Below are 115343 nucleotides of genomic sequence, written 5' to 3'. Positions count from 1 at the left end.
CGACCCGCTTCGACCCGCGGTTCCTGAGCGTGAGGGCGAGCTGGTAGTCACGCTCGTCGTAGGAGGGGGTGACGTCGAGGTGCGAGCGACCGTCGGTGAACCGGCGGAAGAACCCGTTGGGTCCGTGCACCGACAGGTCGTACCCGGAGGTAACCGGCCAGGTGTCGCTCAGGTGCTTGCCCGGCTCGACGGTGTAGCTGCGCGGGGCGTCCGCGCTGCCGGCCTGGCGGACCTGGAAGACCGCGGCGACACCGCCGGAGTTGCGGAAGTCGATCCGGTACGCGCCGTCGCCGAGACGCCCGTCGGCGTGCAGGGTGTACGGGATCGGCCGCGCCGGGCGTACCCCGTGCTCCTGCTTGGGCAGCCGCTGGTCCGCCGGCGGGACCGGCACCTCGTCGGGGTGCCGGACGAGGTCCTCGGGCTTGAAGTCGTCGGTGTCGGGCAACCGGACCTCGCGCGAGCGGTTCGGGTGCCGGAAGTCGAAGGCCGTGGTCAGGTCGCCGACGACGGCGCGTCGCCACGGGGTGATGTTCTGCTCGATCAGGTCCGGCCGGCCGTGCCCGAACCGCGCCTCCAGGAACTTGATCAGTGAGGTGTGGTCGAAGACCTGCGAGTTGACGTAGCCGCCGCGCGTCCACGGCGAGACGATGACCATCGGCACCCGGATGCCGAGGCCGTACGGCCCGGCCGGGTGGTCGGCGTCGCCGGGGAAGATCTCGTTGGTGGTGGGGACCGTCGACTGCCCGTGCGCGCGGGTCTGCGGGGGCGTCGGCGGGACCACGTGGTCGAAGAAGCCGCCCTCCTCGTCGTACGTGACGAACAGCGCCATCTTGCTCCACACCTCGGGGTTGGACGCGAGGATGTCGATGACCTGCGAGATGTACCAGGCGCCGAACGCCGGCCCCCAGTTCGGGTGCTCGGTGTACGCCTCGGGCGCGGTGATCCAGGAGACCTCCGGCAGCCGTCCCGCCTCGACGTCGGCGCGGAAGTCGGCAAGCAACGCCTCCGGGTCGCGACCCTGGGTCCTGACCTCGGTGCCGGTCTTGGCGCGATCCGCGAGGGGCGTTCCGGGCTGCGCGTTCTGGTACTTGTGGAAGTAGAGCAGCGAGTTGTCGCCGTAGTTGCCGATGTACGGATCGTTCGTCCAGCCCCAGGAGCCGGCGGCGGTGAGGCCGGTGCCGACGTCCTGGTAGATCTTCCAGGAGATGCCGTTGCGCTCCAGCCGCTCCGGGTAGGTGGACCAGTCGTAGCCGGCCTCCGCGTTGGTGATGACCGGGCCGCCACCCCTGCCGTCGTTGCCGACCCAGCCGCTCCACATGTGGTAGCGGTTCGGGTCGGTCGGCCCCATCAGCGAGCAGTGGTAGCTGTCGCAGACGGTGAACGCGTCGGCGAGCGCGTAGTGGTAGGGCAGGTCCTGGCGGGTGTGGTAGGTCATCGCGGTGACGCCCTTGTTCGGCACCCACCTGTCGAACCGGCCGTCGTTCCAGGCGGCGTGCCCGTCGTTCCAGCCGTGCGGCGGGTCCGGCAGGAAGGTCTGGCCGAGATCCTGCACCTCGGGGCGGAAGGGCAGCAGCTCGTCGGCTCCGTTGGGCTGGTGCCACACGTCCCGGCCGGACGGCAGGGTCGCCGGATGGGGGTCACCGAAGCCGCGTACGCCGCGCATGGTGCCGAAGTAGTGGTCGAAGGAGCGGTTCTCCTGCATCAGGATGATGACGTGCTCGACGTCCCTGATCGTGCCGGTCCGGTTGTTCGCCGGGATGGCGAGCGCCTTGCTGAGGTCCAGCGGGAGCGCCGCGCCGATCGCGGGAACTCCCATCGCCTTGAGGAACGTACGTCGGTCCACCGTGCCCATAACTCCCCCATCGTCTGCCTTTGTTCAGGTAACTGGCGACCGGACGCTATCGGCGACGGGTTGACGGCAGATGACCGTGGTCAGTTGGTTTTGCGACCACTCGACGACCGGCTGCGGGCCGCGCTCGGGCTCATCCCGTGCACCCGTTTGAAGGCCGTGCTGAAGCCGAAGGCGTCCGCGTACCCGAGGTGTCGCGCCACGGCGGCGACCGTCACCGTGGACTCGGCCAGCAGGTCGGCGGCCAGGGTCATGCGCCAGTCGGTCAGGTAGGTCAGCGGCGGTTCGCCGACCAACGCGGTGAACCGTTCCGCCAGTGTGGAACGGGAGACTCCCGCCTGCGCGGCCAGGCTGGCCAGGGTCCACGGCCGGCCCGGCGCCTCGTGCATGGCGCGCAGTACCGGGCCGACCGTGTCGTCGCCCAACGCCCGGTACCAGCCGGGAGCCTCGGCCTCCGGCCTGTCGAACCAGTCCCGCACCGTGCACACCAACAACCAGTCCAGGAGACGGTCCAGGACGACCTGCCGGCCGGGGCGGCCCGCGTCGAGTTGGGCGTCCAGGTAGTCGCGTAGCGCGGAACAGTCCTGGTCGTCCGGGACGACCAGCACCGGCGGTAGCGCGCTCAGCAGTCGCTGGGGCACCAGACCCCGAACGTGGTACACCCCGACCAGCAGCACTAGGCGGTCGGTGGGATCCGTGCCCGCCGGGGCGGACGTGCCGGTGTGGCCGCGCCGCACGTCCCGCAGCTCGCCGGGCGCGAAGCTCGACCGTGGCTCGGCCGAGAAGACGAACGGCGCCGGGCCGCGCACGGTCGCGGCCTCCCCGACCCGGACCAGGCGCGGCTTGTCGCTCTCGGGGTGGGAGATCCACCCCTCGCCGCGCAGGGGGACACAGAGCGTCAGTGGGGCGCCGTCGGTGAACCGCAGCGCCCCCGGCGGCGTCAGCACCGACCGGCCGAAGGCCGCGCCATCGGCGTGTACGCCCCGCAGCAGACTGTCGAACGGGTCCATGACATCGACGATAGATCGCCGTCGACCGGGCCTGGACGATCGGACATGCGCGGCGTACGACAGCACATGTACCGTGCGCGACCCGCCGAGTTGGCTTGTGGTCATGACGACAGACGCGGGTTCGATCCTCGTGCTGGCCGGGACCGGTAAGACCGGTCGTCGGCTGGCGCAGACGCTACGGGCGGCGGGTCAGCGGGTCCGGCCCGCCTCCCGCTCCGGTGAGGTCCGGTTCGACTGGTCGCAGCAGGTCACCTGGGGACCGGCTCTGGAGGGAGTCTCGGCGGTCTACCTGCTGGCTCCGGAGGACCCCGCGCCGGCCGCCGACTTCGTGGCGCAGGCGGTCGACTCGGGCGTCGGCCGTTTCGTGGCGCTGTCCGGGCGCGGGATCGACCGGATGGTTGACTTCTCCCCGGGCATGGTCGCCGCGGAGGAGGCGGTGCGGAAGTCCGGCGTCCAGTGGACGATCATCCGGCCGAACAACTTCAGTCAGAACTTCAGCGAGGACCTGTTTCGCCAACCACTGCTCGACGGTCGGCTGGCCCTGCCGATCGGCGACACCCCGGAACCGTTCGTCGACGCCCAGGACATCGCCGACGTGGCCGCGACGCTGCTGACGTCACCCGGTCACCACGAACAGGTGTACGACCTGTCCGGTCCGCGCGCGCTCACCTTCGCCGAAGCGGTGGCGACGATTTCCACGGCGTCCGGGCGTCCGATGCGCTTCGTGGAGCTGACGGCGGAGCAGTACCAGGCCGAACTGCTGGCCGAGGGTTATCCGGCGGAGACCGCCACCGCGCTGAACGCCCTGTTCGCCGGGATGCGGGCGGGACATCTCGCCGAGCCGACCGACGGGGTGCGTCGGGTTCTCGGACGGGACGCGCTCGACTTCGACACCTACGCCGCCCGGGCCGCGGCGGCCGGAGCATGGTCGTAGCCGCGGGAGCGCGGGCGGCGTAACGGGTGATCTGCCCGCATACTTCGAGCACTCCGACGTACCGTGAGATCGTGCCGACCAGAGACGTACTCACCAAGGCTGACCTGGCCGAACTGCGCCGCTCGGCGCTCGGGACGGCCGACCCGCTCGGTGTCGCCGCCGATGTCGCCCGGGCGGCGGAGCAGGGCCGGCTGGAGGATCCGGACGACGCCGGAGACGCCCTGACCCTGGCCGCCGAGATCGCCGAGATCCGGGCCAGGCCCGAGGCCGCCCTGCGATACGCGGAGCAGGCACTTGCGGCGTACCCGTCCGGGGATGATCCCCGGGCCGGGTTCGCGCGGGCGCTACGGGCTCGGGCCCTGTTCCGGGCCGGCGGTCGCGACGACGAGGCGATGGCGGAGTTGACCGCGCTGCGCCCGTTGCTGCTCGTGCAGCCCGACGCCCCCGCCTACGTGAGTGCCGCGTTGGACGCGGGTGGTCGTTCGGCGACCGCCGAGACGTGGCTGAGCGAGGCGGTCGACAACCTGCTCACCGAACGCGCGAGCGCCGCGTCCGGACCGGCCAGCACCACCCTCGACCCGGTGGTCGATCTTGGTCCGCCGGACGCGCCGGGTGTCGCCTTCTTCCTGTTGCAACAGCGGCATCGGGTCCGCCGGAATCTCAACCTGCCGCACGACCGGCAGGACGACCTGGCGGACCGGCTGGAGACCCAGCTCGCGCGCCGGGCCGGCGAGCGCAGGGGCGGCGATTCGGATCTGCTCTTCTGGCCGCGGGCCGAGTTCGATCGGCTGCTCGCCGAGCACGCCGCCCTGGCCGAGGTGTACGGGCCGGACTGGGACGCGCACCGGGGCCGGCTGGAGACGGAGTTGGTCCGGCTCCGGGGTGCCGGTCAGGCCGGGCTGGGCGTGTTCCGCGCCACCGTGGACGGGTTGACCGCGTTCGCCGGTCGATCCGACGGCGACCCCGCCGACGCGACGGTCCGGGCGGGCTACGCGGCCGAGGTGTCGGCGCGACCCAGCGCGCGGATCCCCTGGCCCCCGGAGCGCAACGACACCTGCTGGTGCGGTTCGGGCCTGAAGTACAAGAAGGACTGTCTGCCGCGCTCCCGGTAGCCGCCGACAACGTGTTCGGCCCGGTGGGGGCATCGGTGCCATCCCGACTACGACATAATCGTGTTTGTGGTCGGGTCAGCTGTGCGAGATGTCTGATGGGGGCCTGGTCCGCACGTCGGGTGGCGGCGTCCGCCGTCGCGGCGCTGCTCACGGCGCTCTGTGTCCCCCTGGTGGTGCAGACGGCGCGGGCGCGACACGACCCGGCCGTGGCCCTGGCGCGGGTGCCGACTCCGGCGGTGAGCGTGGACCCGCGGCACTTCGCGGTCACCTGGGCCGCGAGCGCCGATCGGCAGGGCGCCGGGCCGGCCGAGCGCAGTTACCGGCTCGTCGTGCGTACCAGCGTCGGTGGGGACGCGCTGCGGATCCGGCTGACCAACGCCTTCGGTGAGCACCCGGTCACCTTCGCCAGCGCGTACGCGGGGTTGCAGCGGCAGGGTGCGGAGCTGATCCAGGGCAGCAACCGGCCGCTGACGTTCGGCGGGCAGGCCTCGGTCACCGTGCCGGCCGGCGAGATGATCCTCAGCGACCCGCTGCCCGGCGAGTTGGCCGCCGAGAGCGATCTCGTCGTCAGCCTCCACGTCACCGGCGCGGTGGGGATGAGGAGTGGTCATCCCCTGGCCCTGCAGACCTCGTACGCGGCCATGGGTGATCATGCCGCCGAGGAGGCGGCGACCAACTGGACCGACACGCTGAACTCGTGGTACTGGTTGGACGCCGTCAGTGTGCGGACGTCCACGGCGATCAGCTCGGTGGTCACCCTCGGCGACTCCATCACCGACGGGTTCGCCCTCCGCACGAACACGAACGGGCGGTGGCCCGACCACCTGTCCCGGCGACTGCGGGCCGCGCCCGACAGCCCGGTGAAGGGGGTGGCCAACGAGGGCATCTCCGGTAACAAGGTGCTCGCCGGCGGGGCCGGACCGGCCGCGCTGCGCCGGTTCGACCGCGACGTGCTCTCCCACCCCGGGGTCGACACGGTCTTCGTGCACGAGGGCATCAACGACATCAAGGCGCACACCGGCGTCACGGTGGACGCCCTGACCGCCGGCTACCGGCAGTTGGTCGACCGGGCGCACGCGGCGGGCCGGTGCGTCGTCGGGGCCACGGTCATGCCCTACCGGGGCTGGCCCGAGTACGACGCCGCCGGTGAGGCCGTGCGCCAGGGCGTCAACGACTGGATCAGGCACAGCGGCGTGTTCGACGCCGTTGTCGACTTCGACCGGGTCACCCGCAGTCCGGACGACCCGCGGGCGCTCCTGCCGCTCTTCGACAGCGGCGACCACCTCCACCCGAACGAGCGGGGCATGCGGGCGATGGCGGACGCCGTCGACCCGGCCGTCCTGCGCTGCGACCGCTGAACCGATACTGCGCTGCGACCGCTGAACCGCTACGGTCCATCTCTGGACGATCGACGTCCACCCGATGCCTTCCGGAGGAGACGCCGATGTTCGAGGAGTTCATGGGCCTCCCCGCCCACCCTCTGGTGCTGCACGCCGCTGTCGTGTTCGTTCCGCTGCTGGCCCTCCTGACGGTCGGCTACGCGCTCGTCGCGCCCATCCGGCCGCACACCCGTTGGGTGCTGGGGCTGCTCGCGGTGGGTGCGCCGGTCGCCGCCCTGCTGGCGAAGCTCTCCGGGGACGCCTTCTTCGAGCGCATGCGTGCCGCCAACCGGATCACCCCCGAGTTCCTCCCGAAGATCGAGGCGCACCAGGAGTTCGGCGACATCACGTTCTGGGCGACCCTTCTGTTGGCGATCGTGGCGCTGGCACTGGTCCGTTTCGTCCCGCCGCGGGCCGCCGAGGCGGGCGCCACCGGCGACGGGCGGCCCGGTCGGGCGCTGACCGTGGCGTTGCAGGTGCTGTCGGTGGTGGCCGCCGGCCTCGTCGTGTACTACGTGATCCGCACCGGCGACTCCGGGGCGAAGGCGGTCTGGGAGGGTCAGTGACCCCTCAGGGCCTCTCGTCGCGTACTCGCCAGGACACCGCGACGAGCCAACCGGAGATGAGCACCGCTCCGACGGCGAAGCGGATGCTCGCACTCTCCTCGCTCCAGGGCAGGGCGGTGAGCACGAACGCGGCGGCGGCGTTGGCCGCGCTGTAGAGCGCCCATCCCCGGTGGCCCTGGCCGGCGAGGCGTCGGGCGAGCAGCAGCCCGGCCGCGATGAGTGACAGGAACGCCGCCGCGCCGCAGACCGTGTGCAGGATGCTCCCCGTGCTGGCCTGCTCGGGTAGCCCGCTCGGGGCGCCGGGCGGCCAGCCGAGCGCGGGATCGGGGACGAAGACTCCGCCGCCGACCATCGCCACCCCGTAGACGCCGACCAGCACCGGCACCACCGTCGCGGCCCGCTCCGGACGCAGCGCCCGCCACAGGCCCACCGCGAAGGCGACGGCCAGCACGCCGGTGCCCGCGAACGCGATGAACTGCAGCCAGCCGAGGTCACCGAGGGTGAGTGCGCTCACCGCGTGTCGGCGCAGATCGAACCCGGACCGGGTGAACGCCTGCCCGAACGACAGGGCGGGGAAGAGGACGCCGGCGACGGTGCCGCAGGCCAGCAGGAGGCGGGTTCGACGCAGGTGGGTCTCGGGAACTGTGGTCCGGGACGTCATGGGCGCGCCTCTCGGGTCGGCGTCAGGTGTCACCGTCACGACGAACGAGGCGAGCCCGGATCGACACCGCGACACAGAACGGTGGTGCGGTCCGGCCGGGGCCGGGCCGCACCACCGCGTCGATCGTGAGCCGGCGTCGACCGTCAGCCGGCGTGGTACGCCCGGATGATGGTCTGGTCGATACCGCTACCGCCGTTCGCGGCGGCCTTCACCCGCAGCGAGACGGCCTGCCCGGTCGTGGCCTTCGGCAGGGCGACCCGGTAGCTGTCGCCGCTGGCGGTGACCCAGGCCGACGTCCAGGTGGCACCGTCATCCGTCGAGGTCCAGACCTGGAACGACGTGACCCTCTGCGGCTTGACACCGTGCGCCTGCCGAACGGTCAACTCGGCCGTCGCGTCGACCGGGTGGTTGTGGTGGTCCATCGGCAGGGCGTAGTCGACCGCGAGCAGCGGCAACGCCACGCTCCCGGTCCCGTCCGGGCCGGCGGACCGGAACGTCCACGAGGTGTTGACCCGGGTCGAGATCGGCAGGATCAGGCTCGTGTCGATGTCGAGGGTCACCCGGTAGTCGGCCGTCGACTGGGGGACGCTGAAGTCGCCGAACGGGCCGGACCGCTCGTCGACAAGCTTGCCGTCGCGGTACAGCGACAGCTTGCGCTTCACGCCGATCGCCTCGCCGTACAGGCAGTCGGCCCGCTGGTGCTTGTCGGTCAGCGACACCAGGTCGATGTGCAGGTTGCCCCGGGTCCGCGACGGCGGGGTGGCGCAGCTCCAGCCGGCGCCGGCCGGGTCGTCGTACCACCCGGAGTGCAGCGGCTGACGGGCCCAGATCTTGGTCTGTTGGCTGCCCGGCTGGTAGCTGCGGGGTGCCTCGTCCGCCACCAGCCCGCCGTAGGCGCCCTGGTCGGCCCAGAGGATGTCGGGCGAGAGGTAGTCGGTCCGGTACGGGGGCAGGTTTCCCTCGTGGGTCTGGGTCACCGCCACCCCGTCGCGGGTCATGCCGGTACGCACCAGCTGGGTGAACATCTCCGGCGAATCCGTCTGGTGGAACCGTTCGTCGATCCGCGCCAGCTTGGCCTGCTCGGCCTTGGTCACCCGGTACGCCGGGTCGGCCGGCACGCCGTCCGGGTACTCGTGCACCAGGTTGTAGCGGTACGGCTTGGCGGTGCCGGCGGGTGAGTTCAGGTTGACGGCCGCCCAGGTGCGCCGGGATCCGACGGTGGGCTTCGGCAGCGCGCTGGTGCGGACGGAGGTCGCGGTCCCGTACCCGCTGATCTGGTGCCACCAGGACAGACCGTTCGCCGCGGTCTGCACGTTGGTGAGGTCGGTCCGGGTGGGCGTGGTGGCGACTCCGTCGACAGTGGCCGTCACCGGCTTGGCGCGCGCCGGGTCGAGCGTCACGCCGCGGGTGCCGGTGACGTTCAGGTCGGCCTCGCCGACGAGCGTCGTCTCCAACACGTCGCTGTCGACGTAGTAGGCCACCGAGGCGCCGAGCACCGAGTACCGGCCGGCCGGTACCCGCAGCGTGAAGTCGTCTCCGGGCGTACCGCCCGCCCCGCCGGAGTAGATCAGCGGGTCGGTGAGGTTGGTGACGGCGAGGTTGATCCAGCTCTCCGCGCCGTCCTTGAGGCCGGGCAGCGGCTTCGTGTGGATCGTCAGGTCGTAGCTGGGCTGCTCGACGTAGAAGCTCACCGGCGTGGTCGCGACCACCGCGCGGCCGGCGGTGCGGGCGGTGACGGTGGCCAGGTAGAAGCCCGGTCGGGCGGCCAGCGCCGCGCGGTTGATCCGCAGGGTCGCCGCGGCGGTGCTGCCGCGCCTGACCGTCACCCGGTTCGTCGACAGCGACGCCGCGCCGCGCGGCACCCGCTGACCGTCGTGGTTGACGATCGCCACGTCGAGGTCGAGGACCGTCGTCGCCGGGGTGGCCGCGCCGGTCCAGCTCAGCGTCGCCTCGCTGGTCCCGGACTGCGGGTACGCGAACGTGCCGAGGTCGACCACCGGCTGGTTGCTGGTCGGGCCGCCGAGGGCCCGGGCCGCGTTGAGCCGGCCGGCACCGACGGCGTACGCGTCGACGCCGGTCAGCGGGTCGGCGGCACCGACCAGGGCCGCCTTGAGCTGCGTACCGGTCCAGTCGGGGTGCCGCTGGGCGAGCAGCGCGGCGGCGCCCGCCACGTGCGGGGTGGCCATCGAGGTGCCGGAGAGGCCCTCGTAGTACCTGTCGATCGGGTCCTGCAGGTTGGTGCCGGCGGCCCGCGCGGCGACGATGTCGACACCGGGCGCGACAAGCTCGGGCTTGGCCACGTGGCTGGTGACGAGCGGCCCGCGGCTGGAGAAGTCGGCGAGCTTGTCGTCGCGGTCCACGGCGCCGACGGTCAGGGCGCTGGCGGCGGAGCCGGGCGAGGAGATGGCCCCGCCGCTGTTGCCGGCGGCGATGACGAACAGCGCACCGGTCTGCTTGCTCAGACCGTCGACGGCGAGCGACAGCGGGTCGTTGCCGTCGTCCGGTTCGCTGCCACCGAGGCTCATGTTGATGACGTCGGCTCGGGCGGCGGCCCACTCCATGCCGGCGATGATCCCGGAGTCCGCGCCGGAGCCGTGGTCGTCGAGGACCTTGCCGATCACCAGCTTGGCGTCGGGTGCGACACCGCGACGCTGGCCGTGTGCGGCCGCGCCGGTGCCGGCGATGGTCGAGGCGACGTGCGTACCGTGGCCGTTGTGGTCGACGGCGTCACCGCCCTCGGCGGTGAAGTCGGACCGGTCGGCGACCCGGCCGACCAGGTCCGGGTGGGTGAAGTCGGCACCGGTGTCGAGCACCGCGACCCGGACGCCGGCGCCGGTGTAGCCGGACTTCCAGGCCTGCGGGGCGGCGATCTGGCTGAGGTTGCGGTCGAGGTCACCGCGCGGTCCGCCGGTCAGCGCGGTGGCGCGGACCTTGCGGTCGAGCCAGACCTTCTTCGCGCCGGCGGTCAGCGAGTTGGTCGCCAGCTTCGCGGTGGCCGGGCTCTTCTTGGGTACGCGGCCGGCCACCGCGCCGATGCTGGGCAACGGCAGGACGGCACCGAGCGCGGCGACCCGGGCGGAGGCGGTGGCGGGCTGCACGATGAGCGGCAGCTCGGCGGAGTTGTCGTCGTCGTACCCGTCGGCGATCAGCGTGGTGACGTCGAAGAGGTCGGGATCGAGGACCGGGCCGATCTGGGAGGCGACGCGGGCGGGGATGACGTGCAGGTGGTCGTCGGGGCCACAGGTCTGGCGGATCACCGCGTTCTCGTCGGCCGGGCGGACCGTGGCCTGTGGGCAGCCCGAGCCGGTGCCGCGGACGGTCACCACGTCGCCGGTCAGCAGGGTGACGGTGTGGGTCTTGCCGTCGGCCGAGGTGGCGGGTGCGCCGGTCCGGCCGATGTCGCTGGGTCCGGCGGTGGCAGTGCCGCCCGGTAGGGCGGTCAGTGTCGTGGCCGTGACGGCGACGGCCAACAGCCACCGTGTTTTCCTGAGCATGCTGCTCCTCGTCTAATGTGGACGAAAGCGCCTCTTCGGGCGGCTTCCCGCAAGATCATATGCATGAGTACGTGATCTTCGGAGGTCTTCGACGACAGGTTTTTCCGCTGGTGTGGCCCGGATTTCCGCAGCGTGTCACCGCGGGGTTCAGTTCGATGACAGTTCGATTGCCACACCCTCCGCCCCGAACGGCACATTGTGAATAAAGGGCACATCCCGGTTCGAAGGCATCGACGGGGCCCGAGCCCGGACCTAGCATGGCCACGAATGGATCTTCGAGATTGGCCCCTGCCGAGACCCGGCGACCAGCCCAACCGAAGGGAGACGCGCGTGCGTCGACCCCGCCATCTGGCACTCCTGAGCGTCGGTGTGTCCGGCGCCCTGGTCCTGACCGCCGCCCCCACCGCGACCGCGGCCCCGCCCACGACGCCCACCGGCATCGTGGTCAGTGACGGCATGACCCAACCGGTGTTCTCGCTCGCCGACGCGATCGAGGAACGGGTGTTCGTGCAGACCCCGGTCGACACCGATCACGACGGCCGACCCGACCGGGTGGCGATCGACATCTCCCGCCCCCGGGAGACCGCCACGCAGGGTTTCAAGGTGCCTGTCATCTTCGAGCACAGCCCGTACCGCAAGGGCACCTGGGGTGACGTGCCGTACCCGAGCGTCCTGGTCGACGACCTGCCGCAGAACGGCCGGACCGACCGGGCCGGGCGTCTGGGGCTCGACGCGGGTGCCCAGCGGGCCCAGGCGAAGGCCAACCTGCCCGGCTCGCTTGACGACTACTACGTGCCCCGCGGGTACGCGGTGGTGCTCGGTCAGAGCGTCGGCACCGGCGACTCCGACGGCTGCCCGACCAGCGGTGACCAGGCCGAGACGCTCGGCACCAAGGCGGTCATCGACTGGCTCAACGGCCAGGCGTTGGGGTACGACGCGAACGGCGCCCCGATCACCGCCGGCTGGACCACCGGTGCGGTCGGCATGACAGGTGTCTCCTACAACGGCACGCTACCCAACCAGGTGGCCACCACCGGGGTCAGGGGACTCAAGACCATCGTGCCGGTCTCCGCGATCAGCAGCTGGTACGACTACTACCGGGCCAACGGTCTGGTCGTCGCCCCCGGCACGTTCCAGGGCGAGGACCTCGACATCCTCGCCCAGTACACCGCCGGGCAGGCACGGGCCGAAGGCCCCTGCGCCGACGAACTCGCCACCATCACCGCCGAGCAGGACCGGGTCACCGGCGACTACTCGGACTTCTGGCGCGACCGCGACTACCTCGACGCCCGCAACGTCAAGGCGAGCGTCTTCGTCGTGCACGGCCTCAACGACTGGAACGTGAAGACCGAGCACTTCGCCGGCTGGTGGGACCAGCTCGCCAGGCGCGACGTGCCGCGCAAGATCTGGCTGCACCAGGGCGGCCACGGCGGCCCGGGCAGCAGCGCGTCGGTGACCCTGCCCAGCGGTCAGACGTGGACCTACAAGCAGACCGAGAACCGCTGGTTCGACTTCTGGCTGTGGAACGTGCGCAACGGCATCATGGACGAGCCAACCGCGGTGCTCCAGCGCGAGGACCGGGCCTACACCACGTACGCCAACTGGCCCGACCCGGCCGCGCGGGAGGTCGGCCTGAGCTTCGCGGCCACCGACGCCACCGCGCCGGGCGCGCTCACCACGGGCAGGCCGCCGAAGGCCAAGGTCGAGCAGAGCTTCGTCGACGAGGGCCGGACGATCCACCCGGACACCCTGGTCGCCAACCCGGACGCGGCCAGCGCCAACCGACTCGCCTACCGCTCCCCCGAGCTGACGCGGAACGTACGCATCTCCGGACGTCCGGAGATGCGGCTGCGGATGGCGATCGACAACAAGCCGGACGCGAACCTCACCGCGTACCTGGTCGACTACGGCCCCGCCGGCTCGACCGCCGCGCCGACCGTGGTGACCCGGGGCTGGATGGACCCCCAGAACCGCAGGAGCGCCGCCCGCACCGAGCCGGTCAAGCAGGGCAAGCTGTACGACTACCGGTGGACCATGGAGCCGAAGGACTACGTCTTCCCCGCCGGGCACCGGATCGGCGTGGTCGTCTTCTCCAGCGACCAGGAGTACACCCTGCTGCCGTTGGGCGGCACCACGCTGCGGGTCGCACCGAACGACAGCGAGCTGCGGCTTCCGGTGGTCGGCGGGCGGGGCGTCCTCGGCTTCTGAGTGCGCCGCTCGCGCCCGGGTGGGGCGGTCCGATCCGCCGGGCCGCCCCACCCGCACCGTTCAGGAGTTGATCAGCCGGGCCGGCCCTTCGGCGTCGTCATTTCCACCAACTGCGGTACGTATTGACAAGTTTCGACGCAAGGGCGAGGCTTGGGCAACCGGTGAGAGCGCTCTCTCGACCAGGGTTCCGCCGGTCACCACCAGTCTGGTCAGGGCAATCTCCGCTGTCTTCGGCGGGGGCACCGGAGCTACCCCTGACCCGTCCCCCGACAGGAGTCACGAGATGGACAGGGCCGCACCCCTCTCCGGCATCCACCGCCGACTGCGCCTCGCCACGGCGATCGGCGCCCTGCTGGTGCTACTCGGCACGTACGTCGTCGCCACCACCGCACGGGCCGACGCCGCCCCGGTCGCCAACGCCATCCGGGTGGCCGAGTTCCCCGCCGACTGCACCTACAGCCACCGGCTGCCGGACGACCCGATCATCTTCCCCGGGCTGCCCGGGGCCTCGCACATGCACAGCTTCTTCGGCAGCACGGTGACGAACGCAAACACCACACTGCCCGACCTGGTCAACTCCCAGAGCACCTGTAACCCGCGGGTGGACGTCTCGTCCTACTGGGTGCCGACCCTCTACCGCGACAACGTCCCGGTGGAGCCGGCGATCGCCACGTTCTACTACCTGGGTGAGGGCGTCCGCGCCGACGTGGTCGCGAACACCCAGCCGTTCCCGCTCGGGCTGCGACTCGTCGCCGGCAACGCGAAAGCCGCCGGGCCGAACGACAGCATCGCCCGCTGGTCGTGCCTGCACGCGGGACAGGTGCCGCCGTCGAAGGACTTCGTCACCTGCCCGGCGGGCACGATGCTCGAGTCGTACCTGGACTTCCCCCAGTGCTGGAACGGCCGGGACCTGGACTCGCCGGACCACAAGAGCCACCTGGCGTACCCGGTGAACCAGGCCTGCCCGAGCACCCACCCGGTGCACGTGCCGAAGTTGCGGCAGGTGCTGCGGTACCCGGTCAACGGCGACCCGTCGCGGTTCCGGCTGGCCTCCGGGCCGGGCTACACCATGCACGGCGACTTCTTCAACGCCTGGCCGGTGGCGGAGATGGCCCGGCGGGTCCAGGACTGCATCCGGCCGGTCATCAAGTGCGGTCACGACGGCCGACCGATCTGATACGTACCCGAGGGCGGGCCCGGTCACCCCGGGCCCGCCACCCTGGGCGAAAGGGGGCCCGGATGCGGATCACCAGACCGACCGCGCTGCTCGCCGCGATGCTGCTCGCCACCGGCTGCACCACCGCGCCACGGGATGCCGCTGGCACCACCGGGCCCGCGACGACGGTGCCGGCCGCGACCCCGGTGCCAACACCCGGGGGTACGACGGGAGCGTTCAGCCCCACCGACATCGCCTGGCTCCAACTGACGGTGGCGATGAACGAACGCGTACTGCCGGTGCTGGACACGGTGTCGAGCCGGACCACCGACCCGGCGTGGCGAACGTTCGCCGCTCGGCTCGGCCGGGCGCACCGGGCCGACCTGAGCACGGCGCGCCGGCTGCTCGCCGACTCCGGCGCACCGGCGACCAACCCGCACGAGGGCCACGACATGCCGGGCATGGTCACCGACGAGGAGTTGATCGCGTTACGGTCGGCCACCGGTGCCGCCCTCCTGCGGTTGGCCGGCCAGCACGTCCGGGCGCACCTGGACCAGGCGGTCCGGGTCGCCACCGCCGAGCAACGCGGAGGGGCCAACCCCGCGACCACCGCGTTGGCCACGGAGGTGATCCGGACTGGCAGCACCGAGCTCACCCGACTGGATCGCTGGGACCAGCCGCCCGCGGCGTGAACACCGTCCGTGCGCGGACCACGACAGTCAACCGCTTCAGCCGTCCACCGAGGCCGTCGTTCCCGCCGACCTGCCCGATCGCCCCGCTCAGCCGTCGGCCAGCAGCCGGGCGATGGTCGCCGGCTCCGCCAGGTGCGGGAAGTGACTGCCGGGCAGCACGGTCACCATGATCTCCGGCAGGGCATTGGTCAACCAGGTCAGATAACGCGGCGGCGGCTCGGACGAGGTCACCCAGCGGTAGGGGGCCCTCCGCTCGCCGATGGACCGCAGGTCACGCTGCCGTTCGGCGGCGATGCCCTCGTCGGACCCGCGCAGGATCTCACCCCAGTAGCCCAGCAGCAGGTCCGGCCGGGGATCGGTCGCGGTCTCCACGATCGCGCGCGCCTCGGCCGGCAACCCCTCGATGCCCATTCCGGCCAGCATGGCGTCCCACACCCGCCGCCAGTCCGGGCCGCGCAGGGTGGGCTCGGCCTGGCGGACGGCCACACCGAACGGGCCGGGCAGCAGAATCTGGTCCAGATTCACCACGCCGCGCACCGGGTGGCGGGCCGCGTACGTCGTGGCGACCACCGCGCCGACCGAGTGTCCCACCACGATCGGCTGGTCAGCGCCCGCCGCGGTGACCTGCTCGTGCACGACATCGGCCACCTCGGCCATCCCGTAGGAGGCCCGCCGGGGTGCGTCGCCGTGCCCGGGCAGGTCGAGGGTGAGCACCTGCCGGGCGGGATCGATCGCCGCGAGCTCGCGCCGGACCGGGTCCCACTGTCGCCGGTCGAACGTGAGGCCGTGCAGCAGCACCAGGGGTGCGCGGTCGTCGTCCGTCATTGCCTCACTCTCCTACGTCCGGGCGCTCGCCCGCAGCGAGTCGATGGTGAGGTCGAGGACCGCCTCCAGGTGGTCGATCTTGCCGGTGGAGAGCAGCAGCAGCACACCGCCCTGGATGCCGGCCAGCAGTGCCGCGGCGGCGCGGTCGGCGTCCACCCGCGCGGCGATGTCCCCGGTCGACTGCATGTGCCGGATGCCCTCGGTGATCGCCGCCTGCCACCGCCACATCAGCCCGGTGACGATCGCCTGGGCGGCCGGTGCGCGTCGGCCGGTCTGACCGAGCAGGCCGTTGAGCGGGCACTTCACGCCCTGCGCGAGGTAGCGCTCGATGAGCCGGTCGCGCCACGCCGACCAGGCCGGCCAGGACGTGAGGTTGCTCAGCATCGGCTCCTGGTCGAGGAGCACCTGGTCGGCCTCGTGCTGGGCCACCGCGAGCAGCAGCTCCTCCTTGCCGTCGGGGAAGTAGTGGAAGAGCTGACCCTTGCTGGTGCTGGTGTGGGCCATCACGTCCTCGAGGCGTACCTCGTCGACCCCGCGTTCGCGGATCTCGGCGGCGGCGCCGGCGACGATCCGCGCCCGGGTGGCCTCGCCCTTGCGGGTCAACGCCCGTGTCATGCGACCTCCGTCACCACTTTCTGGCCCGTACCTGCTGGTCCGACCCTAGCCCGAACTCTGGACTTGCAGGTCCAATTTTGGCGAGCAAAGGTCTGCCACGCGGTCCGATCCGGGCCGACACCACGATCGGGAGGGCACCACCATGAACCACTACTACCTGCTCGGGCGGTCCGGTCTGCGGGTGAGCCGACTGGCGCTGGGCACCATGAACTTCGGCGTCGACGGGTTCCACGCCGCGTACGGAAAGACCGAGGAGGAGGCGGAGCTGATCTTCCGCCAGTACCTGGAGGCGGGCGGGAACTTCGTCGACACCGCGGACTTCTACACCGCCGGGGAGAGCGAGAGGATCCTCGGCCGCCTGATCGACAGTGCCGGTGTCCGTGAACGGCTCGTGCTCACCAGCAAGTTCACCAACACCCTCGACCCGAGCGACCCGAACGCCAGCGGCAACGGCCGCAAGCACATCGTGCGGGCCGTGGAGGCGTCGCTGAGCCGGCTCGGCACCGACTACATCGACCTGTACCTGCTGCACACCTGGGACCGGATCACCCCGGTCGAGGAGGTCGTGCACACCCTCGACGACCTGGTACGCGCCGGCAAGATCCGGTATGCCGGGCTGTCCGACGTGCCGGCCTGGTACGCGGCCCGCGCCCAGAGCTACGCCGAGGCGCACGGCCTGACCCCGATGATCAACCTGCAGCTCCCGTACTCCCTGGTCAGTCGGGGCATCGAGGCGGAGTACGTGTCGATGGCCCAGACCGTGGGCATGGGGCTCACCGCGTGGAGCCCGATCGCCGGCGGCCTGCTCAGCGGAAAGTACCGGCGTACCGGCGACGGCCTGAGCGGGACCGGTCGGTTGACCAACCCCGACGCCGCGGGCCGGGAGATCAGCCCCGGCGACTGGCAGGTCGTCGAGGCCCTGCAGGACGTGGCCGCCGACCTCGGCCGCACCATGGCCCAGGTCGCGATCAACTGGGTGGCCACCCAGCCCGCCGTCGCCTCGGTCATCATCGGGGCGAGCAGCGCCGAGCAGGTCCGCGGCAACTTCGAGGCGCTGGAGTTCGAGATCCCGGCCGACGCGCGTCGCCGGCTCGAGGAGGCCAGCGCACCGAAGCTCGAGGCGCCCTACGCGATGTTCACCCCGCAGTACCAGTCCTGGGTGGTGAGCCCCGGGCTCGGCATCGGCGACAAGCCGGCCGGCTACGCGCCGCCGGTGTTCAACGCCGCCCAGCCCTCGACGTGAGGGACCGCCGCCCGTCGGCCAGCGACGATGGCGACTCCGGCACGGGCTCCGATCGCGGAGCCCGTGCCGACGGTCACGGCCGGCTCTGTTCGGGCAGTTGGTTGCCGTAGTAGGCGCCCGCGCCGTGCTTGCGGGTGAAGTGGCGGTCCAGCAACCACTGTGGCGCGGCTGCCGCCGGGTTCAACGAGAGCGTCTTCATGGCCATCTCCGCGACCGCCTCGCAGACGATCGCGTTCTCCACCGACTTGAGCGGGTTCGCCGCCCAGGTGAAGGGGCCGTGGTTGGCGGCGAGAGCGACGGGGTTGGCCAGCGCCTCGGCCTCTCCCCCGATCAGCTCGATGATCGCCAGGGCGGTGTTGAACTCATAGTCGTGGGCGCACTCGTCGGCCGTCAGGTCCCGGGTGACCCGGATCGGGCCGGCGAACGTGTCGGCGTGCGTGGTGCCGAGCACCGGCACGTCCCGCCCGGCCTGGGCGAAGGCGACGGCGTTCGTCGAGTGGGTGTGGGTCACGCCGCCGATGGACGGCCAGCGCAGGTAGAACGCACGGTGGGTCTCGCTGTCGACGGAGGGCCGCAGCTCACCGGCGACGACCTGCCCGGTCTCCAGATCCACCGGGACGAGGAGGTCGGCCGTGAGGTCCTGGTACGCCACGCCGGAGGGCTTGATCACGTAGATGCCGGCCTCTCGGTCGACCCCGCTCACGTTGCCCCACGTCAGCGCGGCCAGGCCGGCCTCGGCGATGAGGCGGTTCGCGGCGAGGACTGCGGCACGCAAGTCGGTTGATCCGGCCGTACTCATTGCTGGTGTCGCCTTTCGGGGTGGGGATGGGACCGTGCGGTCAATAGCGGGTGCGCCTGGTCGGACGGAGATGACGCGCCCACACGAGGCACGACACGGGCGCAGTTTAGACGCCGGCGCGGCAGCACGCGGCCTACGTCCCGGATGGTCGTCGGCGGCGCTGACCGCGGCGACGAGACTGCTCACTCGTCGACGCGGGCCGCCTGGGCCAGTCCGGGCGTCGGCGTCGGATCTCCCTCGTAGAGCGCCACGTACCGCCGGCGCAGCTCGGGACCCTCGGTGCCGAGCGCGGTGAGGTCGAGGATGTCGTGGCCGACGCCCAACGCCTCGGGCAGGGTGCAGACCCGCAGCGGGATCGCGTGCGCGTCGGCGATCCGGCGGGGCACGCTCACCGCCGCGGCGCGGTCCACCACGCCGTCGAGCGGGCTGATGGCGACCGCGGCGCTCCGCAGACCAGTGCGTCGGGGCGGGTTCGGCAGACTGCGCGCGATCGTCAGGTACTGGGTGACGGCGGAGAGCGAGTAGCCGCGCGACGTGACACGGTCGGCAAGGATGCGTCGCCCGTACAGCGTGATGAGCGGTCGGACCGCGAAGGCCGGCGCCTGACGCGGGTCCGGGCCGAAGAACGGCGACAGCAACAGCAGATGCCGTACGACGTCGCCTGGCACCTGGGCCAGCCAGGTGGCCAGCACGGCGCCGCCGGAGATTCCCACGACGCCCACCTCGTCGCCGAGGCCCGCCGCGACGGCCAGCCCTCGTGCGGCGTACGTCGTCAGCTCCTCGGCCTCGACCCGGTGGTGGGCCCGCCTGTCGACGGTCCCGTGCCGGGGAGCCCGTGGGATAAAGACGTTGTACCCACGGTCGAAGAACTCCTCGGCCAGTCCGTCGTACTGCTCGGGCGCGAGGGTGTATCCGTGCAGCAGCAGAACGGCCCGGCGGGTACGGGAGCCGTGGCTCAGCAGGCGGCTGCGCGACTCCGGGCGGAGCGCCGGATCCGCCGCCTCGGCCGCGATGACGGCCTCGGCGGCGCGGGTGGCGGTGTCGAAGTCGAGCGGTTGCCACGCGACCCGTCGCCCAGGGCGGCGCACCGGCCAGAGGTACAGCCCGGCGACGAGCGCCACGACCAGCGCCAACCCACCGACGAGAAGCGCGATGATCTCCGGCATGCGCCGATGCTGACAGGGGCGGGGGCCGGTGCCGGCCGAGGGGGTGCGCCCGGGTGACCGGGCGCACCCGATCGGCTACTGCGGTGGCGCGAAGACGACCCTGGAGCGCAGTTGCCGGAAGCCGGTCCGTTCCAGTTCCGCGAGCACCGCCACCCGGCGGGCGTCCACGTCGGCGATGACCTCGCGGGCACCGCCGGCGGCCAGCACCCGGACCGCCTCGGCCAGCAGCTCGGGCCGGGCCGCCTCGTCGAGGAGGCCGAGATAGGCGAGCAGTGGGTAGCAGGCGTCCCCGAACGTTCCGGCCAGCCCGACCGGCTGCCCGGCCTCCAGCGCGACGCGCCAGTTCTCGGTGGTGTCTCCCAGCCAGGTCAGCGGGTCGGTGGCCAGGTCGACTCCGCCGACCGCCTGCGCGACCTCGGCACCGGTCAGCACGTCCGGCTCGGCGATCCGGGCGACCAGGATGTTGATCTCCGCCAGGTCGGTGGGCGCCCGGAAGTCGTAGCGGCCGGAGGACGCCGGCAGCGGTGTGCCCGTCCAGGAGCACCGGAGCCGCTCCCCACGCTCGACCAGTCCGGCGAGCCGGGCGGCCTCCATCGGCGCCCGCACCACGGCCAGCACCTCCGGTCGACGCCGCCAGTGCGCCGGCAGGGCGGCGTAGTAGCGGCCGGGGCCGCCCAGCGCCTCGTGGGCGGCGTGCAGCAACTCGGCGCCCACCTCCGGCTCGGCGTCCAGATCGAACCGGTCCAGCCAGGGGGCGCCGACAGCGCCCGGTGGGCGGAGCCAGGCGGCCCGGCCGACCACCCGGCCGGCGCGCAGGGCGACCCAGGTGGTCTCGGGCCGGTAGCCGCCGCCGGCGATCCCGTCGGCGTACGCGACCTGGCGCAGTTGGGGCAGCGGATCGGGCATGGAGTCGAACAGGTTTTCCTCGCCCGCGACGAGCGGACGAATGAGCAGATCAGTCATGATCGTGGTCCTCCGGGTGGCGAGCGCCCCGGGTCAGGCCCGCGCGGACGCCGGAGCGCGGAGGGGGCGCAGAACATCGGACATTGTTCTGACCTCCTTCCAGCTCGACGGCGTGCCACGAAACCATACGCGCAGCCCTCGACGGCGGGCAACGGGGTGCCCCGCGTCGGGTTGGTCGCGGACGGCGGCGGGTGATGCCGGTGAGTCATCAAGATGACTCACCGGCATCACGCCGGACGACGGTCAGTCGTCCGGTCCTCGCCCGCCCTCATCCGGCGACCGGAGAGTCGTCGCGGTCGTGCCGGACACCGCCGCGCCCGGGGCGGACAGCCGCCACCTCGCCCGCGTCGGCGGTAAGCCGGATCATGCGTGCCGTCACGCCCCGGTAGGAGCGCGGGTCGACGGGGAGCAGCCACTGCCGGGCCCGGGTCAGTGGGCCGAGGTTGAGCCCCAGTTCGTCGAGCACCTCGTCGATGTTGTGCATCGAGAACGGGATGACGTTCGTGCCGCGGGCGTGCCGCCCGTTGGTACGCTCCGCCATCCAGGCCAGGCGGGCGCGCACCTCGTCGCGCATCCGCGCCTCGGCGGGCAGGGTGAGTCCACCGCGCAGGTACGCGGCCGTCCACACCGCCGCCATCTCGGCGCTGAGCGGGCTGAAGAACGACGAGTTGTAGCCGGCGAACGTCAGCCGAGGCACCCCGAGCGGCAGGATCTGGCGGTAGAGCTGGAAGTTGCCCGCGTCGTCCTGAAGCCGGGCGTGCAGCGCGTCGTCGAAGAACGGCACGTGCTGGCGGAAACCGGTGCCGCAGATCACCAGGTCGGCGGGGAGCACCCTGCCGTCGGCCAGGCGGGCGGCGGGCCGGCCGTCGTCGTCGACGAGCAGTTCGGTGATCACCTGGTCGCGGTGTACGGCGATGCGGCCGTCGGCGACGCGCTCGAAGAAGCCCTCGGTGGCGAGACTGACCGTGCTGCGGGCGATGTCCTCGAAGCTGCCGTTGGGCACCAGACCCAACTCACGCAGTTTGAGCTGCCTGGTCGCGACCGAGCCGACGCTGTCGACCATCCGTTGGCGCAGGCCGTTGCCCGGACCGTGCAGGAACCGCTCGAAGCCCTTCAGGTGGAGGTAGCGGAACAGCGCCTCACCCATCCGACTGAGCAGCAGGTACTTGTAGTTGAGCACGCCGCCGAGCTTGCGGGGCATCTTCCAGAGCAGGTCCCGGGCCACCACCTGGGTCTGGGCGGCAACCTCGCTCAGCGGGACCGCCACGTCGCAGGACGACTTGCCGTACCCGACGACGAGGACGTTGCGGCCTCGGGCCGCCTCGATGTCGTGGAACTCCCCCGCGGCCAGGACGCGCCCGCCGGCGGCGGCGAAGCCCGCGTGACCGTCGAACGACGGGACGACCGGGTCGCAGAAGATGCCGTTGGCGACGATCAGGTGGTCGTACCGTTGCACCGTCACCGGCTCCGGGGCACCCGCCGGCCGCGACGAGATCAGCCACCCGGTCTCGTCGTTGACGAGCTCGGCGGAGACGACCTCCGTGGACAGCCGCAGCACGCCGGCGAGCCCGAACTTCGCCACGTAGGTCTCAAGGTACCGCTGGACCTGCTCCCCGGAGGGCCACTGCGGATAGTCGGCGGGCATCGGCAGGTCGGACAGGTGATAGGTGCCCTTGTTGTTCTGGGTGTGCAGACCGGGATAACGCCGGGTGCGGCTCCACACCCCACCGACGTCTGGCGCCTTCTCGAAGACGGTGACGTCGAACCCGCTCTGCCGCAGCACCTTCGCTGCGCTCAGACCGGCGAATCCGGCGCCGACGATGGCAATCCTCATGACATCCTCCGAAGTGCGTAGACCACTGCGGCGGCGGTGGTGAGCGCACGCTAGCGAGCGGGGCGCGGCAGTCGCTATCCGCTGCGCGCGAGGTGTGTCCGCTCCGCGCAGCCGACCCGTTCCGTGTCGGGTGCACGGCTTTCCGACACCGCCGTTGCGGGTCGCACCTTATGGTCGGCGCACCAGGACGCCCCGGGAGGTGTCGGATGGATGCGGTGACGGTCCGGACGGACGACGTCGACCAGGCCCGCGCCGAGGTCGGCCGGGTCTTCTGTCCGCATCGACTCACCCCGCAGGCGGGCGTGCGTGCCGTCCAGTTGCGGATGGCGGCACACCGGGTCGGCGGGGTGGGTGTCATCGACCTCGACTACGGGCAGGCGGTACGCATCCAACCCCCCGCCCTGGAGAGCTTCTACCTCGTCCAGATCCCCCGGGCCGGCAGCACCGTGGTGCGGCACTCCGGGCACACCGTGACCTCGACACCCGACGTCGCCTCGGTCCTGTCCCCGTACGACTCCTCGGACATGCGGTGGTCCGCGGGGTCACCACATCGGATCTTCTACGCCGACCGGCACGCCGTCGACCGCGAGCTCGCCCGTCTCCTGGGCCGCCCGGTGGACGACCCGCTCCGCTTCGACATCGGCATGGTCATGACCACGCCCACCGCGCAGGCATGGGCACGCGGGGTGGCGTTCCTCGCCGACGAGCTGGCCCAGCCGACGGACGCGTCCCTGTTCGACCACCCGCAGGTGGCCGCCCGATTCGAGCAGGGGCTCATCGGCCAACTGCTGCTGGCCCACCGGCACAGCCATTCCGACCTGTTCGCCGAGCCGGACCACCACCCCAACCCGGGGCGGCTCGTCCGCCGGGCCTGCGCCCTGATCGCCGATCACCACGCCGAGGCACTGACCGTCGGTGATGTCGCCGAGGCGCTGCGGGTGAGCGTACGAACGCTGCAGGACTGCTTCCGCCGGGAGTTGCGGACCACCCCGACGGCGTACCTGCGTGCCTGTCGCCTCGACGCGGCGCAGCGATCGCTGCGGGCGGCCGAGCCGGGGGTCTCGGTGACGACAGTCGCGCTGCGGCACGGGTTCGTGCACCTCGGCCGGTTCGCGACCGAGTATCGGAGCCGGTTCGGTGAGTCGCCGTCGGCGACCCTCCGTCGCTGACCGGGAAGCACCACCTCGCCGGGCTCACCGGAAGGGGTGCGCCGCCGACAAAATCGTTATCCCGCAGCGGCCCGCGAGTCTCCTGAGGGGAGGCGCTGGTAGCGATCACGTATCGCCCTCCGTCGAGCAGCGATGTGACCACACGGAGGAGTCGAGACGATGCGCGCAACCGGCCCGGGTGAAGCGGATACCCCGAAGGGCCCCCGGGGTGTCCACGCGGAGCCCCGACGCCTGATGTTCCGTCGCCTCCCGATCGGCGTGTGGCGCCTGCGGTGGCCCCTCGCCGTGGCCGTCGTGGTGGCCGTACTGGTGACCGGGGTGATCGTCGTGGTGCAGCCGAGCGGGCCGACGCCCGTCCCCGCCGCGACGCGGGCGGTCGACGCGCCGCCGTCGACGAGCCCGGAGGTCAGCCCACCCCCCGCGACCACGCCCGCCGCCACGACGAGCCCGACGGCGACGACGCCGACCCCGCGGAGCACGCCGACGGCGACGCCCACGGCCCGGCGTCCGGCCGCCCCGGCGGCGACCGCCGTGACCTCGACGCGCAAGGGCGTCGGGGTGTGGACGTTCGACGGGGTCAGCCAGGCGCTGGCCAACTCCGGGGCGAGTTGGTACTACACCTGGGACGTCGCCCACCCGGGCGTCACCAGCCCGAAGAACGCCGAGTTCGTCCCGATGATCTGGGGGGCGAAGAGCGTCACCGCCGGCAACCTGCAGAAGGCCCAGCAGAACGGCCGCCACCTGCTCGGGTTCAACGAACCGGACCTGAAGGGTCAGGCCGAGATGACCGTGGAGCAGGCGTTGGACCTGTGGCCGCAACTGGAGGCGACCGGCCTGCCGCTGGGCAGCCCGGCGGTGGCCTGGGGCGGTGACCGGCCGGGCGAGTGGCTCGACCGCTTCATGGCCGGGGCGAAGCAGCGCGGTCACCGGGTCGACTTCATCGCCCTGCACTGGTACGGCGGCGACTTCACCACCGCCAACGCGGTCAACCAGCTCCGGTCGTACCTCCAGGCGGTGCACGACCGCTACGGACTGCCGATCTGGCTCACCGAGTTCGCCCTGATCGACTTCTCCAACGGCGTGCGCTTTCCGACCCAGGCGGAGCAGGCCGCGTTCCTCACCGCGGCGACCCGGATGCTGGGCGGCCTGTCCTGGCTGCACCGGTACGCGTGGTTCGGTCTGCCCGCCACCGACAAGGACCAGTCCGGGCTCTTCCGCAGCGGCGGCGAGGCGACCGCTGTGGGCCGCGCCTACCAGGCCGCGCGCTGAACCGGATCCACGTGGTCCCGCCAGGAGTGCCGCGGCTCGTACCCCAGCACCCGGCGTGCCTTGTCGATGCTGAGCAGGGTCTCGTGCTCGCCCAACTCCTTACGGACCTCGACACCCGGGTAGACCTCGGCCAGCAGGCTGGCGCTGGACCTGCTCATGACGGTGTCGGCGTTGGCGATGATGAACACGTCCGCGCCGGGCCGCTCGTGGGCGAGGGCGCGCTCGACCGCCTGCGCCCCGTCGCGGGCGTCGATGTAGCCCCACAGGTTCCACCGGCGCGCCCGGGGGTCGGCGTCGAAGGAGGGGAACGGGGCGTAGTCCTCGACATCCATCACGTTGGAGAAACGCAGACCCACCATGACCAGCTCCGGGTCCCACCGGCAGAAGTGCCGCGCCATCTCCTCCTCGAGGACCTTGTTCAACGAGTACGTCGACTCGGGGCGCGGCGCGTACTCCTCGTCGACTGGCGCGTACGGTGGCGGGCTGTCGAACGGCAGCCCGAGCACCGTCTCGCTCGACGCCCACACCACCCGTCTGATCCCGGCCGCCCGCGCCGCGGCGAAGACGTTGTACGTGGCGGCGGAGTTGTTCGCGAACGTCGTCGCGTTCGACATCAGCCCGGGGGCCGGGACCGCCGCCAGGTGCACGATCGCGTCGACCCCACCGGCGTGCTCGTCGGCGCCCCCGGTGAACGCCTCCACCACCTGCCCGTAGTCGGTCAGGTCGACCAGGAGGAACTCGCCGTCCACGTCGCGCGGATCACGGCCGCCGGCCCGGTCCACGGCCAGCACGCCGACGCCCACGGCGCGCAGGTGGGCGACCACGGCCCGACCGAGCTTGCCGGTGGCACCGGTGACGACGACACGCCTGGGCAGTGCGGGGTTGCTCATCACCACATCCTCGCCCAAAGCGACCGCAGGCCCGCACGCGCCCCATCAACCTAACCGCCGGGTGTGACGAGCCCGCTCTCGTACGCCAGCACCACGAGCTGCGTACGGTCTCGGACGCCGAGCTTGGTGATGATGCGGCTGACGTGGGTCTTCACCGTCAGGGGACTCATCCGCAACGCCTCGGCGATCTCCGCGTTGCTCAACCCGGTGGCGACCGAGGCCAGCACCTCCCGCTCGCGGGCCGTCAACGGGGCCAACCGCTCGGGTGAGCGCTGCGGCGGGCGTGGGCGGCGGGCCAGCTCGGCGATCACGGTGCGGGTCACGCTCGGGCTGAGCAGGGCCTCCCCCTCCGCCACCACGTGGACCGCCCGACACAGCTCCTCCCGGCTCGCGGTCTTGGCGAGAAACCCACTCGCGCCGGCCCGCAACGCCTCGAAGATGTACGCGTCGATGTCGTAGGTGGTGAGCACGACGACCCGTACCCCTGCGGTGGCCGGGTCCTCGGCGAGCCGCCGCGTGACGACGAGGCCGTCCAGGTGCGGCATGCGGATGTCGAGGAGGGCGACGTCGGGTCGAGTCTGCCGGGCGAGCCGCAGCGCCTCCGCACCGTCCTGTGCCTCGGCGACGACGGTGATGTCACCATCGCGTTCGAGCAGACCCCGCAGACCGCTGCGGACCAGCGGCTGGTCGTCGGCGAGAAGCACGCGCACGCTCACCGGCGGGTCACCGCCGCCGACTCCTCGGCCGGGCTGACCGGCAGTCTGGCGCGCACCCCGAAGCCGCCGTCGGGTTGCGGTCCGGCGGTCAGGCTCCCGCCGACGCTGGCGGCCCGTTCCCGCATGCCGATGAGCCCGTGACCGGGCCGGTGGTCCGCCGCCGTCGCCCGAGGGCCGTCGTCGACGATGTCGAGGCGTACGTCCTCGTTGCCGTAGCGCAGCGTCACCGTGACGGCCGCGTCGTCGGCGTGCCGCAGAACGTTCGTCACCGACTCCTGCGCGATCCGGTAGAGGGCCAGCCCGACCGCCGCGGGCAGCGGCCTCGGGGTGCCCTCGCGGTGGAACTCGGGGCGCAGGCCACCGTCGGCCGCCCGGGCCAGCAATGCCTCGATCATGGTCTCGTCGGGTACGGGGTGTCGGTCCGTCGCCGCCGCGTCGGCGGGGCCACGCAGCAGGCGTACGGCGGTCTCCAGCTCGCCGATCGCGTCGGCGTTGACGTGGCGCGCGGTGTCGAGCAGGTCGCGGGTCGCGTCCGGATCGTCCTCGACCAGCTCCCGGGCCAGGTTGATCTGAATGCCGACGACCGCGACGGTGTGCGCGGTGACGTCGTGCAGCTCCCGGGCGATCCGCAGGCGCTCCTCCAGGACCTGCCGCGTCGACTCGCGCTCCTGCTGCTGCCGCTCGGCGGCGAGCCGGGCGGTGAACTCCTGGGCGAACAGCTCCCGGTGCCGGACCGCCGTGCCGGCGACGAGGGCGAGAGCGAGCAGGGCCGCCTCGCGGAGCACCCCGTCGAACAGTTCGAGCAGCGGTACGCCGGCGTTGAGCACCCACCCGGCGGAGACGAGCAGCGTGGCACCGCCGATCGCCGCCCCGATCGTCGCCTGCCCGGCCCTCGCGACGATGTAGAGGGGCAGCAACAGCGGCCAGATCGGCGAGACGCTCGGCAACTCGGTGAGGTTGTAGCCCATGATCACGATCAGCGACAGGACGAGCACGGTGACGGGCCGGCGACGTCGGAAGAGCAGCAGAGCGCCCATGACCGCCCCGAGCGCGTACGCGGCGACGGCCGACGTCGCGCTGGCCGGCTCGGCGGCCACCGAGGTCGCGACCGTGATGGCGACGGCGCTGGCCAGCGCGAGGACGAGGTCGGCGGCGCGCATGGGGTTCATCCTCCGTGTTGGGCGTGACCGGCGTCGAGGGTGACCGGTACGGAGGGTTCGTCCTGCGCCGACACGGTCAGGAACTGACCCATCATCCCGGCGTCCTCGTGGGCCAACACATGACAGTGGAACATGTAGGGCGTACGAACGTCGGAGTGTTGCAGGAAGCGCACGGCCAGCCGGACGACGCTGCCGGGTGGCACGTAGACGGTGTCCTTCTCCCCGCGCGACTCGGGCGCGGGCGGTGCGCCGTCGACGCCGAGCACGTGGAAGGACGCGCCGTGCACGTGGAGGTTGTGCGGGATCGACTGCCCGTTGGCGACCTCCCACACCTCCACCGAACCGGTGCGCGTCACGCGGTCGATCCGGGCCGGGTCCATCGTCGCGCCGTTGAGGAGGAAGTCGCCCATCTCCAGGCGGAAGGGCTCCGGCCGGGTCACCGTCGGCGCGGGCGAGGCCGGGGTCAGTTCGGCCGGCACCGGCGGGCTCGGCCGCAGCACCCCGGCCGCGGTCATCTTGATCAGGTCGTGGGTGTCGCTGCCGCCGGCCAGCCGACCGTAGAGCGGGTTCGCCCGCAGCGGCGCCGGGAAGCCGCGCAGGACTACCGACTCGCCGGCCCGGAACTCCACCACGATCTCGGCGCGCTCACCTGGCGAGAGCAGGAGCCGGCGCAGTGGCTGCGGCGAGCTGAGCAGCCCGGCGTCGGTCGCCACGAGCGTGAACTCGCGGTCGTCGGTGAACCCGACGTACAGGATCCGGGCGTTGCAGCCGTTGAGCAGCCGCAGCCGCACCCGCTCGGTCAGCACCTCGACGTACGGGTCGTAGGTGCCGTTGACCAGGATCTTGTCGCCGAGCAGCCCGGTGATGGTCAGGCCGCCGAACGTGAGGTCGGACTCGTCCAGGGTGCCGTCGTCGGCGATCCTGCGGTCCTGCACGATCAGCGGGACGTCGTCGACCCCGTACTCCGTCGGCAACCGCACGGCCGGGTCGTCGTCGACGATGAACAGCCCCGCGACACCCCGGTACACGTGCGCGGCGGTGCTGCGGTGCAGGTGCGGGTGGTACCAGAGGGTCGCGGCCCGCTGCTCGATCGTCCAGCTCGGTCGCCAGGTAACGCCCGGCTCGATGGGCTGGTGCGGGCCGCCGTCCATCCGGGCGGGCAGGTGCATGCCGTGCCAGTGCAGCGACGTCGTCTCCGGCAGGTTGTTGCGCACGTCGACGCTCACCCGGTCACCCCGACTCGCCCGCAGCGTCGGGCCGAGGATCGGCCCGTTGGCGCCCCAGGTGTTGGTCGTCGTGCCGGGCAGCAGTTCGGTACGACCCGCAGCGAGCGTGAGCCGGAATCGCCGCACCCCGTCCGCCGCCACCGTCGGGGGCAGTATCGGCGGGATCCGGAGCCGGTTGCGGAACGTCAACGTGCCGACGTTGCTCCGCCCCGAGTCCGCGTACAGATACCCGGCGAACCCGGCCGCGGGCAGGACGACGAGCCCGCCCACCGCGCCGAGCCAGCCGAGCACCCGGCGGCGGGTGCTCACCGGCGGACGCGGCGGTGGACGGCCCAGGCGATGAGCGCGAGGCCGATGATGATCACCCACCAGCCCAGCAGCACCTCGGGCATCGGCACGAGACCGGGGTCGTCCAGCCACACCTGTGGGGGGACGAAGAACCAGCCGAGGTTGAAGACGAGGCCGACGAGGACGATGGTCAGCCCGGCCCAGAGGCGGCGGCTGACGAGCAGCGGAGCGGGTTTGCCGTGCATGACGCAGACCGTACGAACCACCGGGTGCGGCGCACATCCGCTGCACGAGGTACTCCCTGCGATGTACCTGCCGGTCCGCGCGTGCCCGGGCCCCGCGGGTGCGTAACGTGCAGGGGTAAACGTTGACGCGACGAGGAGACTGCATGTCCAAGCCACCGCTTCCCGAGGCCGCGATCGCCATGCTCCGCAAGCCGAACCCGGCCGTCATGACCACACTGCGCAACGGTGGTCAGCCGGTGTCCGCCGCGACCTGGTACCTGTGGGAGGACGGCCGGATCCTGGTGAACCTGGACGAGAGCCGCCGCCGGTTGGAGCACATCCGCAACGACCCGCGGGTGTCCCTGACCGTGCTCGACGAGGCCGGCTGGTACACCCATGTCAGCATCGTCGGGCACGTCGCCGAGCTGCGCGCCGACGAGGACCTGGCGGACATCGACCGGTTGTCCCAGCACTACACGGGCAACGCGTACCCGCGGCGGGAACGCGCCCGGGTCAGTGCCCTGATCGAGATCGACAGGTGGCACGGCTGGGGTTCGCTGAAGGACAACGACCAGGTCGGCTGACGCCCACCCGCGGGGCGTGCGGGTGGTGGTGGTTCGGGTGCCGACGTCGACGTGCGGCGCCCGGCCCAGCTCTTGACCGGAGACGACGGTCGGCTTAACTTCATCAATCAGATAAGTGTCTTTACTGATTGTGCGCCAACCGTCGTGGGAGTGTGCCGATGCGACAATTCCGCCACCGCCGTCTCACCGCCGTCGTCGCCCTGGCGACCCTGCTGATCACGGCCACCCCGCCCACCGCCGCCAGCGCCGGCGACCACCAGCAGCGCCGCGCCGGCTACCACCGGGTCGGCTACTTCACCCAGTGGGGCATCTACGGCCGCGCCTTCCCGGTCAAGAAACTCGACACCTCCGGGGCGGCGAGCCGCCTCACCCACGTCAACTACGCCTTCGGCAACGTCAGCGAGGACGGCCGCTGCTACCTCGACGGCGGGCCGGGCGAGGGCGACGCCTGGGCCGACTACCAGCGGCCCGTCCCGGCGGAGGAGAGCGTCGACGGCGTCGCGGACGCCCCGGGCCAGGCGCTCAACGGCAACTTCGGTCAGCTCGCCAAGCTGAAGGCCAAGCACCCCAAGCTCAAGGTGCTGATCTCGCTGGGCGGCTGGAGCTGGTCGACGTACTTCTCCAACGCCGCCCGCACCGACGCCTCCCGCAGGGCGTTCGTCGCGTCCTGCGTCGACCTCTACCTCAAGGGCAACCTGCCGGGCGCCCCGGGCGCCGCCGCCGGCGTCTTCGACGGCGTCGACCTCGACTGGGAGTGGCCCAACTGGGAGGGTGAGCCCGGCAACGTCATCCGACCGGAGGACCGGGAGAACTTCACCAAGCTGCTCGCCGAGTTCCGCCGGCAGCTCGACGCGTTCGGGCGCACGACCCGGGCACACCACCCGCTGACCGCCTTCCTACCGGCCAACCCGGCCACCATGGACGCCGGCTACGAGGGCCGCAAGATCTTCAAGTACCTGGACTTCGCCACCGTGCAGGGGTACGACTTCCACGGCGGCTGGGACGCGGTGACCAACCAGCAGTCGGCGCTGCGCGTACCGGCGGGCTCGCCGGACAACCCGGACTTCTCCGCCGAGGTGGCCATCGACGGCTGGATCGCCCGGGGCGCGCCACGCGACAAGCTCGTCCTCGGCATCCCGTACTACGGTCGCGGCTGGACCGGCGTCACCGGCGGCGGCAACGGCCTCTTCCAGCCGGCCGCCGGGCCCGCGCCGGCGACCTTCGAGGCCGGGTACGAGGACTACAAGTTGCTCAGGACCCTGGCCGGCAACGGCTACGCCGTGCACCGCGACCTGCCCACCGGGCACGCCTGGTTGTTCGACGGTACGACGTTCTGGACGTACGACGATCCGGCGGTCGTGTTGCAGAAGACGCTCTACATCCGCCGTGCCGGCCTGGCCGGCGCGATGATCTGGTCGCTCGACGGCGACGACGACAACGCCACGCTGACCAGGACCATCAGCCTCGGCCTCACGACCTGGTAGGCGCACCGCGCACGGCGGCTCCGTTGATCGGGTGACGAAAAATAGGTGGCAGAGGCGTTGCCGACCTACTTCTCATCACCTGATCAAGGGAGCCGCCCGGTTTCCGGGGTGACCGCGCGCACCGCCGCCTCGATGAGCGCGGTCACCCGGTCCATGTCCCGCGCCTGGCGAACGTCCACGTCGGCCGTCCACCCGTCGGGCCGGGCGAGCCGCACCGTCACGTCCTCACGGCGGTGGATAAGCCAACCGGCGATCGACTGCACCAGCACCATGGCGGCACCCGCGTCGTCGACCGCCACCCTCAGCGGGCCCGTGCCGCCGGCCGACGACCCACCGACCGGCGTCTCGCTGGACGACGTCTCGCTGGACGACGTCTCACCGCCTGACGTCTCACTGGCCGGCGTCGAGGTCACCCCGTCGCGCAGCCGATCCTCGGCCCGCAGCCAGGACGCCAGCGAGCGCCGAGCATCGGCGGACGGCCGATCCGGATGGACCGAAAGCGTGATCAACTCTGGCACGTGTCCTCCTCCCCAGACGACGACAAGCTGCCACCATCCTGCCACTCCGCGTCGGAACCGGCACGCCGCGTAGTCAACACCGTCGATCAGACCTTGACCTCGTGTCGGCCGGTTCATAGGCTCCGGCCACTGCGAGGCTTTCCCCGAGAAGGGAATCCGATACATGGCCCCATCGATGCGCTCGTTCTGGACGGTCCCCCCGAGACGACTGGCGGGCGTCGCCACGATCGCGCTCCTGCTCGGCCTGACTCCCCTACTCGGCGGCACGCCGGCCGCGAGCGCCGCAACGCCCGCGCCGTGCCGCGACGACCCGACCGCACGGTTGGCCACGGTGCCCGCCCCGGAGGCCGTGTTCGGTTTCCCGCTCGGCGCGGGCCAGGAGCGCGTCGTCACCAACGACGAGGTCCGGACCTACCTCGGGGCGGTGGACAGCGCCTCGGAGAGGGTCGTCACCGGAGTGCTGGCCACCAGCGTGGCCGGGCAACCCCTGCCGTACGCGGTGGTGTCCGACGAGCGCCACGTGCGACCCGCCGCGCTGCGCCGGATCGCCGACGACGTACGGGACCTGCGTGATCCCCGTCGGACCAGCGCGCGGACGGCCGCCCGGACGGCGAAGGACAGCCCGGCCATCGTCTGGGTCACCGCGAACGTGCACGGCGGCGAGAAGAGCGGCACCGACGCGGCCCTCAAGACGCTGTACGAGTTGGCGGCGGGCCTGTCCTGCGAGGTCGCCCGGCGCAACGACAACCTGGTCACCGTCATCGTTCCCACCCAGAACCCGGACGGCCGCGACGCGACCCGGCGGCAGAACGAGTTCGGATTCGACCTGAACCGGGACTGGTTCGCCCGCACCCAGCAGGAGACCGACGGCAAACTCGAACTGCTGCGCCGCTACCCGCCGCAGGTCTTCGTCGACGCCCACGAGATGGGTGGTCGGCAGTATTTCTTCCCGCCCAACGCCGACCCGATCCACCACGAGATCGCTGGCCAGGCGGTGGACTGGATCAACCGGATCGGCGAGGCCAACAAGGCCGGCTTCGGCTACAACGGCGCCTGCGACGACACCGCCTTCACCGAGTGTTACTTCAACTACGACACGTACGACATGTTCTTCATGGGTTACGGCGACACCGTGCCGACCACCGGCTTCGGCGCGGCCGGAATGACGTACGAGAAGGGCAGCGCGTCGGCAGTCGCCGACCGGGTCCAGCAACAGTTCCACACCCAGTGGTCGACGCTGGGTTGGGCCGCCGCGAACAAGCGCGAGGTGCTCGACGGCTACTTCGACATCTGGACCGACGCGCTCGCCCAGGGCCGGGCGGGCACCCTCGAACCGAACGAGGTCGTGCAGCCCACCAACGAGGTCCAGTTCCCGGTACCCGACATCACGATCCGCTCGTACTTCCTCCTGCCGGACCGGCAGCTCGCCGACGTCCGCCAGCTCGTCGAGCGGCTGCGCCGGATGGACGTCGAGGTGTACGAGGTGCAGAAACCGACCCGGGTGCCGACCGCGCGGGTCTTCGGCGGCCGGAGCGCCACAAACGTGACAGTGCCCAGGGGCGCCTACTGGATTCCGCTGGACCAGCCGCAGAAGCACTGGATCCAGGCCATCATGGGCGAGGACCCGTACACGCCGTTCCCCTACTTCTACGACGTGTCGTCCTGGAGCAACCCGCTGCTGATGGGTGTCTCCACCATCTACACCGGCGACGACGTCCGGCCGACGGCCCAGTTCGTCCGCGCGATCTCCGGCGGCCGGACCGCCCCGGCCTGGCCGTGGGGCTCCTACACGTACCCGCTCGACTCGGCCGCCGCCGCGGAGCTGACGTTCAGCCTGCTCGGTCGCGGCGTCCCGCTCACACGCAGCGCGGACAGCAGCCTGGTGGCCCTGCCGGCGAAGACGCTGACCCGGGAGATCGACCGGCTCGCCACCTCGCTCGGAGTGAGCCTGACACCGAGCGGGCCAGCCACCGGTACGCCCGTGAACCTGCCCGACGTGGGACTGTTCCAGGGCACCGGCATCTCCACCACCTCCGGCTCACACGGCGAGGCCCGCTACGTGCTCGGCAAGCGGTGGGGGCTCGACCTCACCCCGGTCACCACTGCCGACATCAACGACAACACCGAGGCGTTCACCGGTCGTACCGTGCTGCTGGTGCCGGACGGCAGCAGCGCGACCGGCGGTCTGACCGCCGCCGGCCAGGCCAACCTGCGCGCCTGGATCGCCCAGGGCCACACCTACGTCGGGTTGCGCAACGAGGGCACCCGGCTGGCCCGCGCCGCCGGCCTCACCTCCACCACCGAGAAGGCCAAACCGGCCGACTACCTGGTGATCGGCTCGCACCTGCGGGTCGACGTGGACGCCACGAGCCCGGTCGCCCTGGGTCGCCCGGCGGAGGACGTCGAGTTCAACAACAGCGACCCGATCCTCAACCCGAGTACCACCGGCACGAACGTGCTCAGCTACCCGACGGGTGACACGTTCTGGGCCAACGGCTACACCGTCGGCGCGGAGACGCTGAAGGGGACGGCCGCCGTGGTCGACGAGCCGACAGGTGCCGGTCGGGCGGTGCTGTTCGCGTTCAACCCGCTCTTCCGGGCGTACAACGAGAACGGCCTGCACCTGGTGGCCAACGCGCTGCTCTACCCGCCGGGTGTCCCGGCCGCCCGACGCACGCCGGGCATCGACCCGGCGCGCGCCGACGCCGCCGCCACCCCGGCGGCGGCGGACCTGGGCGGCGGGTGGCGACCGATCACCATCGAGGTGGCGGCGACCGACCTGCCGCGCACCCGGGCCATCGTCGAACGCTTCACGCCCGACGCGCGGACGTCCATGAAGGACAGCTCGGCGTACGTCGTGATCCCGAACCCGCAGGGCCTCCAGGTCGACGAGCACCCGTTCACGGCGGATCTGGTACGCGCGCTACGCGACGCGCGAGTGCCGCTGCGGTCGGTGGTCGGCTGACAACCGGGCATCATCCACTCGACTTTCTGGAAGTCGGGGTGTCGACGGCCCTTGGACACCCCGACTTTCGGAAAGGCGAGTCGACTTACGGCGTGGCCACCTGCAGCAGCACCAGCGCACGGCCGGCGGAGAGATAGCCGCGACCGGGTGGGCCGGTGAGGTACTGGTCGGGTTCGAGGGTGATGTTGTGGGCCACCGCCGCGGACCGGTTGCCCGGGACCAGCACGAGACGTGCCCCGGTCATCATGACCGCGTTGACCAGGCGGGTGAGCGGGCTGGGAAAGCCGGTCAGCAGCGGCGCGGCGTCGGCGGTGACGACCAGGGCACGCTGCCCGCGAGCCGCGGGGCTGCTGATGTCGTCCAGCAGCGTGGGGCTGCTCGCGAAGCCCTGTTCGGTGGGGAGCACGGTGATCCGGTCGACGTCGTCGACGACCACCGCGTACGGCTCGTCGCCGAACGCGGCGGCGGCCTCGCGCAGGTCGCCGTCCCGGAACGTGACACCGGTGAGCACCCGAAGCCCGGCGTCGTCCGGGAGCAGCTTCGGCAACGGGGACTGGGGTGAGGCGACAGCGAGTACGCCGATCCCCCGCCGCCGCAACGCGTGCACCACGGTGGCCGCCGCATTGGTACGGCCCGTCCCGCCGGTGCCGGAAATCAGCAACAGGTGTGAGTCGGCCTGGAACAGGTCGATGCCGACGCTGGTGTGGTCCGGTCCACCGACGCCCAGGGGTATCCAGGTGGACGGCGGCCCGTCCGCTGCCTCGGTGTCGGCGCTCGACCCGAGTGCGGCCAGGTCGATGCGCGCGGGCAGGGCGGGAAACATCCGCGGTAGCCGGTGAGCGGGCACGTCCGGCGGCTCGACGGCGACGGCGGACCTCGTCGGTAGGGCCACCTGCACATGCCGGCCGCTGCCGGCGTCGATGGCCCGCCCCGGCAGGACAGGCGGGCTGGCCATGCCGGTCTGCAACTGCAACCGGCGGGTCTCCTCCTTGGGAAACGGCAGGAGCAGCCGCCGGTTGTAGAGGGTGGGCAGCCGGTGGTTGAGCATGTCCTGGCCGCCGAGCGGCACGACGTGCACGCCGAGTGGAGCGCCCGCGGTGATGACGCCGCGCAGGGTGGCCAGCAGTGTCGTCTCGACGAAGGCGGGATCGCTGTGATCCTCGAAGTGCTCCCACCCGTCGACCACGACCACGATGTGCGGTCGGGGGCCGTCCGACGGCGGCACCCGCGTGGCGCGGCGTTGGACCTCCTGGTCCAGCCAGGTGACCAGGCGACGGATCCGGTCCGGCTCCGCTGCCGAGAGGATGCCGCCGCAGTGCGGTAACGCCGCGTACTCGGCCAGGCCCGCCGGGTGCCGTTCCAGCACGTACAGGTGGGCCTGGTCGGGTCGGAAGCGGGCGACCAGACCGGTGATCAGGGTGCGGGCGAACGTCGTCCGACCGGACTGCGGGCCACCGGCGACGAGCAGTCGGTCGACTCCGGCGAGGTCGAGGAAGTCCGCCGGCTGTGCCTGCCGGGCCGGGTCGTCGGCCAGACCGAAGGGTACGGCGGTCTCCGGCGCGGCGGCGGTCCACCGGGCCGGCAGTTCGTCCGCCGTCAGGGTGGCCGGCAGCGGGGGCAGAATCGGCCGGAAGGGCGCCGGTAGCCCGGACCGGGCCGCGGCGTCCTCGATCGCGGCGATGGCGCGGTCCTGGTCGGTGGGTCCCGCCGCGACCGGGGCCGACGCGGTGGGTCGGGGGGCGCCGAGGTCCGTCGGGCCCAGGACCCGGACGACGGCCGCGGCGGCCGCACCCGTCGGCGGAGGATCGCCGAGGTAGCCCGACTGGAACGGTTGCGGGATCCGGGTCTCCGCGGTGGTGCACAGGATCATGCCGCGGCCCCGCAACGCGCCCGGGATGGTGGCGGCGTCGGGAACCCCGAGCACCTCGGTGCTGTCGGCGGGCTCGTTCTGGCGAAGGCTGATCCGCAGCGACACGTTGTTCTTCAACTCGGGCGAGAGCTTGCCCTGCAACGACTGTGTGGCCAGCACGAGGTGCATGCCCAACGAGCGCCCCTTCGCGGCGACGTTGACCAACTCCTTGACGAAGTCGGGTGCGGCGTCCAGCACCCGGCCGAACTCGTCGAAGATCATCACCAGGCGGGGCAGCGGCGGCAGGTCCGCCCCCGCCAGGCGCCTCTGCCAGTACCTGTCGATCTCCCCGTCGTACCGGGCCAGCAGGGACTCCCGGCGGCTGACCTCGGCCCGGATCGAGGCGAGCACCCGGGCCGCCGCCGCGTCGTCGAACACGTCGGCGGCGGTCTCACCGGTGGAGCGGATGAGCGCGACGACGTGCGGGCAGCGTTCGAAGGGCAGGAAGGCGCTGCCGCCCTTGAAGTCGACGAGCACCAGGTTGAGCTCGTCCGGCCGATTGGCCAGCAGCAGGGACGTGACCAGGGTCTGCAGCAGGATGCTCTTACCGGCGCCCGTCGCACCGCCCAACATGGTGTGCGGTCCCTGGCCGGCGAGATCGACGTACACCGGGCCGGTGGCGTCCGCGCCGAGCACGACGCGGGTCCGGGGGCCCCGCCCCCGCTCCCAGAGCGCGCGTACGTCGTCGCCGGTGGGCGCGCCGAGATTCAGGAGGTCGAGCAGGCGCACCGCCCCCGGGATGGCGTTCTGGGCCGCGCCGAGTGTCGCCCGGTCGCGCATCGGCGCCAACGCCCGCGCCAGCCGCTCAGCGGTCGTCGCGTCGAGCCGGTCGACCCAGACCGTCGTCGCCGGGTCGTCCGGACTGCGGGTGAGCTGTGCCGAGTCGCCCGCTGTCTCGATCAGACCCCGGCACTCGTTCATACTGTGCCGGTCGGCGCAGATCAGGTAGACCCCGACCGCCGGGCCGTCCCGCAGCACCTCGTCCATGCCAGACAGGTCCCGCAGCGCCAATGCGCCGTCGAGGACGACTACCACGTCGTCGAACTGCTGCGGGCCGCGTTCGGCGCGCCGCGACGCGATGAGGGTACGCAGCTCCCGAACCCGGTCGGCCCGGGTGGCGGTGGTGTTGCCGATCCGGCACGGAACCGACGCCGTCTCGCCCGCGTCGACGTGCGGCAGCCAGCGCGCCCAGGCCAGACGGCCCACCGGGTCGGCGCTGAGCAGCACCATCCGCAGGTCGTCGGGGCCGCGCAGGGTGGCCAACTGGAGCAGCAGCCACCGCAGGACGGCGTGCACCGGCTCGTCGTCACCTGTCACACCCAGCACCCCGACGGTACGCAGGTCCACGGTGACCGGGACGGCCGACAGCTTCGGGGGCTGGAAATCCGGCCACGGCTCACCGCGTACCGTGACCGATGCTGGCTCGTCGGCGACGCCGACGCGCAGCGCCAGTGCGTGCGGTGCGGCCGCCCGGCGTGTCCACAGATCGGCGCGGGCACCCCGGGCGATGTCGATGATCTCGGCCCGGCTCGGGGCGAGCGCCCGGCGTGCCTGCTGCTCGGCGGCGACCTGGGTGGCGATCGCCGCCTCGACGACCTTGCGCGCCGCGGTGAACTCGGCCTCGCGCTCGGCATCCTGCTTCTTCTGTGCGGACTGGTGCAGCAGCAACCCCCCGATCGAGACCGCCGCCCCGAGCAACAGGATGGGTGACTGGGTGAGCAGAGCGGCCCCCACGGAGCCCGCGGCGCCCAACAGGTAGGCGGCCACCACGGGACCCCTGGTCACGCTCGGCTGCAACGGCAGGGTCACTTCGGCGGTGGGGACCACCGGGGCACGGCCGAAGGCGCGGTCGAAGTCGAGTCGACCGTCCGGGGCTCGGACGAGTCGCCGCGCCCCGGCCGGCACCGGCGTCCACCGCAGCTCGTTCCCGCCGATCTGGAGCACGGTGGTCGGCGAGACGGCGGTCCGCTCGGCGATCCGCACGCCGTCGACGTACGTCCCGTTGCTCGATCCGCCGTCGGTGACCGTGGCCGTGCCGTCCGGTGCCACGTCCAGCAGCGCGTGCGTGTGCCGGGAGACGTCCGTGTCCCGCAGGGGCAGCGCCGCCGCGGAACGACGAGCGATCGGGTGGGCCCCGGCGCGCAGCGCGACGGCCAGGCCGGCGTCCGGGCCGTCCACCACCTCCAGCACACCCGTCGCGCCAGCAGTGGCCAGGCGACCGACCGGCCCAGGCCCGCCCACGCTGAGCACCGAGCCGCGGAGCAGCGGACTGTCGCCCAGGCTCGCGGCCGGGTCCAACGCGACGGCCCCGACGAAGCAGCGACGACCGGCCACGGAGGCGGGCAGCGCCGCGAGCACAGATCGCACGCTGCTGCTGGGCGCGGCGATCACCTCGACGTCGTGCGCGCTCCCGGTGCCGGGATCCCACACGGTCAACCGCAGGATCATGACTGTGCCCTCACCTGTCCGAGCCGTACGTCCACAGTTGTAGCCCCTCGTCCCCGCCGAGTGCGGCAGCGCCGGCAGGGCTCAGCGCCACCACGTCGGACGCCAGGTCGGGGCCGGTGAAAGGACCGGGCCGGTAGGTGTGCACCGTCCGGCCGGTGGTCGTACGCCAGATCCGGACCTCGTCCCGGCGGACGGTGACGAAGAGGTCGTCCGGGCCGAAGGCCGTGGCACCGGGAGTGCCGGCCTCGCTGACCAGGGTGGCGAGGACCCGGTTGGGGCCCGTGCTGCGGATCAGCACCTCACCATCGCCCGTGACCTCCGCCCACGGCGTCACCGGCCCGTCGATGCGGGCCGCGTCCTGGCCGCTGGTGGTCTCGAAGGCGCGCAGGGAACCCCGCTGGTCGAGCGTCATGAGCACCCGGCCGTCCTGGCTGAGGCGGATGGTCTCGACGTCCGCCTGTCGGGTGACCAGGTCGATGCGGCTGTCCGGAGACAGCAGGGGCCACACCTTGACCTCGCCGTGGCTGAGGGCCGCCATGCTGGTGCCCTGCGGGGTGAACAGCAGGGTGGAGACGCCGCGCCCGACGGTCAGCGTGGTCGTGTTCTGCAGGTTGGCGACGTTCCAGAGCTTGATGATGCCGTCCTCCCCGCCGCTGGCGAGGGTCTTGCCGTCCGGACTGAAGGCCAGCACGTTGATCCTGTTGGTGTGCCCCGGGACCACGACCGTGGCCCTGCGGTCGGCGACGTTCCACAGCGTGATGCTGAACGTGGCGGTGTTCGCACTGGCGAGGGTCTTGCCGTCCGGGCTGAACGCCACCGCGCTGACGGGGTCGTCGCGCAGGGCCACCAATGCCCCCTGCCGCTGGTGGAGGTAGAGGTGACCGCCCGCGATCAGGCCGGCCACCACCACGAAGCACAGCACCGCCCACGGCCGCCGAGACCCGAGTGGTCGGAGACCACGCGGTGACCAACCCGGCAGCTCGCGCGACGGATCGGCGACCCGGACGTGGCTCGGCGCGGCGGCCCGCAGTGTGTCGACCATTCGCGCCGGGTTGACGCCGACGACGTCGCCGACGACCCAGACCGGATTCTTGCCGGCCTCTTCGTGGAGAACGCCGGTGCGCCTCCAGACGTCGGTGGTGGAGGCCGGCACGCCACCTGTCAGCTCGGTGCCGATCCTGGGCTTTTCAGCTCCTGACCACACCGTGATGCTGGGGATGTCCTTCCACAGCACCTCCTGCGGTGATCCGCCACCACGTTCGAAGCGCACCGAACGGCTGCCCACGCTCAGCTTGCCGTGCGGAGGATCGACGATGCTCCACAGCAACAGAACCCCCGCCAGGGGTGGCAGGAGGACGGCGGGGAGCACCGTCCACTCCGGCAGGCCGACGACCAACACCAGGTTGACGACCAGGAGGGTGACCCAGAGCACGGCGGCGAGAAGAGCCAGCCGGGCGGCGACGTTGATCCTGCGCAGGCGCTCCGGCACCGCGACCACGAAGCTGGTCGTCGACGAGTCGGTCGACCGGGTCGCCGCCGGTCGCTGGCGAGGTGGTGCGGGGCCGCCGGGCTGCGCGGTGGTGGCCTGCCGCTCCCAGGCCTCACCCTCTACCTCGGGGTCGCCGCCGGTAGGGCCGGGCCGTTCGGTGGCAGGGCTGTCCCGCCGGCCGGTGGCGCCCGCGCTGACCGGGACGCCGAGGAGCGCACGGGCCTGCTCGACGGTGAACCGTTGCGCCACGTCCCGGGTGAGCAGGCCGGCGATCACCGTGGACAGCGGCTCCTCGCAGCGAATGGCCGGCAGATCGTCGTAGAGGACCGCGTGCAGGGTGGCCGCGGTGGAGGCCCCCTCGAACGGAAGCTCACCGGTCACGGCCTGGGCGAGGGTCACACCCACCGACCACAGGTCGGCCGCCGGCGTCGGGTCGTTGCCGTGGAACAGCTCCGGAGCGAGATAGCCGGTCGACCCCATCATCCCCTGACGGGTCAGGCGAGCGTCCCCCACAGCCCGTGCGATGCCGAAGTCGAGCAACTTCACCTCGTCACCCGGCAGCACCATGATGTTGCCGGGCTTGACGTCCCGATGCACCACACCGACCGAATGCGCCGCCCGCAACGCGTCGAGCACCCGCACCGCGATGGCCGTCACCCGATCCGGTGACAACGCCCCCTCCCGGTCGAGGAGATCGGCGAGCGTCGGGGCGTCCACCAGCTCCGTCACGATGTAGGCGGCCTCGTCGTCGGCCGTCGCCGGCACGAGATCGTAGACCGCGACGACGGCCGGATGGTTGATCCGTCCGGCGGTGCGCGCCTCGCGCAACGCCCGCTCGCCGAACAGCCCGCGCTCCTCGCTGGGCAGGCCGAGCGGGGCGCGGATCTCCTTGACGGCGACCGTCCGCCCGATCAGCTCGTCGCTCGCCCGCCAGACCACACCCATGCCGCCCCGGCCGAGGACGCTCTCCAGCCGGTAACGCCCCGCGACGAGACGCTGCGCCGGCTGCGGATCTGGCACCCTCGTGCTCCTTGCCATCGTCCACGGAAGTCGGTGCGAACCATACTCCGATCGGTTGCGCGCCAACGTCCGTCCACAGTGCTGTCAGTCAACGTGTCACAGCCGGTGCGACAGGCGCTGACGTCGGGCTCAGCGGCCCGAGTCGTACGTCCACAGCCACAGCCCGGAGTAGCCACCGAGTGCGACGGTGCCGGTGGAGCTGATTGCCACCACCGACTCCGGCACCCGCTGGCTGGGGACGACTCGTGGCTTGTACAGGTGCGCGGTACGGCCGGTCGTGGTGTGCCAGATCCGGATGTCGCCCACGGACGCAGCCACGAACAGGTCTCCCGGGCCGAAGGCGGTGGAACCGAAAGTGCCACTCGAGTCACCGACCAGGGTGGTCACGACCTGGTTGGAGCCGGGCGTGCGGAGCAACACCTTCGAGTCGGACGTGGTCTGCGCCCACGGCGTGAGGGGCGCGTCCACCTGGGAGGTCTGGCGACCGCTGGCAGTCTCCCAGGCGTGCAGACCGCCCCGGTAGTTGAAGGCGACGAGCAGTTTCCCGTCCTGGTCGAAGCGGAGCTCGTCGAAGTCGATCGGCTCGGGTTCCGGGTCGATGGGCAGATCGACGCGCGCGTCCGTGGACGACAGCCGCCACATCATCACCCGCAGCCCGCCGAGGACGGCGATGCTGTCACCCTGTGGCGAGAAGACCACGTGGTCGACGCTGCCGTAGTCGCCGAACGTGAGGTCGGCCCGGTGCTGCCGGCTGGCGACGTCCCAGAGCTTGACCACGCCGTCGTGCCCACCGCTGGCGAGCGTCTTTCCGTCCGGGCTGAACCTGAGCACCTCGATACCCCTGGTGTGGGCGGGCACGGTGGCCATCGCCGTGCGGTCGGCGACATTCCAGAAGGTGATGCTCGACGTCTCGTCTTCGGCGCTGACGAGTGTGGTGCCGTCCGGGCTGAACGCCAGCGTGCTGACCCGCTCGGCGTCGAGCTCCACCATCGCCGATCGACTCTGCCGTACGAAGACGTGGCCGGCCACGACGAGGACGACCAACAGCAGGCAGGACAGCACCGGGATCGGCCACCGACGGCCGAGCGGCAGGAAGGCTCGGGTGGACCCGCCCGGCGTCTCGTCGGTCGGACCGGCGATGCGGACCTGACCGGGAGCGGTGGCAGTCAGTTCGTCCACCAGGACCGAAGGCTCGGCATCGAGGTCGCCGACGGTCCAGACCGGCCCGTGGCCGTCCTGGTCGCGCAGCACCCCGCGGGCTTTCCAGCGGTTGATCGTGCCCGCCGGCGCGTCAGTCGTCAGCTCGATGCCGAGCCTGGCGCGCGTGGCCGACCTGCCGGCACCAGGCCCCACCGTGACGGCGGCGACGTGCTCCCAGAGCAGATGCGTCGGTTGCCCACGGCGGAAGTGCATCCGCATCGAACGGTTGGTCAGCTGGACCCAGCCGTGCGGCGGGCTGACGATGCTCACCACCAGCCCGGCCCCCACCAGCAGCGGGAGGAGGATCGCGGGGAACAGCGTCCAGTCGGGGCGGCCGGTCATCAGCAGCAGGCTGGCGAGCAGGCCGGCCACCCACAGGACGAGGCCCACGACGACGAACCGGGTGGCGATGTTGACGATGACGGTTCTCCTCGGCACCTCGGCGAGGAAGTTGACCGCCGGCTGCTCGGTCGATGGCGTGTCTGGCGCGACCGGGCGTTGCCGAGGAGGCGTGGGCCCCGCCGGCTGCACGGTGGTGGCGTGCCGTTCCCAGGATTCGCCCTCGGGGGCGGGGCGGGCGGGGCCGGTTTGGTCGTGCTCCCCAGCCCCGGCGGCGGGGCTGTCGCGCCGGGCGGACACGCCCGCGTTGACCGGGGCGTCAAGAAGGTCACGGGCCTGCTCGACGGTGAACCGTTGCGCCACGTCCCGGGTGAGCAGGCCGGCGATCACCGTGGACAGCGGCTCCTCGCAGCGAATGGCCGGCAGGTCGTCGTAGAGGACCGCGTGCAGCGTGGCCGCGGTGGAGGCCCCCTCGAACGGAAGCTCACCGGTCACGGCCTGGGCGAGGGTCACACCCACCGACCACAGGTCGGCCGCCGGCGTCGGGTCGTTGCCGTGGAACAGCTCCGGAGCGAGGTAACCGGTCGACCCCATCATCCCCTGGCGGGTGAGGCGGGTGTCCCCCGCCACGTGCGCGATGCCGAAGTCGAGCAGCTTCACCTCGTCACCGGGGAGCACCATGATGTTGCCGGGCTTGACGTCACGGTGCACCACACCTACCGAGTGCGCCGCGGCCAGTGCCCCCAGCACGCGTACGGCGATCGTCGCCACCCGATCCGGTGACAACGCCCCCTCCCGGTCGAGGAGATCGGCGAGCGTCGGAGCCTCCACCAACTCCGTCACGAGGTAGACGGCCTCGTCGTCGCCGCTGGCCGGGACCACGTCGTGGATCGCCACGACCGCCGGATGGTTGATGCGCCCCGCGCTGCGGGCCTCGCGCAGCGCCCGCTCCGCGAACCGCAGACGCTCCTCGGTCGGAAGCCCGAGGGGAACGCGGACCTCCTTGACCGCGACGGTGCGTCCCATCAGCTCGTCGGTCGCCCGCCAGACCACCCCCATGCCGCCCCGGCCGAGGACACTCTCCAACCGGTACCGTCCCGCGATGAGCTGGTGCGGCGACTGGGGTTTCGGCACCTTCGCGCTCCTTGCCATCAGGCATTACAGTCGGTGCGAACCATACTCCGGAAGATCGTTCGGCGGTGTCCGTCCACATAGGAGTTGATCTACGTCTCGTGCCCGTGCGCGCGGGCTACGGGGTTGGGTTCGACCGAGAACGGCGCGGCTTTCAGGGGGGACGGGGCGATGGCGACCGGGTTCGGCTTCGACAGGGACGCGGTCCTTCAGGCCGTGCGGCAGCTGACGGATGTGCGCTCCGAGCTGGAGTCGGCCCGGCAGCAGACCGGCCAGCTGCCCAGGACCGGCTCCCGCGACGTCGACCAGGCCCTCTATGAGTTCACCAAGGCCGCGGTCCAACACCAGACGCGCCTGGTGGCCGCGGTGGCAGCCGCCGCGGACCGGCTCACCGACGTGGTCACGGGCCACGCCCAGCTGGACAGCACACTGGCCAACGAGTTATCGACCAATCAACAAGCAAAGGGGACGAGCGATGAGTGACGTCAGCGTCGGCTACGAGGGCCTCCAGTCGGCCGCCCGCACCTTGACCACGGGGCAGGAGGAGATGACCCAGAAGTTGAACGCCCTGAAGTCGATGATCGACCAACTGGTCAACAGCGAGTTCCGCACCCAACTGGCCTCGGGCCGTTTCCAGGACTCCTACCAGCAGTGGACCACCGGTGCGCAGAACATGATCGGCGGGCTGGAGGGCATGTCCACGTTCCTGGTCGGTGTCGTCCGCGAGCACCAGGATCTGGACGCCAGGCTGGCCGGGGGCATCAACGGCTGATCGCCGACCGACGTGGAACAGTGGCAGGTCCTCGATATCTACGACGGCGATCCGACCCCCGGTGAGCCGGCCTCGATCCGTGCGATGGCGGCCGACTTCCGACGCGGAGGCGAGGAGGCCGACGGACACGGCACGCGGCTACGCTCCATCGCGGCGGGCAGCGGCGCGCTGGCCCTGCGGGGTGACTTCGCCGCGGCCGTCGAGCAGGAGCTCGCGCCGCTGCCCAGTGAGGCGAAGGCCCTGGCGGACGCCTACCTGGCCTGCGCCCGAGCCCTTTCCTCGTTCGCGGACGAGGTGGAGCGGGTCCAGCGGCAGTCCCGCAGCGCGCTGCAGAGGGGGATGGCGGCCGACAATCAGTACCGCAGCCTGCTCGGTCAATTTTGCGCGGTGACCCGTCGGAGTCCCCAAGGGTCGGGGATCTGGCGAGGTCTCACCGAGTCCGACGCGTCGGGAGAACGTGAACCCGCTTACTCGATGGCCAGCTTCATCGGCCGATCGGCCCGGCTGTGCGAGGCGGAACGCCAGGAGGCTCGGGCCGCTGCTCTTCAGGCGAAGGGCCTCTACCAGGAGGCCGCGGGTCGCTGCGCCACGGCGATTCGGGCCGCCGCGCCGACCTCGACGCAACCGAACGCCGCACGAAGGTCACCGCCAGACACCGGAGCCTCTTCGAGCACGACCACCGGACGCATCGCCGGACCTGCTGGCAAGAAACCGCAGCTACCTCCACACCCGCGCCACAATCTGGAAAGAGTCCAGCCGGGCAGCCGCACGAAGGCGGCCAACACCGTCGTCCTGCCCACCGCGGACGTCACCAAGGACATCGACGACATCAACAGTGGTCGGGCAACCTGGGATGCCGGCCGCCAGCGCTACGTGGTGAACGGACGCACCTACATCCCCAAGGACGGGAGGATGGTCCCCGAGTCTGGGCCCGGCCTGGAGGCGTTGGACCATCAGGAGTACGAGTCGCTCAAGGCCTACATCAAGTTTGACGGCGACCTCGACGCGGCCGATGCCGAGCTGTCCAGGGACCCCTACAACACGCCGGCGCACCGAGCCCGCGCGCTGGAGGTCTTCCGCCATCACAGCAAGTACCAGGAGTGAGTGGTGGTCTATCAGATCCAGTTCGAAAAAGAGATACCCGCTGCCACGCTGCGGCGGTTTCTCCAGGACAGCTATGGCATCGCGCCGGGAGGGGTCTACGTCGGACGGATCGCGGACCGCCAGGTCGACGATCCTCGACCGGTCGCCATGTTCACGCCGCCCGACCACGACGAGGAGTTCGGCTGGGTCCTGGTCGGCGACACCGAGCTCGCCGATGCCACCGGTCAGGACGAGCTGGAGCTGGCGGTCGCCCTGGCCCGCGCATTCGGGGTCCGGGCAGTGGTCGACGACGGAAGCCTCTACCCCGACAGGTGGCGGCTGGTCAGCACCGATGGCAGCAGTGGTCTGGTGCTCACGGACGAGGACGCCGCGGCCGACGGCAGTCTACGGATCGTGCACGCCCTCGAACCGATCGCCGGCGAGCCCGACCTGACCGTTGTGCGGCCGTCGGGCGGGGCCGACGACTGACGACCGGCAGGCGCCGTTGGACGGACATCGGCCCCGCGCGCGGCCTGTCGTCGACGCACACGGATGTCGCGGTCGGATCGGAGATCTCACGACGCGCTACGCGTCCTCGTCGTCGCCCCGGCCGCCACGGCGTCGACGCACCGTGCCGGCGGCCAGCAGGGTGACGACCGCGGCGGTCAGCTGGAGTGCGGCACCCAGCAGATCGACCAGGCCGGAGATGGCGTCAGCGTGCGGCACAAGATCCATGAACTGCCTCCGGGTTCGTGCCCACCGTCCGCTTCCTGCGGAAGGCCCTCCCCCGGGCCCGAGCGGTCAGCCGCCAGAGCACCACCGCCATTGTGACACTCCCGCCCCAACGAAAAACAAGCCTCCGAGCAATCGACTGACGTCATACGTTACAACTTGACGAACGGCATGTTATCGCTCACAGTCGATGTCGAGGCGGCCAGCGTTCGCGGCTCGCGGGAGAGCTCCCGCTGGTCGGCCTCGGCGTCACGGCGTCCGGCCGGGCATCCGGGCGTCGCATCAGGACTCGACAGTGGCCGCCGGCGACGCGCGGCGGACGACGCACGTCCGCGCTCTGTGCTGCCGCCGAGTCCCCCGACCCCGCACAAGAGGAAGCGCCGATGAGATCAAGGATCGCACTGCTGGCCGCCGCGCTCGCGACGGCCCTGGCGACGATGACGGCCGTGGTCACGGCCGCCACCCCGGCGTCGGCCGCGACGCTCACCCAGGTGACCAACTTCGGCACCAACCCGACGAACCTCCAGATGCACCTGTACGTGCCGGACCGGGTCGCGGCCCAGCCAGCCCTCCTGCTCGCGTTGCACTACTGCACCGGCAGCGGCCCGGCCGTGCACTCCGGTTTCGGGCTCAGCACCCTCGCCGACCGTTACGGCTTCATCGTGATCTACCCGTCGGTGACCCGCAGCAGCAAGTGTTGGGATGTCTCCTCCCCACAGGCGCTGCGGCGCGACGGCGGCAGCGACCCGATCGGCCTCAAGTCCATGGTCGACTACGTCCGGGGCCGCTACCCGGTCGATGCGAACCGGATCGCCGTGGGTGGCTTCTCCTCCGGGGCCATGATGACGAACGTCATGGTCGGCCTCTACCCCGACCTGTTCAGTGCCGGGTTCAGCTCGTCCGGGGTCCCGTTTGGCTGCTTCGCCACCACCAACGGCGCCGAGTGGAACAGCGAGTGTTCCGGCGGGCGCATCGTCCGGACCCCGCAACAGTGGGGTGACCTGGTGCGCAACGCCTACCCCGGCTACACCGGCAGTCGTCCCCGGGTGCAGATCTGGCACGGCACCACGGACACCACGCTGAGCTACGTCAACTTCGGCGAGCAGGTCAAGCAGTGGACAAACGTCCTGGGCGTGTCCCAGACCCCCAGCTACACCGACTCCCCGCAGGCCAGCGCCACCCGTACCCGGTACGGAGGCACCGGTGGCACGGCGCCCGTCGAGGCCATCAGCTTCCAGGGGTACGGCCACTCCATCCCGTTCGACGCCGCGCAGGCCATCCGGTTCCTCGGCTTCGACACCACAAGCCCCACCACGCCGCCGCCGAACCCGACCACTCCGCCACCGGGCGGCACGGCCGGGCCGCTGCGCAACACCAACGCCGGTCGGTGCCTGGACGTCCCGTCGCGGTCGCAGACCAACGGCACCCAGGTCGCGTTGTGGGACTGCAACGGCGGCACCAACCAGCAGTGGACGCCGACCGCCGCCAAGCAACTCCAGGTGTACGGCACGAAGTGCCTGGACGCCGAGCGCCAGGGCACCACGGCGGGCACCCGGGCGATCATCTGGGACTGCACCGGCGGCACCAACCAGCAGTGGAACGTCAACAGCGACGGCACCATCACCGGCGTGCAGTCCGGCCTGTGCCTCGCGCCGAACGCCGGTGGCACCGCCAACAGCACCCCGGTCGTTCTCGCAAGCTGTACCGGCGCGACCAGCCAGCGGTGGACCAGAAGCTGACGCGGTGACCGACGCCGACGTACCCCGTTGGTTGCTCGGGTGACCGGTGGCCGGCTCGGGACGATTCCCGGGCCGGGCCACGCGGGCTCAGCGGTAGCCGGCGGCGGTGATGTTCGCCTGCACCGCGTTCTCGGTCGCGTCGGACGGGTAGCCCGCGACCATCGCGCCCTCGTAGAAGGTGCCGACGCTCTGGTTGGAGTTGTCGATGCAGCAGTCGCCGCCACTGCCGAGGATGATGGCGCCCTGCTTCCTCATCGGGTTGTAGCCCGAGGGCAGCGCGCCGTCCCAGAGCGTGTAGAGGTTGCCGGACTGGGCGTTGCTGCCCTTGATGGCGAAGCGGGACGTCCCGTTGTTCTTCAGCGTCGCCGTGACGAACTTGCTGTTGAACGCTCGTTGGTTGGGGTTCCAGGAGCTGCTGCCCGGGGTAGAGACCCCATTCCAGGTCGGCCTGCACCCACGGACCGCTGCCGGAGCACCCGCCGAACCAGCAACTCGTGCCGAAGTAGATGGCGTCCATCGTGCCCCGGCCGTCGGCCCGCCGGGTGGTCTCACTGTTGCCGTAGTCGAAGCAGCAGCCGCTGTTGACGTGCGTACCGCTGGTCACCATGTACATGCCCTCGGGCGCGGCACCGGTCGGGATGCCCGTCAGGTGCCCGTCACGCCAGTAGCTGCTGTTGCCGGGGATGTAGAGCGAGTAGACCCTGTCGCCGCCGACCGTCAACGGCTCTCGGGTCGCGACCGCGGGTTGGACCGCGCCACCGATGCCACCGGCACCCTGGTAGCCGAGGTTGTTGCCGCGCCCGGACTGGTCGTAGATCACCGTGATGACGCAGGTCGTGTTGGCGCAGAAGCTGTCCTGGTTGGCGGCGTTGGCCCGCCCGCCCGCGGTCAGCACACCGATGTTCCGAGTCGTGTTGTCCGAGGAGCGGCGCACCTGGTACAGCGAGCCGTTGTAGGTGGCGTAGAGGGCGCGGGTGGTGCTGTGCGCCGCGACGCAGGGCGTGCCACCCGCGGTGTAGATGTCACAGGGCAGGCTCGTGCTGGGTGGCGGTGTGGTGGGCGGTGGCGTCGTGGGCGGTGGCGTCGTGGGGCTCACCGCGCCGGTGCAGGTCGTGCCGTTGAGGGCGAAGGAGGTCGGCGCCGGGTTACTGCCGGTCCACGCGCCGTTGAAGCCGAAACTCGTGCTGCCGTTGGTGGGGATGACCCCGTTGTAGGCGACGTTGGTGACGGTGACCTGGGCGCCGGTCTGGGTGTGGCTGCCGTTCCACAGCTGGGTGATGGTCTGTCCGGCGGCGAAGCTCCAGGTCAGCCGCCACCCGTCGATGGCGTCGCCGAGATTGGTGATGGCGACGTTGGCGCCGAAGCCGCCCTGCCACTGCGAGCTGACCGAGTAGGTGACCTGGCAGCCGGTGGCCGCCGCCGAGGCGCTGGTCTGGGTGACGGCCGCGCCGACGAGGATGAGGGTGGTGGCGGCGGCGACGAGCGCCGGCCGCCGCCGGTGGGGTGGTTTTTGTCGCACGCGGTCTCCTGAGGGGTGCGGTTGGTGGGTGTGCCTCAGCCCGGGTGGAGTCCCGCTGCTCGGGCCCGGACTCCGAACAGCGGGACCACCAGACGCGACCCGGCCACCTGGCCGGGACCGACGATCCCCGGTGCGGGCAGGGCCAACACTCAGCCGCGCACCTCGGGCAGGTCCGCCGTCGCACGACGGTCCCGGCTCCTGGTCTGCCCTGCGCGGCGGCGGCCGGCCATGCCTCGAACGAGCGGCGGGCGGATCACCCGGTGGTGCCGGGGCCGTCCCGCGTCGGCCACGTCCCACCCGCCCCACGCCGCCGTGAGCGTCTCCGGACCAGGAGTCACCGCTCTCACGATCGCCCGGAACCAGTCGCGAATCGACGACTTTCCGTCACGTTAGCGCCAACAGGACACGTATATCCATAGACGATTGTCAGTATCGAGGGGTCGTGGTCGTCGAGGCGCTCGGGAAGCCACCACCCGGGGCGTCCGGCTGCTCTGCTATCGCATCAGCTGGACGCGAACGACAGGAACGGGCTGGGCTGGCCGCTCCACGAGACGTGCAGCGCCTCCCTCGCGCGGGTGCTCGCGACGAAGAGCAGGCAGCGTTCCCGGAGTAGATCGCTGTCGTGTTGCAGCTGGTCCACCTCGCTGGGCGTGACCTCCTTGGCGAAGGGAACGGCCCTCGCCGTGGCTCCCACCACTGCGACGCAGCGGAATTCGAGGCCCTTCATCGCGTGCATGGTGGCGAGCCGTACTCCTTCGCTGTCGGGGCTCGGCTGGTCGCGAACCCATACGGCCGGCACACCGGCGGCGGTCAGCTCGTCGTACACGGTGTTCAGTAGGAGGTTGAACCGTGCGCAGACCGCGATCTCGCTGGGCTGGACGCCTTGGTCGAGCCACTCCCCCACGCGCTTGGCCAGGGCTGCGACCTCGGTCTGCTGCGTGTTGTGGCCCTGGGCATTGGGTCGCGTGCCGTGCAGCAGTGACCGATATCCGGTCAGGCTGTCCTCGCCCTCGCCCGCGAGGTCGTCGATCCGCGACCCGGCCATCACACCGGTGGCCCAGGTCAGGATCTCCTCGGTGCTGCGGTAGTTGATGCGCAGCCGACTACTGCGTCCGGCGACCGAGATGCCGAGGGCACTGAGCGACACCCGCGAGTCGTAGATTCGTTGGTGCGGGTCGCCGGTGATGAAGAGGTCGTCCGGTCCGGGTGCGACGGCGGCGCGCAGCACCCGCCACTGCGCGGGGTGCAGATCCTGGGCCTCGTCGACAACCACGTGGTCGTACCCGTGCACGGTCAGGTCGGCGCGGCCGAGCAGCTGCGCCGCCTGCGCACACACCTGGAGGTGCGTGAGGTTGCCGGCCGCCGACAGCTCCGCCAGGAACATCTCGGCGGCGGCCCATACCTGGTCGCGTTGTGGGGTGCCCAGCGCCGACCCACGTCCCCGGCGTCTGACCGCGCGGTAGTCGTCTCGGCTGCGTACGTCGTGGGCGAGGATGACGTGCCGGAACTCCTGGGCAAGAAACTGCTCAGTCCAGGGCAGGTCCAGCCGCCGGCCCACCCGCCGCCACACCTGCCGCTCGCCGCTGTCGCCGATCGGGGTGACCGCTCGGCCGGTGAGCGCCCGCAACGCGCGGTTGGCGAAGGCGTTCACGGTGGTCACCTCGACCCGTGCCAGTTGCTCCTCATCGCCGAGAAGCGACGCCAGGTTCGTCCGCAGCGTCGCGGCCAGGGCATTTGTGTACGTGGTGAGCAGCACCCGACTGTCCGGCGTACGGGAGAGCAGGTGCTTGACCCGGTGCAGGGCGACCACCGTCTTGCCGGTGCCGGGGCCGCCTGTCACCTGCGCCGGCCCCTTGTACGACACCCGGTAGGCGACCCGCCGCTGGGACGGGTGCAGGAACACCCGCCACGCGGCGAACGGCTTGTCGAGGATCTCGGCCAGCTCGTCGGGCCGGGTCACCAGCGTGATCCGGTTGGCGGTGTTGACGATCGCCATCGCCAGGCTCTCGCTGGGCTCGTCCGGGGCGTCGGCCGGACGACGTTCGGCGACGAGGTCGCGGTAGACGTCATCCGGGGTGAACCCCTCGGCGAGATACTGCAACACCTCGAACTGGTCCTCGGGCAGCAGCGTCCCGAACGCCTCCAACTGCGGCTTGTCGATGATCGTGCGGACGGCTCGCAGCACCTGGTCGTCGATGCCGAGGTGCCGCAGCGCCGTGTCCGAGTGCTTCGCGAACAGCAACGTCGGCGCCTGCGCTGCCGCCTTCTCCAGCGCCGGGGTGAGCTGTTCGATGGCGACCGCGTTGCGGACCTCCAACGCCCGGGTCGCCGTGTTGACGGTGTAGAGGCGCTTCGCCGCCCAGGTGTACGCGCCGTCGTGCGGCACGACGTTGAGCAGCAGGAACGTGTCGCTACCGTCGTCGGGGGCGAGCACGACGCCGCGCCAGAAGTCGTTGATCCGGATGGTCCGCATGCGCGGGTCACGGGCGTTGTGCACCGACTCCAGGTGCAGTCCCTTGTCGGAGTGCAGCTCGGCGATGGTGAGTTGCTGGAACTTCTCCATCGCCTTGCGTACGCCGGCCTTGATCGGCTTCTCCAGGACGTCGAAGCTCTGCCAGAAGCTGTTGGCGAAGGCGAGCTGGGGCACCGGTGGGCCTCCGGGGGTGACGGGTCGAGGGTGGCGGTCAGGGTTGCCTAGTCGGTGACCAGCTCGTCCGACGGGGACAGTTGCGCCTGGTCGTAGAACCACAGCAGATGGTCGAGCAGCGCCTCGCGGGCGTCGGCATCCGCTAGAACCTTCAGGGGGAAGCCTGGCCGCAGGGTGAGCTTGGTGGCGGCGATGTTCACCCCCGGTAGCTGGTTGAGCCGCTGCCGAAGCTCCTCCCGTAGGGCGATGTCGTTGAACGGCGTGCGGACGCTGAGGTGCTGGAACACCAGCTCGAACTTCCCGCCCGGGTAGATCACCGCCGGCCAGATGCTGCCCAGCTCGTGCTCCCTGCGCCGGGCCATCAGGAAACAGGACGTCTCCGCGCCGGTGCCGTAGGACAGCGTGCCGCCGCTCGCGGTCCAGGCCTCCAGCAGGGCGACCGTGGCAGTCGCCACTGCCGGAGTCTGCAGAGCGGTGACCTGTTCGAGAAACCGGTCGGCGTAGGTGCCGTGCTGGCCCGGCCGGGGTCGGGGAATCCGCTCGGGGAGCTCCTCAGGCGTGATGCCGGCGAGCTGTGCCAGTTCCTCGGTGCCGATGCGTTGCGCCTGGTCAGCGCGGCCGTGCTGGTCGAAGGTCACGCCCTCGGCACGGAGCACCTCCCGTGGGTCGTCGGTGCGGTCCGGTTCGACCCACCGGAAGTTACCCGCGACGATCCCGCCGGCCTGAAGCACCCGGTGGGCGTTCGGGGTCGGATGGTTGGCCAGCCGGTTCCCCACCGGCTGTGGCGCCGTGCCGATCAGGGCGGCCAGGTCGCCGTAGGTGGTCCACGACCCGGTTGGCAGCTCCGCGAGGGCCTTCGCCAGTACGTCCCAGGCCACGTCGGACTGGTTACCGCTCTCCTCTGTGGGACCTGGCCAGATGGTAATGATCCGTTCGGCGAGGGCGTCGGCCCGCGCCAGAATCTCCGAGCCGCCCCACCGCTGCTGGTCGGCGATTTCCCGGCTCAGCCGGACACCGCTCTTCGCCAGAGCGATCCGCTTCGCGGCGAACGGCTTGTTGCTCAGTTCCGAGTTGTAGCCGGTGAGGGTGAGATTCCCCAGAGTGTGCACGAGCGCCTCGTGCGCCTCGTCGGAGGTCTCGTGCGTGTCGAGGTCGGCGGCGAGCATCTGCGCCCACTCGCCGCTGAGCGTCTGCGGCAGTACGTGTTCGATGGTCAGCTTCTCCAGCGCCACCGGTTCCTTGTTGTCGTAGGACTCCTCCAGCCAGCGCAGCACGAGGCTGCGCTGGCTGGCCCGGCCGTTGAGGTAGAACGGGATGGTCCGTACCAGGGCACGCAGGCTCGCGTCGGTGGCCCAGTGCTTGCGGCCCGTCGACAGGTACTTCCGCACCGCCTCGTCGACCGGCAGATCCCGGTCCATCTCGGTGACCACGGCGAGCAGGATGCGGTTGATGTTCATGGTGCTCCGGCCGATCAGCAGCCGCCGGACGAAGAAGCTCTCCAAATACAACATCGCGGAGGCGATCTGCTCGGAGGTCGCCGTGCCCTGGTCCCGCCGGTCGAGCAGGTGCAGCAGCACCGGGTAGACCGTGGTGGTGCCCCAGGCGCTGAGCCGCTCCAGCCGCCGCCGTACGCCCGGTTCCTGCTCCTCGCCGGGGTGCAGGATCACCCGCAGCAGCGCCCCGAGCCGGCTGAATCGCTGCACCTCGGCCTCGACGTCCGCTTCGGTTCGCAGCTTTTCGAGGCGTTCCTGCTGGGTCGAGTACGTGTCGGTCTGCTTGACCTTCGGGTCGCGGTGGACCAGGTCGAGCCAGAAGAGCAGGACCAGCTCCGTCGGGGTTAGCCGCTGCTGCAGTGGCAGCCAAAGCGATTCGTAGACGGCGTGTCCCCGGTTGGGCAGCCGCATGAAGATGTAGTTGCGCAGCAGGTCTGCCTGGGTGAGCGTCAGCCCGGTGTTGTTCAGCGACTCGAAGATCCGGTAGACGTTGTCACCGGCCTTAGCGGTGATCGCCACCAACGCCAGTCCGGTGATCACGGCGCTCTCGATCTGCTCGATGGCGACTGGCTCCTCGGTGGTGCCGATGGTCGCCAGCCGCTTGGCAAAGAACCGGTAAGCGCGACCCACCGGGTTGTCCCCGCCGGCATGCGGCGTCGACTTCACGCATGCCGCGTAGCCGTCCCGGTCGGCCTGGGTGGGGACCAGCTTCAACCAGCGCTGCTCCTCGAACGGGTTGGTCAGGTACTGCTGGTCCAGCCGGAGCCGGTGTTTCGGACTCTCGTGTTCGGCCCGGTGGTCGCGGATGGCGCACAGCAGGAGTGTCAGCGTGGTCAACCGCTGCTGGCCGTCCACCACCAGATATTCGGCAACGCCGACCGGACCCATGGCCGGGCTGGGCGCGAGCACCAGCGAACCGATGAAGTGGGTTGCGCTCGGGTGCTCGACCCGGTCCCTGGCGAGTTGGCAGACGTCGTCCCAGATCCGTTCGAGGTGAAGCTCGGTCCACGAATAGGTCCGCTGGTAGAGCGGCACGTGATACTGCTTCGCCCCCTCCAACAGACCCTGCAACGTCGTTTCCTGCGCCCCGACCATTCCGCTCCCGTCCTAATCGGACCTAGCCTTAAGCCGGCAACACAACCAGATCCACAGACCCGCGGGCAACACACACGGCAAGTTGCCGCGTCGGATAGTCGACAGCGCCCGGCGGCGCTGAGACCACTCGTCATTCCGCGCGGTGGCCGTTTGAGCAACACCCCACATGGAGACCGGTTGAGGGAGCCTGGCGGCACCCCACCGTCGTTCACTCCGTTGTAGCGCTGAAGTGCTTCACGGCAGTACGACGAGCCCGGGGAAACTGTCGAAGTGCCTGCGGTTCAATGTCAGCAGCGGAGCCTCGTAGCGGATCGCCGTGGCACAGATCCAAAGATCGTTGGTCTGCGCCGTCTGCCCAAGCGCATGGCCGGCGGACTGGGCCTGCGCCTTGAGTCGTCCCCACAGCCGGGCCAGTTCCTGGTCGTAGGGGGCCACCACGTAGCGCCGGACCGCCTCGTCCAGGGCCAGGACACGACGGTCGCCCCATCCCGCCTTCGCCGCGCCGTAGTGCAGCTCGGCGATGGTCGCGAAGCTGAGGATGGGCGTCGAGCCAATCAACTGCTGAGCGAGGTGGTCATCGGTTCCCTGCCAGATGGTCGAGAACGCATCAGTGTCGACGAGGACCCGCTTCACTGGCCTTCACCCTCACCTCTGGCCGAACGCAGCGCGGCCAGAAAGTCGTTCATGTCGCCGATCGGTGCCCCCCGTAGCTCGTCGACCGAACGGACCGGCGTCACACCCTGCGCCCTGGCGATGTCGTCCAGGCTTTTCGGCTCGGCGGAGTCGAGCCTGTGCAGGCTCGACAGGTGCAGAATGTGGATTGTCGTGCCGTTGGGTTCGAGCTCGGCGACGCCTTCTGCCATCACCACCTGGTCCATCGCGTCCAGCACGGCGTCCCGTAGGTCAGAGTCAAAGTCACAGAGGATACTTCCGGCGTAGGTGTCGATCCGGCAGCGCAGGGTCGCGGGGGAGAAATCTCCCATGTGTAGGCGGCCGACGATCGTCGATTCCTGGGCGATCTTTTCAAGGGAAGTCCGGCGGACGGCTCGGTGTAGCGCTTCGTCGATCACGAACCGGGTGCGGTCGCCCTGCCACAGCTCCACCCGGGTGACGCTCCTGGCGCTGATCCCACCGGTCAGACTTCTGAGCTGGTTGAGCACCTGCGGGCCGAAGTGAGGTGGCAGGACCTCCGGTCGTTCACGGAGATGGTTCGTGCCCTCTTCCAGCGCCGTCAGCGCCTGTTCCAACACTCCTTCGTCGAGCGAGAGCTGCCCGGTTCGCGCGATGTCCAGCAACGCCGAACCTGCCCGGAATCCGACGAAGTCGAGCCGTACCGCGTCCACAATCTCGCGAGGCCGACGGCCGGGGCCGGTGGTCTTGCCGGCAATACTCAGTGCCAACAATTCCAGGGCCGCCTGCAACCCGCTCGCCAGCCGGGACAGCTCGGCGAGCGGCAGGCGGCCGCCCTCCGTAGCCGGCCCGACCGCCCGCAGCGTCAGGTCGACAGCCGACGAATCTTCAGTCGCCATCGTCACCTCCTCCGCCGCTGCGCGCTGCCGGTCCAGAAAGGGTACGCGCCAGTCGGCGCGGCACCGGGCACAACGCCCAGCGACACACCGGTCACCGTCAGCTCAGCCGTGGTGCACCTCCTCGCCGATCTTGACGATGAGCCGGCGGGACTCCTCCTCGCTGAGCGCCAGCGCGTCGAGACCCGCCCACACCTGCTCGTAGGCGGTCACCTCCGCCGGCCGGTCGAGGTACAGCGCCCCGGTCAACGACTCCTGGTAGACGACCGGCGGGTCGGGGTCGACGCGCAGGCCGAGCGGAAAGTCCAGCAGCACGAACGAACCCGCGAGCACCCCGTCATGCGCGCCGGCCGCGAGCGGCAGCACCCGGATCGACACGTGCGGCAGCCGGCTCGCCTCCGCCAGGTGCCTGAGCTGCTCGGCCATGGTCGCCGCGCCGCCCACCTCGCGCAGCAGTACCGCCTCGCAGAGGATCACCTCGAACCGGGGCGGTCGGGGCAGCCGCCGCCGGAGCAGGCCCTGCCGCCGCAGCCGCGCCTCGACCAGGCGTTCCCGTTCCTCGCCGGGGCGTCGCCGGCAGGCCTCTGACGCGTACCCCCGGGTCTGCAACAGCACGGGGACCTGCACCCCGGCGTGCTCGCGGAGCCGGCACGCGGCGGACTCCAGGCCGCCGTGCAGGTCGAACCAGTCGGGTACGGGGTCGCCGTAGGCGTGCCACCAGCCCTTCGCCCGCGTCTCCCCCGCCAGGGCGACGAGCGCGGCGGTCAACTCGGGCCGCGCCCCGTACAGCTCGCACATGGCCCGCACGTCGATCCCCCGCACCGGGCCGAGGCCGCTCTCGACCCGCCACATCTTCTGCCGGCTGCACTCCAGCGCCTCGGCCACCGCGTCAAGCGTCATGCCCGCCTCGGCGCGAAGATCCCGCAACGCCCGCCCGAGCTGCCGGCGCGGCACCGTCGAGCCCGTGGCGTCACCCATCGGAACCCTCCCGCCGCCCTTGGCTGGGCGGCTGCGCCCGGTAGCGGTCCGCCCGCTGGTTGAGCCCGCCAGCGGGCCGCCGCCGCGCCGGCCACTCGTAGACGACCGCGCCGTCGCACCGCGAGGTCGGGACCCCATCGGGTACGACGTTCTCGACCGTCTTCCGCCGCCAACGCCCCGGCTCGTCCCCGTCGGGAACCACCTGCCCGGTCAGGTCCACCGCGACCTTCCCCGCCCGCAAGAACCACTTCCACCGCCTACCCACGCTGCCTCCCTCGTTCGCCAGGGAGATGGTAGCAAGCTTGTAAAGCCTGTAAGTACAGGAAGGGGATGATTTACACGCCTCCGAAATCGGCTGCTTTGCTGGCCTCATGCCGTACGCGCAGCCACTCTGGCGACAGATCAGAGATGACCTGCGCGCAAAGATCAAGGCCGGCATCTACCCGCCAGGGAGCAAGCTTCCCTCCGCGCGCCTCCTGGCTGACGAGTACGACACAAGCCACATGACCATCCGCCGCGCCCTCGACTCCATGATCGAACGTGACGAGCTGATCGGTCGAACGGGCATCGGCGTGTTCGTTGCCGACGATTCGGGACGAAGCTCTTAACTCACATGCCGAGGCGGTTCCCTCTCATGCAGAGAGCCGGGGCAAGGGCCGCGAAGCGGCCAAGCGATTCCCCGACAACCCTGCCCGGCTCTACGTGCCGAATACATGCTCGACGCAGGTTATGCACAGGGGCAATGCGTCTCTAATCACCCCCACCCCCGCCCTGCTTTCGTGCGCCGGGTGGACATCACCGGCACGGATCCGCTAAATGGCATTGAACATCATCGCCTACGCCTTCGCCTACCATCAGTGGCGGCGATGGTAGCGCCGGCTGCATACATCAGGCCGATCACACAGCCGATCGTGGCGCCTATTTTTACCGACCAATCGGATTTACCCCATGCGCTACAAGTGCAGTACACTACAGGAGCACCGCTCATGATAAATACGAACCACGCACCAACGGGAGATAGCGGCTGATTCGACCGAGCCATACAGCACTCCTTCTCAGGGTAGACCGGCGGCTTCGCTGATCCTCTGGCGCATTACGCCGCGGCTTACGGCCAGCCGGAATCGGCCAGCTTGGTCCAACTCTCTGAAAGCACTCCCGAGCCGCTACCGCCCCCCGCTCGGACCTATCGAATGACGGGGACCGCGCCCGGGTGGCGGGGCGAGATCACTCGCGAACTCGATTCCTGCATCCTGCGCCCTCACTATGCGGTCGTAGGCATCAAGGACGAGATCCTTGGTTCGGTAACTTCCATGAGCCAGCTCATCAGTTCTCATGACCACAGGGAATGAATTCATTATGTAGGTAATATCATCACGACCCAGACCATAAATATGGAAAATAAACGCGTCAAGCTCGGCGCGGATGACATCCCGCCGACTTCGATTCCATCGGAACGGCATTCCGGGACACCCCAGATCGGCGGCATACTCCTTCATGTCAAAGCTAGTAAACGAAAGTTCCACTACACGGTCGATGAGCCAGCGGACCCCACCTGGGGCCAGATGAAATGTAGACAACGAGGGAACTGGGAGCTGATACAGGTAGCCATACGTCAAATGAGTTCCGACAATTTTCTGACGGATTATGTAATCAAAAGCGAAGGAGCTGAAGCATGCCTCAATAAGGGCCGCAGCCAGGGGCTCTTCGCACAAGATGATTGGGTTGGTGTGACCCACCCCGTATTTCGGCAACACGGCAGCCACCATCGTTCGCGTATCCGTGGACCGGGCGATATCCCGCCAACCCATTAGCCACTGGTGGCCCCAACCCCGCTCAGCGAGCCGGGAATTGACCCCCAAGTCGTAGATGATCTTTCCCCTCTTGTCCCGCTTATCCGTCGGGACGTCGAATTCAGGGACCCAATATCGCGGCATAGCCACGAAGTTGGGATCATCATGCTGCTCAGGCGTCAGCCGTGGAAGTGTGCCCATGTTGGCCTGGGCCTCGGTCTGACCGTCGTACGTGCCCAACCGGTGGTCGAAGTGATGGAGCATCTTCGCCTCGTACAGCGGCAGCATTCGCTGCTGGTCGCGCTCGAAGATGTTGCCACGCAGAGTCCAGCCGTCGCCCTCCAATTGCTCGCGGGTGCGGAACAGGTGAGAATCGTTCGACATGTGGAACATCGTCATAAACGACAGGCCCCACGGGTTGCCCTCCGGGTCGCCCTCCTTGATGAGCACCGGGACCCGGCGGTAGATGCCGAGGGTGATCTCGGCGTCGCGGCGGGAACGGAAGACCGGAAGGGTGCCAGTGTTGGGATTGGCGAGAAGGATCTCCTCGGGTGGCATGGCGAAGCGCCGACTGTCCAGGTCTTCGATGTGACGCGTGCCGAAGGCGAAGGACGCTTGGTCCACACGATCACCCTTGCCCACCACGGTCAGGAGGGCGAACCGGACTGAATGATGCACGTCCCGACTGAGGATGAACGCCTCGTTCTCGAAATCGAGGAACGACGCGAGGCGTCCGGTGCGGACGAGGTCGGAGAAGAAGGGCGCAGTGGTGGCGTCCGTTGCGATACCCGTCGGCAGGACCAAGCCGAAGCGGCCTTGTGGCGCGATGGCGAGGGAGGCCGTCTCGGCGAAGACGGCATACGTGTTCACGTCACCCCTGCCGGCGAGCGGGTAGCGGCCCGAGTTGCGGAGCAGGTGACTGACCCCTTCGGCCAGCCGACGGGCGGCGGCGAAGGCTCCATGCAGGGCTCGGTCCGCGTCCTCCGGGCTGTCCGCCAGCGCCTTGATGAGCCGTTCGCGGGCTGCCTTGTTGGCAGCCTTGGCGATCGTCTCACTGCGGGCGGCGAAGAACTCCTGTTCCTGTAGCTTGACGCGCTCCCACGGCGGGTTTCCGAGCATGCAGTCGAAGCCACCCGACCAGCCCGTTGCCGGATCGATGTCGGCGGCGTTGTCCGCGACCGCGAAGAGGTCGGGAAACTCCAGGTGCCAGTGGAAGAACAGGTACTCGTTCCGGAGCCGTTCGATCTCCTCGTCGGTCTCCGGCGAGGCAGCCGACGCGTTCGGGTTCTCCAATGCACGGAAAGTGTTGTGCGTGACCGCTGGCGGCGCGTCCTCCGTCTTCGTCCAGATGAAGGCGGCACACCAGGCATCGGCGACGTGCAGCGCACCCTTGTACCGGTCGGACGTCACGAACTCCTGGTAGGCCGACTCCTGCTCACGCACGTCGCCGAGGTCGTCCGCCGGCGCGTCCGTGATCCGGCGCAGCCCCTGCGCAAAGACGGCATTGGCCGCCTTGGCCCCATGATGGAGGTCGAACAGGCTGTCCTGCCCGGCCCGCTCCTTGGCGTTCTGCTTCTCCAGGTTCTTGGCGTGCTTCTTGTCGTCACCCTCGATGGGCTTGAACGCGGCGTCGGGGATGCCGTCCTTGAGCAGCGCCGGAGTGGCCCCGATCAGCGCGTTGCCGTGCTTGATGTGGGCGTCGAGGAAGCTCAACGGCTTGCCCGGTTCGAGGGCTTCCAGCCAGAGGGAGACCTTGGCGAGTTCGACGGCCATCGGGTTGAGGTCGACGCCGTAGATGCAGCCTGCGATGACCTCGTGCAGGGCGTGGCGTACCGCGTCGAGGGTCGGCTCGGGGTTGCGTTCACGCACGGCCGCGACCCGCTTGCCGATGCGGCGGGCTGCCGCGACCAGGAAGTGTCCGGAGCCGCAGGCCGGGTCGCAGACGGTGAGCGACAGCAGTTCCTTGACGATGGCGTCGGCGGGATCGGGCTGTCCGGCGGCGGTGGCCGCCACCTCGCCGCGCTTGACCGCGTCGTCGATCACCGGGTCGAGCGCCGAGTCCAACAGGCATTCGATAAGTGAGGACGGGGTGTAGTAGGAGCCGGTGGTCTTGCGGGTGTTGCCGGCGAGTTCGACCAGCTCGAACGTGCGGTCGACGGCGCTGTGCCTCGGCACCAGCTCCAGCAGCGATTCGTAGATCGAACCCAGTTCCTCTGCGTCCAGGTGCCGGTAGTCGATCGACCGCCAGCGGCGCGAACTCGTGTCGCGCACCTGGCAGAGCTGGCGTACGGCGGTCAGCAGGTGCTCGTTGGCCAGCGACAGCCCGCGCAGCGGGGCGTCGGGCTCCCGGTAGTCGAAGATGCCGCCGAGGCCGGGCAGGCCGATTTCGGGACGGCCGTCGACGTGGCCCAGCGCGTCGAGGACGATCCGCAGCGCCTGGTAGAGGTCGGCATGGGCGGTGCCCCGGCGGCGGCGGGCGTGGGCGCGCAGCCGCCCCGAGGAGAAGTATTTCGCGTACCGGTCGCGGGTTTCCTCGCTGGTGCCCGGCGGATGCAGCGCGTCGCGGTCCTCGGCGACGAAGAGGAACAGCAGCCGGTAGACCAGGCGCAGCAGCGCGTTGTGGAACGCCTGGACGTCAAGGTCCTCGCGGAGCCGCTGGTTGTCGGGGTGGCGCAGGAAGCCGGTGCCGAGGGTGGTGATCGCCTCCTGGACGCCCCGGCGGAGCTGTTCCAGCGCGCGTACGCCCGACGTGATCGCTTCCGCGCGCCACTTTTCCAGCCAGCAGGTCGACGGGGCCGCCTCCTCCCCCACCGCGAAGCGGGTGACGTGCAGCAGTCGGTAGAGCAGCACGAACTCGCTGAACAGTTCGCCGTCGAAGATGGCTTCCAGGTCGAATTCGACGTAGGCGGCGGTGGCGAGGGCGTTGGAGTCGCGCAGCAGCCGCAGCTGCCGGCCGTTGGTGAGCACCCCCCACAGGTGGGCGTCGGAGCGGTTCAGGCACTCCTGCACCAGCGACTGCGGCGGGACACCGCCGCCGGCCGGGCGTTTGTCCAGGGTGGCGTTCCAGCGGGCCAGGTGGATCGGGACGTGCTGCCAGCGGTGACTGATCGAGAAGGGCTTGCCGCCGTCGTCGGAGGTGATGCCGGTGGCCCCGATGGGGGTGAGTGCCCCGAAGCCGAACGCGTCGAGCAGCGGTTCCAGCCATTGGGTGACGGCGCGGCCGGTCGGGTCGGCGGGGGTGTCGGCCTCCGGGGCGGCGGGCAGGTTGCCGCGCAGGTCCTTCCACACCGACTTGAGCCACTCCCAGTGCCGTTCGGCGTCGTCGCGGACCGAGCGCGCGCCGACCACCCGGTAGTCGGCGGGCTTGCTGCCGGGGACGTCCCTACCCTCGGCGATGCGGACCAGCATGTCGGCGGGGAGCAGGCCGCCGATGGTGTGCACGGCGGTGAAGACCTGGTTGCGGGCGGTGGCGGACATCAGGCGGGGCCTCCTGCGGTGGGGGCGGGCAGGTAGACGTACGCGCCGAGCAGGTCGGCGCCGTCCTGGGCGGTGACGGTGAGGCCCCGGACGATCTCGCCGGAGGCGCTGCGTACCCGGCGGTGTGAGGCGAGCAGTTCGGCGGCCAGCTCCTGGCCGTAGCCGGTGAGGTGCTCGGCGACGGCGGGCAGGTCGGTGAGGATCTGCTTCATGGTGCGTTCGCCGAAGCCGGGGTCGGTGTTGGCGTCGGCGGTGGCGTCGAGCAGCGCGAAGGCGTCGTCGGCGGGCAGCCAGCGGGCATTGGTAGGTGCCCCGGCGAAGGCGAGCAGCCGGGCGTCCTCGGCGACGAGCTGCCGGGTGCCCGTGCGCGACGGCAGGGTGAGGTGGAAGCGGTAGCGGACCACCAACAGGGTGGTGCGGGCGGTGACGGCCCGGGTGCGGATCACGCCGCAGCGCCGTGCCGGGCGGGGGCCGGGAGCCTGCTCGTCCAGGGCGGCGTTGAGGACGTACCCGGCGAGGGCCGCCACCGCCGGGTCGGTGCGCACCAGCGCGACCTCGCCCCGGTCGACGGCCGCCGTGTCGCGGACCGGCACCGGGCGGCCGAGTTCGACCACGTCACCGCCGAGCACCGGGGCGAGGGCGTCGCGCAGGCCGGCGGGGGTGCCGCTGACGTCCGCGGTGAAGTCGCCGGGCCGGGCCGGGTCGTCGCGCAGGACGCCGTCGAGGGCACGCAGAGACTGGCGTACGAAGGCTCGGATCTCCCCCGCCCGACCCAGGGTGTCGCGGACGGCGGCGACCTCGACGGCCACCTCCTCCGGCCGGATGGCGTGCTGGGCGAACCGGGAGCGGGACGTCTTCTCCCGCTCGGCGGCGGACTGCCAGTCGGCGGCCAGGGTGGCGGCCCTGCGGTCGAGGGCCCGGTATTCGTCGGCGTCGAAGAGGCTGCCCTGTTCGCCGCGTTCGGCCTGTTGGCCGCGCAGCAGCACCCACTCGACGATCGCGTCGGTCACCCCGGAGGACGCCTCGTCGGGCACCGAGACGGAGACGCCGAGGTCCTTGCGGATCTGTCGGTGCTTGCGGATGAGGACGTCGAGGACCTTGCCGTCGATGCCGTTGTCACCGCCGTACAGGGTGATGACCTTGACGACCTCGCGCTTCTGGCCGAACCGGTCGACCCGGCCCTCCCGCTGGTCGTGGCGGGTGGGGTTCCAGGCCAGGTCGTAGTGCACGACCGCGTCGAAGTGGTGTTGCAGGTTCACGCCCTCGGAGAGACAGTCGGTGGCCACCAGCACCCGGCGGGCGGCCGGGTCGTCGCCGGCCGCCCGGGCAAGCTCCTCGATGCGGTTGATGCGCTGCTGCGGGGAGAGCGTGCCGGTGACCGCGTGCACCACCGTCTTGCGGCCGAGCTTGCCGTCGAGGTGCTCGGCGACGTACTCGGCCGTGGGGATGTAGCGGCAGAACACGATCGGGTGGTAGCCGTCCTTGAGCAGGGCCTTGAGGTGGGTGACAAGGGCGGCGAGCTTGCGGTCCTCGGTGGGGCCCTCCAGCTTCGCCGCCTGCTCGGCCAGCTCGGCGAGCCGCGCGCCGCCCCGGTCGACACCCCCGGCCACGTCGCCGGTCGCCGCGCCGGGGGCGACGTCGAGACCTTCGAGGGCGTCGTTGTCGGACGAGTCGCTGGTCAACGGGATGCCGAGCCGGTCGGCCTCCTCGGCGCTGCCGGCCGCCACGGTCGCCGAGCGGGTGCGCAGGGTCTGCGCGGCGGCCCGCGGCGACGACACCAGGGACCGCAGCAGCGCGATCGCCGACCACCAGGCGATCCGGGCCTCCCGCCGGCCCTGCCGGTCCGCGGCGGTCACCCGCTCGCTGGCGTACGCGATGGCGTCGTCGAGCAGCGCCCGGTACGCCGGGGAGAGCTTGTACGTCTCGTCCTTGAAGTGCCGGTCGGCGGGGAACGACGTCTTCTCCGACAGGGTGTCGTCGGGTAGCCCGTCGGAGCGGGTGAGGTATTGGCGCACGTCGGCGCGCTTGCGGTGCACGAAGTAGGGGGCGAGTGCCCGGCGGCCCGCGTCGGAGCCCAGGTCGACGGCGGCGAGTTCCGGCTTGACCAGGCCGAGCAGGTTGCGGAAGGCGCCCTCCTTGCCGCTGTGCGGGGTGGCGGTCACCAGCAGCAGGTGCCGTTCGGCGTCGGCGGCGACCCGTTGCAGCAGCTCGAAGCGGAGCTGATTCTGCGCGGAGGTGTTGTCGTCGGCCGCGACGCAGGTGTGCGCCTCGTCGACGATGACCAGGTCGGGGCAGTGTCGGACGAAGTCGTCGCGGTGCCGGGTCGACTTGATGAAGTCGGTGGAGACGATCACGTACGGGTGCCTGTCGAACAGCGACTGGCCCAGGTCCAGGCCGCGTTCCAGGCGGGACACCGTGGAGGCGAGGACCAGTTCGGCGTCGATGCCGAACTTGCCGCGCAGCTCCCCCTGCCACTGCTCGGCCAGCGCGGGTGAGCAGAGCACGGCGAGTTTGCGCGCACTGCCCTGGGCGAGCAGTTCACTGGCGACGAGGCCCGCCTCGACGGTCTTCCCGATGCCCACATCGTCGGAGATCAACATCCGGACGGTCCGTTGGCGCAACGCCATCATCAACGGCACCAGCTGGTAGGCGCGCGGCTCGACGGCGATGCCGGCCAGGGACCGGAACGGGCCAGCCCCGGACCGGAAACCGATCCGCAGCGCGGAACGCAGCAGGCCGGCGGCCTGGGCGTCGCCGAGATCGGCGGGCGACGGGTCGGCGAACCGCGCGCCGGTGACGGGTTCGAAGTCGGGAAAGACCGCCGCGATGTCGTCGTCCGCGCCGCCCAGGGGGCGCAGGACGAGCATGTCGGGCGCGCTCTCCGGCAGTACGACCCAGTCGCGGCCTCGGGCGGAGACCAACGTGCCGGCGCTGAAGGGGGTGCTCATGAGGGGGTCCTCGCGCGTCGTGTGGTGGGTGGGGTGGGCGGAGAGGTCAGCCGGTGACGCTGGTCCCGAAGCAGTACGTGTGCTCCGCCGCGATGGCGGCCCAGTCGGCGTCGTACGGGAACCGGATCACGTCCCAGCCCACGTCACGCAGCCGCTCCTCGGCCTCACGGTCGCGCTGGGCCACCTCGTCGTACTCGTGGACCGGGCCGTCGACGAAGACCGCGACGGTCGCGCCGGGCAGCCGGTAGACGTAGTCGGGTTGGGCAAGCGCCTCGGTGACCAGGATCTGCGCCTCGTCGGGCAACCGCAGCCCGCGCTTCTTCAGCCAGGTGATGAGCTTGGCCTCCAGCGCGGTGTCCGACCGGGCGGTCAACCGGGCGAGCTGCTCGGTGCGCGACTCGCCCTGGCCGGTCGGCGCGGCGGCTGCGGCGGCGAAACGCAGCAGCAGGTCCCGCACGCTGTGCCGGTCGATGGACCGGTGGTTGAGCTGATTGCCGTAGGTGAGCAGGCACTCGTAGCAACCCATGGCACAGGGGCGTTCGGGGTGCGGTCCCTTCAGGTCGGTGCCGTCGGGGGCGAAGTGGCAGATGGCCAGGGCCTCGGCGGCGGCCCGCCGCAGGGCGGTCGGGTCGGCCTGCATCAACCGCAGCACGCCCGCCCCACCCTCGGCCGCCTCGGTGAACAGCACCCGATCACGCGGCCCCTCGTTCGGCGGCAGCAGCTCCGTGGTCAACTCCGAGTCCTCCAGCTCGAAGACGGCCTCGATGCCGCGCTCCAGCGCGTACATCAGCGACAGCGCCACCTCCTGGTCGACCGGTTCGTCGAGCTTGAGCACGAGGATGTTGCGCCGGTCCTCCACGTACGGGATGACCCGCTTCTTGCGGCGCTTGTCGTTGCCGTCGGCGTCGACCAGCGGCATCTCGCTGGAGTCGCCGGCCGCCTCCCCGGCGTCGCGCTCGTTCATCCACCGGCCGTCGGCCGGGTCGAGCCAGAACCCGTCCGGCTCGTCCGGCTTGGCCCGCACCCGCCCGACGTTCGTGATCCGGACGGTCGCCGAGTCGCCGTACGACAGGGTTGCCAGGCCCCCGGCGGCGTCGCCGACCAGGGCGTCGCGGCGACCGGGACGGGCACCGTGGTCGTGGAACCGGTACGAGGTGACCAGCCGGTAGCCGGCCCGGCGGCGCTCCTCCTCATCGGAGGAGATCCGCTCCCGGCGCTTGGTGTAGACGGTGTGCAGGTGCAACAGGCCGGTCGTCTTCTCCCCCAACGGCTGGTCGCACATCTGGCAGCGGTCGGCCCGCTCCTTGTCGTCGTGGTGGTAGCCGCACTGGCCACACCGGTTGGCCGCACCGGTGGTCACGTCACCCGCGGCGTCCGGCGGCAACTGGATCCGGGTGACCTGGTAACGCGCGCCCTCGTGGTAGATGAGCGCGCCGGGGCCGAACTCGCGGATCGCGAGGAAGCGGGGACGCTGGAGGTAGTCGCCCTCACCGGACCGACGCCCGGTGGTGGGCACGTAGGCCGCGAGCGGCAACCGGGGGAACGAGTAGCCGGGCAGGAAGCCCTCACTGGCGAGGTACCGGTACGGGTTGAAGTCCGACAACACCGACTTGCTGTCGACGCTCTCGTTCTTGAGCAGGTTGAGCTGGGTCTCGGCCTCCTTACGGCGACCCACCGCGATGCGCCGGTCCCGCTCGGAGAGGGTGTGGTCGAGGACCCGCCGGTTCTGCTCGGCCTGATCGACGAGCGCCGCCTTGAACAGGCCACGCCAGCGGTCGAACGCGGCGTCGAACCGGTCGGGGGTCGTCCGGACGGTGTCCTCGATCCACCTGTCGTCCCACCAGCTCGACTCGGCGTACTCGGTCAGTAGGCCGGCGAAGACCGTGCGGGCCGCACGGGCGGCCCGCTCCTGCGCCTGGGTGTCGTGCAGGGCGGCGGTGATGTGGTCGCGCAGCGCGAGGGCCGGGTTCGGCAACCGGGAGTCCTCGGCGTACGCGATGTCGACCGTCTCCGGGATGGCCCGGCCGAGCTTCAGGCCCGCCTGGGCCAGCCAGATCGCCTGGACGTGGGACCGGACAAGGTCCTCGTTGGCCAGGTCCAGCCGGGGCGGGGCGACAGCGCCGGCGACCATCCGCTCGGAGCGGCGGAAATAATACTGGTCGTGGCTGTTGCCGGTGGCACAGTAGGTGGTCACCAGCGCCGGCTGCCCGGATCGGCCGGCCCGGCCGCTGCGCTGGGCGTAGTTCGCCGGGGTGGGCGGCACGTTGCGCATCATGACCGCGTTGAGTTCGGAGATGTCGACGCCCAGCTCCATCGTGGGCGAGCAGTAGAGCAGTTTGAGGTCCGCGTTGCGGAAGGCGTCCTCACGCCGTTCCCGTTCGGTCGGGTCCACCTGGGCGGTGTGCTCGCGGGCGGTGAGGCCGGCGAGGGTGCCCGCGGCCTCCCGGTAGAGCCGGCGGAAGAAGGTGTTCACCCGAGGGCCGTCGTCGCCGGTGAAGGTGCGGGTCAGCGGGTCGTGGCTGCCCCGCTCGCCGGTGCCGGCCCGCCAGATCAGCGAGGCGGCCGACACCCGGTAACCGGTGCTGCTCGGGCCGGCCGGGCGGTGGAACCGGCCGGCGCGCTGCGGCGCGACCTCGATCCTGGTGACCAGGCCGGCGTCGGCCAGCACCTCCAGCACCTCGGCGATCACCCGCTGCGCGTCGTCGAAGCTCAGGCTGGTGCCGAAGTGGACCCGGCGCAGGTATTTGCCGAACTTGCCCCGCCCGGAGAGGAACAGCCCGGTGCGGTCCATCCCCCGCCCGGAGGGTTGCGGGTAGGCGATGCCGACCTTCGGGCTGTCGCTGACAGACAGCACCCACGGGTCGACGAGCCGTTCCTCGCTGGCCCGCTGAAGCGGGTCGAAGTCGTCGCGGAAATACTGGACGTCGATGGCGAGGGAACGGCGCATCTCGTTGAGCAGCGCGCGCATGATGTCGATGCGGGTGGCCGCCTCGGCGTGCCGCAGCGGCTCATGGGTCCTCGACCAGCGGTCCTCGTTGCCGGCCAGCCAGTCGAGATCCTGATAGTCGATCTCCAGCAGCCCGGTCTGCTCCAGGTTGGGCATGGTGATCCGCCAACCCCGTTCGAGGTCGAGGTAGAGGCGGAAGGCGACGACGTCCCGTAGCGTCCGGGCCGCCGCCTTCGCCAGTGCCGGCGGCAGGTCGTTGCCCCGGGCGTAGTCGGCCTCGCGCAGGCCCAGGGCGGCCGTCACCGCCGTCGCGAGATCCTCGTGGGTGACGCCCTCCCGGCCGGCCGTGCGGGCCGCCTGGTAGAGCGCTCCGCGGAGCTGGGTGATCTGCACGAAGTCGTTGAAGTGCCCGGCCTGGAGCGAGGCGTCCTGCCGGTTGTCGACGAAGGTCAACAGCTTGCGCGCCTTCGGGTCCAGCGCCTCCGGCGGCGCGCTCATCAGCGACCGGACGATGGACGCGGAGACCAACGAGGTCGCCGAGGACCGCCCCTCCTGGTCGAGGGTGGCGAGCTTGGCGAAGTCCCTGCCCCGGACCTGCTCGTACGCCACCCCGCAGTGGGCGCAGAACAGGAACGGCGACGGGATGAACGCGGCCCGCAGCGCACCCCGACCCTCATAGCCGTACGGGTCGACGGTGACGGCGGTCGGCAGCCGGTCCCGGTAGGAGGCGCGGACGGTCTCCTGCCCGTGCTCGTCGGGCTCCAACCACGACTCCGGAATACGCCGGTCCGCGATGACCTTCTCCCGGCTGGTCGGCCAGGGCCGATCGGAGTCGATGTAGAGGTAGCCGTCGGTGGCCTGGCCGCCCGTGCCGATGGTGTCGCGGCGGGGCTCGTAGACGACGCTGCCGTTACGGGTGGTGCGCCAGACCGTCAGGTACTCCTGGCCGCACTCCCGGCAGAACGCGAGCGGCAGCAGGATCTTTCCGTCCGACCCGGGCAGGACCAGCTGATAGTCCCGGGTGAGGTGGCGGGTGAGTTCGTCCTCCAGGGTGACGTAGACGGTGTCGCCCTTGGAGAGGAACTGGTGCAGCCGGAACGCGAACAGGGGTCGCTCGGTGACCGGGTGCCGTGCCTCCGAGCCGGCCTTGAGCGTGTGCCGGATCGCCCTCGCGCAGTCGACGACGGTGAGGTCAGCGGCATCGGCCAACTCGTTCGCAGCGTCCTCGATCTTGCCGGGTTTCTGCCGCACCAGGTGGCCCTCGGCGTCCACGCCGAGACCGAAGTAGGTCTCGATCCAGCGGGCCAGCGGGTCGTTCACCAGATCGGCGTAGGCGCGCGGCGCCCCGGGTGCCCGCAACCGCTCGACCGGCACGGTGTCGGGGGCGGGTCCGGTGGCGCGGACCAGGGTTTCACCGATGACGTTTTCGGGGGTGACCGCACTGCCGAACAGGGTGCTGGCGACCCGTGCGACGACGTCCCTCTGGTCGTCGGCGCTGCCCTCGCTGGAGATGGTGGCGGAGGTGCCGATGCACTGGAGAGCCTCCGCCTCGCAGGCTTCCCGGACCCGACGGATCAGCAGGGCCACGTCGGCGCCCTGCCGACCCCGGTAGGTGTGCAGCTCGTCGAAGACGAGGAACTCCAGCCCGCTGGCCATCCTGATCAGCGACCGCCGGTCGTCCGGGCGGGTGAGCATCAGCTCCAACATCACGTAGTTGGTGAGCAGGATGTCCGGCGGGCTCTCGCGGATCTGCCGGCGCTGCTCGTCGCTCTCCTGGCCGGTGTAGCGGGCATAGCTGACCGGCTCCCGACCCGGGCCATAGCCGTCCTGGAGGAACTTGTCCAACTCCTTGAGCTGGCTGTTGGCCAGCGCGTTCATCGGGTAGACGATGATCGCCCGAACCCGCTTCGGCGCCTTTTTCTCCTCCTGACGGGCCTTGAGCACCCGGTCGACGATCGGCACGATGTACGACAGCGACTTGCCGGAGCCGGTCCCGGTGGTCAGCACGTACGACTCGCCCGTCTGCGCCCGTTCGATCGCTTCCCGCTGGTGCTGGTGCAACGTCAGCGGGCGACCGTCACAGCGCGTACCGCCAGCGGTTTTCTTGGCCTGGAAGATCCGGGCGCACTCCTCGTGCAGCACGCCCTGGCTGACAAGTTCGAGGATCGAGCCGCCGGTGGCGAAGAACGGATTGAGCGAGACCCACGGGTCAGGCCACTGCGACTTGGCGCTCAGGTCATCTTCGACGAACAGCGCGATCTGGTCGTCGCGGATGACCGTGCCGCCCTGGGTGAACGCGCGGTAGTCCTTGATGAGCTGCTGGTGCACACCGAAGACATCCATGCCCAAGCTGGGTACGTCGGCGGCCTCGTCCTCCTCGCGGGCCTCGCCCATCCCCGACAGTGCGACGGCGTCGACGGCGGCCCGTGCCCGCCGCAGGTAGTCCACCGGGTCGAAGGTCTCCCAGCCAGGGACCGGGTCGGTGCCGGTGGCGAAGGGCAGCAACACCTCCCGGACGGCCACCGCGTTCTCCGGTCGGTCGTCCGGTTCCTTGGCCAGCAGCCGGCTGATCAGCCGCACCAGCTCAGTCGGCACGTCCGAGCGCATTAGTCGGATCGGCGGAACCGGCTCGTGCAGGTGCTTCTGGCCCAACTCGAACCCGGACTCGCTCAGGAACGGCGGCACACCGGTCAGCAGCTCGAACAGGACGCAGCCCAGCGCATACAGGTCGGCCGCCGCGGTGACCGCCGCCGCGAGGAACTGCTCCGGTGCCATGTAGCGGGCCGTACCGACCGTGACGCCGGTGCTCGTGACCCGACCGGCCTCGTCATCGAGGATCCGGCCCATCCCGAAGTCGAGCACCTTGATCGCACCGGTGCGCAGCAGCATCACGTTCGACGGCTTGAGATCACGGTGTACGACCCCGGCAAGGTGCGCCGCCGCCAAGCCGTCCGCAATCTGTGCACCCATGGCCGCGACCCACGAGACCGGCAACTGCGGATGCTCGGACACCAGGTCCCGCAGGGTCTCGCCGTCCAACAACTCCATCGCGATGTACGGCGTCTCGTCCGCCCGCGCCGCCCCGGCGATGATCCGCGGCAGATGCGGATGCCGGAGCTTGCGCATGATGCGCACCTCGCGCTCGAACCGTAGCCTGGTCTTGCTGTCGGCAGAGGTGTCGATGACGACCCCGGCACGGCTATGCAGGATCAGCTTCAGCGCCACGATGCGGTCGCCGGAGTCCTCGCTCGCATCCATGTCCTCGGCACGGTGGACCTCGCCCATATTGCCTTTGCCGATCGCTCCCTGGAGCCGAAACCGCCCCGCGATCCGATCCTTCATCACCGCCACACCCAACGCCCCCAGCTCGTTGTCCATCGCAGCCGCGCCATGCACCCGAAGCGGGGGCCTGATTGCCCGCACAACTCGGGGGGTCCCACCGACAGGACTCTGTCCACCATGGATCGCGAGGTTTGTTTGCGATGTCGTCCGTGGAGTATTGCTGGCGCGCTACAGCGGCAAATCGTCCGGTTGGCGGAGATAGTCAACCGATGGTTCCGGCGCATGACGAGACCCCCTGCCGACCAGCGGATAGCCCGATCCGGCAGTACGGCGAAACGCTCTCGCGCCCTGTCGGATTGTCGACTCGAACCCGTCGACCCCGCGCGGTCAGCGCGGTGGTGCGGCACTGTCGCGGACGATGAGCTCGGTGGCGAGCTCGACCCGGGGGCTCTCGGTCCTCTCGCCGCCGGCGAGGCGCAACACGGTCCGTGCGGCCAGCATGCCCATCTCGGCCAGGGGTTGACGCACGGTGGTCAGCGGCGGGGAGCACCACCGGACCTCCGGCAGGTCGTCGAAGCCGACCACGCTGATGTCGTCGGGCACCCGCAGGCCACGTTTGCGGACCGCCTCGTAGACGCCGAGTGCCATCTGGTCGCTGGAGGCGAAGATGGCGGTGGGCGGGTCGGGCAGGGCCAGGAGCTGGGTGCCCGCGCTGAACCCGGACTCGTGGTAGAAGTTGCCGGGGCGGATGAGGCTGTCGTCGAGGGGGATGTCGGCGGCGCCGAGCGCGGCCCGGTAGCCGTCCATCCGGGCCCGGCTGCACATCAGGTGCGGTGGGCCGGCGATGAAGCCGATGCGGCGATGCCCGAGGCTGATCAGGTACTGGTTGGCGCTCAGGCTGCCCGCCCAGTTGGTGGCGCCGATGGTGGGTGACTCCTGCGGGTCGACGCCGGCGGGGTCGATGATGACCACCGGCAGGTGCAGGCGGCGCAGTTCGGCCTGCAACGGCGGGTTCACCATCGAGGTCACGAAGATGATGCCCTCGGTGGAGCGGGTACGCATGTTGTCGAGCCACTGCTTGGCCGAGGAGATGCGCCAGTGGATGGCCGACACGACGGTGCCGACGCCGCTGGTCTGGCCGACGTCCTCCACCCCGCGGATGATCTCCACGGCCCACGGGCTGTCCAGGTCGTTGAAGACCAGGTCGATAAGCGCGGCGTCGGTGCGCCGGGCCGGTGACCGGCGGCGGTAGCCGTGCCGGTTGAGCAGCGCCTCGACCCGTTCCCGGGTGGCCGGGGCGACGTCGGAGCGTCCGTTGATGACCCGGGAGACCGTGGGCACGGAGACACCGGCCAGTCGCGCGATCATCGCGATGGTGACGTTTCGGCCGGTCTCCGCGCCCACGGTCGCTCCTTCGTCTGCCTGGAAGCTTCAGGTCTGCTCGCGGTGGTGCGGTGTCACCCCTTGACGCTGCCGGTCAGGCCGCCGATGAGCTGTCGTTCGGCCACGGCGTAGAAGCCGAGGGCCGGGATCATGGACAGCACGACGTAGGCGAGCACCCGTGCGGTGTCGTCGGCGTACTGGCCCTGGAAGGCCTGGACCCCGACGGGGAGCGTCCACCAGCTCTGGTCGCTGAAGACGACGAGCGGCAGCATGAAGTTGTTCCAGCTGGTCACGATCGCCAGCACCGAGACGGTGGCCAGGGCGGGACGGGCCATCGGCAGCAGGACCCGCCAGAAGAACCCGAAGGAACTGCAGCCGTCCAGGACGGCGGCCTCCTCCACCTCGGCCGGGATGGTACGGAAGAACTGGCGCAGGATGATGATGGTGATCGGCAGCCCGAAGGCGGCCTGGGGCAGGATGACGCCGAGCGGGTTGTCCAGCAGACCCATGGCGCGCAGCAGGACGAACAGCGGCAGGATGGCCACCGCGAACGGGAACATCAGACCGATCGCGAAGAGGGTCACCAGGAACTCGCGGCCCCGGAACGCGTAGCGCGCGAAGACGAACGCGGCCATCGCCGCCGCGCCGACGACGATGACGGTGCTGGTGACGGCGATCAGCACACTGTTGCCGAGCTGTCGCCAGAAGAGCTCGTTGGCGAGGATGTCGCCGTAGTTGCCCACCCAGGGGTCGGGCCAGCCCAGCGGGTTGGTGGACAGTTGACCGTTGTCCTTGAAGCCGCCGAGCACCCCGAACCAGACTGGTACGACGATCAGCGCGCCGACGGCCACGCAGATCAGGTGCAGCACGAGGCTGCGGGTCCGCTGGGCGCGACTGGTCCTGGCGGTCATCGCTGGCCTCCCTGGTTGGTGATCGCGCCCTCGGTGTCCCGACGCAGGACCACGCGCTGGTAGAACAGGGCGAAGACGAGGCTCAGCAGGAACATGATGATGCTGATCGCACTGGCGTAGCCGACTTCGAAGCGGCGGAAACCGTACTCGTACATCGTCACGGCCATGGTCTCCGAGGAGTGGATCGGGCCACCGCCGGTGAGCACCCAGACCATGTCGAACAACTGGATGGTGCCGATGACCGACAGGAACACGCTGATCCGGATCGTCGGGCCCAGCAGGGGCAGGGTGACGTGCCGGAACGCCTGCCAGGCGGTGGCGCCGTCGGTGACCGCGGCCTCGGAGAGCTCCTTGGGGATGCCCTGTCGGGCCGCCAGGAAGAGCATCATGTAGAGGCCGAAGTACTTCCAGGACACCACCAGGAAGACGGCGAACAGCACGGTGTCCGGGTCGGCGAAGACGGCACCGGCGTCCGCGCCGAGCCAGCCGGAGAGCGCCTCGCCCAGGCCCCGGTTGGGTGAGAACACCAGGGTGAACAGGACTGCCGTGGTGACCTCGGACAGCACGTACGGGGCGAAGAAGATCAGCCGGTAGACGGCGCGGCCCCGCAGGGGCTGGTTGAGCAGCATGGCCAGGGCCAGCGCGGCGGGCAGTTGGACGGCCAGCGACAGCAGCACCAGCACGAACCCGCGCCACAGGTCGCCCCGGAAGGTGGGGTCGTTGAAGGCGCGCGTGTAGTTGTCCAGCCCGACGAAGTTCTCCGGCAGCCCGAAGCCGTTCCACTTGTAGAGGCTGGCGTAGCTGGCCACCAGGATCGGGGCGATGACCAGCAGCAGGAACAACGCCAGGGCTGGTGTGAGGAAGACAGCGAGGACACCGCCGCGGCCCGGCCGGGGCTGGCGGCCGCGCTGACGCGCGGTGCCCGGCCCCGGTGCCGGCGGGTCCGTCGCCGTGTCGCCGTGCCTGGTGTCCGACACGGTCGATGGCGTGGTCATGCCTACTCCACTGGGGTTTTGCGGCCGGCTACGGATGGGTGGGAGAGCATGCTCAGACGCTCTTCGCCACCTGCGTGATGTCCTTGACGATCTGCGCGGGCGACTTGTTGCCGGCGATGAGCTCGGCCACGCTGTCGTTGATCTGCGAACCGAGCGCGGGCGCGTACGCCTGGTCGAGGTAGAGCTGGAAGCCGGTGTAGCTGGCGAGCGTCGCCGCGACGGTCTTGGCGTTGGGGTCGGTGATGGCCGACGCGGCTTCCTTCACGGTCGGCAGCACCGCGCCGGTCTTCGTGGCCGTGCGCTGGTTGTCGGGGCTGAGCAGGAACTTCAGGAAGTCGACGGTGGCGCCTGGCGCGTTCTTGCCGATGGCGAAGCCGTTGCCGCCGCCGAACACCTCGGTGGCGGTGCCCTTTCCGCCCTCGACGGAGGGGAAGGGGAAGAAGCCGAGCTTGTCGCCGATGCCCTTCTTGCTGGTGGAGCTCGTCGCCTGCGTCGCCGGTGCCCACTGCCCCATCAGCTCCATGGCGGCGCCACCGTTGCCCATGGTGGCGGCCTGCCCGTCGGGCGAGCTGTACGACGCCCCGAGGAACCCCTTCTGGAACGGCTGGAGGTCGACGAGTTCCTTGAGCCGGTCACCAGCGGCGACGAGGTCGGGACTGTCGAAGTTCTTGTCCGTGACGGCCTTGCCCAGCGCGTCCTTGCCGCCGATGCGCATCGCGAGGTAGGACCAGTAGAAGTGCGCCGGCCACTTGTCCTTGCCGGCCAGGGCGATCGGGGTGATGCCCGCGCCCTTGAGCTTGCGGACCGCGTCGAGCACACCCGTCCAGGTGGTGGGTGGGGCGGTGATGCCGGCGCGGGTGAAGAGGTCCTTGTTGTACCAGAAACCGACCATACCGATGTCGAACGGAACGCCGTAGATCTTGCCGTCGATCGTGTACGGCTCCATGGCGGCGGGCAGCAACCCACCGATCCACGGCTTCACGTCGTCGGTGAGGTCCTTGACCAGGCCCGCGTCCACCTGCTGCTTGAGCACGCCGCCGCCCCAGGACTGGAAGAGGTCCGGCGGGTCGCCGGCCTGGGTGACGGTGGTGAGCTTGGCCTTGAAGGCCTCGTTCTCCAGGGGCTGGATGTCGAAGGTGACGTTGGTGTGTGCCGCCTTGTACTCGTTCGCGATCGCCGCCCACACAGGCAGCAGCGGGTCGGTGTTCTGGATGTGCCACCAGTTGATGGTCTGTGGCGCGTTCGGGTCGCTGGACTTGTCGTCACCGCCACAGGCGCTCAACAGGTATGCGCCGGCGCCGGCACCGGCGAGGCCGAGCAGCGTTCGGCGGGAAAGGTGCGCTGTCATGATCCATCCCTTCGGGGACTCACGGGGGTGCTCGGACGCCGGTCGAGCCGGCAGGGGGAACATGGATCTCCGGAACTTTCAATGCTTCGCCGGTATTACCGGTCGATGGCCGGCACGCTACGAGCTGTTGCCGCGACGGTCAAGACCTCTGTCCTATTGCGAAAAGACCGGCTAGCGTAGTCAGGACTTCCAGTGATCCTGGACCGCAAGTTTCCGGAAGTTCCAGACAGTCCCCCAGAGGAGCTCTCGTGTCGACCGACATCGCTGATGTGGTGACCGCTGCCCGGTCGATCCGCAATCCCGTCCTCGCCGGCTTCCATCCGGATCCGTCGATCCTGCGCGTCGACGACGACTACTACCTGGCCACCTCGACCTTCGAGTGGTATCCGGGTGTGCGTGTGCACCATTCGCGTGATCTCGTGAACTGGCGCACGCTGGGCGGGATCATCACCGACCGCCGCCTGCTCGACCTGCGCGGCTGCGGCGACTCCAACGGCGTGTGGGCGCCCGACCTGACGTACCACGACGGCCAGTTCCACCTCGTCTACAGCGACGTGGCCAGCTTCGCCAGCGGCTACTGGGATCCACAGAACTTCCTGGTCACCGCCGAGGACATCGCCGGCCCCTGGTCGGATCCGGTGAAGCTGCACGGGCGCGGTTTCGACGCCGCCCTGTTCCACGACGACGACGGCACCACCTGGCTGCTGAGCATGAGCGCCGACTGGCGACCCGGTCGGGACCGCTTCGGCGGGATCGAGATCCAACAGTACGACCGGGCCGCGCGCCGTCTGGTCGGCCGACCCCGCATCCTGTTCACCGGCACCCCGGTCGGGGTCACCGAGGGCCCGCACCTGTACCGCCACGACGGGTGGTACTGGCTCATCACCGCCGAGGGCGGCACCAGCTGGGAGCACCAGGTCACCGTTGCGCGGTCCCGGGAGCTGTTCGGGCCGTACGAGGTCCAGCCGGACGGCCCGCTGCTCAGCTCCGTCGGCCGGCCCGACCTGCGGTTGCAGAAGGCCGGGCACGGCAGCCTGGTCCGCACCCAGGGCGGCGAGTGGTATCTGGCCCACCTGGTGGGTCGCCCCTACTCACCGCTGGGCAGTTGCGTGCTGGGCCGGGAGACCGCGATCCAGCGGGTCGAGTGGCCCTCGAATGGCTGGCCCCGCATCCCCGGAGGGGTGCCGGCGGACGAGGTCGTCGCACCGGACCTACCCCCGCACCCGTGGCCGGCGGAGCCGGACACCGACCACTTCGACGCCCCCGAGCTGGGTCTGTGCTGGTCGACGCTGCGCCGGCCGGCCACCGACGACTGGATCGACCTGCGGTCCCGACCGTCGCACCTGCGCGTGCACGGCGGGCAGTCGCCGGTCGGCCGACAGGCCCCCAGCCTGGTCGCGCGACGCGTCGAGGCGACGCACTGCTCCCTGGAGACCGTGGTGGAGTTCGACCCGGTCGACCACCGTCAGCTCGCCGGCATCACCGCGTACTACAACACCCTCAACTGGCACCACCTCTACCTGACCCGCGCCGACGACGGGCGCACGGTGCTGGAGCTGCTCAGTTCCGACAACGGACGGCGCACCCCGTACCCCGAGCTGACCGTCGATGCCAGCGGGGTCGCGCGGGCGGGTCTGCGGGCGGTGTTCGACGGGCCGGTGGTGCGCTTCGAGTACGACCTCGGCGCGGGTTGGCAGCGGTTGCCGGTCGACCTGGACGCGACGATCCTGTCCGACGAGCACGCCGCGCTGATCATCGACGGGGAGCCGGCGGCGTGGGGCTTCACCGGGGCGTTCGTCGGCCTGTGGGTGCAGGATCTGGGTGGCGACGGGGTGTACGCCGACTTCGACCGGGCCACCTATCGGGAGCACTGACCGTGCGGACGCCGCCCGGCGGGTGCCGTCCGGTCACCTGGGCGCGCTCGTCAGCTCGTCCAGGTGCCGGAGCGCCCGCCGCGCGGCGTCCGGACCGGCGGGCAGCAACGGCAGCCGTACGGCGGCCGTCGGGATGCGACCCCGCGCGTGGAGCACCGACTTGATCACCGTCGGGTTGGGCTCGGCGAACAGCGCCGCCGACAGGCCCGCGAGCCGATGGCCGAGCGACCGCCCACGGACGACGTCGCCGGCGTGCCAGTGCGCGACCAGCCGGACGAAGTCCGGGGCGGCGACCTGGGCCGAGGCCGCGATGGCGCCGTGCGCGCCGAGGGCGAGCAGCGGGGAGATGAGCGGGTCCTCGCCACCGAGCACGGCGAATCCGGGCCGGATGTCGGCGAGGAAGTCGACGGTGTCCCCGTCGATCCCGCCGGTGGCGTACTTGATGCCGATGACGCCGGGCAGGCCGGCGAGCTGCCGGAGATCGCCGGCGTGGAGGTGCTGCCCGGTGCGGTACGGGACGTGATAGACGACAAGCGGCACCGGGCTGGCCCGGGCGAGGTGGGTGAAGTGGGCAAGCACGCCCGCGGCGCCGGGCCGCAGGAACGGGGGCACCAGGCAGAGCGCCGCCGTCACCTCCGGCCGGTCGGACAGGGCGCGCAACGCCTCGACGCTGTTGGCGCCGACGAGCAGAGGTGCGCGGCGCGCACGGCAGACCGCGGCCAGGACGTCGAGCACCGCGCCGCGCTCCTCGTCGCTGAGAGCGGCCGGCTCCCCCGTCGTGCCGAGCGCGACCAGACCGGCCGCGCCGGCATCCAGGGCATCTGTCGCGAGGGCCGTCAGCGCGTCGGTGGCGACGCGCCCCGCCAGGTCGAACGGCGTGATCAGCGGTACGTACAGGCCGGTCAGGGTCATGCCTTCCACTCTCGGCCGAGCGACCAGGAAGGTCCAGTTCCGATTGCTCAACCAATACGTAAGCTGAGCTGATGCTTGACGTTCGCCGGCTGATCCTGTTGCGGGATCTGGCCCGCCTCGGCACCATCGCCGCGGTCGCCCAGGCGCACTCCTACACGCCGTCTGCCGTCTCGCAGCAACTGGCCGCCCTCCAGCGGGAGGCGGGCACCCGGTTGCTGGAGCGCACCGGCCGGCGGGTCGGTCTCACGTCGACCGCCGACGCGCTCGTGCGGCACACCGAGGTCATCCTCGCCGCGCTGGAAGCCGCCGACGCGACCCTGGCGGCAGCCCGAACCGGGGTGCGCGCAAGCGTACGCATCGGCGCCTTTCCCAGCGCCGTCCGCACCCTGCTCCCCGCGGCCCTGGTCAGCCTGGCCCGCGACCATCCCGCGCTCGACCTCATGATCACCGAGCTGGACCCGGTCGGCATGCCGACCGCGCTGCGGAACCGACGGCTCGACGTCGCCCTACTGCACGACTACGACATCGCGCCGGTCCCACCCGACCCGGCGCTGGACTCGATCGCGCTGCTGGAGGAGACGGTCTTCCTCGCCGTGCCCCGCAAGCCGGAGCACACCGCCGCCCAGCACAGCGCCGCCCAGCACAGCGCCGCCGAGCGCACCAGGTCCGACCCGATCAGCGGAGCACGCGACGCGCAGTGGATCGTCGGCAGCCCCGGCACGCTCTGCCACTCGGTGGCCCTGCACGCCTGCCAGATGGCGGGCTTCGCTCCGGCGGTGCGGCACCACGCCGACGACTTCGCCGCCATGCTCGCGCTTGTCGCCGCCGGCCAGGGCGTCGCTCTCGTTCCGCAGCTCGCCGTCGCGCAGCCCTCCCCACAGGTCCGGCTCCTGCCGCTGGCCATGCGCCGCCGCACCCGCGTCGCCTACCGCCGGGGTGCGGGCGGCCATCCGGCGGTCGTCGCGTGCGTCGCCGCACTCCGCAGCGCCACCACCGCCTTCCTCGGTTGAGCCCAGGTCGTCCACGATTGACTGTTGATCGACGTAGCACTATTTGTTAATAATGTTTCCTGATGCTCGCGGTGCCCGCCGGGGCCGATCGCCGCGCCGGGCACCGACCGGCCGGCGGCACGCCGCCCCTTCCCCGAGGAACACCATGGTGCGCAAGAGAACAGCCGCCTACGTCATGGGCAGCCTGCTGACCGGCGTCGCGGCGGTCGGCTACGGCCTGCCGTCGGCCAGCGCCGCGACCGCCGGCCCGATCACCGGTCTCGGCGGCAAGTGCGTCGACGTCGCCGGGGCCAATCCGGCAAACGGCACGCCGGTCCAGCTCTACGACTGCAACGGCAGCGCGGCCCAGACGTGGACGGTCGGCAACACCGACGCCTCGATCCGCGCGCTCGGCAAATGCCTGGACGTCACCGCCGCGTCGACCGCCAACGGCGCCAAGGTCCAGCTGTACGACTGCAACAACACCGGCGCGCAGAAGTGGACGGCCAGCAACGGCGCCCTGGTCAACACCGCATCGGGCAAGTGCCTCGACGTGACCGACCGGAGCACCGCCAACGGTGCCCGGTTGCAGATCTGGACCTGCGGGGGCACCACCAACCAGCAGTGGACGCTGCCCGGCGGGGGCACACCCAGCCCGACGCCGACCGCCACCGCCCCGACCGGCACCAACCTCGACGACCCGGCGAAGAAGGACGTCGCCATGCAGCTCGTCTCGGCCGCGGAAAACTCCTCGCTCGACTGGCGCGCGCAGTTCTCCTACATCGAGGACATCGGCGACGGGCGGGGTTACACCGCCGGCATCATCGGCTTCTGCTCCGGCACCGGTGACATGCTCGAACTGGTCGAGGCGTACACGCGTACCAAGCCAGGCAACGTGCTGGCCGGGTACCTGCCGGCGCTGCGCGCCGTCGACGGCACCTCCTCGCACGCGGGTCTGGACCCCAACTTCCCCCGCGACTGGCGGGCCGCGGCCACCGACTCGGTGTTCCGCGCCGCGCAGGAGGCCGAGCGGGACCGGGTCTACTTCAACCCATCGGTACGCGACGGCAAGAACGACCAGGTCCGGGCACTCGGCCAGTTCGCCTACTACGACGCGGCGGTCATGCACGGGTACGAGGGCATGCGCCAGATCCGCAACCGCGCCCTCGCCCGCGCGAAGCCCCCGGCCCAGGGTGGCGACGAGCGGACCTGGCTCAACGCGTTCCTCGACGAACGGGTCATCGAGATGAAGAAGGAGGAGGCCCACTCGGACACGTCCCGCGTCGACACCGCCCAGCGGGTGTTCCTCAACAACGGCAACTTCACCCTGACCACGCCGCTGGTGTTCGCCGTCTACGGCGAACAGTTCCGCATCGGTTAGACGAGTAGACGCTCAGGGTGCCGCCTCGCGGCGCCCTGAGCCGTCCCTGGGCGCGACCTTGCCTTGACGCTGACGACAAGGTTTAGCCTGGTCGCGACGGGCTGGTCGAGGAGGTCTGATGCTGATCGGCGAGCTGGCGGAACGGGCCGGCACGAGCACCCGGACGTTGCGCTACTACGAGGCCCACGGTTTGGTACGTCCGCAGCGCTCGGCCAACGGCTACCGCGTCTACGACGAGGCGGAGCTGCGGGTCGTCCAGGAGATCCGCGCACTGCTCGACGTCGGCTTCGGCCTCGACGACGTCCGTCCGTTCGTCGCCTGCCTGCGGGCGGGAAACACGTCCGGCGACGTCTGCCCCGATTCCGTGCTGGTGCTGCGACGCAAGCTCGCCGAGGTCGACGACTACCTCGGTCGGCTCACAGCGGTCCGTCAGCAGTTGCACACCCAGCTCACCCACGCCATCGCGCGCCGGGAGGAAACATGCCCCAGGAGACGACAGTCGGCTCCCTGACCACCGTCACCGATGCCACGTTCGCCGAGCTGGTGCTCGCCAGCGACCGGCCCGTCGTGGTCGACTTCTGGGCCGAGTGGTGCCCACCATGCAAAATGATCGAGAAGAGCCTCGTCGAGTTGGCCGGGGAGTTCGGCGACCGGATGGTCATCGCCAAGCTCAATTCCGACGACAACCCGCAGGCCACGCGGCGCTACCGGGTCATGTCCCTGCCGACGCTGCTGGTGTTCCGTCGGGGTGAGGTCGTCGGTTCGGTCGTCGGGTCCAGGCCGAAACTGCACCTGCGGCAGAGCCTGACCACGCACGCCGGGCTGTGACCGATCGAGACGTGTGTCCAGCACTGGCACACTGACCGCCATGACTGACTGGTTCACGCGGGCCGAAGTGGATACCGACGTCATTCGGATCTCGGAACCGCACGTCAACGAACTCCTGTCGGCGAACCTCTGGTGGTTGCGCGGCAACGATCGTGACATCGTGGTCGACGCCGGGCTCGGTGTCGTCGCCCTGCGGGAGGCGATCCCGGCCATGTTCGAGCGTGATCCGATGGTCCTGCTCACCCACGCGCACCTGGATCACGTCGGTGGCGCAGCCGAGTTCGCCGACCGGGCCGCCCATCCCGCCGAAGCGGGGCTCCTGGCGGCGGGCGTACCGGCGAGCCTCTACGGCGCGGAGCTCTACGACAAACTCGGCATCGACGCGGCGGGAGAAGCCGTCCCGGAGCTGATGATCGACACGTTGCCCGAGCCCGACTACGACCCGGCCACCTACCGCGTCGCCCCCGTCACCCTGCACCGCACGCTCGACGATGGCGACCGCGTCGACCTGGGCGGACGGGCGCTGACCGTGCTGCACCTCCCCGGCCACACACCGGGCAGCATCGCCCTGCTGGAGGAGGTCAGCGGGGCCCTGTACTCCGGCGACGTCGTCTACGAGGGCTATCTGATCGACGACCTGCCGAACTCCGACGTGGCCGCCTACCGACAAAGCATGGAGTTCCTCGCCGACCTCGACGTGTCAGTCGTGCATCCCGGCCACGGGCCCAGCTTCGACCGGGCACGCCTTCGCCAGTTGGCCGAGGCCTACCTGCGCAGGAGCGCCTAGACCCGCTCGTCCTGCGGGATGCGTACGGTGAAGGTGGTGCCCTCGCCCGGCACCGAGCTCACCTCGGCCGTGCCACCGTGCGCCTCGGCGATCGCCGCCACGATGGCAAGGCCGATGCCGGAGCCCTCCCGCTGCCGGCTGCGTGAGGTCGCGCTGCGGTAGAAGCGTTCGAAGACCCGTCGGCTGTCCTCCTCGGTCAGGCCCGGGCCGTCGTCGGCCACCTCGATCACCGCGCCGCCGTCCGAGGCGGAGACCCGGACCTCGGCGGCGGTCCCCGGCGGAGTGTGCCGGCGTACGTTGGACAACAGGTTGGCCAGCAACTGCCGCAGGCGCAACTCGTCGCCGGAGATCACCAGCGAGCCCGGCGCCCGCACGCTCAGCGGGCGGCCGGGCGCGATGGCTCGGGCGTCCGCCGCCGCCTCGGTGGCCAGATGGGTCAGATCCACCTGTTCCCGGTCCAGCGGGCGACCCTCGTCCAGCTTCACCAGCACCAACAGTTCGTTGACCAGTTGGCCCATCCGGGTCGCCTCGGACTCGATGCGTCGCATCGCGACCTTGAGGTCGGCCGGCCGGGCGCCGGCACCGTGCCGGAACAGCTCGGCATATCCGCGGATGGTCGCCACCGGAGTGTTGAGCTCGTGCGACGCGTCGGCGACGAACCGCCGCAGCCGCTCCTCCGAGGTCTGCCTTTCCTTGAAGGCGGTCTGGATCTGCACCAGCATCGCGTTGAGCGCCGCGCTGAGCCGCCCGATCTCGGTGTTCGGCCGGGCCGCGCGCACCCGCCGGTCCAGGTGCCCGGCACCGATGTCCGCGGCCACCTCGGCGATCCGGTCCAGCGGGCGGGTGCCCAGGCCGATCAGCCACCACGCGATCAGCACCATGGCGGCCAGGATGACCGCGGTGGCGACCGCCTGGGTACGGATGAGCTGGCGGTTCGCCACGTCGTAGCCGGTGAGCGGGAGGCCGACCTGCAGGATCGTCCGCCGGTCGGGCAGCCAGCCGGATCGCACCCGCCACTGGTTCGGCTGCTGGTCTGTCAGCGTGACTGTCGCGTACACCGCGCCGTCCGGTCTGCTCGTGCTGGGATCCTTCGGTTGCAGCCGGATCGCGGACGCCTGCCCGCCCGGATTCTGCAGGTCCAGCATCGGGGTGCCGTCCGGGGCCAGGATCCGCAGAAGCACGAACGGCTGACCGCCCGCGCTGGCCAGCCGGCCGCTGCCGGCGCCGGACGGGCTCAGCCCGGTGCCGTTGTCCACCTGCGCCGCGACCGCCGTGCTCAGCTGATCGAGCTGGGTGTCGGTGCGGGTCACCAGGAAATACCGCAGCGCGGCCAGGGTGGCCAGCGCGGCCACGCACATCCCGGCCGCCAGCAGCACCGCGACCAGGATGATGAGCCGGCCCCGCAGGCTCATCCGGCTCACTCGGCCGGCAGGCGCAGCGTGTAGCCGACCCGGGGGATGGTCTGGATCAGCGGCGGATCAAACTGGTCGATCTTGCGGCGCAGATAGCTGATGTACGTCGAGACCACGCCGTGGTTGCCACCGAAGTCGTACTCCCACACCTGGTCGACTATCTGCTGCTTGGACATCACTCGGCCGGCGTTCTGCACCAGGTAGCGCAGCAGGTTGAACTCGGTGGGGCTCAGGTCGATCACCACGTTCTGCCGGCGCACCACGTACGCCTCCTGGTCGATCACCAGGTCGGCGTAGCGCAACCCGCCGGTCGCCTCCGGCGGCGGCGCGGGCGCGGCCAACTGCGACCGGCGCAGGATCGCCCGGGCCCGCGCGACCAGCTCGTCCAGGCTGAACGGCTTGGTCAGGTAGTCGTCGCCGCCGACGCTCAGCCCTTCGACCTTGTCGGCGACCGTCCGCCGCGCGGTCAGGAAGATCACCGGAGCGAGGACGCCGTTCTCCCGTAGCCGCCGGCACAGGTCGATGCCGGAATCGTGGGCTCCGGGAACGCCGGGGACCGCCGGTGATCCGACGGCCTGCGCACAGTCGACCACGCCTGTCGGGTAGGCGGCGCCGCACTGAGCCTCACCCTCGGCTGTCTCCGCGGCTCGTTCGTCGTGGGACACACCCGCCAGAGCACGGCCCTGCGGGTGCCGTTCGCACCCGCAGGGCCGTGACTGACGTGAAAGGACCAGCGACTCAGCTCTCGACCCAGCCGTGCGATCTGGCGTGGTCGACCAGAGCCTGCCGGATCGAGGAGACTTGGGCCGCGGTGAGCGTCGGCACCCGCTCGATCAGCAACTCCGTCACCTCGTAGGTGAACTCGCGCGGTGACAGGACGTCGCACATCCCGTCGTCGTCACCGGTCTGCCCGGTCCGCGTCGGTGCGGCGTCCGGAACCCGTTCCGGACGGGGAACCGCGACCGGATCGACGACCCGAAGGGACGCCACCTTCAGGCCACGGTCGCCGGCCTCCACCTCGTACTCGACACGCATGCCGGGATGCACGAGATGCCGCAGCTCACCGAAATCGTTGGCGTGGACGAAGATGTCCTCGCCGCCCTTCGACGGCGCGATGAAGCCGTAGCCACGCGTCTCGTCGAACCTGATGACCTTACCTGCCGCCCACACAGACACCACCCACTCCACCAACTCAACACTGTCCGCACATTGCCCGCCAACGGTAGCGGATTCCGCTCCCCGACGGGGGGACGGTCGGTCCACCGGCAATCGGGGCAACCGGCACCGGCATGCCTGGGGGAACCGCTCGCACCCGCCCTGGCAGTCAATCGTGACCCGATCGGACGTGTCGGATGCATAGACGGCCACTGGTGCGCCCGACGCCGTGGCTGGCATCCTGTTCGCACCATCGCCGGGCAGGTGTGGGAGGTCGTCGTGTCGATCGAGGATCGAGCGGAGAAGCCGAAGCTTCCGCCGCGCTGGTTCATCCGGACGGCCTGGTCCGTGCACCGGGGTCTCTATCGGGTCTTCCGCGGCCGGGTCGGGCTCTGGCGGCCCCGCCCGGACCGTTGGGGCACGTTACGGCTGACCACCACGGGTCGCCGCACCGGCCAGCAGCGCGGTGTCATCGTCGCGTACCTGGAGGATGGGCCGAACCTGTTCACTTTGGCGATGAACGGCTGGGGCGAGGGTGAGCCCGCCTGGTGGCTCAACCTACAGGCGCATCCGGACGCGACAGTCGACCTGGTGGACGGGCAGCGGCAGATCCGTGGACGCGCCGCGACCGGCGACGAACGGGCACGCCTGTGGGCGCGCTGGCGTGAGATCGACACGAAGCTTGACGCCTTCGCGTCGCTGCGTTCGTCCGAAACCGCCGTGGTGGTTCTCGAACCCCGCTCCGGCGCCGAGGGCGTTGCCGGCCACCCCCAGCCCGGCGCCTGACGCGGTCCCGCTCCCCCACTCCGTCGCTGGGCCACGCGGCCGGCGACAACACGGCCGCGCCCGACGTGGAGCCGATCAGCGCGCCGCTGGGCGGTGTCGGTCCCCGTCGGAGCTGTCGTCATCGTCGTCCTTGTCGACCTGTTTCTGCTCGGCCTTGACCACCGAGCGCAGCGATCGAGCACGACGAGGGAAAGTGTCGTACATCTGTTCTATTTTGTAGTCATGGTCGAGGAGTTGGCGCAGGCAGACGACGCGGTCGCCGCCTGCGTCGACGATGCCGCCTGGGCCCTCGCCGAGCATGAGCTGATCGCTGCTCTCGACGCCGCGCACCGCGTCGAGCAACGACTCGCCGCCGTCAAACTGGCGTTGGTGCGCGAGTTGGACGGTCGCGGCACCGCACTGACGCAGGGCGCCTCCAGCACGGCGGTCTGGCTGCGCGAGCGACTGCGGTTGACAGTTCCGGCCGCGCGCAAGCTGGTCGATCTCGCGGCCGGCGTCGACGCGGCCCCGACCGCCGTGCGGGATGCCCTGGCGACCGGCGCGGTCAGCACGGAGCAGGTCCGAGTCATCGTCGACACCGTCACCGCCGTGCAGGCGGCCGCCGGGCCGGAGGTAGCCGACCTGGCCGTCGGCATGCTGGTCGACTGGGCCGGCCAGTTCGACCCCACCCTGATGCGCAAGCTCGGCACCCGCATCCTCGACCACGTCGCACCCGACATCGCCGACGCCGCAGCCAAAGCCGCCCTGGAGGCCGAGGCTGCCCGGGCAACCCGCAACCGGCATCTCACCCTCTCCGAGCAAACCGACGGCCGGCTGCGACTCACTGGCACCCTCGACGCGGAAGCCGCAGCGCTGCTACGCGCCGCCATCGACCCCCTCAGTGCACCCGCCGGCCCGACGACACCCGCTGCGCCGGCCAACGCCGCCATGACGCCCTCGCCGACGTGTGCCGCCTCGCCCTGCGCACCGGTGAGCTGCCCGACAGCGGCGGCGACCCCGCCCAGCTCGTCGTCACCACCAGCTACGACGAGCTGACCCGCCAGCTCGGTGCCGGCGCACTCGACACCGACCTGCACCTCACCCCCGACACGGTGCGCCGACTCGCCTGCGACGCGGCCATCCTGCCCGCCGTGCTCGGCAGCGCCAGCCAACCACTCGACGTCGGCCGACAACGCCGCCTCATCACCGGCCCCCTCCGGCGCGCCCTCGTGCTGCGCGACCGGGGCTGTGCCTTCCCCGGCTGCGACCGCCCACCACGCTGGTGCGACGCCCACCACATCCGCCACTGGGCCGACGGCGGCACCACCAGCCTGGCCAACGCAGTGCTGCTGTGCGGCCACCACCACCGACACCTACACCACAGCGACTGGGTCGTGCGGCTCGGCGGCGACGGCCACCCCGAATTCATCCCACCCGCCTGGCTCGACCCCGACCAACTCCCCCGCCGCAACCACTACCACCAACGAACATAGAAACGACCATTCGAGAATCATCGCTAGTGCGTTGACCATGAACGTTCACCGGGTCAGCGACACGCCGGGCGGCGTCCGCCGGTAGTCGCTGGTGAAGGCCCACTCTCGACGGCGGTGATATTGGCCATTGAGAGTGGGGTGGCGGGTTGTCCGAGCCGGTACGGGCACGGCGGTTGACGCAGGAGGAAGGCCGTAAGCTGCAACAACTCGTCCGCCGGGGCAAGCACGATTCAGTACGGGTTCGGCGGGCGCTGATCATCATGGCGTCGGCGTCCGGGACACCTGTCCCGGCGATCGCCCGGCTGATCGCCGGGCACGAAGACAGCGTCCGCGACGTGATCCACGCCTTCAACGAGATGGGTCTTCGCGCGCTGGACCCTCAGTGGGCGGGAGGCCGTCCCCGCCGGATCAGTGACGACGAGGAAGCGTTCATCGTCGCGACGGCCAAGGCCCGCCCGAGCACGCTCGGGCGGCCATTCACCTGCTGGAGCCTGCGCAAACTCGCCGACTACCTGGCCACCGACGCCGCCCGGCGGGTGGTCATCGGCCGGGAACGGCTGCGGCAGTTCGGCGAACAAGACCCCGGCCATCTGGGCCTGGGCCGCCCGCAACAACGTCGAGCTGTGTCTCACCCCGACCAGTGCGTCCTGGGCCAACCCCATCGAGGCCCAGATCGGGCCGCTACGCATGTTCACGATGGCCAACTCGAACCACCCCAACCGCACGGTCCTGGCCCGCGAGCCGCACAAATACCTACGCTGGCGCAACGCCAACGCCCGCCACCCGGACGTCCTGGCCGCGCAACGCCGCGAACGCGCCCGCGTCCGCAGCGAACGCCAGCAACGCTGGGGCCGCCCCCGCAGGAAAGCCGCCTGAACATCGGGCCCTGTGACAGCCTCGACTACAAGACTTTGGTCATATGCACGCTGTTCGGGTCCTCTGGGTAGTCGGCGAACGGCTCGCATCGGGTGAATCCGTACTTCGCGTAGAGCGCCCACGCCGGCGCAAAATGGTCATCCGCGCCGGTCTCCAGGTATAGCCGGGTGAAGCCGCGCCGGCGGGCCTCTGCCAAGACGTGTTGGAGAAGCGCGGAGGCCACTCCCCGCCGCTTCGCGGTCCGGGCGGTCCGCATCGACTTGAGTTCAGCGCTCGTGTTGTCCAGCTTCTTGAGAGCTCCACAGCCCACGAGTTCGTCACCGTCGTAGACCGACCAGAAGGTCACTGCGGGCTGGCGCAGCCCGTCGAGGTCAAGGGCATGCTTACTCTCGGGCGAGCTGACCGCTCGCATTTCATCGAGGTGCTCCTGCAAAAGCGCCTTGATCTCAGGCCCGGACAGGTCATCCACGACGATCTTCATTCCGCGATGGTAAGACGGCCTGCCCGGCAGCAGTGGCGACAAACTCACCGCGGGGCCACCAAGCCGGTAAACGTATGTGGTCACCGCACTAGCAGCAGTTCCTGGATGGCTCGCTGCGGAGCGGTGAGCAGGCGATCTTTGATGAGGGGGTGCCTGGCTGGTTGCTGCTCGGTGCCGTGTTCGTCGTGGTCGGCCTGATCACACCGCCCGTGGTGCGGTGGGCCGAGCGGACGCGGCCGTTCGCGGAGCAGACCGCCTGAGCGCCGGTGGCGCGCTCGGCTGAACACGCGGCGGGCCGGCCCCGGCCATCCGGAGAACCGGAAGCGTTGACAGCGGAGGCCGACATGGTGTGTTCGGTCAGATCCGCGCCGAGTTGGAACGCCCGGTGCCGTAACTTGACCTCAAGCTCGGGTGAGGTCCTAACCTCCACTATCGGAGGTAGGGCATGAGTATGGAATTTACCGCGTGGACGTCTCTGCACCACGCGATGAACGCGCAGGAGCAACGACCGCTGTCCCGTGTCACCCTGAAGCGCATCGCGGGGTTCGCACGGCCGCACCGGGCCCTGATCATCAGGTTCCTGCTGTTGAGCGTGGTGACGGCGGTTCTCACGGTGGCGGCACCGGTCCTCGCCGGGCGGGTGGTGGAGGCGATCGTCGACGGCGCCGACAGCGGCGTCGTGATCCGGTTGGCGGTGTTGATCGCCGTGATCGCCCTGGCCGAAGCCGGCCTGGGTCTGGTGACGCGGTTCCTGTCCGCCAGCATCGGTGAGGGGCTCATCGTCGCGCTGCGGACGGCCGTCTTCGACCACGTCCAACGCATGCCGGTGGCGTTCTTCACCCGGACGCGCACCGGTGCGCTGGTCAGCCGCCTGAACAACGACGTGATCGGCGCGCAGCGGGCCTTCAGCGACACCCTGTCCGGGGTTGTCGGCAACACTGTCACCCTGGCGCTGACGCTTGCGGTGATGCTCAGCTTCTCGTGGCAGATCACGGTGCTGGTGCTCGTGCTGCTACCCGTCTTCGTCCTCCCGGCGCGTCGGATGGGTTCGAAGCTCGCCCAGTTGCAGCGTGAGGCGGCCGAGCACAACGCGGCCATGAGCACACGGATGACCGAACGTTTCTCCGCGCCCGGCGCGACCCTGGTCAAGCTGTACGGACGGCCGGCCGAGGAGTCAGCCGAGTTCGCGGCACGGGCGAGTCGGGTGCGGGACATCGGCATCCGTGCCGCCATGCTCCAGTGGGTCTTCATCACCGCGCTCACCGTCGTCGGCTCGCTGGCGCTGGCCCTGGTCTATGGGCTGGGTGGTCTCTACGCTCTCCGGGGCAGCCTCGACGCCGGGACCGTGGTCGCCCTCGCTCTGCTGCTGTCGCGCCTCTACGCGCCGTTGACCTCGCTGGCCAGCGCTCGGGTGGAGGTGATGAGCGCGCTGGTGAGCTTCGAGCGGGTCTTCGAGATTCTCGACCTCAAGCCGCTGATCCTCGACCGGCCCGACGCGCGCCCGCTGCCCGACGGGCCGGTCGCGGTGGAGTTCGACAAGGTGCGGTTCGGCTACCCCTCGGCGGACAGGGTGTCGCTCGCGTCCCTGGAGGACGTGGTGAAGCTCGACGCCCGCGGCGGCGAGGAGGTGCTGCACGGGGTGTCGTTCCGCGCCGAGGCGGGGCAGATGGTCGCCCTCGTCGGCTCCTCCGGGGCGGGCAAGTCGACGATCGCGCAGCTCGTCCCCCGCCTGTACGACGTCGAGGACGGCGCGGTGACGCTCGCCGACGTCGACGTACGCGACCTGTCGGCCGAGTCGATCCGGACGGCGCTGGGCGTGGTCACCCAGGACGGGCATCTCTTCCACGAGAGCATCCGCGCCAACCTGGCGTTCGCTCAGCCGGACGCCACGGAGGAGGAGATGTGGGAGGTGCTTCAGCGGGCCCGCCTCGACGACCTGATCCGCTCCCTGCCCGACGGGCTGGACACCGTCGTCGGTGAACGCGGGTACCGGCTGTCGGGCGGGGAACGGCAACGGCTCACCATCGCGCGGCTACTGCTGGCCCGTCCACGCGTGGTCATCCTCGACGAGGCCACCGCGCACCTCGACTCCACCTCCGAGGCCGCGGTTCAGGACGCCCTCGCCGAAGCCCTGACCGGCCGGACGAGTGTGGTCATCGCGCACCGGCTCTCCACCATCCGTGCGGCAGACCAGATCCTCGTCGTCGAGGACGGCCGGATCGTCGAGCGTGGACGGCACGGCGACCTGCTCGCCGCCGGTGGCCGGTACCAGGAGTTGTACCGCACCCAGTTCGACCAGGACCAGCCGACGGACCAGGACCAGCCGACGGTCCAGGGGCAACGCGTCGGCATCTGAGGTCGCCGCACCGGGCGCCCTCTCCACGACGCGAGCCGCCGCCCGCCCTGGGGGATCCCCCAGGGCGGGCGGCGGCAGCGGACGGTCAGTCGTTGTCGTTGTCGTCGTCCTTGTCATCGTCGTCGTTGTCATCGGCGTCGTCGTCGGCGTCGTTGTCGTCATCGCCGTCGACCGGCTCCTGCTCGGCCTTGACCACCGAGCCGTTGTCCCGATCGACGTCCACCTCGTGCTCGGTGTCGCCCGCGACGATCTCGACGCTCCATACCGGCCGGCCGTTCTCCTGCTCGGCCTCCACCTCGACGATCTGGCCGCCACCGGCGTTGGCGAGCGCGATCTCACCGGCGCGCTTCTCGTCGACCGAGCTGCCCGCCGGAGCGGTGCCGGTGGACGGGGTACCGCTCGACGGCGTGCCCGATCCGGGGCCGGCCGACGGCGTACCGCTGCTGGTCGCCGGAGCGGCGCTGCCCTCCGGCGCGTCCGTGGCCGTCGGTGCGACGGTGGCCGCGGCGAGTGCCGTGCCGCTGGTGCGCCTGTCGTTCGCTGCGTCGACGCCGAGTGCGACCCCGGCCACCGCCAGCACCGCCGACCCGCCGACCGTCGCCAGAAGCAGGTTGGTGCGCTTCATCGTGGTGTCCACCTTTCCTCGGATGTCAACTCCTAAGTTGTCGACTCCGAGGATCCGCTGAACGGGGATAGCACCGCGCTGTCCGAACGCTAAGGCCGGGTTAAGCCGGCGATGGTGTCGACCCTGCGGCCGGGCCCTCGGCCTGGCCGGTCAGAGCGCCATCTTCATGAAGACGTCGGCGCGGGCGTACGGCGGCAGCGGGATCTGATCCGGACTCACGTGCTGGAAACCGGTGGCCTCGTAGAGGTGCACCGCGTTCGCGAGCCTGGTGTTGCTGCCCAGGAACAGGGTGGTCGCGCCGAGCTCGCGGGCGCGCGCGATCGCCGCCTCGATGAGCTGGCGGCCGAGGCCCTTGCCGCGCGCCGCCGGGACCACAGTCATCTTCGACAGTTCGAAGACGTCGTCTGAGCTGCGGACCAGGGCGACACAGCCGATGATCTCCCCGCCGTCGCGGACGATCAGCACGTCGCCACCCGGGTCGACGATGGCGGTGAACGGGTCGTTGAGCGTCTTGCGGTCCGACTCCTCGATGGTGAAGAAGTGGGCGATCCATTCCTCGTTCAGCGTCCGGAAGGCCTCGGCCTCGGCGGCGGTCGTCATGGACGTGATGGTCAGCGTGCTCGGGTTCATGGTGGGATTCTCCGGCCACCGCCATTCGAACGTCCAATATCTTGTTCAGGGTCATCCGTATTCTTGAGGTATGGAACCCGAGTTGCGCCACCTGCGCTACTTCGTCGCGGTCGCCGAGGAGCTCCACTTCGGCCGGGCCGCGGTGCGGCTGCGGATGGCCCAGCCCCCGCTGTCGCAGCAGATCCGCCAGCTTGAGGCGATGATCGGCACGCCGCTGTTCGTGCGTACCTCCCGGTCGGTGGCGCTGACGCCCGCGGGCGAGGCGTACCTCGACCGGTGCCGGCGGGTGCTGGCCACCGTGGCCGACGACGTGCACGAGGCGGGTCGGATCGGGCGCGGGGAGCAGGGGCGCTTCGACATCGGTTTCGTCAGTTCGGCGATCCAGCTCGGGCTGGCCGGGCCGATCCGTCGATTCCGCGAGCGCTATCCGGCCGTGCACCTACGCCTGCACGAGGCGTACACGGCGGACATCGTCGACCGGTTGCGGAACGGCGAGGTCGATCTCGGCGTGGTTCGGGACCCGGACGACCACGACGACCTGGTCGGCACCCCGTTCGCCACCGAGTCCTTCGTCGCCGTCCTGCCGGCCGATCACCCGCACGCGGGAGACCTCGCGATCGACGCCGCGGTGCTGCGCGACGACCCGTTCGTCTTCTTCCCCCGGGTGGCCGGCGAGCGGGCCTACCAGCGCAATCTCCGGCCGTGCCTGGAAGCCGGCTACACACCGAACATCGTCCAGGACGCCACCAGTTGGGCCACGGTGGCGCACCTGGTCGCGGCCGGCCTCGGGGTGACGATCACCCCGGCGAGCGTCTCCGCCGTGGTGCCCGCCTCGGTGGGAGTGCTGCCGTTGACCGGCACCGAGGCCACCACCGAGGTGCAGATCCTGCGCCGCCGACAGGACGACCGGATCACCGCGACGGGCTTCGAGGCCACCGGTCGGGCTCCCTGACGGGTCAGCCGCGCCGGTTGAGCTCGGCCTCAAGCCGCTGGACGAGCGTCTTGCGGTCCTTGCCGGCGTGCTCGTTGCGCAGCGCGGTCCTGAGCTGGCGGGTGTCGAGGCCACGGACCAGCTTGGCGGCCTCGGCGACCGACATCTCCGACATCCGACCGGCGGTGGTGGCATCTCGACGCGCTCGCTTGGCCGGTCCGGTGTTGCCGACGTACTGCCTGCCGGACCGGGAGGCTTCGCGCTTCTTGGTGTCGGTCGCGCGCTTCTGGCTGTCCGACATCTCGTCCCACGCCTTCTTGGGCAGGTAACGACTCGTCGTGTCGCCCTTGCGGGCGCGGGTGTCGCCCTCCTTCGTCTGCCACTTCTCGTTGCCCCAGCGCTGGAGCGACTTCTGCCGCTCGTCCTTTTCGCCCAGGAATCCCCCGCCGCGCTTCTTGTACTCCTGTGTGACCAGCTGTGACTTACGCGCCGACCACTGCCCCGGCCGACCACCCTTGTCCGAAGCCTTGATCTCTTCCTTGATCTGCTCTCTGAGCTCGGGTTTCGTATACCGCGCCATAGCTGGCAGCTACCCGGCGCCGCAGCGCCTATGCCTCCCGCTGCGACGTCGGTGGGCCGAGCCGCAGCAGCACCCGTGCCCCGCCCGTCGGGTCGGTGCGCAACTCCAGGCGGCCACCGCCGGCCTGCGCGGCGCGCCGGGCGATGTCCAGGCCGAGGCCCGTCGACCCGGCCGCGCTGGCGCCCCGCCGGACCGCCCCGACCGGCATCCCCGGCCCCTCGTCGGCAACGGTGAGGACCACCTCCCCCGCGTCGCGGCCGAGGTGGACGGCGAACGGCGTCCCGTCCGGGGTGTGCGCGAAGACGTTGCCGAGCAGGGCGTCCACGGCCGCCGCCAGGTCGTCGGCGGGCACACCCACCGGCAGCGGGCCGGGCACCAGGTCGAGCGTGACGGCCCGGCCGGTGTCCTCGGCCAGCACCGACCAGAACGCGACCCGGTCGGCGACGATCGCCGCCGCGTCCGAGGCGGCCGGCCGCGCCGTCGGTGAGTGACGCCACCGGGCCTGCCGGATCAGCCCGGTGACCGCGCGTTCGAGACCGTCGGCCGCGGCGGTGATCCGGGCGGCGTCCTCCGGGTCGCGCAACGACTCCGCCTCCAGCCGCAACGCCGTCAACGGGGTACGCAGCCGGTGCGACAGGTCGGCGACCTGTTCGCGTTCCTGCACCAGGAGCACCTGGATGCGGGTGGCGAGGTGGTTGAGCGCACCGGCCACCTCGCGCAGCTCGGCCGGGCCGGCCGGGGTGACCCGGGCGTCCAGCTCGGCGTTGGCCAGCCGGTGCGACACGGCGGAGAGGTCGCTGATCGGCCGGACCAGGGTACGGGCCAGCCGGTCGGCGACCAACAGACCGAACAGCACCAGCAGCACACCGAGCAGGGCCAGCACCAGCCAGGCCCGGGTGACCCCGGCGGTCAGCTCGTCGCGCGGCACCACGATCCGGATCACCCCGGTCCCGTCCGCCCGACCCTGCACGGCGATGACCACCTCCCGGCCGGCCGCCGACTCCCCGGTGAGGCTCTGCCCGCGCGCGGCCAGGGCCACCGCCGGCGTACGGGGGGTCTGCGCGCCGAGCACCGACCCGTCCGGCAGGAAGACACTCACCGGTCGCCCGGATTCCGCGGCGAGTTGCTCGACGGTGAGCCGGATCGTCGCCCCGTCGGCGGTGCCGACCACCGGCACCAGGCTCTGCGCGTCGGCGGTGGCCGCGACGGTGGCCCGGTCCTCGGCGACGGTGCGGACCAGCAGCGCCAGCGGCACCAGGAAGGCGATGAGGGTGAGCACGCTGACCGCGGCGACCAGCAGCGCGAGCCGGACCCTCACGGTTGCGCCGCCGGTGCCTCGAGACGCACACCGACCCCGCGCACGGTGTGCAGGTAGCGCGGCTGGTGGGCGTTCTCCCCCAGCTTGCGGCGCAGCCAGGACAGGTGCACGTCGACGGTCTTGTCGGCGCCGCCGTACGGGATCTGCCAGACCTCGGTGAGCAGCTCCCGTTTGGTCACCACCTGGCCGGGGCGGCCGGCCAGGTGGTGCAGCAGGTCGAACTCGCGCGGCGTCAACTCGACAGCCGTCCCGTCCAGGGTGACCTGCCGGGACCGGGGGTCGACGCGTAGCCCGCCCACGACGAGCGACGGGTCCTGCCCGTCCGCGCCGGCCGGGCCCCGCCGCAGCACCGCCCGGGCGCGGGCGTCGAGCTGCGCGGCGGTGAACGGCTTGACCAGGTAGTCGTCGGCGCCCGCGTCGAGCACCCGGACGATCTCCGCCTCGTCGTCGCGGGCGGTGGCCACGATGACCGGCACGGAGCTGACCGCGCGCAGCATCCGCAGCAGCTCACGGCCGTCCAGGTCGGGCAGGCCCAGGTCGAGCACGACGAGGTCGGGCCGGTCCTCCAGGGCGTCACGGAGACCGGCCATCGCGGTCGAGGCGGCGGCCACCGCGTGCCCGCGTTCCCGCAACGCCCGGATCAGCGGCGTGCGGATCGTCAGGTCGTCCTCGATGAGCAGTAGACGCGGCACACCTGGCAGGCTAGCGGCTCACCGCCTAGGACCACGCGATCTCGCCGTGCCGGTCGACGAAGCGGCCCGAGCCGTGTCCCGGCCCTTCGGTGGCGAGGGTGACGCGGCAGCGAAGAGGCCATGCGGGCGATCATCGATGCCGGGCTGGGAGAGCAGCGGGCGGAGGCGCTCACGCGGGACCACGGCCGCCAGTACGGCCGATGCCCGTCGCGGGGCGGCCAACGCTCTACGCGGACTACAACGGCTGGCCGCTCGACCGACAGCCGATCTTCAGCCCGCAGCCGATTCCCCGGTCCGTCCGGAATCGGCTGCGGGCGGAATTGGCGATGGGTGCCCGGGGCCAGCGATAGACCACGATCCCAGTGACGGCGGGGGCTTGTGCCTGTCGAGCATGTCCTTGAGCCAAGCGTCAAGTTCGGCGTATCGAATCGCATCCCATCTGTCGGACAAATCCATCTCGTCTTCCGCCAAGGTTCTGACATCGAGGAGCGCTTCGCGGATCATCCAGAGCGGGATAGTGCATCGGTTGGTGCTGAAAACCGCCCGGCCGGAGCCCAGCGCGAAGACGACCTGAAATGGAGACTCGGTCACTCGATGGTGATCCATCTCGCGAAGGCAGCTGGCGATGGGTACCCATACCGTTTCGGCGTGATGCCCTTCAAGCTTGATAGGGAAGTCGGGGCCATCCGTGCCTTCCATCGTGAACTTGGGCCACGGCCGGCCGATGAAGCCAAAGGAAGCCCCGCGTAGCTGCACTGCGCCGTATCCCTCGTTGATGATCGTGGCCGCCAGGACGCCGACCTCACGCCCGCTCTTCAGCTTGCGATGGGCGGTGTGGACGTAGGCCCTCACACGCGCGCCACCCCGTCGGTAGGTCAGCACCGACACCAGCAGGCTCGCTCCCGCCACAACGAGGGCTCCGATTGACAGCACGACCGCCAGGGATCCACCGTTCGCCATGGAGACAGCCTGGCAGGCCAGCACCACTGGCGACACGCTCGATCGGCCGGCTTGACGGCATGGCTCGTAGGTCCGGTCGGCGATGCGTCTGCTGCGCGAGCGCGGACTGGTCGTGACGTTCACCGGTCGAGGGTTCACATGTGCCGGCAACACCCTGGATCGGGGATAGTCGGGGCATGAGCCGTCGTTCGGTCCTCGTCGCCGCCGGGTGGGTGGCCACGGTCGCCGTGGCCACCCTGATCGGGCTGGGTGCGATCCGGTTAGTCGGGGAGAGCATCACCGGCACTCCGGGCGGAGTACGCAGCGAGGCGGAGATCGAACGGGCGCTCGCCTCGCCGGCGCCGGAGCCGGAGCTGGTGCCGACCGCCGCGACGGGCACCGGCTCGGCCGCTGCGGGCACGACCGGCGCCGCACCGAGCGCCAGCCCTGGCGTCCGTCGGGGGTTCGCCACCGACGGCGGCACGGCCGTGGCCGAGTGCGGCCCTGACGGTGTACGCCTCGTCTCCTGGGCGCCCGCGCAGGGCTACCGGGTCCGGGACGTGGACCGGGGCCCGGACGACGACGTCGAGGTCACGTTCGCGGGGCCGACCCGCGAGTACGAGTTGAAGGTGCGCTGCATCGGCTCGGAGCCGGTGGCCGTCGCCGACGACTAAGCCGCGCGTCGACGCCTTGCCGCGCGCCGCTCACAACCCAGCGGCCCGTCGAACCACGCGCAGGGCCGCACCATGATCAGGTGATGAGGAGTAGTTCAACGCCGTTGCGTTAGGTGGAACGGCTGTTCGTCGACCAGCACTGCCTCGCCGATCATGCAGTTGTGGTGGGTAACAGAACGCCCGTAAAACCCCCAAAGTCGGCACCACAACTCCATGATCGCCAAGCCGGGCCCAACCCGCTCCCCGATCGGGCACTTCCTGTCCCGGGTTGACCCGCCGGGCTACAGCCCTAACGCAACGGTGTTGAGGAGTAGTTGTCAGGCGGCCAGCGTTACTACTGAGCAGCACGTGATCGAGGGGAGTCCGCCCCCACCGCCCAATCCGAGGGTGGGGGCGGACTCAGGTGGTGGTTCAGCTGGTGTACGCCTCCACCTCCCAGAGCGAGTGGCCGTAGCCGGTGCCCCGGGCGGTGCCGTAGATCCGCAGGTAGCGACCGTTGGCGGCGAGCCCGGTGTGCTCGTCCACGCCGCCGTCGGCCCCGGTCACCGTCTTCGCGGTGGTCCAGGTGGTGCCGTCGTTCGAGGTCTGGATCTGGTACGCGCTGCTGTAGGCCGCCTCCCAGCTCAGCTTGACCCGTCCGATCGCGGTGGGGCTGCCGAGGTCCACCCGGATCCACTGCGGGTCGGAGAACGTGCTCGACCAGCGGGTGGTGAGGCTGCCGTCGACCGCCTGGGCACCGGACACGTCGGCGCCCTCGGTGCTGGACGTCGACGTGGGCTTGTTCAGCAGCAGGTTGCCGCCGGTCGGGCTCCCGGTGCCGCCGTACACCTCGAACTCGAACAGTGAGTAGCCCCAGGCGGTGCCCCGGGTGGTGCCGAGCAGCCGGATGTAGCGGCCGGAGCCGGTCAGCCCGGTCAGGTCGTCCACCCCGCCGTCGCCGCCGGTCACCGTCCGGATCGTGGTGAAGGTGACACCGTCCGGTGAGGTCTGGATCTGGTACCCGCTGCCGTACGCCGCCTCCCAGGTCAGCTTGACCCGGTTGATGGCGTACGAGGCACCCAGGTCCACGTCGATCCACTGCGGGTCACCGAACGCGCTGCCCCAGCGGGTGCCGGCCGCCCCGTCGAACGCGTTCGCCGCGGTGAACGCGCCCTCGAAGCTGGACGCGCGGGCCGGCTTGCCGCGCGCCAGGTTGGCACTCGGCTCGGGGTCCGGGTCCGGGCCGGGTCCTCCGGGGCTGCCGGAGAGGGTGAACTCGTCAATGTCGAACCACGGGCCGGTGCCCTTGAAGACCAGGAACAGGGTCCGGGTGCCGGTGGGGGCGGTGACCCCGCCGGTGACCGTGGCGAAATTGGCGTACCCGCCGGTGGGCACGACGGTGGCCGAGCCGACGAGCGGCCCGGTCGGCGAGTCGACCCGCAGTTCGAGGGTGCCGCCCCCGCCGGCCGGTGCGCCGACCCGGGCGCTGAACGACTGGACGCCGGTCAGGTTGTACGGGCGGAACGAGATCCAGTCATTGTTGTCGATGTAGCCGACTGCCGCGCCGCCGTGTCCGGCCGCCCCGGCGACGACCTGGACGCCGGACGAGTCACCGAAGTGCTCGGCCTGACGGACCCGCGGTTGCAGCACGGCCTGGGTGTGCGTGGTCAGCGCCGGTTGGCCGCCGCCGCCCAGGTCGGTGTACTCGGCGTCGATGATGCCGAAGATGTTCGCCGCCGTGTCGTGCTCACCGTCGGCCGAGGTCTGGATGACCCCGGAGCAGCCCTGCGCGCTGCCGAGCTGGTGGCCGTGCGAGTCGTGGCCGAGCACGTAGTTCACCTTCACCCGGGCGCAGCTGATCGCACCGTCCTGGGCGTCGGTGACTGTCACGCTGAACGGCACCGCGTCCCCGAAGCTGAAGGTCTGCCCGTTCAACGGGGTGTTCACGGTGACGACCGGGGCACTGTTGCCGACGGTGACGACAAGGCTCGCGGTGGCCGTCTTGCCGGTGCTGTCCCGGACCGTGAGCGTGGGGCTGCGGGTCCCGTTGGTGGTGTACGTGAAGCTCGGGTTCGCCGCGGTCGAGTCGGTGGTGCCGTTGTTGTCGAAGTCCCAGGCGTAGGTGAACGGGTCACCGTCCGGGTCGAGGGTGCCGGCCGAGGAGAAGGCCACGGTCAGCGGCGCGGTGCCACTGGTCGGGGTGGCGGAAACCTTGGCGACGGGCGCGCGGCCCTCGCGGGCGTACTCGATGCGGTAGAGCGCCGAGTTGGCGTCGCCGTTGAACCAGCCGGTGCCGTAGTCGAGCACGTAGAGCGCACCGTCCGGCCCGAACTCCAGGTCCATGACCTGGGTGCCGGTCCACGGGAACGGGTTGATCTTCAGTGGTTGGCCGGACGCGTCGAGCTTGATGTTCTTGATCCAGCGACGACCGAACTCACCGGCGAAGTAGGTCCCGTCGTAGTACTCCGGGAACGCCACGGGCGAGGTGTTGTTCCGGTCGTACCGGTAGACCGGGCCGCCCATCGGCGACAGGCCACCGCCGGTGAACTCCGGCGGCGAGCCGGAGCCGCCGTACGGCAACCAGGCCGGGATGGCCGGCGGCAGTTGGGTGATGCCGGTGTTGTTCGGCGAGTTGTTCACCGGCCCGCCCGCGCAGTCGAACTTCGCCCCGGACGGCCCGGACGGGAAGGTGTAGTCGTTGTAGGCGTCGTTGCGGGCGGTGCAGTACGGCCAGCCGTAGAAGCCGGGCCGGTCGATGCGGGCGAACTCCACGTTGCCCGCGGGCCCCCGGTTCGGGTCGGCGGTGCCCGCGTCGGGGCCGTAGTCACCGAGGTAGACGATGCCGGTGGCCTTGTCCACGCTCATCCGGAACGGGTTGCGGAAGCCCATCGCGTAGACCTCCGGTCGGGTCCGCGCGGTGCCCGGGGCGAACATGTTGCCGGCCGGAATGGTGTAGCCGCCGGCCGCGCTCGGCTTGATCCGGAGCACCTTGCCGCGCAGGTCGTTGCTGTTGGCCGAGGTGCGCTGCGCGTCGAACGCCGGGTTGCGCCCGGTCCGCTCGTCGATCGGGGTGAAGCCGGCCGAGTCGAACGGGTTGGTGTCGTCACCGGTGGACAGGTAGAGGTTGCCCGCCGCGTCGAAGTCCATGTCACCGCCGACGTGGCAGCACATGCCCCGGCTGGTGGGCACGTTGAGGATCAGCGTCTCGCTGGCCAGGTTGATGGTGTTGTCCGCGTTCACGGTGAACCGGGCCAGCCGGTTGACGCCGTCCCAGACGGCGAACTGGGCCGGTGTGCCCTCGGCGGGCGCGCCGCCGCCGGGGGTGCTCAGTGGCGGGGCGAAGTACGCGTACACCCAGCGGTTGGTGGCGAAGTTCGGGTCCGCCTTGATGCCCTGTAGGCCCTCCTCGTCTCCGGTGTAGACCGGCAGGGTGGCGGCGACCTTGGTGTTGCCGGCGGCGTCGGTGTGCCGGATCACGCCGTCGCGGGAGGTGTGCAGCACACCCCGGTCCGGCAGGACGGTGAGGCTCATCGGCTCGCCGGTCTCGGCCGCGCCCCTGGCCAGCTCCACCTGTTGGAAGCTGCTGGTGGCGGTGGGGCCGCAGTCGGCGTCGACCGCCCCGGCGGCGGTCTGGATGCCGCCGAGCAGGTGTTGCCGGAAGGCCGCCTCGGTGTACGAGGCGTCGGTGTGCCCGAGGCCCGTGTACCAGGCTCGACCGCCGGAGTAGTTCTGGCACCAGGAGATCGGGTGGTCGGCACCCATGCTCCCGCCGGTGTAGGTGCTCTCGTCTAGCGTGGCCAGCACGTGCGCGGTGCCCCGGGGGTTGGTGCGGTAGTTGTACAGCTCGTCGAACCGGCTCCACCGCTGCGGCAACGTCGCGGTGGACGGGTGCACCTGGTCGGCGACCTTGACGGTGGCGGTCTGCTCGGCCGGGTGCGCGGCGAAGTACGCCCCGACCAGCCCGCCGTACCAGGGCCAGTCGTACTCGGTGTCCGAGGCGGCGTGCACGCCCACGTAGCCGCCCCCGCCGGTGATGTAGCGCTCGAACGCGGCCTGCTGGGCGGCGTTGAGCACGTCGCCGGTGGTGGACAGCCAGATGACCGCGGCGAACCGGTCCAGGTTGGCGTCGGTGAACTGGGCGGCGTCCTCGGTGGCCTCGACGGTGAAGCCGTTGGCGGCGCCGAGCTGCTGGATGGCGGTGATGCCCGGGGTGATGGATCCGTGTCGGAAGCCGGCGGTCTTGCTGAACACCAGCACGGTGAACGGTGCGGCGCTGGCCGTGGGTGGCACGGCGACGATGCCGCCGGCCACGAGGATCGCGCTCAGCGCGACGCCGAACCACGATCTCAGGGATCTGCGCACGATTGTCCTTTCGCGGTGCGAGGACGGCGTGCGCCGATCACGCCTGGCGGTGGAGTGAGGTATGTGCATGCATCGTTGCGGCCGGATCCCGGCGCGTCAAGCACTCTTCCACCATCCGTGAGAGCGTTATCTCCGCAGGTCAGGAGCGACTGCCCGAAGCAAGATCAGATAACCGTTTTCCGGCCCGCGGGTGGGGCCCCGCCGCGCTCGGGCCCCTCCCCACGGCCAGTCGCCGGACGTCAGCGCGAGTAGTACTCGACGACGAGTTGCTCGTCGCAGACGACCGGGACCTCCGACCGCTGCGGCAGGCGGGTCAGTCGCGCCGTCAGGCCCGACAGGCTGACCTCGAGATAGGGGGCCGGACGTTCCGAGGCGTGCGCCCCCGCCGCCGCGACGACGAACGGCGCCTTGCCCCGGCTGCGTTCCGCCACGGCGATGACGTCGCCGGGCCGCAGCCGCGCGGACGGTCGGTCCACGCGCCGGCCGTTCACCGTGACGTGCTGGTGGGTGACGACCTGACGGGCCTGGTAGATGGTGCGGGCGAACCCGGCGCGCAGCACCAGCGCGTCCAACCGGCTCTCCAACTCGACGATCAACTCCTCGCCGGTCTTGCCCGAGCGGCGCACGGCCCGGTCGAACGCGCGCCGAAGCTGGCCCTCGTGCAGGTCGTACTGCGCCTTGAGGCGCTGCTTCTCCAGCAGTCGGACCTTGTAGTCGCTGGTGGTGCGTCGAGCGCGGCCGTGCTGGCCGGGCGGGAACGGTCGGCGTTCGAAGTAGCGCACGCACTTCGGGGTCAGCGCGATGCCCAGAGCGCGGGAACGCCTGACCTTGGGACGGGTCTGATTCATCAGTCACCTCTCAAGTAAGGTAAGGCTAACCTTATTAGGAGATGATCGCCGTGAGCAACCCCTCGACCAGCACGGACACCACCGACGACGCGGGCGTCCGACTCCGCTCGATGCTCGCCGCCGCCGACTCCCTCACCCTGCGCATCCCCGGGATCGAGGCGTACGTCGCCGGACGGCACGTGGTGACCGGCGACGGGCGGCTGCGGATCGACCTACCGGCCGGCTGCCACCTGACCCACCACCTCGGGCAGCAGCGGGAGACAGTGGCGATGGTCGAGGTGACCGACCTGGCGCCCACCCCGGTCCGCAACCGGGTACGCGGGCGCGGCACGCTCACCGGCTGGCTGGCGACCGAGACCGTCCCGACCGACAGTGATCAGGAGCTGGTGACGATCCTCGACCTCGCCACCGCCGAGCTGACCGCCGATGGCCGCACCACCTCCGTCGACCCGGACGCCTTCGTGGCCGCCCGGCCCGACCCACTGGCCACCGCCGAGGCCGACCTGCTGTGCCACCTCGACCACCATCACCCGCAGACCGTCGACCGGCTGTGCCAGCTCATACCTGCCCACCACCTGCAGGGTGTCCGCCAGGTCCGACCGGTCCGCCTGGACCGGCACGGCGTCGTGCTCCGGCTGGAGCTGGCCCGGGGCGACCGGGACGTCCGGCTGCGGTTCGGGGCGCCGGTGCGGCATCCCGACCACCTCGGCGACCAGATCGAGGCGCTGCTCCGCCAGGCGCACGGTTGCCGAAGCCGACGCGCTCGCTGACTGACCGATGCCGATCAGTGTGGTTAGGGAAGGCTCGCCTATGCGAAATCTCCCCGAAAGAGCCAGCTGATGGGGAGTTGTCCCGTCGAAGCCGGGTACTGAGCTTGCCAGGCACACCGACGGAAGCGAGATCGCTGATGACCGACATGCTGGAGATGCCGCGGGTACACGAGTGCACCGTCACCGACTGCGGCTACAACCACGATGGCTGCCACGCGTTCGCCATCACCATCGGGCAGCAGAACGCCACCTGCGCGACGTTCATCGACACCTCGACCAAGGGCGGGTTGGACCGCGTCATCGCCCAGGTCGGCGCCTGCAAGCGCAGCGACTGCCAACACAACGCCGAGTTGGAGTGTCACGCACCGTCCATTCGGGTGGGCCCGGGGCAGGACATCGCCGACTGCCAGACGTACCAACCGCGCTGAGCCCGGCGCGGACACCGGTGGGGACGGCCTCCGGGCCGCCCCCACCGCGCGTCAGCGACCGCCCGCGACCAGCTCGGCGATCATCCCCTCGCAGCTGCGGACGACGACCTGGGCCCCGCGCCGCTGTGCCAGCGGAAGCAGGGAATCCTCGGCCCGGTCCCGCCACCGCCACTGCGCGTCGGCGGCGACCTCCCAGAGCCGCTGCACGGTCGCCTCGTGCTCGACGCCCAGTCGGGCCGCGAGGCCCACCCCGTTGCCCCCGACCAGCCGCTGCGCCTCGGCGGCCAACTCCGCGTCGAAGCCGAGCCGGGTGCTGCGCAGCGCGACAAGCAGGCGTAGCTCCCGGAACTCGTGTGCACCGGCGAGGATCCGCTCGATGGCGCCGGCCAGCTCCGCGGACCCACGGGTGGGCTCGGCCCGCAACAACGTCTCGACCGCGGCCAGCGCGGACCGGGCCTTGAGGGCGTCGGCGCGGTCGATGAAACAGCGGGTCACCGACTCGCGCAGCTCGGTGAGACCGCTGCGCCGAATGAGCTCGGCGGAGAGTTTCACCCGGCTGTCGAACCCGCTGCGCACCAGTGTGGTCGCCAGCCGGACGCCAAAGACGCCGAACCGGTCCAGCAGCGCGGCGCGCACCTCGGTTTCCAGCCGTACCGGCAGCTCACCGTGCAGGAAACGGTCGGCGGAGAGCAGGTGGGCGTCCAACTCCGCCCTGGGCACCTGGGCGATGGCCGCGAGCGCGGCGAAGTCCGACTCGCCGAGCATCCGGCCGGCCAGGCCGAGCATCCCGCTGCACGCCACCACGTTCACGCTGAGCGCACCGACCCGTGGATCGCGGTAGTGCCGACGAGCGAGCTGACGGGCGGTGAGCAGGCCGTCGATCCGGCCTCCGCCGATCTCGTCCGCCCGGGACAGCACCATGATCACATTGACCGGTGCGGTCTGCCCGACCACGCTGTCCCGGCCGGACTCCAGCACCCGCAGGTCACTGTCGCGCGCGTCGCGGGTCAGATACAGCACCGCGTCCGCGTCCCGAAACACCCGCTCCAACACCGGCGCCCGGCCCTGCTCCACGCCGCCGGTGACCGCCGGGGTGTCGATAAGCGTGACCTGCCGCAGCGCCCGCGTCGGCCACCGCACCACGATGTCGCGGACGTCCCCCGCGCCCCAGCCCAGATCCACCCGCAGGCCGGTCGCCGACTTGACCACCGTCAACTCCTGCGGCGGCTGACCGGCCGGATAGGCGGTCGCGCGGGGCTCGGCGCCGTCCTCGTACCAGGTGAACGCCCCGTCTGCCCTCTCGACCGGCGCGACCTCCTCCCCCATCAGCGCGTTGAGCACCGTCGACTTGCCCGATCGCCACGGGCCGGCAACCGCGATCCGCAGCGGTTGCTCCAGACGGGCGACCTGGTGTCGCAACTGCCCGACGGCCCGGGGGTTGTCCTGGTAGAGGTCGATGGCCTGGTGCAGCAACCCCCAGGCCGCCTCGTCGAGGCGCTGCCCCACCGTCATGCCTGCGGCTCCAACCGCAGCGGGGCGGAACGCGTGCCCGTCAACTGCTGGGCCTGCTCGTGGAGTGCGGCCAACCGGGTCATCTTCAGCCGGATCTCGCGCTGCCGCTGCTCGCGCAGCGAGGCATCGGTGTCCGCCTCCTGCTTGGCGCTGCGGAACGACTGGACGATCGCCTCCTGAAGCTCCTCGGTCAGGCCCGTGAAGTGGTCCCGCAGCATCCGCTGCACCTGCCGGGCGGCGTCGCGGCAGTCGCGGATCATCCGGACGAAGAAGTCGTCGACATGTCGCTGGATGGCCGTCTTGACTGTCGCCTGCCGGCGACGGAGCAACTGCTTGCTCTCGTCGCGGATGCTCTTGCCGCCGAACAGCGCCCCGATCCCCACCGAGACCGGGTTGATCATCGGCATGCCGGCCAGGGTGGTCGCCAGACCGAACATCAGCATCCCGCCGTAGGAGCCCTTCATGCCGGTGAACAGCTTCTGGCTCGCGGTGAACCTGTCGATCGTCGGCATCTGCAACTCGGGCAGCCGCTCCCCGAGGTCCTCCGGCATCGTCATCGACCAGGGCGGCAGCACGTCGTAGCCGTACCTGTTGAAGTTGGCGGCCACCCGGCGGGCGATCCAGTCGCAGCGCTGGACCAGCCACTCGTGGTTGGCCTCCGCGGCCTCCACCAGGCTCCGCTCCAGCCAGTCGTGGAAGGTGTCCCAGGCGACGAGCGGATCGGCGGTGTCGAACGCCTCGTCGACCGTCCGCAGGATCTGTCGGGTCCGGTCGCGCAGGTCGTACTCGATGTCGGACAGCAGGTCGCCGATCTCGTCGTTCAGCGTGTTCTGCCACCGGGTGGAGCACCGGCGCAGCTCGTCGACCTCACGCTGCGCGGCGTGCAGCCGGGAGATCGGCCCGGACTGCTCCTCGGCCTCCTGGGTCGCCAGCTCGGCGCGCAGCGGCGCGGCCAACTGCTCCACCACCGTCCGAGCCACCGTCTGCACCGAGGCCCTGGCCAGGTGGTCGGCCTTGCCGGCCAGGTCCCGCTGTAGTCGGGCGATCAGCGCGGGGAAGCCGGACTCGGCGTTGAGGCCCCGGTCGTCGGCACCGGCGGCGCGCAGGCGCAGCGTCGCCGAGACCGGGATCAGCGTCGCCGGGATGCCGGCTTCGGCCAGGTGCTGCCGGTTGCGCTCGGCGACCGCGCGCCAGTCCGCCACCAGATCCGTCTTGCTCTGCACCACCACCACGTTGGGGTGCGAGCGCACCACGTGCAGCAGCATGTTGAGTTCGGCGACCGACAGGTCCCGGGTGGAGTCGGAGACCAGCAGCACGGTGTCGGCGCGGGCGGGAGCGGCGACCGAGGCGGTGCCACCGATGCCGGCGACCTCGTCGGTGCCGGGAGTGTCCACCAGCACCAGCCCGGCGCCGAGCAGGGCGCGGGGCACCCCGATCTCGACGTACGCGGGACCGCCGCCCGGCTGTCGTCCGACCATGCCGGCCACGCTCTGGGCGACCTGGTCGAGCGCCACCGGGGTCCGCTCGACGGCCACCGCGAGCGCGGTGCCGGCGGGACCGCCGCGGGCGGGTGGCGCCTGCGCGACAGCGGCGGACGGGGCCTCGGCATGCTGCACCACCGTCGGGAGGACTGTCGTGCGGCCGTCGCCGACCGGGCAGGCCGGGGCGTTGATGATCGCGTTGATCAACTGACTCTTGCCCTGGTTCGGTTCACCGATGACCAGGACGCGCAGCGTCGGGTTCAGCAGTTGGGCACGCTTCTGCCGGACCGTCTGGAGCAGGTCGCCACGACCGTGTGCACTGCACGTGCGGGCGATGTCGTCCAGCACGTCCAACCAGATCCCGGCCATCACCGCACCAAGTGTGCGGATTTCGGCTCAATTATCAAGAGGTTCCGGAACTGGAACCGGAGAGGGCCGGATCGCCCGAGACGATCCGACCCTCCGCTCCGACCGGAGAACCGGGTCAGAGCAGGCCGCCGGTGAGACCCAGCAGCCCGTGATCGGACGAGGCGTGCGAGTCGCCGCCGAGCACACCATCGGTGGCCCCGCCGGTCACGTCACCGACCGTGCCGGTGACACCGGGGAGGAGGCTGTCCACCTGGTGCGTCACGCCGCCCACCGTCGACTGCACGTCGAGCGGCGGGACCACACCGCCGACGACACCGTCGCCGTGCCCGAGGCCCAGCCCACCAAGGGTGTCGTCGACACCGAGGGAGCTGACGACCCCGCCGATCTGGCCGTGGGCGCCGGGGAGGACGCCACCGACCAGGTCGCCGCCGATCAGGTTCGGGTCGGTGCCACCGAGCAGACCGCTCGCGTCACCGACGGTGCCGGTGACGTCGCCGATCACCGGGTCCGCGATCGCGTCCACCGGCTGCACCACGTCGGCGTCCAGGGTGTACGCCACATCGGAGACGCCGGCGAAGTCGGTGTCGAGGCCGGACGGACCGATGCCCAGGCCGATCCCCGGCAGCACGGTGACCCCGGCGGCGGCCGTCGACGAGTCCACCGCGATGGCGCCGAGCACGCCGGCCTTGATGTCCACGCCGGTGGGGGACGTCGTCACGCTGATCTGCTGCGCCACGCTCTGCAACTGACCCACCACGTCTGTGGCGTCGGTGAGCAGCGGGTCCAGCCCGAGCTGCCCGACCGGCGAGGCCAACGGCGCGAGGCCCGCCCCCGGCGCGTAGTCGACGACGAGCGGCACGACGTCCTGCACGTCCGCCGCGGTGATGTCGGTGAGACCCGCGCCCCGCAGCGCGCCCTCGGGGTCGAGGTCGAAGGCCGACCGCGCGTCCGGGTTCGTCAGCAGGTCGAGCACGAAGTCGTGGAGGGTCTGGTGCGAGTCCATGTGCCGGGTTCTCCTCGGATGTGGCGTCGGCGGGTGTCGTACGTCGACAGTGACGCTAGGGCCGGGGGCGCACCCCGGGCATCGGGGCTCAGCCCGCATCCGGCCCGGTTGAACTAGGGACTCCGCCACCTCGTACGTTAGGGGGACAGGGGGAAACCGTCCCGGCGAGATTAGGGTCCCGACCAGGGGCTGATCTCTGGTACGAACGTAGGAGCCCGCGGGGTTCGCCGGGGGTGGGTCGTCGAGAGCACCGACACCATCGCCACCGACCGGCAACTCACGGGGGGAGAAGAGACGATGGCGTACGTCCTGGGGATAGACATCGGGAGCACCAACACCGCCGCCGCGGTCGCACGGCGAAACGGCGCGAGGTGGACCCGCCCCGAGGCGGTCCCGCTGCACGTCGACTCCCCTGTCGTACCGTCGGTGCTGTGCCTGTCCGAGGACGGCTCGCTGCACGTCGGCGAGCCCGCGACCGACGACGGCAGCCGCACCACCCGGGACTTCGTCCACCGGATCGGTGACGACGTGCCGCTGCTGCTGGGTGGCGAGGCGTGCACACCGCAGACGCTGACCGCGGAGCTCGCGGCGTGGGTGGTGGACCGGGTGCACGCCCTGGAGGGCGGCCCGGCCGAGGCCGTCGTGCTGAGCCACCCGGCGGGGTGGCGCCCCTACCGGCGAGAGGTGCTGCACCGGGCCCTGTCGGCGTTCGGCCTGCGGCACGTGACGTTGCTGCCGCGCACGGTCACGGTGGCCGAGAGCCATGCCGCCCGCGGGTTCGCGGGCACCACTGCCGTCGTCTACGCCCTGGGTGGCAACAGCTTCGAGGCCGCCCTGGTGCGTCGCACCGCCCACGGCACGTACGAGACGTTCGGCACGCCGCAGGGTCTCGACTCGGTTGGCGGCGCCGACTTCGACGAGGCCCTGGCCGGGCACACCCGTGCGGTGCTGGCCCGGGAGTTGGCCAGCACCGCCCGTCGCGGCACCCAGGCCGCGCTGCGCGGGTTGCGTGCGGAGTGTGACCGGGTCAAGCGGGTGCTGACCGTCGACCTGGCGGCCGACGTGGTGTTGGCCCTGCCGGCCGGCCCGGCACGGATCCCGGTGACCCGGGTGCAGTTCGAGCACATGATCCGCCCGCTGGTGCAGGCCACCGTCGACCTGCTGCTGCGGGCCGTGCGCAGCGCCGACCTGACGCCGGCGCAGCTCGACGGCGTCCTGCTGGCGGGAGGTTCGACCCGCGTTCCGCTCGTCACCGAGCTGATCAGCGCGGCCCTCCCGGTGCCGGTCGAGGTCGAACCGGACTCGCAACTGACCGCCGCCGCCGGGGCGGCACTGGCCGCCGTCCAGGTGGTGTCGCCGCGCCCGCGCCCGCCGGCACCGGCCCGCGACCCGGTACGCGGCACCGGTCGGGCCACCATCCCGGCACCGCACCGCCCCCACCACGACACCGTCCCGGGCGATCCGCCACCGCGGCCCCCGGTCCGGGTCCTCCCACTGGATCTGCCGAAACCGTCCCGCCTGGCGCTGGCCCGCGGCCGGGGACGCGAAGGATGACCCCAATGATCATGAACGACATCGCCGCACCTGGGCTGACCCTGGACAAGGGGCCACAGGCCCTGCTGGACCGGGTCACGCAGGACCCGACCGGCCCACTGGCCGTCGGCATCGCCGGCCCGGGCGGTCACGGAAAGACCGCGCTGCTCGCCGAGCTGGCGCGGATCCACAAGCGGGCCGGGAGCGCCGTCCACACGGGCGCCCCGGAGCCCGGCGCGCCTGTCGACCCGGACGCGCTGGTGCTCGTCGACGACGCGCACCTGCTCGACGACGCACGGGTCGAGGTGCTCCTGGGTCTGCTCGCCACCCACCGGCACCGCCTGGTGGTCGCCCATCGCCCGTGGCCCCGGTCGGCGGCGCTCAGCGAGCTTGTCGACGCCCTCCGACGGGACGGGCAGGCCGTGCTCCTCACGCCGTTCACCCGGGAGCAGACCGCCAGCTACCTCGCCGCCGCGCCGGAGTTGGGCCGCCGCGACGACCTGGTCGACTTCGTCCACACGCAGACCGCCGGCGTCCCCCGGGACGTCGAACGGCTGGTCCGCGGCCTGGCCGGCGCGGAGCCCCAGACCGGCACGGTGGTCCACCCGCCCCGGTCCGTCCTCGGGGAGTTCGGTCCGGACCTGGACGTGCAGCCCACCGCCGTCCGGCGGCTGCTGCTCGCCGTCGCGGCCGGCGGGGCGCTGCCGGCGAGCATGCTCACCGCGCTCCTGGGCGGGGACCCGGCGGCAGTGGACGAGGTGATCGCGACGACCCGGGCGGCCGGGCTGCTCGGCGCCGACGGCCGGCTCACGCCGATCGTCCGACGGGCCGTCACGACCCTCAGCCCCACCACCGACCGGAGCGCGGTCTGGCGCCGGCTCACCGAGTTGCAGCTCGCGCGGGGCGGCGCGGTGCTGCCGCTGGTCCGTTCCCTGCTCGCGGTCGGCGCGCTCGGCGACTGCCCGGCCCCGACACTGGCCGCCGCGGCGGGTGAGGCCCTGGCCGACGAGCCGGCGTTCGCCGCCGAGCTGTTCGCCGCCGCTACCGCCGCCGGGCAGCCGGCCAGCGCCCGACAGGCGCTCGCCGCCGCGCTCGCCGGCAACCTCGACGACGCCCTGCGGCTGGCGGACCGACTGCTGGCCACCGCCGCCCCGCCCGACCGCTCCGCGGCGGCAGTGGTGGCCGCGACCGCCCTGGCGCACCGTGGTCACATCGGCCGCAGCGTGGAGCTGTACCGGTGGTCGGGCACCGCCTCGGCGCTGGCCTTCGCCATCGTCGGCGGGCTCGCCACCGGAAATCCGGACGCCGCCGCCGGTTCGCCGGCCAGCGACCCGGCGGGCGAACCGCCGACCCTGCACGCCAGCGCCGCCCGACTGATGGCCGACGGGGTACGCGAGAGCGTGAGCGGCCCGCCGACCGTCGCCCTCTCCACCCTCGTGCAGGCCGCCGCACTCCTCGAACCGGACGGCCGGGCGGCCCTGCTACCGGACAGCCCGGCGGCGCTCGCCGCGCTGACGGCGGTGCACTGCGGTGAGCTGGAGATCGCCGAGCAGGTGCTGCACCGGGCCCTGGGTGCCGGTGTCGGTGGCCCGCTGCTGGCTCGCCGGCACCGGCTGTTGCAGGCCTGGATCCTGATGGTGCGGGGCGAGACGCGGGCCGCGACCGAGCACCTCGCCGCGGTGACGCTCGACGGGCGGCAGTTGGAGTCACGCGACCTGCTCTTCGCCGCCGCGATCCGGATGGGTGTGGGCCGCCGCAACAGCGACATCGGGGCACTGAAGCGTGGCTGGGGGCAGGCGCTGGAGGCGGTGGTCCGGCACCCCGTCGACCTGTTCACGCTCCTGCCGCTGGGTGAGTTGGCCATCGCCGGCGCGCGCCTCGGTGACCTGGCCCGACTCGAACCGTACCTGCGGGAGGCACGGGCCCTGCTCGGCCGCCTCGACAACCCACCACTGTGGAGTGTGCCGCTGCACTGGAGCGGCCTGCACGCCGCGATCCTCACCGGCGCGCCGGCCGTCGCCGACGACCACGTGGCGGCTCTGCTGGCCGCGGCTGACCACAGCCGGTACGCCGCAGTGGTCGCCGCCGCCGCGGAGTGCTGGGTGGAGGTGCTCCGGGGCGTCGTCGACCCGGCCCGGGTGGAGGCCGCCGCCCGCGCGCTGCACGACACCGGGCTGTGCTGGGACGGTGCTCGACTCGCCGGCCAGGCCGCCATCCGCACCGCGGACCGGCGGGCCATGACCAGCCTGCTGGAGTGCGCCCGGGCGTTGCAGGGGCGACCACCCGGCGGCCACGGGGAGCAGGCACCGACGAGCACCGAGAGCGCCGCACGGGTCGCCGGCCCCACCCAGCAGGGGCTCAGCGACCGGGAGTACGAGGTCGCCGAGCTGGTCCTGGCCGGGCTGACCTACCGCGAGATCGGCGACCGACTCTTCATCTCGGCCAAGACCGTGGAGCACCACGTCGCGCGGATGCGCAACCGGCTGAACTGCGCCAACCGCGCCGAGTTGCTGGCCCTGCTGCGCACCCTCGTCGCCGACCGGGCCAGCGACACGGCCGGGCAACCGTGGCCGCAGCGGACGACGCGATGAGGGGCCCGCGCGGCGGACGTTCCCGCACCGAGCGGAGCGGGGCGTGACGCGGGACGAGGTCCGGCTGCTGCGGACCAGGCTTGTCGTACTGGCCGCCGTGCTTGTCACGCTCTGGTCGTACACGGCCTACCTGACCAGCCAGGACGCCATCGACCTGCTGCGCGTGCGGGCTCTGGCGGACACGCTGGGCCAGCCCGTCGACCGGCTGATCCTCAGCCTACAGACCGAGCGCCGGGCCAGTGCCGAGACGATCGCCGGGGCCGGGTCGACGCCGACCCCGCTGGGCGGGGCGCGCGCGGGCACCGACCGGGCCGCCGCCGAGCTCCGCGAGTTCACCGAGGGCCACGACATCCGGCTGCTCAGCGCGGGCGAGGTGCGCGACCGGGCCGACGAGTTGGTCCGCCGGCTCGACGGCCTGAGCACGATCCGGTCCCAGTTGGACGCCGGGCAACTCGACCAGGCCGCGGCCATCGACGGGTACGACCAGGTCATCGACGTCGCCTTCCGGGTGTACGGCCCGGAGTGGGGCGCGTACGAGAGTGCGCTGGCCGCCGACACCCGTGCGGTGATCGCGCTGGCCCGCGCCCGGGAGTTGCTGGCGCGGGAGGACACCCTGGTCAGCGCGGCCCTGACGGCGGGGCGGCTCGGTGTCGACGATCGACGCCGACTGACCGCGCTCGTCGACAACCAGCGGTTCGCGCGCGCCGAGGCGGCGGCCGGGCTGCCCGCCGACGGCCCCGGTGCGCACCAGCGGATCGCCACCGGCCCCGAGTTCGCGGGGCTGATCGCCCTGGAGGACCGGCTGGTGCGGGCGGACACCGCCAACGCCCTGGCCGGGATCACCATCCCGGGCTGGCGGGCCGCCGCGGACACCGCCCTCGGCGCACTGCAGGCACTGGTGACGAGCACCGCCCGCAGCAGCGTCGAGCGGGCCACGCCGGGTGCCGCGGTGCTCGTCGCGCGTACCGGCGCGGTGGTGGGGTTGGGCCTCATCGTCGTGCTCGTGCTCCTGTTGAGCTGGGTGCGCACCGTCCGACGGCTGGCCGACGAGCTGACCCGGCCGGTCGTGCACCCGCCGGCCCCGCCCCCGGAGGTCGTGGCACCGCCCACCGGCCCCGACCGGGAGCTGTTCCTGCGGGTCACCCGACGCAACCAGGTCCTGCTGCGCGACCAGCTCAACCTGCTGGACGGGATGCAGCGCCGGGAGCGGTCCGCCGAGGAGAGCACCGAGCTGTTCCAACTCGACCACCTGACCACCCGGGTCCGCCGCAACGTGGAGAAGCTGATCGCCCTGGCCGGCGCGACGCCCGCGCGCCGCTGGCGGCGCTCGGTGCCGCTGCTCGACGTCGCCCGCGGTGCCGTCGCCGAGGTGCCGGACTACCACCGGGTCCTGATCGCGCCGCACTGGCCGTGGTCGCTGGCGGGCCCGGCCGTCACGGACGTCGTCCACCTGCTGGCGGAGCTGATCGAGAACGCCCTCGCCTTCTCGCCGGCGGACAGCACCGTCCGGGTCAGCGGCGAGCACCGACCGCAGGGGTGCGCCGTCCTGGTCGTCGACGACGGGCCCGG

Annotated in this window: 85 protein-coding genes and 3 pseudogenes (2 of these 88 cut by a window edge); 36 read left to right on the top strand and 52 right to left on the bottom strand. The window is 71.0% G+C overall.

Going from position 1 to position 115343, the window contains the following annotated elements; genetic code table 11:
• Together AB0B14_RS01545 and AB0B14_RS01540 are read right to left on the bottom strand one after the other, a co-directional pair.
• Positions 1-1852, bottom strand: the 5' portion of a protein-coding gene (locus AB0B14_RS01545; RefSeq protein ID WP_357520579.1) for a phosphocholine-specific phospholipase C. Its footprint begins 218 nt before the window's first position; the window shows 1852 of its 2070 coding nt (coding positions 1-1852); its start codon is at positions 1850-1852; the stop codon falls past the left edge of the window.
• Positions 1853-1932: 80 nt separating this feature from the next.
• Complete coding sequence (locus AB0B14_RS01540) at positions 1933-2859, bottom strand: AraC family transcriptional regulator (protein ID WP_357520577.1); 927 nt, start codon at positions 2857-2859, stop codon at positions 1933-1935.
• A gap of 103 nt (positions 2860-2962) precedes the next feature.
• Here AB0B14_RS01540 and AB0B14_RS01535 point away from each other — a divergent pair, with 103 nt between their 5' ends.
• The 4 genes from AB0B14_RS01535 (at position 2963) to AB0B14_RS01520 (ending at position 6850) form a co-directional block, all read left to right on the top strand.
• Positions 2963-3793 (top strand): NAD(P)H-binding protein, encoded by an 831-nt coding sequence (locus AB0B14_RS01535; RefSeq protein WP_357520575.1) that lies wholly within the window; start codon positions 2963-2965, stop codon positions 3791-3793.
• A 71-nt stretch (positions 3794-3864) separates the two neighbouring features.
• Positions 3865-4905, top strand: coding sequence for an SEC-C domain-containing protein (locus tag AB0B14_RS01530; protein ID WP_357520573.1), 1041 nt, complete (start codon positions 3865-3867; stop codon positions 4903-4905).
• Between the two features lie 95 nt (positions 4906-5000).
• A complete protein-coding gene (locus AB0B14_RS01525) occupies positions 5001-6263 on the top strand; it encodes an SGNH/GDSL hydrolase family protein (protein WP_357520571.1) in 1263 nt (420 codons plus the stop codon).
• 86 nt (positions 6264-6349) lie between these two features.
• Complete coding sequence (locus AB0B14_RS01520) at positions 6350-6850, top strand: DUF2231 domain-containing protein (RefSeq protein ID WP_357520569.1); 501 nt, start codon at positions 6350-6352, stop codon at positions 6848-6850.
• A gap of 4 nt (positions 6851-6854) precedes the next feature.
• Here AB0B14_RS01520 and AB0B14_RS01515 read toward each other — a convergent pair whose 3' ends face one another.
• Positions 6855-7511, bottom strand: a complete 657-nt coding sequence (locus AB0B14_RS01515) for a DUF998 domain-containing protein (RefSeq protein WP_357520567.1) — start codon at positions 7509-7511, stop codon at positions 6855-6857.
• A 143-nt stretch (positions 7512-7654) separates the two neighbouring features.
• On the bottom strand, positions 7655-11005 hold the full coding sequence (locus tag AB0B14_RS01510) for a S8 family peptidase (protein WP_357520565.1): 3351 nt from the start codon (positions 11003-11005) through the stop codon (positions 7655-7657).
• A 330-nt stretch (positions 11006-11335) separates the two neighbouring features.
• Between AB0B14_RS01510 and AB0B14_RS01505 the strand changes: the two genes are divergently transcribed.
• From AB0B14_RS01505 to AB0B14_RS01495, 3 genes are all read left to right on the top strand, one after another.
• On the top strand, positions 11336-13213 hold the full coding sequence (locus AB0B14_RS01505) for a Xaa-Pro dipeptidyl-peptidase (protein ID WP_357520563.1): 1878 nt from the start codon (positions 11336-11338) through the stop codon (positions 13211-13213).
• 283 nt (positions 13214-13496) lie between these two features.
• A complete protein-coding gene (locus AB0B14_RS01500; RefSeq protein WP_357520561.1) occupies positions 13497-14390 on the top strand; it encodes a DUF1996 domain-containing protein in 894 nt (297 codons plus the stop codon).
• A 62-nt stretch (positions 14391-14452) separates the two neighbouring features.
• Positions 14453-15061, top strand: a complete 609-nt coding sequence (locus AB0B14_RS01495; protein ID WP_357064133.1) for a DUF305 domain-containing protein — start codon at positions 14453-14455, stop codon at positions 15059-15061.
• An 87-nt stretch (positions 15062-15148) separates the two neighbouring features.
• On the opposite strand, the gene AB0B14_RS01490 is transcribed toward AB0B14_RS01495, so the two are convergent.
• Positions 15149-15886 carry an alpha/beta fold hydrolase gene (locus tag AB0B14_RS01490; protein WP_357520559.1) on the bottom strand — a complete coding sequence of 246 codons (738 nt, stop codon included), beginning with the start codon at positions 15884-15886 and terminating at the stop codon, positions 15149-15151.
• Between the two features lie 12 nt (positions 15887-15898).
• A complete protein-coding gene (locus AB0B14_RS01485) occupies positions 15899-16501 on the bottom strand; it encodes a TetR/AcrR family transcriptional regulator (RefSeq protein WP_357064138.1) in 603 nt (200 codons plus the stop codon).
• A gap of 142 nt (positions 16502-16643) precedes the next feature.
• Here AB0B14_RS01485 and AB0B14_RS01480 point away from each other — a divergent pair, with 142 nt between their 5' ends.
• The gene (locus AB0B14_RS01480) at positions 16644-17744 is read left to right on the top strand and encodes an aldo/keto reductase (protein WP_357064142.1); all 1101 of its coding nucleotides are present in this window, start codon (positions 16644-16646) and stop codon (positions 17742-17744) included.
• A 73-nt stretch (positions 17745-17817) separates the two neighbouring features.
• On the opposite strand, the gene araD is transcribed toward AB0B14_RS01480, so the two are convergent.
• The 4 genes from araD to AB0B14_RS01460 form a co-directional block, all read right to left on the bottom strand.
• Positions 17818-18519: an L-ribulose-5-phosphate 4-epimerase AraD gene (araD, locus tag AB0B14_RS01475; RefSeq protein ID WP_357064145.1), complete on the bottom strand. Its 702-nt coding sequence runs from the start codon at positions 18517-18519 to the stop codon at positions 17818-17820.
• A gap of 206 nt (positions 18520-18725) precedes the next feature.
• Positions 18726-19709 (bottom strand): alpha/beta hydrolase, encoded by a 984-nt coding sequence (locus tag AB0B14_RS01470; protein ID WP_357064148.1) that lies wholly within the window; start codon positions 19707-19709, stop codon positions 18726-18728.
• Positions 19710-19784: 75 nt separating this feature from the next.
• A complete protein-coding gene (locus AB0B14_RS01465) occupies positions 19785-20672 on the bottom strand; it encodes an acetyltransferase (protein WP_357064151.1) in 888 nt (295 codons plus the stop codon).
• A 268-nt stretch (positions 20673-20940) separates the two neighbouring features.
• Positions 20941-22506: an NAD(P)/FAD-dependent oxidoreductase gene (locus AB0B14_RS01460; protein ID WP_357520557.1), complete on the bottom strand. Its 1566-nt coding sequence runs from the start codon at positions 22504-22506 to the stop codon at positions 20941-20943.
• Between the two features lie 206 nt (positions 22507-22712).
• Here AB0B14_RS01460 and AB0B14_RS01455 point away from each other — a divergent pair, with 206 nt between their 5' ends.
• Both AB0B14_RS01455 and AB0B14_RS01450 read left to right on the top strand, forming a co-directional pair.
• Positions 22713-23675, top strand: a complete 963-nt coding sequence (locus AB0B14_RS01455) for an AraC family transcriptional regulator (protein ID WP_357520555.1) — start codon at positions 22713-22715, stop codon at positions 23673-23675.
• 234 nt (positions 23676-23909) lie between these two features.
• Positions 23910-24944: a glycoside hydrolase family protein gene (locus AB0B14_RS01450; protein WP_357064159.1), complete on the top strand. Its 1035-nt coding sequence runs from the start codon at positions 23910-23912 to the stop codon at positions 24942-24944.
• On the opposite strand, the gene AB0B14_RS01445 is transcribed toward AB0B14_RS01450, so the two are convergent.
• From AB0B14_RS01445 to AB0B14_RS01425, 5 genes are read right to left on the bottom strand one after another with little or no spacing between them, the layout of a single operon-like run.
• Positions 24926-25834 (bottom strand): NAD(P)-dependent oxidoreductase, encoded by a 909-nt coding sequence (locus AB0B14_RS01445; RefSeq protein WP_357520553.1) that lies wholly within the window; start codon positions 25832-25834, stop codon positions 24926-24928. The genes AB0B14_RS01450 and AB0B14_RS01445 overlap by 19 nt on opposite strands.
• Positions 25835-25884: 50 nt before the next feature.
• The gene (locus AB0B14_RS01440) at positions 25885-26550 is read right to left on the bottom strand and encodes a response regulator transcription factor (RefSeq protein ID WP_357064164.1); all 666 of its coding nucleotides are present in this window, start codon (positions 26548-26550) and stop codon (positions 25885-25887) included.
• The gene (locus AB0B14_RS01435) at positions 26547-27710 is read right to left on the bottom strand and encodes a sensor histidine kinase (RefSeq protein WP_357520551.1); all 1164 of its coding nucleotides are present in this window, start codon (positions 27708-27710) and stop codon (positions 26547-26549) included. The genes AB0B14_RS01440 and AB0B14_RS01435 overlap by 4 nt, the downstream gene beginning before the upstream one ends.
• A 5-nt stretch (positions 27711-27715) precedes the next feature.
• A complete protein-coding gene (locus tag AB0B14_RS01430) occupies positions 27716-29245 on the bottom strand; it encodes a multicopper oxidase domain-containing protein (RefSeq protein ID WP_357520549.1) in 1530 nt (509 codons plus the stop codon).
• Positions 29242-29469, bottom strand: a complete 228-nt coding sequence (locus AB0B14_RS01425) for a hypothetical protein (protein WP_357520547.1) — start codon at positions 29467-29469, stop codon at positions 29242-29244. Before AB0B14_RS01425 ends, AB0B14_RS01430 begins: the two co-directional genes overlap by 4 nt.
• Before the next feature lie 143 nt (positions 29470-29612).
• On the opposite strand from AB0B14_RS01425, the gene AB0B14_RS01420 reads away from it, so the two are divergent.
• Both AB0B14_RS01420 and AB0B14_RS01415 read left to right on the top strand, forming a co-directional pair.
• The gene (locus AB0B14_RS01420) at positions 29613-30032 is read left to right on the top strand and encodes a PPOX class F420-dependent oxidoreductase (protein ID WP_357064176.1); all 420 of its coding nucleotides are present in this window, start codon (positions 29613-29615) and stop codon (positions 30030-30032) included.
• A gap of 158 nt (positions 30033-30190) precedes the next feature.
• Complete coding sequence (locus AB0B14_RS01415; RefSeq protein WP_357520545.1) at positions 30191-31516, top strand: glycoside hydrolase family 18 protein; 1326 nt, start codon at positions 30191-30193, stop codon at positions 31514-31516.
• Positions 31517-31599: 83 nt separating this feature from the next.
• Here the strand turns inward: AB0B14_RS01415 and AB0B14_RS01410 are convergent, their stop codons facing one another.
• On the bottom strand, positions 31600-32034 hold the full coding sequence (locus AB0B14_RS01410) for a hypothetical protein (RefSeq protein ID WP_357520543.1): 435 nt from the start codon (positions 32032-32034) through the stop codon (positions 31600-31602).
• Positions 32035-32197: 163 nt separating this feature from the next.
• On the opposite strand from AB0B14_RS01410, the gene AB0B14_RS01405 reads away from it, so the two are divergent.
• The gene (locus tag AB0B14_RS01405; protein WP_357520541.1) at positions 32198-34999 is read left to right on the top strand and encodes a M14 family zinc carboxypeptidase; all 2802 of its coding nucleotides are present in this window, start codon (positions 32198-32200) and stop codon (positions 34997-34999) included.
• Between the two features lie 85 nt (positions 35000-35084).
• On the opposite strand, the gene AB0B14_RS01400 is transcribed toward AB0B14_RS01405, so the two are convergent.
• The 3 genes from AB0B14_RS01400 to AB0B14_RS01390 all read right to left on the bottom strand — a co-directional run bounded on the left by AB0B14_RS01400 (position 35085) and on the right by AB0B14_RS01390 (position 44538).
• On the bottom strand, positions 35085-39356 hold the full coding sequence (locus tag AB0B14_RS01400) for an FtsK/SpoIIIE domain-containing protein (RefSeq protein WP_357520539.1): 4272 nt from the start codon (positions 39354-39356) through the stop codon (positions 35085-35087).
• 10 nt (positions 39357-39366) lie between these two features.
• The gene (locus AB0B14_RS01395; protein WP_357520537.1) at positions 39367-41865 is read right to left on the bottom strand and encodes a serine/threonine-protein kinase; all 2499 of its coding nucleotides are present in this window, start codon (positions 41863-41865) and stop codon (positions 39367-39369) included.
• 129 nt (positions 41866-41994) lie between these two features.
• Positions 41995-44538 (bottom strand): serine/threonine-protein kinase, encoded by a 2544-nt coding sequence (locus AB0B14_RS01390; RefSeq protein ID WP_357520535.1) that lies wholly within the window; start codon positions 44536-44538, stop codon positions 41995-41997.
• A 168-nt stretch (positions 44539-44706) separates the two neighbouring features.
• Here AB0B14_RS01390 and AB0B14_RS01385 point away from each other — a divergent pair, with 168 nt between their 5' ends.
• Genes AB0B14_RS01385 through AB0B14_RS01370 form a run of 4 tightly spaced genes read left to right on the top strand, consistent with a single transcriptional unit; the run spans position 44707 to position 46879 of the window.
• Positions 44707-45018, top strand: coding sequence for a hypothetical protein (locus AB0B14_RS01385; RefSeq protein ID WP_357520533.1), 312 nt, complete (start codon positions 44707-44709; stop codon positions 45016-45018).
• Positions 45011-45307: a WXG100 family type VII secretion target gene (locus AB0B14_RS01380; protein ID WP_357250008.1), complete on the top strand. Its 297-nt coding sequence runs from the start codon at positions 45011-45013 to the stop codon at positions 45305-45307. The genes AB0B14_RS01385 and AB0B14_RS01380 overlap by 8 nt, the downstream gene beginning before the upstream one ends.
• 12 nt (positions 45308-45319) lie before the next feature.
• Positions 45320-46411, top strand: a complete 1092-nt coding sequence (locus AB0B14_RS01375) for a hypothetical protein (protein ID WP_357520531.1) — start codon at positions 45320-45322, stop codon at positions 46409-46411.
• A gap of 3 nt (positions 46412-46414) precedes the next feature.
• Positions 46415-46879: a hypothetical protein gene (locus AB0B14_RS01370; protein ID WP_357520529.1), complete on the top strand. Its 465-nt coding sequence runs from the start codon at positions 46415-46417 to the stop codon at positions 46877-46879.
• Positions 46880-46975: 96 nt separating this feature from the next.
• Here AB0B14_RS01370 and AB0B14_RS01365 read toward each other — a convergent pair whose 3' ends face one another.
• Positions 46976-47125 carry a hypothetical protein gene (locus AB0B14_RS01365; RefSeq protein ID WP_357520527.1) on the bottom strand — a complete coding sequence of 50 codons (150 nt, stop codon included), beginning with the start codon at positions 47123-47125 and terminating at the stop codon, positions 46976-46978.
• A gap of 380 nt (positions 47126-47505) precedes the next feature.
• Here AB0B14_RS01365 and AB0B14_RS01360 point away from each other — a divergent pair, with 380 nt between their 5' ends.
• Positions 47506-48861, top strand: coding sequence for a PHB depolymerase family esterase (locus AB0B14_RS01360; RefSeq protein WP_357520525.1), 1356 nt, complete (start codon positions 47506-47508; stop codon positions 48859-48861).
• 87 nt (positions 48862-48948) lie between these two features.
• Here AB0B14_RS01360 and AB0B14_RS01355 read toward each other — a convergent pair.
• The 8 genes and pseudogenes from AB0B14_RS01355 to AB0B14_RS01320 form a co-directional block, all read right to left on the bottom strand.
• Positions 48949-50380, bottom strand: a pseudogene (locus tag AB0B14_RS01355) (arabinofuranosidase catalytic domain-containing protein).
• A 149-nt stretch (positions 50381-50529) separates the two neighbouring features.
• A complete protein-coding gene (locus AB0B14_RS01350; protein ID WP_357520523.1) occupies positions 50530-50718 on the bottom strand; it encodes a hypothetical protein in 189 nt (62 codons plus the stop codon).
• Between the two features lie 164 nt (positions 50719-50882).
• On the bottom strand, positions 50883-53027 hold the full coding sequence (locus AB0B14_RS01345) for a UvrD-helicase domain-containing protein (RefSeq protein ID WP_357520521.1): 2145 nt from the start codon (positions 53025-53027) through the stop codon (positions 50883-50885).
• A gap of 47 nt (positions 53028-53074) precedes the next feature.
• Positions 53075-55591: a DUF262 domain-containing protein gene (locus AB0B14_RS01340; RefSeq protein ID WP_357520520.1), complete on the bottom strand. Its 2517-nt coding sequence runs from the start codon at positions 55589-55591 to the stop codon at positions 53075-53077.
• A gap of 258 nt (positions 55592-55849) precedes the next feature.
• The gene (locus tag AB0B14_RS01335) at positions 55850-56248 is read right to left on the bottom strand and encodes a type II toxin-antitoxin system VapC family toxin (protein ID WP_357520518.1); all 399 of its coding nucleotides are present in this window, start codon (positions 56246-56248) and stop codon (positions 55850-55852) included.
• Positions 56245-57144, bottom strand: coding sequence for a hypothetical protein (locus AB0B14_RS01330; protein ID WP_357520516.1), 900 nt, complete (start codon positions 57142-57144; stop codon positions 56245-56247). The genes AB0B14_RS01335 and AB0B14_RS01330 overlap by 4 nt, the downstream gene beginning before the upstream one ends.
• A 102-nt stretch (positions 57145-57246) precedes the next feature.
• Positions 57247-58119: a helix-turn-helix transcriptional regulator gene (locus tag AB0B14_RS01325; RefSeq protein ID WP_357520514.1), complete on the bottom strand. Its 873-nt coding sequence runs from the start codon at positions 58117-58119 to the stop codon at positions 57247-57249.
• On the bottom strand, positions 58112-58384 hold the full coding sequence (locus AB0B14_RS01320) for a hypothetical protein (RefSeq protein ID WP_357520512.1): 273 nt from the start codon (positions 58382-58384) through the stop codon (positions 58112-58114). Before AB0B14_RS01320 ends, AB0B14_RS01325 begins: the two co-directional genes overlap by 8 nt.
• Before the next feature lie 106 nt (positions 58385-58490).
• Between AB0B14_RS01320 and AB0B14_RS01315 the strand changes: the two genes are divergently transcribed.
• Positions 58491-58727 carry a GntR family transcriptional regulator gene (locus AB0B14_RS01315; protein WP_357520510.1) on the top strand — a complete coding sequence of 79 codons (237 nt, stop codon included), beginning with the start codon at positions 58491-58493 and terminating at the stop codon, positions 58725-58727.
• A gap of 555 nt (positions 58728-59282) precedes the next feature.
• On the opposite strand, the gene AB0B14_RS01310 is transcribed toward AB0B14_RS01315, so the two are convergent.
• The 7 genes from AB0B14_RS01310 to AB0B14_RS01280 form a co-directional block, all read right to left on the bottom strand.
• Positions 59283-63386, bottom strand: coding sequence for a DNA methyltransferase (locus tag AB0B14_RS01310; RefSeq protein WP_357520508.1), 4104 nt, complete (start codon positions 63384-63386; stop codon positions 59283-59285).
• Complete coding sequence (locus tag AB0B14_RS01305) at positions 63386-66334, bottom strand: DEAD/DEAH box helicase (RefSeq protein WP_357520506.1); 2949 nt, start codon at positions 66332-66334, stop codon at positions 63386-63388. Before AB0B14_RS01305 ends, AB0B14_RS01310 begins: the two co-directional genes overlap by 1 nt.
• Positions 66335-66380: 46 nt before the next feature.
• Positions 66381-72659 (bottom strand): protein kinase, encoded by a 6279-nt coding sequence (locus AB0B14_RS01300; RefSeq protein WP_357520504.1) that lies wholly within the window; start codon positions 72657-72659, stop codon positions 66381-66383.
• 291 nt (positions 72660-72950) lie between these two features.
• Positions 72951-73967 (bottom strand): LacI family DNA-binding transcriptional regulator, encoded by a 1017-nt coding sequence (locus AB0B14_RS01295; protein WP_357520502.1) that lies wholly within the window; start codon positions 73965-73967, stop codon positions 72951-72953.
• A gap of 53 nt (positions 73968-74020) precedes the next feature.
• Positions 74021-74857, bottom strand: a complete 837-nt coding sequence (locus AB0B14_RS01290) for a carbohydrate ABC transporter permease (RefSeq protein WP_357064198.1) — start codon at positions 74855-74857, stop codon at positions 74021-74023.
• A complete protein-coding gene (locus AB0B14_RS01285; RefSeq protein ID WP_357064200.1) occupies positions 74854-75852 on the bottom strand; it encodes a sugar ABC transporter permease in 999 nt (332 codons plus the stop codon). The genes AB0B14_RS01290 and AB0B14_RS01285 overlap by 4 nt, the downstream gene beginning before the upstream one ends.
• A 52-nt stretch (positions 75853-75904) precedes the next feature.
• Positions 75905-77200, bottom strand: coding sequence for an extracellular solute-binding protein (locus AB0B14_RS01280; protein ID WP_357520500.1), 1296 nt, complete (start codon positions 77198-77200; stop codon positions 75905-75907).
• Positions 77201-77448: 248 nt separating this feature from the next.
• Here AB0B14_RS01280 and AB0B14_RS01275 point away from each other — a divergent pair, with 248 nt between their 5' ends.
• On the top strand, positions 77449-79074 hold the full coding sequence (locus AB0B14_RS01275) for a glycoside hydrolase family 43 protein (protein WP_357520498.1): 1626 nt from the start codon (positions 77449-77451) through the stop codon (positions 79072-79074).
• Positions 79075-79107: 33 nt separating this feature from the next.
• On the opposite strand, the gene AB0B14_RS01270 is transcribed toward AB0B14_RS01275, so the two are convergent.
• The gene (locus AB0B14_RS01270; RefSeq protein ID WP_357520496.1) at positions 79108-79986 is read right to left on the bottom strand and encodes a dihydrodipicolinate synthase family protein; all 879 of its coding nucleotides are present in this window, start codon (positions 79984-79986) and stop codon (positions 79108-79110) included.
• 71 nt (positions 79987-80057) lie between these two features.
• Here AB0B14_RS01270 and AB0B14_RS01265 point away from each other — a divergent pair, with 71 nt between their 5' ends.
• From AB0B14_RS01265 to AB0B14_RS01245, 5 genes are all read left to right on the top strand, one after another.
• Positions 80058-80996: a LysR family transcriptional regulator gene (locus AB0B14_RS01265; RefSeq protein ID WP_357520494.1), complete on the top strand. Its 939-nt coding sequence runs from the start codon at positions 80058-80060 to the stop codon at positions 80994-80996.
• Between the two features lie 145 nt (positions 80997-81141).
• Complete coding sequence (locus AB0B14_RS01260; RefSeq protein ID WP_357520492.1) at positions 81142-82356, top strand: chitosanase; 1215 nt, start codon at positions 81142-81144, stop codon at positions 82354-82356.
• Between the two features lie 118 nt (positions 82357-82474).
• Positions 82475-82867 carry a MerR family transcriptional regulator gene (locus tag AB0B14_RS01255; protein ID WP_357520490.1) on the top strand — a complete coding sequence of 131 codons (393 nt, stop codon included), beginning with the start codon at positions 82475-82477 and terminating at the stop codon, positions 82865-82867.
• Positions 82837-83184, top strand: coding sequence for a thioredoxin (gene trxA, locus AB0B14_RS01250; protein ID WP_357064218.1), 348 nt, complete (start codon positions 82837-82839; stop codon positions 83182-83184). The genes AB0B14_RS01255 and trxA overlap by 31 nt, the downstream gene beginning before the upstream one ends.
• 40 nt (positions 83185-83224) lie before the next feature.
• Entirely contained in the window at positions 83225-83971 is a 747-nt protein-coding gene (locus tag AB0B14_RS01245; protein WP_357064222.1) for an MBL fold metallo-hydrolase, read from the top strand.
• Here the strand turns inward: AB0B14_RS01245 and AB0B14_RS01240 are convergent.
• From AB0B14_RS01240 to AB0B14_RS01230, 3 genes are all read right to left on the bottom strand, one after another.
• Positions 83968-85383 (bottom strand): HAMP domain-containing sensor histidine kinase, encoded by a 1416-nt coding sequence (locus AB0B14_RS01240; RefSeq protein WP_357520488.1) that lies wholly within the window; start codon positions 85381-85383, stop codon positions 83968-83970. The two genes, AB0B14_RS01245 and AB0B14_RS01240, sit on opposite strands and share 4 nt — an antisense overlap.
• A gap of 5 nt (positions 85384-85388) precedes the next feature.
• Positions 85389-86048 carry a response regulator transcription factor gene (locus AB0B14_RS01235; protein WP_357520486.1) on the bottom strand — a complete coding sequence of 220 codons (660 nt, stop codon included), beginning with the start codon at positions 86046-86048 and terminating at the stop codon, positions 85389-85391.
• A gap of 73 nt (positions 86049-86121) precedes the next feature.
• On the bottom strand, positions 86122-86553 hold the full coding sequence (locus tag AB0B14_RS01230; RefSeq protein WP_357064498.1) for a cold shock domain-containing protein: 432 nt from the start codon (positions 86551-86553) through the stop codon (positions 86122-86124).
• A gap of 264 nt (positions 86554-86817) precedes the next feature.
• Here AB0B14_RS01230 and AB0B14_RS01225 point away from each other — a divergent pair, with 264 nt between their 5' ends.
• Positions 86818-87324 (top strand): nitroreductase/quinone reductase family protein, encoded by a 507-nt coding sequence (locus tag AB0B14_RS01225; RefSeq protein ID WP_357520484.1) that lies wholly within the window; start codon positions 86818-86820, stop codon positions 87322-87324.
• 75 nt (positions 87325-87399) lie between these two features.
• Here the strand turns inward: AB0B14_RS01225 and AB0B14_RS01220 are convergent, their stop codons facing one another.
• Positions 87400-87528, bottom strand: coding sequence for a hypothetical protein (locus AB0B14_RS01220; RefSeq protein WP_357520482.1), 129 nt, complete (start codon positions 87526-87528; stop codon positions 87400-87402).
• Between the two features lie 18 nt (positions 87529-87546).
• Between AB0B14_RS01220 and AB0B14_RS01215 the strand changes: the two are divergent.
• Positions 87547-88796, top strand: a pseudogene (locus AB0B14_RS01215) (DUF222 domain-containing protein).
• A gap of 146 nt (positions 88797-88942) precedes the next feature.
• Positions 88943-89672 (top strand): annotated as a pseudogene (locus AB0B14_RS01210) (helix-turn-helix domain-containing protein).
• A 25-nt stretch (positions 89673-89697) separates the two neighbouring features.
• Here the strand turns inward: AB0B14_RS01210 and AB0B14_RS01205 are convergent.
• Positions 89698-90153, bottom strand: coding sequence for a GNAT family N-acetyltransferase (locus AB0B14_RS01205; protein ID WP_357520480.1), 456 nt, complete (start codon positions 90151-90153; stop codon positions 89698-89700).
• 445 nt (positions 90154-90598) lie between these two features.
• Here AB0B14_RS01205 and AB0B14_RS01200 point away from each other — a divergent pair, with 445 nt between their 5' ends.
• On the top strand, positions 90599-92509 hold the full coding sequence (locus AB0B14_RS01200; RefSeq protein ID WP_357520478.1) for an ABC transporter ATP-binding protein: 1911 nt from the start codon (positions 90599-90601) through the stop codon (positions 92507-92509).
• Between the two features lie 85 nt (positions 92510-92594).
• Here AB0B14_RS01200 and AB0B14_RS01195 read toward each other — a convergent pair whose 3' ends face one another.
• Together AB0B14_RS01195 and AB0B14_RS01190 are read right to left on the bottom strand one after the other, a co-directional pair.
• A complete protein-coding gene (locus tag AB0B14_RS01195; RefSeq protein ID WP_357520476.1) occupies positions 92595-93134 on the bottom strand; it encodes a PepSY domain-containing protein in 540 nt (179 codons plus the stop codon).
• Between the two features lie 150 nt (positions 93135-93284).
• Positions 93285-93764, bottom strand: a complete 480-nt coding sequence (locus AB0B14_RS01190; RefSeq protein ID WP_357520474.1) for a GNAT family N-acetyltransferase — start codon at positions 93762-93764, stop codon at positions 93285-93287.
• Positions 93765-93834: 70 nt separating this feature from the next.
• On the opposite strand from AB0B14_RS01190, the gene AB0B14_RS01185 reads away from it, so the two are divergent.
• Positions 93835-94716, top strand: coding sequence for a LysR substrate-binding domain-containing protein (locus tag AB0B14_RS01185; RefSeq protein ID WP_357520472.1), 882 nt, complete (start codon positions 93835-93837; stop codon positions 94714-94716).
• A gap of 4 nt (positions 94717-94720) precedes the next feature.
• Here the strand turns inward: AB0B14_RS01185 and AB0B14_RS01180 are convergent, their stop codons facing one another.
• From AB0B14_RS01180 to AB0B14_RS01165, 4 genes are all read right to left on the bottom strand, one after another.
• Positions 94721-95275, bottom strand: a complete 555-nt coding sequence (locus AB0B14_RS01180) for a DUF5872 domain-containing protein (RefSeq protein WP_357520470.1) — start codon at positions 95273-95275, stop codon at positions 94721-94723.
• A gap of 28 nt (positions 95276-95303) precedes the next feature.
• Positions 95304-96593, bottom strand: coding sequence for a HAMP domain-containing sensor histidine kinase (locus tag AB0B14_RS01175; protein WP_357520468.1), 1290 nt, complete (start codon positions 96591-96593; stop codon positions 95304-95306).
• Complete coding sequence (locus AB0B14_RS01170) at positions 96590-97285, bottom strand: response regulator transcription factor (RefSeq protein WP_357520466.1); 696 nt, start codon at positions 97283-97285, stop codon at positions 96590-96592. Before AB0B14_RS01170 ends, AB0B14_RS01175 begins: the two co-directional genes overlap by 4 nt.
• A gap of 270 nt (positions 97286-97555) precedes the next feature.
• Complete coding sequence (locus AB0B14_RS01165; protein WP_357520464.1) at positions 97556-98368, bottom strand: hypothetical protein; 813 nt, start codon at positions 98366-98368, stop codon at positions 97556-97558.
• Between the two features lie 53 nt (positions 98369-98421).
• Here AB0B14_RS01165 and AB0B14_RS01160 point away from each other — a divergent pair, with 53 nt between their 5' ends.
• A complete protein-coding gene (locus AB0B14_RS01160; RefSeq protein WP_357520462.1) occupies positions 98422-98898 on the top strand; it encodes a septum formation initiator in 477 nt (158 codons plus the stop codon).
• A gap of 411 nt (positions 98899-99309) precedes the next feature.
• Here the strand turns inward: AB0B14_RS01160 and AB0B14_RS01155 are convergent, their stop codons facing one another.
• Positions 99310-103239 (bottom strand): ThuA domain-containing protein, encoded by a 3930-nt coding sequence (locus AB0B14_RS01155; protein WP_357520460.1) that lies wholly within the window; start codon positions 103237-103239, stop codon positions 99310-99312.
• Between the two features lie 239 nt (positions 103240-103478).
• Complete coding sequence (rpsD, locus tag AB0B14_RS01150; protein WP_357064267.1) at positions 103479-104087, bottom strand: 30S ribosomal protein S4; 609 nt, start codon at positions 104085-104087, stop codon at positions 103479-103481.
• Between the two features lie 110 nt (positions 104088-104197).
• Here rpsD and AB0B14_RS01145 point away from each other — a divergent pair, with 110 nt between their 5' ends.
• Together AB0B14_RS01145 and AB0B14_RS01140 are read left to right on the top strand one after the other, a co-directional pair.
• Positions 104198-104857, top strand: coding sequence for a DUF2470 domain-containing protein (locus AB0B14_RS01145; protein WP_357520882.1), 660 nt, complete (start codon positions 104198-104200; stop codon positions 104855-104857).
• 137 nt (positions 104858-104994) lie between these two features.
• A complete protein-coding gene (locus AB0B14_RS01140; protein ID WP_357064269.1) occupies positions 104995-105285 on the top strand; it encodes a DUF1540 domain-containing protein in 291 nt (96 codons plus the stop codon).
• A 51-nt stretch (positions 105286-105336) separates the two neighbouring features.
• Here the strand turns inward: AB0B14_RS01140 and AB0B14_RS01135 are convergent, their stop codons facing one another.
• The 3 genes from AB0B14_RS01135 to AB0B14_RS01125 form a co-directional block, all read right to left on the bottom strand.
• Positions 105337-106797 carry a hypothetical protein gene (locus tag AB0B14_RS01135; protein ID WP_357064271.1) on the bottom strand — a complete coding sequence of 487 codons (1461 nt, stop codon included), beginning with the start codon at positions 106795-106797 and terminating at the stop codon, positions 105337-105339.
• Entirely contained in the window at positions 106794-108647 is a 1854-nt protein-coding gene (locus tag AB0B14_RS01130; protein WP_357520880.1) for a dynamin family protein, read from the bottom strand. The genes AB0B14_RS01135 and AB0B14_RS01130 overlap by 4 nt, the downstream gene beginning before the upstream one ends.
• A gap of 115 nt (positions 108648-108762) precedes the next feature.
• Entirely contained in the window at positions 108763-109650 is an 888-nt protein-coding gene (locus AB0B14_RS01125) for an IniB N-terminal domain-containing protein (protein WP_357520458.1), read from the bottom strand.
• A 297-nt stretch (positions 109651-109947) separates the two neighbouring features.
• On the opposite strand from AB0B14_RS01125, the gene AB0B14_RS01120 reads away from it, so the two are divergent.
• The 3 genes in view from AB0B14_RS01120 to AB0B14_RS01110 are tightly spaced (at most 43 nt apart) and all read left to right on the top strand, a layout consistent with a single transcriptional unit that may run on beyond the window.
• Positions 109948-111204: an Hsp70 family protein gene (locus tag AB0B14_RS01120; protein ID WP_357520456.1), complete on the top strand. Its 1257-nt coding sequence runs from the start codon at positions 109948-109950 to the stop codon at positions 111202-111204.
• Positions 111205-111209: 5 nt separating this feature from the next.
• Entirely contained in the window at positions 111210-113774 is a 2565-nt protein-coding gene (locus AB0B14_RS01115; RefSeq protein ID WP_357520454.1) for a LuxR C-terminal-related transcriptional regulator, read from the top strand.
• A gap of 43 nt (positions 113775-113817) precedes the next feature.
• Positions 113818-115343: the 5' portion of a nitrate- and nitrite sensing domain-containing protein gene (locus tag AB0B14_RS01110; RefSeq protein WP_357520452.1), read on the top strand. 400 nt of this gene lie beyond the right edge of the window; only the first 1526 of its 1926 coding nucleotides appear in the window; it begins with the start codon at positions 113818-113820; its stop codon lies off the right edge, out of view.

It is taken from the genome of Micromonospora sp. NPDC049171, assembly GCF_040648275.1.
GTDB lineage: Bacteria > Actinomycetota > Actinomycetes > Mycobacteriales > Micromonosporaceae > Micromonospora.
The sequence above is the reverse complement of the archived record's forward strand: the minus strand, read 5'-3'. Positions and strand labels throughout refer to the sequence as shown.

Excerpts from the sequence above, each read along its gene's own strand:
- AB0B14_RS01220 (WP_357520482.1), bottom strand. The coding sequence starts at position 87,528 with ATGTACGACACTTTCCCTCGTCGTGCTCGATCGCTGCGCTCGGTGGTC.
- AB0B14_RS01465 (WP_357064151.1), bottom strand. The coding sequence starts at position 20,672 with ATGACTGATCTGCTCATTCGTCCGCTCGTCGCGGGCGAGGAAAACCTG.
- AB0B14_RS01520 (WP_357520569.1), top strand. The coding sequence starts at position 6,350 with ATGTTCGAGGAGTTCATGGGCCTCCCCGCCCACCCTCTGGTGCTGCAC.
- AB0B14_RS01180 (WP_357520470.1), bottom strand. The coding sequence starts at position 95,275 with ATGGCGCGGTATACGAAACCCGAGCTCAGAGAGCAGATCAAGGAAGAG.
- AB0B14_RS01190 (WP_357520474.1), bottom strand. The coding sequence starts at position 93,764 with ATGAACCCGAGCACGCTGACCATCACGTCCATGACGACCGCCGCCGAG.
- AB0B14_RS01415 (WP_357520545.1), top strand. The coding sequence starts at position 30,191 with ATGCGACAATTCCGCCACCGCCGTCTCACCGCCGTCGTCGCCCTGGCG.
- AB0B14_RS01160 (WP_357520462.1), top strand. The coding sequence starts at position 98,422 with ATGAGCCGTCGTTCGGTCCTCGTCGCCGCCGGGTGGGTGGCCACGGTC.
- AB0B14_RS01425 (WP_357520547.1), bottom strand. The coding sequence starts at position 29,469 with ATGCACGGCAAACCCGCTCCGCTGCTCGTCAGCCGCCGCCTCTGGGCC.
- AB0B14_RS01405 (WP_357520541.1), top strand. The coding sequence starts at position 32,198 with ATGGCCCCATCGATGCGCTCGTTCTGGACGGTCCCCCCGAGACGACTG.
- rpsD (WP_357064267.1), bottom strand. The coding sequence starts at position 104,087 with ATGAATCAGACCCGTCCCAAGGTCAGGCGTTCCCGCGCTCTGGGCATC.
- AB0B14_RS01495 (WP_357064133.1), top strand. The coding sequence starts at position 14,453 with ATGCGGATCACCAGACCGACCGCGCTGCTCGCCGCGATGCTGCTCGCC.
- AB0B14_RS01435 (WP_357520551.1), bottom strand. The coding sequence starts at position 27,710 with ATGCGCGCCGCCGACCTCGTCCTCGCGCTGGCCAGCGCCGTCGCCATC.
- AB0B14_RS01470 (WP_357064148.1), bottom strand. The coding sequence starts at position 19,709 with ATGCCGGAGATCATCGCGCTTCTCGTCGGTGGGTTGGCGCTGGTCGTG.
- AB0B14_RS01115 (WP_357520454.1), top strand. The coding sequence starts at position 111,210 with ATGATCATGAACGACATCGCCGCACCTGGGCTGACCCTGGACAAGGGG.
- AB0B14_RS01245 (WP_357064222.1), top strand. The coding sequence starts at position 83,225 with ATGACTGACTGGTTCACGCGGGCCGAAGTGGATACCGACGTCATTCGG.
- AB0B14_RS01420 (WP_357064176.1), top strand. The coding sequence starts at position 29,613 with ATGTCCAAGCCACCGCTTCCCGAGGCCGCGATCGCCATGCTCCGCAAG.
- AB0B14_RS01240 (WP_357520488.1), bottom strand. The coding sequence starts at position 85,383 with ATGAGCCTGCGGGGCCGGCTCATCATCCTGGTCGCGGTGCTGCTGGCG.
- AB0B14_RS01125 (WP_357520458.1), bottom strand. The coding sequence starts at position 109,650 with ATGGACTCGCACCAGACCCTCCACGACTTCGTGCTCGACCTGCTGACG.
- AB0B14_RS01490 (WP_357520559.1), bottom strand. The coding sequence starts at position 15,886 with ATGACGGACGACGACCGCGCACCCCTGGTGCTGCTGCACGGCCTCACG.
- AB0B14_RS01515 (WP_357520567.1), bottom strand. The coding sequence starts at position 7,511 with ATGACGTCCCGGACCACAGTTCCCGAGACCCACCTGCGTCGAACCCGC.
- AB0B14_RS01450 (WP_357064159.1), top strand. The coding sequence starts at position 23,910 with ATGTTCCGTCGCCTCCCGATCGGCGTGTGGCGCCTGCGGTGGCCCCTC.
- AB0B14_RS01205 (WP_357520480.1), bottom strand. The coding sequence starts at position 90,153 with ATGAAGATCGTCGTGGATGACCTGTCCGGGCCTGAGATCAAGGCGCTT.
- AB0B14_RS01200 (WP_357520478.1), top strand. The coding sequence starts at position 90,599 with ATGAGTATGGAATTTACCGCGTGGACGTCTCTGCACCACGCGATGAAC.
- AB0B14_RS01135 (WP_357064271.1), bottom strand. The coding sequence starts at position 106,797 with ATGACGGTGGGGCAGCGCCTCGACGAGGCGGCCTGGGGGTTGCTGCAC.
- AB0B14_RS01500 (WP_357520561.1), top strand. The coding sequence starts at position 13,497 with ATGGACAGGGCCGCACCCCTCTCCGGCATCCACCGCCGACTGCGCCTC.
- AB0B14_RS01185 (WP_357520472.1), top strand. The coding sequence starts at position 93,835 with ATGGAACCCGAGTTGCGCCACCTGCGCTACTTCGTCGCGGTCGCCGAG.
- AB0B14_RS01260 (WP_357520492.1), top strand. The coding sequence starts at position 81,142 with ATGGTGCGCAAGAGAACAGCCGCCTACGTCATGGGCAGCCTGCTGACC.
- AB0B14_RS01325 (WP_357520514.1), bottom strand. The coding sequence starts at position 58,119 with ATGGGTGACGCCACGGGCTCGACGGTGCCGCGCCGGCAGCTCGGGCGG.
- AB0B14_RS01145 (WP_357520882.1), top strand. The coding sequence starts at position 104,198 with ATGCTCGCCGCCGCCGACTCCCTCACCCTGCGCATCCCCGGGATCGAG.
- AB0B14_RS01460 (WP_357520557.1), bottom strand. The coding sequence starts at position 22,506 with ATGAGGATTGCCATCGTCGGCGCCGGATTCGCCGGTCTGAGCGCAGCG.
- AB0B14_RS01455 (WP_357520555.1), top strand. The coding sequence starts at position 22,713 with ATGGATGCGGTGACGGTCCGGACGGACGACGTCGACCAGGCCCGCGCC.
- AB0B14_RS01140 (WP_357064269.1), top strand. The coding sequence starts at position 104,995 with ATGACCGACATGCTGGAGATGCCGCGGGTACACGAGTGCACCGTCACC.
- AB0B14_RS01480 (WP_357064142.1), top strand. The coding sequence starts at position 16,644 with ATGAACCACTACTACCTGCTCGGGCGGTCCGGTCTGCGGGTGAGCCGA.
- AB0B14_RS01400 (WP_357520539.1), bottom strand. The coding sequence starts at position 39,356 with ATGATCCTGCGGTTGACCGTGTGGGATCCCGGCACCGGGAGCGCGCAC.
- AB0B14_RS01365 (WP_357520527.1), bottom strand. The coding sequence starts at position 47,125 with ATGGATCTTGTGCCGCACGCTGACGCCATCTCCGGCCTGGTCGATCTG.
- AB0B14_RS01290 (WP_357064198.1), bottom strand. The coding sequence starts at position 74,857 with ATGACCGCCAGGACCAGTCGCGCCCAGCGGACCCGCAGCCTCGTGCTG.
- AB0B14_RS01535 (WP_357520575.1), top strand. The coding sequence starts at position 2,963 with ATGACGACAGACGCGGGTTCGATCCTCGTGCTGGCCGGGACCGGTAAG.
- AB0B14_RS01310 (WP_357520508.1), bottom strand. The coding sequence starts at position 63,386 with ATGTCCGCCACCGCCCGCAACCAGGTCTTCACCGCCGTGCACACCATC.
- AB0B14_RS01285 (WP_357064200.1), bottom strand. The coding sequence starts at position 75,852 with ATGACCACGCCATCGACCGTGTCGGACACCAGGCACGGCGACACGGCG.
- AB0B14_RS01130 (WP_357520880.1), bottom strand. The coding sequence starts at position 108,647 with ATGGCCGGGATCTGGTTGGACGTGCTGGACGACATCGCCCGCACGTGC.
- AB0B14_RS01385 (WP_357520533.1), top strand. The coding sequence starts at position 44,707 with ATGGCGACCGGGTTCGGCTTCGACAGGGACGCGGTCCTTCAGGCCGTG.
- AB0B14_RS01360 (WP_357520525.1), top strand. The coding sequence starts at position 47,506 with ATGAGATCAAGGATCGCACTGCTGGCCGCCGCGCTCGCGACGGCCCTG.
- AB0B14_RS01255 (WP_357520490.1), top strand. The coding sequence starts at position 82,475 with ATGCTGATCGGCGAGCTGGCGGAACGGGCCGGCACGAGCACCCGGACG.
- AB0B14_RS01300 (WP_357520504.1), bottom strand. The coding sequence starts at position 72,659 with ATGGACAACGAGCTGGGGGCGTTGGGTGTGGCGGTGATGAAGGATCGG.
- AB0B14_RS01270 (WP_357520496.1), bottom strand. The coding sequence starts at position 79,986 with ATGACCCTGACCGGCCTGTACGTACCGCTGATCACGCCGTTCGACCTG.
- AB0B14_RS01380 (WP_357250008.1), top strand. The coding sequence starts at position 45,011 with ATGAGTGACGTCAGCGTCGGCTACGAGGGCCTCCAGTCGGCCGCCCGC.
- AB0B14_RS01525 (WP_357520571.1), top strand. The coding sequence starts at position 5,001 with ATGGGGGCCTGGTCCGCACGTCGGGTGGCGGCGTCCGCCGTCGCGGCG.
- AB0B14_RS01540 (WP_357520577.1), bottom strand. The coding sequence starts at position 2,859 with ATGGACCCGTTCGACAGTCTGCTGCGGGGCGTACACGCCGATGGCGCG.
- AB0B14_RS01120 (WP_357520456.1), top strand. The coding sequence starts at position 109,948 with ATGGCGTACGTCCTGGGGATAGACATCGGGAGCACCAACACCGCCGCC.
- AB0B14_RS01485 (WP_357064138.1), bottom strand. The coding sequence starts at position 16,501 with ATGACACGGGCGTTGACCCGCAAGGGCGAGGCCACCCGGGCGCGGATC.
- AB0B14_RS01315 (WP_357520510.1), top strand. The coding sequence starts at position 58,491 with ATGCCGTACGCGCAGCCACTCTGGCGACAGATCAGAGATGACCTGCGC.
- trxA (WP_357064218.1), top strand. The coding sequence starts at position 82,837 with ATGCCCCAGGAGACGACAGTCGGCTCCCTGACCACCGTCACCGATGCC.
- AB0B14_RS01195 (WP_357520476.1), bottom strand. The coding sequence starts at position 93,134 with ATGAAGCGCACCAACCTGCTTCTGGCGACGGTCGGCGGGTCGGCGGTG.
- AB0B14_RS01510 (WP_357520565.1), bottom strand. The coding sequence starts at position 11,005 with ATGCTCAGGAAAACACGGTGGCTGTTGGCCGTCGCCGTCACGGCCACG.
- AB0B14_RS01280 (WP_357520500.1), bottom strand. The coding sequence starts at position 77,200 with ATGACAGCGCACCTTTCCCGCCGAACGCTGCTCGGCCTCGCCGGTGCC.
- AB0B14_RS01305 (WP_357520506.1), bottom strand. The coding sequence starts at position 66,334 with ATGAGCACCCCCTTCAGCGCCGGCACGTTGGTCTCCGCCCGAGGCCGC.
- AB0B14_RS01445 (WP_357520553.1), bottom strand. The coding sequence starts at position 25,834 with ATGAGCAACCCCGCACTGCCCAGGCGTGTCGTCGTCACCGGTGCCACC.
- AB0B14_RS01265 (WP_357520494.1), top strand. The coding sequence starts at position 80,058 with ATGCTTGACGTTCGCCGGCTGATCCTGTTGCGGGATCTGGCCCGCCTC.
- AB0B14_RS01330 (WP_357520516.1), bottom strand. The coding sequence starts at position 57,144 with ATGGCGACTGAAGATTCGTCGGCTGTCGACCTGACGCTGCGGGCGGTC.